The following is an 81,843-nucleotide window of genomic DNA, read 5'->3' on the forward strand; positions in this document are numbered from 1 at the left end:
AGGGGTCCCGTGCCGACCGGCACCGGACCCCTCCCGCGAACGCCCCGGCCGTCAGGCGCCGGCGGCGACGTCCTCCGCGTACCGCACCAGGGTGCGGACCGCGCTCGCCGTGCCGCCCTTGGGGGTGTAGCCGAACGGGCCGCCCTCGTTGAAGGCCGGGCCCGCGATGTCGAGGTGCGCCCAGTCGATGCCCTCGGCGACGAACTCCTTGAGGAACAGGCCGGCCACCAGGCCGCCGCCCATCCGCTCGCCCATGTTGGCGAGGTCGGCGATGGTCGACTCCGTCATGCCCTTGCGCAGGTCCGCGGGGAGCGGCATCGGCCAGGACTGCTCGCCCACGGCGCCCGCGGTCTCGTGCAGGCGGGTGCGCAGCGCGTCGTCGTTGGACATCACGCCGAAGGTGCGGGTGCCCAGGGCCAGCACCATGGCGCCGGTGAGGGTGGCCACGTCGACGATGACGTCCGGCTTCTCCTCGCCGGCCCGGACGATCGCGTCGGCCAGCACGAGGCGGCCCTCGGCGTCGGTGTTGAGCACCTCGACGGTCTTGCCGCCGTACATCCGCAGCACGTCGCCGGGGCGGGTGGCGCTGCCGGAGGGCATGTTCTCGGCGAGGGCGAGCCACGCGGTGACGTTGACCTGCAGGCCGAGGCGCTTGGCGGCGACCACGGCGGCGAACACCGCGGCGGCGCCGGACATGTCGCACTTCATGGTCTCGTTGTGGCCGGCCGGCTTCAGCGAGATGCCGCCGGAGTCGTAGGTGATGCCCTTGCCGACGAACGCCAGCGTGGCCTTCGCCTTCGGGTGGGTGTAGGCCACCTTCACCAGCCGCGGCGGGTTGGCGGAGCCGACGCCCACGCCCAGGATGCCGCCGAAGCCGCCCTTGAGGAGCGCCTTCTCGTCCAGCACCTCGACCTTGAGGCCGTGCTCCTTGCCGGCGGCCTGGGCGATCGTCGCGAACGACTTCGGGTTCAGGTCGTTCGGCGCGGTGTTGACGAGGTCGCGGGCGCGGTTCATCTCCTCGCCGATCGCGGCGGCCCGCTCGACGGCGGCCTTCGCGTCCTTGCCGCCCTTGCGGGTCGAGGCCACGATCAGCTCGCCGACCGGCGCCTTGCCGTTCTCGCCCTTGTACGTGCCGAAGGCGTACGCGCCGAGCAGGGCGCCCAGCGCGACGGCCTCGACCTCGGCCGCCGACTCCGCGGGGAGCAGCAGCGCGGCCTTCTTGGTGCCGGCCAGCGTGCGGGCCGCGACACCGGCGGCGCGGCGCAGGGTCTCCAGGGCGTAGCCGTCCTCGGTCGCCTCGCCGAGGCCGACCGCCAGGACGAGCGGGGCCTTCAGGCCTGCGGGCGCGGGGACCTTGACCGCCTCACCCTCGGCGCCGGCGGCGCCCAGGGTGGCGAGGACGTCGGCCAGTGTGCCGTCGAACGCCTCGGCGACGGTCTCGGAGCCGGGCGCGAGCACCGGACCCTTGGGGCCCTTTGCCACGCCCACCACCAGGGCGTCCGCGCGCAGACCCGCGGCGGAGGAGGTGCTCACAGACAGTGTTGTCACGGCAATGCGTCCTGTTCTTTCGCGGTCCATGGCCGGTGACGGCTCCGGGTGTGCCGTACCGGCATAACCCCGGCATACTCCGCGGGGAAACGGGGCGCAGGGCTACGGTGCTCCCCGCATGGTAGTCCGCATGCTGGGATCACGCGGCGCCAGGTGGCCCGTCCGGCGGCCCGGTGCGGTCGGCGGGCGCGGTTCCCCGGCGGTGGCAACGCTCCGTCACTCCCGCCGGTCAGGGGCGTGCGCAGGGCGTGCGCGGGCCGGTCGGGCGGTCGGTCAGACGGGGGCGGCGACGGCCAGGGCGAGCAGGGAGCCGGTCGCCGCGGTCTCCGCCATGGCACCGAACACGTCACCGGTGACACCGCCGAACCGGCGGACGCAGCGCCGCAGCACCAGGGCCGCACCGCCCAGGCCGGCCAGCAGGGCCGCGGGGAAGGCCAACGCGCCGCGCCCGTAAGGGAGTCCGGCGGCGGTGAGCAGCAGGGCGCAGGCCGCGGTGACGGCGGCCGCGGCGGAGCCCGGCACCGTGCCCGCGACCGCCGCGCCGAGTCCGCCGGGCCGGGCGGCCGGCACACCGCGGCGGCAGCCCCAGGCGAGTGCGCAGCGCGCGGCGACGGCAGAGGTCAGCACGGCGAGCGCGCCGCGTGCGGTGGAGTGTCCGAACTGCCCGGCGAGCAGCGAGATCTGACCGAGCATCACCAGAAGGAGCGTCAGTACGCCGAACGGCCCGATGTCGGACTGCTTCATGATCCGCAGTGCGTCCTCGGCGGGTTTCCCGCTGCCGAGGCCGTCGGCGACGTCGGCCAGGCCGTCCAGGTGCAGGCCCCGGGTGAGGGCGGCGAGGGCGGCGACGGCGGCGACCGCGCCGGGCAGCGGGCCCGCCCGCCAGGCCGTCAGGGCGCCGGCCGAGGCCGCGAAGGCGCCCAGCACCAGCCCGACGACGGGCGCGGCGAGCATGGCGTGCCCGGCGGTCGGGCGGTCCCAGCGGTCGACCCGGACGCGCAGCACCGACAGGGTGCCGAAGGCGAAGCGGAGCGCGTCCGGCACGGTCAGCCCAGGCCCAGCAGCTCCGCCGCGCTCGGCAGCTTCGCGGGCGGCCGCGGTGCGGCCGGTGCGGCCGGCGCGGCGGCGGGCACCGCGGAGGGCTCGGCCAGGGCGTCGGAGGCGGCCTGCAGCAGGGGCAGCGCCAGCAGGGAGCCGATGCCCTCGCCGGTGCGCACGCCGAGCTGCTGCAGGGGGCTGAGGGTGAGCCGGTCGTAGGCCTTGGCCTGGGCGGGTTCGCCGCTGTCCTGGCCGGCCCGCCACCACTCGGGGGCGCGGAAGGCGACGCGCTGGGCGACGAGGGCGCACGCGGCGGACACCACCCCGTCGAGCACCACGGGCAGGCGGCGGACGGCGGCCTGCAGCAGGAAGCCGGTGAGGGCGGCGAAGTCGGCACCGCCGGTCGCGGCGAGCAGGGCGATCTGGTCGCCGAGGACGGGACGGGCCCGGCGCAGCGCGTCGCGGACGGTCGCGCACTTGACCATCCAGACCCGGTCGTCGACGCCGGAGCCGCGTCCGGTGACGGCGGCCGCGTCGGTGCCGCACAGGGCGCCGATCAGCACGGAGGCGACCGTGGTGGAGCCGCTGCCGAGGTCGCCGAGCAGCACCAGGTCGGTGCCGGCGTCGGCCTCCTCGTCGGCGATCGCCGTGCCGGCGCGGAAGGCCGCCGCGGCCTCCGCCGCGGTGAGCGCGTCCTCGACGTCGATCCGGCCGGAGCCGCGGCGCACCCGGTGCCGGGAGACCCCGTCGGGGAAGGCGTCCGCGTCGGCGTCCACGGCGATGTCGACCACGCGGACGGCGGCGCCGTAGCGGCGGGCCAGCAGGGCGACGGGGGCGGTGCCGTCGAGGACGGCGTGGATGCGCTCCGCCGTGCTGCGGGCGCCGGGCCGGGAGACGCCGAGCGCGGCGACCCCGTGGTCGCCGGCGAACAGCAGGACCTTGGGCGCGGCGATCGGGCGCACCGGGGCGGCACCCTGGACGGAGGCGAGCCAGGCGCCGAGTTCCTCCAGCGCGCCCAGGCCGCCCGGCGGCAGGTCGAGCTCCCGCCGGTGCTCCTCGGCGGCCTTGCGGGCGCTCTCGTCGGGGCGCTCCACGAGGGAGGAGAAGATGTCGAGATCCACGGTCGTGTCCATCGTCCGGAAGGCTACACGGCGTCGGCTTTGATGGTCAGCACCTGTCCGGCGACCACCAGCAGCACGTGCGCGGAGGCGTCGGCGACGGCCATGTTGAGGCGGCCGAGGGTGTCGCGGAACCGCCGTCCGGCGGCCGTGGCCGGCACGACGCCCATGCCCACCTCGTTGCTCACCGCGACGGCCGGGCGCCGGGTGGCCCGCCAGGCCGCGGCGAGCGCGTCGCAGCGCCGCTGCACGGCCTGCTCGCCGCCCGCGAACCACGCGTCGTCGTCCCAGGCGTCGTGCTCGTCCATCACCGAGGTCAGCCACAGGGCGAGGCAGTCGATCAGGACGGGTGCGGGGTCGGCCGGGTCGGCGAGCAGCGGTTCCAGCGCGCAGGTCTCGGCGGTCCGCCAGGAGGCGGGGCGCCGTTCGCGGTGCAGCCGTACGCGGTCGGCCCACTCGCGGTCGCCGCCGCGGGTGCCGCCGGTGGCGACGTACAGCACGTCGTCGTGGGCGGCGAGGAGCCGTTCGGCGCGGGTGGACTTGCCGGACCGGGCGCCGCCGAGGAGGAGGGTGCGGGTGAGGACCATGCGGATCATCCTGCCGCAGCAGGCTTCGCGGGCACGCGGCGCGGGCACGCTAGTGTGCGCACGACAGCGAGGTCGACGGTGGGAGGAGCCCGGCATGGTGTGGACGTGGCGTTTCGAGCAGCAGGACGGCACACAGGTCGCGCAGCCCGACGGGCTGGAGGAGTTCCCCGGACAGGGCGACGCCGAGTCGTGGATCGGTGAGACCTGGAAGCAGCTGCTCGCGGACGGCGTCGACCGGGCGGTCCTGGTCGAGGACGGCCGGGAGATCTACACGATGAGCCTGCACGAGGCGTAGCCGTACGGCGGTGCGCTACTTCGCGCCGACGACGTGGAGCAGGGCCGCGATCTGCCGGTAGGGATCCTGGCGGCCGGCCCGCTCCTCGGCGTCGAGCAGCTGGGCCAGCTGCCGGCCGTCGACCGGGGCGGCGTCGTCGGGGGCGGCGTCGGTGAAGACCCGTACGCCGTACCAGTCGCGCAGCGGCACCGAGATCCCGGCGAGCGTGGTCGTCAGCTCGGCGAGCCGGTGGGCGCGGGCGGGCACGCCGTGGCGGTCGGTGTAGCGGTAGGAGTCGAAGGCGGAGAGCGCGCCGCGCCAGTCGCCGGTGAGGCCGGGGTGCATGGCCAGCGCGTCCGCGTTGCGGACCAGCAGGGACAGCACGCCGCCGAGGTCGAGCACCCGGGCGAGCGCGGCGAGCAGCGGGTCGGGGTCGGCGAGGTACGTCAGGGCGCCGTGGCACAGCACGACGTCGAAGGAGCGCGGCGGGAACCACCGGCCGCAGCTGTGCCCGTCGCCGCCGATCAGCCGGACGCGCTCCTGCACCTCGGGCGGTTCCGCGGCGACCGCGGCCTGGGCGGCGCCGAGCGTGACGGGGTCCGGGTCGACCCCGGTGACGAGGTGGCCGGCGCGGGCGAGCCGCACCGTCTGGACGCCCTGCCCGCAGCCGACGTCGAGCACCCGGAGGCCGACGCGGCCGACGAGCTGCTCACCGAGCTGCCGGGTGACGAGGTCGTCCCGGACGAGGCCGTGCAGCCCGCCCTGCCGGGAGGGCCAGGGGCCGGCCGCGTGCCGTCCGCCCCCGCCGCGGGCGGGCAGCCGGTCGTGGCCGCCGGCGCCCTGCCCGGGCAGGGCGTACAGCCCGGGCCCGTCCTGCTGCTGCAGCGGCAGGGCCCAGGGCGGCGGCACCGGCTCCGCGGTCAGGACCGCTCGCCCCGCTTCACCTGCGGCTTGGGCAGCCGCAGCCGGCGCATCTGCAGGGTGCGCATCAGGCCGTAGGGGACGGCGCCGCGGGTGTTCTGGTCGGGGAACCGCACCCGCAGCGACTTGCGCAGGCCGAGGCCCAGGCGCAGGAAGTCGAGGACGACCAGGACGAAGAAGACGACGAACAGCAGGGTGGAGAGCACCTGCAGCGCGGGCACGCGGACGATGCTGAGGACCAGCACGACCACGGCGTACGGCAGGAAGAACTCGGCCAGCGACCAGCGGGAGTCCACGTAGTCGCGGACGAAGCGCCGCACGGGGCCCTTGTCGCGGGCCGGCAGGTAGCGCTCGTCGCCCTCCAGGAGGGCGGTGCGCTGCTTCTCCCGCTCGGAGCGCATGCGCTCGCGGGACTGCCGGGAGGCTTCCTTGCGGTCCTTGGGGACGGTCACCCGGGTGCGGCGGTGGGCCTCGGCCTCGCTGCGCTTCGGCGTGGGCCGGCCCTTCTTGGCCTGCGGGTCGCGGGGGGTCTTCTCGTCCTGCTCGGCCAGCGCGGTCGCGGTGGAGGAGGAGGCTTCATCAGAGCGGCGTCGGAACACACCCCCAGCGTACGTGCTGGCCGGACGCTTTCCGAGTGCCCTCGGACCCGAAGAGATATCGATCGCCCCGCGGACGGCCCGTGCGCCGTCCGGCGGAGGTTTCCCGTACGGGGCCGGGCCGCCCGTGCGGATCATGGTCTCAGGGTCGTGTCCACCCCAGGAACGATGCCGGACAGTGTGCCGCTGTAGCAGTCTTGTTGCAGCTCGTGCACTGCGGCGACCAGCTCGCTGCACATAGACTCGATGTGTTACGAGACGGAATCCGCAGGCCCGTAGAAGGGGGCACCCGAGGCCCATGAGCGACGGAATCATGAAGCGTATGGGGCTGATCTTCCGCTCCAAGGCGAACAAGGCCCTGGACCGTGCGGAGGACCCGCGAGAGACGCTCGACTACTCCTACCAGAAGCAGCTGGAGCTGCTGCAGAAGGTGCGCAGGGGTGTCGCCGACGTGGCCACCTCGCGCAAGCGCCTCGAACTCCAGCTCACCCAGCTCCAGCAGCAGTCCGCCAAGTACGAGGACCAGGGCCGCAAGGCGCTGTCGCTCGGCCGCGAGGACCTCGCCCGCGAGGCGCTCACCCGCAAGTCGAACCTGCAGTCGCAGATCACCGACCTGGAGGTGCAGTACCAGCAGCTCCAGGGCGAGGAGGAGAAGCTGACGCTCGCCTCCCAGCGCCTGCAGGCCAAGGTGGACGCCTTCCGGACGAAGAAGGAGACCATCAAGGCCACGTACACCGCGGCGCAGGCGCAGACGCGGATCGCGGAGTCGTTCTCCGGCATCTCGGAGGAGATGGGCGACGTCGGCCTGGCCATCCAGCGGGCCGAGGACAAGACCGCGCAGATGCAGGCGCGGGCCGGCGCGATCGACGAGCTGCTCGCCTCCGGCGCCCTGGACGACGCCAGCGGTCTCGGACGCAAGGACGACATCGAGGCGGAGCTGGAGCGGGTGGCCGGCGGCAGCGACGTCGAGCTGGAGCTGGCCCGGATGAAGGCCGAGCTGACCGGCGGATCCCCGGCGGCGGCCCCGCAGGCGATCGAGCAGGGCCAGCAGGACCAGTCGAAGATCAACTACAACAAGTGATCCGAGGCCCGCGGCGCGTGGTCTGAGACACCAGGGCAGTCCCCACCGACAGAAGGACGCAGCGGCATGATCATGAGGGTCATGGGCGAAGGGCAGTTCGAGGTGGCCGAGAGCCACCTCGACCGGCTCAACCAGCTGGACGACGACCTGCTCGGCGCGCTGGAGTCCGGCGACGAGGCCCGCTTCCGGGCCGCGCTCTCCGGACTGCTGGGCGCCGTCAAGGAGTACGGCACCCCGCTGCCGGACGATGCGCTGGAGCCGTCGGACCTCATCCTCCCCGGCCCCGACGCCACCATCGACGAGGTCAACCGGCTGCTGCGGACCGAGGGCGACGGGCTGATCCCCGGGATCCCCGGGATCCCCGGGATTCCCGGGTGACCGGTGCCCCCGGGTACCGTGCACGACCGCCGTGGGGGCGGGCACCCGCCGGGTGCCCGCCCCCACCGCCGTCCGGGCGCGGCTACGGCAGCGCCAGCATCCGGTCCAGCGCGGCCTTCGCGTACTTCTCGGTCTCCGGGTCGACCGTGATGACGTTCGGCACCCGGCCGTCCACCAGCGACTCCAGCGCCCAGACCAGGTGCGGCAGGTCGATGCGGTTCATGGTCGAGCAGAAGCAGACCGCCCGGTCGAGGAAGACGACCTCCTTGTCCGGGTGCGCCTTGGCGAGGCGCCGTACGAGGTTGAGCTCGGTGCCGATCGCCCACTTCGAGCCGGGCTCGGCGGCGTCCAGCGCCTTGATGATGTACTCGGTCGAGCCGACCATGTCGGCCGCGGTGACGACCTCGTGCCTGCACTCGGGGTGCACCAGCACGTTGACGCCGGGGATCCGCGCGCGCACCTCGTTCACGGAGTCCACCGAGAAGCGGCCGTGCACCGAGCAGTGGCCGCGCCAGAGGATCATCTTCGCGTCCCGCAGCTGCTCGGCGGTGAGGCCGCCGTTCGGCTTGTGCGGGTTGTAGAGCACGCACTCGTCGAGGGAGATGCCCATCTCCAGCACGGCGGTGTTGCGGCCGAGGTGCTGGTCGGGCAGGAACAGCACCTTCTGCCCCTGCTCGAAGGCCCACTCCAGGGCGCGCTTCGCGTTGGAGGAGGTGCAGATGGTGCCGCCGTGCCGGCCGGTGAAGGCCTTGATGTCGGCGGAGGAGTTCATGTACGACACCGGCACGGTGGTGCCGGCGACGCCGGCCTCGGTGAGGACGTCCCAGCACTCGGCGACCTGCTCGGCGGTGGCCATGTCGGCCATCGAGCAGCCGGCCGCGAGGTCCGGCAGGACGACCTGCTGGGCCTGCGTGGTCAGGATGTCGGCCGACTCGGCCATGAAGTGCACGCCGCAGAAGACGATGTACTCGGCCTCCGGGCGGGCGGCGGCGTCACGGGCCAGCTTGAAGGAGTCGCCGGTGACGTCGGCGAACTCGATGACCTCGTCGCGCTGGTAGTGGTGGCCCAGGATGAAGACGCGCTCGCCCAGCTTCTCCTTCGCGGCGCGGGCGCGCGCGACGAGGCCGGGGTCGGAGGCGGCGGGCAGGTCGCCGGGGCACTCGACGCCGCGCTCGCTCGCCGGGTCGGCCTCGCGGCCGAGCAGGAGCAGCGCAAGCGGCGTCGGAGCGGGGTCGACGCCGTAGGTCTCGGTGGTCGTGGTCACGGGCGGGTGCCCTCCTGTGCGGCCGTTCTGTCCGGCCCCTACCGGTATGCGGCGTCGCCGCGGGGCCTTTTCGTCTATCTGACGCTATCTATGATAACCCGTTGGCGTCACATCGACGATGGCCGAGCTGTCGATGTGACGAGAACCGCTCGCCGAATCGGCGCCTTCCCGGCGTGGCCACACCGCCCCGGACCCCGCCATCGCGTTGGCTTGCCCCATGAAGGCCATGGTGATCAGGGAGTACGGCGGCCCCGAGGTCGTCGAGCACACGGAGGTGCCCGACCCCAGGGTCGGCCCCGACTCCGTCCTCGTCCGCGTCCGCGCGGTGGGCGTGAACCCCGTCGACCGGAAGATCCGCGAGGGCCTGCTCGACGGCATCCTCGACGTCCGCTTCCCGCTGATCATGGGCTGGGACGTCGCGGGCGTCGTCCAGGCCGTCGGCGGCGGCGTCACCGAGTTCCGGCCCGGCGACGAGGTCATCGGGTACGTCCGCAAGGACACCGTCGAGCACGGCACCTACGCCGAACTCGTCGCCGCACCCGTCCGCACCCTCGCCCGCAAACCCGCCGCCCTCGACTGGGCCCAGGCCGGCGGCCTCCCGCTGGCCGGCCTCACCGCCTACCAGGCACTCGTGCGGACCCTGCGCATCGGGCCCGGGCAGACCGTCCTCGTGCACGCCGCGGCCGGCGGCGTCGGCAGCCTCGCCGTCCAGATCGCCACCGCCCACGGCGCCCGCGTCATCGGCACCGCGAGCGAGCGCAACCACGCCTACCTCCGCGGCCTCGGAGCCGAACCCGTCGCCCACGGCGACGGCCTCGTCGACCGCGTCCGCGCCCTCGCCCCCGACGGCGTCGACGCCGTGCTCGACCTCGTCGGCGGCGACGCGCTCGACGCCTCCGCCCAGCTCGTCCGCGACCCGGCCGCCGTCGCCTCCGCCGCCGACTACGGCGTCGCCGCCCGCGGAGGCCACTACGTCTGGGCCCGCCCGGACACCACCGACCTCACCGAACTCGCCCGGCTCGCCGACGAGGGCCGCCTCCGGGTGCCCGTCGCCTCCACCTTCCCGCTCGCCCAGGCCGCGTCCGCGCAGGCCCTCAACGCCGAGGGCCGCACCCGCGGCAAGATCGTGCTGCTGGTGGACTGACGTCCGGCGTCCGCCAGAATGGGACGGTGTGCCGCCGCATCCCGGCGGCACCACCACCCTCACACGCACCACCCGTGGAGCCCGCAGCATGAGCACGCACCGACCCCCGGACCCGGTCGGGGCACCCCTGGACGACACCGACCGGCACCTGCTCGCCCACCTCAGCAGGGACGGCCGCGCCTCCTACGCCGAGATCGGCCTGCTCGCCAACCTCTCCGCCACCGCCGTCCGCCGCCGCATCGACCGGCTGCGCGCCCGCGGCATCGTCCGGGGCTTCACCGTCGTCCTCGACCCCGCTCTGCTCGGCTGGCAGACCGAGGCCTTCGTCGAGGTCTACTGCCGCGCACGCACCAGCCCCGAGGAGCTCCTCGCCAGCCTCCGGCAGTTCCCCGAGGTCGTCGCCGCCTGGACGGTCACCGGCGACCCCGACGCCCTCGTCCACCTGCGGGCCGCCGACACCCGCCACCTCGAAGCCGTCATCGAGCGCATCCGCAAGGAGCCCGGCGTCCAGCGCAGCCGCAGCTCCGTCGTGCTCTCCCGGCTCATCGGCTGAGACGCCGCGGCGGGCCCCGCCGCACCCCGCGCAGGAAACCTGCGCCACCCCCGTCGAACACGCCGGAAACCTGCCCCGGCGGCCCCGTTCCGACGCGCGCCCGGCGGACGCCGCTGCCTAGGCTGATCGTGTCCGGTGCACCCCTCCAGCCCCACCCGCACCGGCCGTACACGCTTCCGGCAGAACGAGAGGGACTCCCGTGTCCGCAGCCGCCGACCGCATGCACCAGCCCGACAACGGGCTGGTCGACCTCGTCTTCGACTACATGCGCGAGCGGCTGCAGTACGACCCCGTCCCGCTCGACCACCCCGGCGACGGCGACCACCTGCGCACCCACCTCGCCGGCCTGCTCAACGAGCACGGCAACGCCCCCGCCGACGTCCTCAAGCTCTACGACCACGAGCTCTCCCGGGCCGTCATCTCCGCCGACAGCCCGCGCTACCTCTCCTTCATCCCCTGCGCCCCCACCAAGGCCGCCCTCCTCTTCGACATGGTCGTCTCCTGCGCCTCCCTCCAGGGCATCTCCTGGCTGGAGGCGGCCGGCGCCATCGCCGCCGAGAACCAGGTGCTGCGCCTCATGGCTGACCGCGCCGGACTCCCCGCCTCGGCCGGCGGCACCTTCGTCTCCGGCGGCTCCGCCGGCAACCTCTCCGCCCTGGTCGTCGCCCGCGACACCGCCCGCCGCGCACTCGGCGCAGGCCCGGAGACCCGGCTGCGGATCGCCGTCGCCGACCAGGTGCACTCCTCGGTCAAGAACACCTTCAACATCATCGGCGTCGAGGCGTTCGTCGTCCCCACCGTCGACCGCCGCTTCACCGGCGAGGCCCTGCGCGCCGCCCTCGACGCCGACCCCCACCCGGAGACGGTCATCGCCGTCGTCGGCACGGCCGGCACGACCAACGAGGGCATCGTCGACGACCTCCAGGGGCTCTCCGAGGTCACCCGCGAGCGCGGCCTCTGGTTCCACGTCGACGGCGCGTACGGCGGCGCGGGCCTCTTCGCCCCCTCCGTGCGCGAGCGGTACAACGGCATCGAGCACGCCGACTCCTTCGTCGTCGACCCGCACAAGTGGCTGTTCGCACCGTTCGACTGCGCCGCGCTGATCTACCGCAACCCGCAGCTCGCCCGCGCCGTCCACACCCAGGACGCCTCCTACCTCGACGTCCTGCACACCGACGGCGACGAGTGGAACCCCACCGACTACGCCTACCACCTCACCCGGCGCGCCCGCGGCCTGCCGCTCTGGTTCTCCCTCGCCGTGCACGGCACCCAGGCGTACACCGACGCCATCGAGGCCGGCATCACCCTCGCCCGCGACACCGCGCAGCTCGTCCGCGACACCGACTACCTCGAACTGCTGCACGACCCGCAGCTGTCCGCCGTCTGCTTCCGCCGCACCGGCTGGACCTCCGACGACTACTACCGCTGGTCCCGGCAGCTCCTCGCCGACCAGACCGGCTTCGTCACCCCCACCGGCTGGGACGGCGAGACCGTCGCCCGCTTCGCCTTCCTCCACCCCGGCACCACCCCGGAGATGGTCCGGGAGATCCTCGCCACCATGGCGTGACCCCAGGGTGGGGCGGCCACCCGGCCGTCCCGCCTACAGGAACCCGCCGCTCGGCACGTACGGCACCGGCGGCCGCATCCCGCGCAGCCCCAGGTAGCCGCGGGTGCCCACCGACAACCCCACCTCCAGGCCGACGTCCACCGCCCACTCCTGCTCCGCCGTCAGGAACTCCACCGACGCCTCCGTCCCGTCCGGCACCCGCGCCAGCGCCTCCCGCAGCAGCCGCGTCGCGATCCGCCGCGACGTCGCCGCCAGCAGCTTCACCGCCCCGCCGTCCCGGTAGCAGTACCCGCTGCCCGCCAGCGAGTCCGCGACCAGCAGCTCGTCGTGGTGCGCCAGCAGGAACGCGTGGTCCACCCCGTGCGCCGCACCCCGCAGCCGGCGGTCCACCGAGTCCAGCAGGTGCAGCTGCGCCGTCCCGCCCGGATGCACCGGGATGTCGCCCGGATCCAGCAGCCCCGAGCGGTCGACCGCGCCCCGCAGCACCATCGTCGGATGCAGCGTGAACCCGGCCCGGCGGTAGCTGCGCACCGCCGCCTGCGAGGACGAGGCGCACAGCATGCCCCGCAGGCACCCCCGCCCGTGCACGACGGCCCGCTCCAGCAGCATCCGGCCCACCCCCCGGCCCTGGGCGTCCGGGTGCACCGCGAACAGCGCCAGCACCCACACCCCCTCGCGCCGCAGCGACAGGGCGGCGCCCACCACCCGGCCGTCCAGCTCGGCGAGCCAGCAGCCCTCCGGGTCCGTCCCCACCAGATGGCGGGTCCGCGCCTCGTGCAGCACGGCCCTCCGCGGGCCGTCCGGCGGGCCGGACGGTGCTCCGTGGGCCGCCCACGCGACCTCGCGGACGGCCGAGGCATCCGCTGACGTGTCCTGGACCCGGCGAACGATCACGCCTGCCATCCTGGCCTGCCGTCGCGGGCCGTGCGGCCGCTTTGCCCGGATCGGGCACCGGGCACCGGGCGCCGGTGTGCGAGCATGGATGACGTGGGGGACCGGGCGACCGAAACGTCCCCCGAAAAGAACACCGACCGGAATGAATCCGGGAGGCCGCCGGTTGGCACTGGCGGCACACAGTCGTCACAGACCGGGAGTAAGCATGACCGTCCAGGACGAGACCACCGTCGAAAGTGGCATTCTCCTCACCGACGCCGCCGCGGCCAAGGTCAAGGGCCTGCTCGAGCAGGAAGGCCGCGAGGACCTCGCGCTGCGCGTCGCGGTGCAGCCCGGCGGCTGCTCCGGCCTGCGTTACCAGCTCTTCTTCGACGAGCGCTCGCTCGACGGCGACGTCGTCAAGGACTTCGGCGGCGTCAAGGTCGTCACCGACCGCATGAGCGCCCCCTACCTCGGCGGTGCCAGTGTCGACTTCGTCGACACCATCGAGAAGCAGGGCTTCACGATCGACAACCCGAACGCCACCGGGTCCTGCGCCTGCGGCGACTCCTTCAGCTGAGTCCCGCCCGCACGCACGACGCCCGGGGGGCGGTCCCGTTCCGACGGGGCCGCCCCCCGGGCGTTTCCGTGTCCTCCACCCGGCGCGGCCCCGGCTAGCGCGGCCCGCCCGGCACGTCGCCCTGCGGGGTGAGCGTGGTGCCGGAGGCCATGTCGACCACCTTGCGGTCGCCCAGCGGCGCGGCCAGCTGCGCCCCCACCGACTGCGTCTCCACCACCGCCGTGCACGCCGTGCCGCGCGGCGCCGGCTGCGTGACCACCACCCGCACCCGCACCAGCCCGGGCGCCTGCTCGTCCGCCCGCAGGCCGTACTTCTCGCACACCCCGGCCTGGAAGACCACCGTCAGATGCGTGCCGTCCTTCAGCGCGTACCCGGTCGCCGGGAGGCTCGCCGCCGTCGGCGCCGGCTCCCCGACGGCTATGCCGGGACCGGTCGGCCGCCCCGGCTGCGGGCTCGCCGTCGGCACGGCCGACGACGGGACGGGCGTCGCCGCCGGGTCCGAGGGCGAGGCCGACGGCGCGGCCGACACGGTGCCGGCCGCCGGGGACGGCACCCCCGTGCCGGGCGCCGCACCCGTGGTGGCGGCCGACCCGCACCCGGCCAGCGCCAACGCCGCGATCACCAGCCCGGCCGGTCCGGCCGTCCGCCGACGGCGGGCCCGATGCGGTACGACTGCGGTCCTTGCGTCCATGGTGGGCTTCCTCCCGAGGGTCCGGCACCGCCACCCGGCGGATGCCGCACCGCTCTGACGTGTCCCGGAGGAATCCGGTTCCACCCCGCGGTCGGCGCCCGGTCAGTGCCTGCTCAGCCCCCGTACTCGGCCATCGACGCCACGAGCCGCTGGACGCCCGGCGGCACCGAGACACCGACCGGTACGGACGACGCGGGCTGCGGGCCGGCGGCCAGCAGCGGCCAGAAACGCCCGAGCCGCCGGGAGGAGTGCACCAGGGCGTCGAGGGTGTCCGGATCCGCGTCACCCTTCAGGTGGCTCGGGATCCGTACGGAGGGCTGGGTGGGCATCATCGGTCCATCGCTCCGATCGCCGGGCCGCGGCCTCGTCGCCGCGGCGCCTCGCCGGGGCCGGGCACCGGCCCCATGCCTGCGACCCTAGGCCCCCGCACGGGCCCCCACCAGGTCTACCGCGCGGTAGCGACGTGTCCGGGTCGGCCCGGCCGGAGGGCGCCGTGGCTGTACCGTGGACAGGTCCGTCACTGCTTCCGGCCGCCAGCAGGCCACCCGAGGAGACCCCCGTGCGCATCGCCGTCGCCGGCTCGATCGCCACCGACCACCTGACGACCTTCCCCGGCCGCTTCGCCGACCAGCTCGTCGCCGAGCAGCTGCACACCGTCTCGCTCTCCTTCCTCGTCGACACCCTCGACATCCGCCGCGGCGGCGTCGGCCCGAACATCGCCTTCGGCATGGGCGTGCTCGGCCTGCGCCCGGTCCTGGTCGGCGCGGCCGGCGCGGACTTCGACGAGTACCGCAGCTGGCTGGAGCGCAACGGCGTGGACACCGACTCCGTGCACATCTCGGAGACCCGCCACACCGCCCGCTTCATGTGCACCACCGACCTGGACCACAACCAGATCGCCTCCTTCTACACCGGCGCCATGGCCGAGGCCCGCAACATCGAGCTCAAGCCGATCGCCGACCGCGTCGGCGGCCTCGACCTCGTGCTCATCGGCGCCGACGACCCGCAGGCGATGGTCCGCCACACCCAGGAGTGCCGCAGCCGCGGCTACGCCTTCGCCGCCGACCCCTCCCAGCAGCTGGCCCGCCTGGAGGGCGACGACATCCGCGAGATCGTGGACGGCGCCGCGTACCTCTTCACCAACGAGTACGAGGCCGCGCTCATCGAGTCGAAGACCGGCTGGAGCGCCGAGGAGCTGCTGGGCCGGGTCGGCACCCGCGTCACCACCCTCGGCCCCAAGGGCGTGCGCATCGAGCGCAAGGGCGAGCCTGCCATCACCGTCGGCTGCGCCGCCGAGGAGCGCAAGGCCGACCCCACCGGCGTCGGCGACGGCTTCCGCGCGGGCTTCCTCGCGGGCCTGTCCTGGGGCCTCGGCCTGGAGCGCGCCGCCCAGATCGGCTGCATGCTGGCCACCCTGGTGATCGAGACCGTCGGCACCCAGGAGTACGAGCTGCGCCGCGGCCACTTCACCGACCGCTTCGCGGCCGCGTACGGCGACGAGGCCGCGGCGGAGGTCCGCGCGAAGCTCAGCTGAGCCTGCGCACGACGTAGGCGAGGCCCCGGTCACCCCCGTAGGCGGCGGCCGGGGCCTCGCCCATGTACTCCTGCTCGCGCATCTGGCACCAGGCGGGGATGTCGAGCCGGGCGGCCTCGTCGTCGGCCAGCACGGCCACGGTGCCGCCGGGCGGCACCTCGCCGATCCGCTTCGCCAGCTCGATCACCGGCAGCGGGCAGCGCTTGCCCAGCGCGTCGACGACCAGCGCGTCGACCACCGGTGCGTCGCCGGCCGGCACGTCGACGACCGGCGTGCCCGCACCGGGCCGCGGCCGTACGGGCTCCTGCCGCGCGGGCTGCGGGAGGCCGAGCCCGAGCGGCTCCCTGACACCGGCGACCAGGCCGGGCAGCACCGCGAGGAACCGCTCGACGTCGGCCCCGGCCGTGCCGTACGGCAGCGAGACCCGGACGTTGCCCTCGGTCAGGACGCCCATCGCCGCGAGCACATGGCTGGGGGTCAGGGTGGAGGAGCTGCAGGAGGAGCCGGAGGAGACGGCGAACCCGGCCCGGTCCAGCTCGCCGAGCAGCACCTCGCCGTCGACGTACAGGCAGGAGAAGGTGACGAGGTGCGGCAGGCGGCGCACCGGGTCGCCGACCACCTCGACCTCCGGCACCAGCTGCGGCACCCGGGCGCGGATCCGCTCCACGAGGGCGTGCAGCCGGGCGTTCTCCCGCTCGGCCCCGGCCCGGACGGCGCGCAGCGAGGCCGCGGCGGCGACGATCGCCGGCACGTTGACGTACCCGGGCACCCGTCCGCGCTCGCGTTCGTCGGCGGGCAGCGGCGACGCGTACCGCACGCCCTTGCGGACGCCGAGCACGCCGACCCCGGCGGGGCCGCCCCACTTGTGCGCACTGGCCGTCAGCAGCGACCAGCCCGTGGGGACGTCGAGCCGGCCGGCGCTCTGCGCCGCGTCGACCAGCAGCGGGACGCCGGCGTCCCGGCACAGGCCGGCGACCTCGTCGACCGGCTGGAGGGTGCCGACCTCGTGGTTGGCGTGCTGCAGCACGGCCAGCGCGGTGGTGTCGCGGAGGCGGGCGGCGAACTGCGCCGCCTCCACCCGGCCGAGCCGGTCGACGGGGGCGACGGAGACCTCGCCGCCCGACGCCTCGTGCAGGTCGGCGGCGTGCAGCACGGAGGAGTGCTCGACCGCCGAGTGCAGCAGGTGGCTGCCGCGGCGGCGGTTGCCCCGCAGCGCGCCGAGGACGCCGAGGTGCACGGCCTGGGTGCCGCTCGCGGTGAAGGAGATCTCGTCGGGGCGGGCACCGAGCACCCCGGCGACGGTTTCGCGGGCCGCGTCGAGCAGCATCGCGGCCTGACGGCCCGACCGGTACAGTCGCGCGGGGTCCGCCCAGCCCTCGTCGAGCGCGGCGGTCAGGGCCTGCCGGGCGACGGGATGCAGGGGCGCGGTGGAGGCCACATCGAAGTACGACACGCATCCACGCTATCCCGGTGCCGCGGGGCCGCCCGGAAGCCGTCCGGTCTGTCCCCTTTCGTCCCATCCGACGCTCCGTCACCCGCGTGTCGCAATCAGGTCCCCCGATCGGGTGTGCGAGCCCCGGATGTCCGCCATGACCTGCACGTCCGTGCCTGCGGCGGCTGATCGGGTAGCCGGGGGGCGTGTTACCGGGGGCTGCTCGTGAGTGCCGCATAAGGATGGAGTAGCGTTTGGCCCGCATAAGCATTCAAACCGTGCCCGTGGCCGGGTCGCCGGGGAGGCGCACAGCACTCCCGGGGGCGACGCGATCGCGGGCGAGACTTCGGGAAGGCGCTACGTGAGTCCCAACGGCTCCGACCGCTCGCCGCGGCGCACGATGCGGCGGAAGCTGCCTCAGGCGCTGGCACTGGGCCTCGTCATCGCGACCGCCACCGGCTGCTCGGCCAACGACCTCCCCAGGCTTGGCCTCCCGTCGCCCGTCACCGAGGAAGGCCCCCTGGTCCTCCACATGTGGCAGGGCTCGTGGATCGCGGCGCTGGCAGTGGGCGCACTGATGTGGGGTCTGATCATCTGGAGCGTGATCTTCCACCGGCGTAGCCGCACCAAGGTGGAGATTCCCGCTCAGACCCGGTACAACGTGCCCATCGAGGCGCTGTACACCGCGGTCCCCCTTGTCATCGTCTCGGTGCTCTTCTACTTCGTCGCCCGCGACGAGGCGCGCCTGACCCAGGTCAGCGCCAAGCCGCAGCACGTGGTGAACGTGGTCGGCTTCCAGTGGAACTGGGCGTTCAACTACGAGAACACCGAGATCGCGGACCCGGCCAACACCGCCGCCGCGTACGACGTCGGCACGCCGAACAACCCGCCCACGCTGTACCTGCCGATCAACGAGTCGGTGCAGTTCGTGCTGACCTCGACCGACGTCATCCACGACTTCTGGCCCGTCAACTTCCTCATGAAGATGGACGTCGTGCCGGGCGTGGTGAACACGTTCGAGGTCACCCCGACCTCCTTCGGCACCTTCGCCGGCAAGTGTGCCGAGCTTTGCGGCCAGGACCACTCCCGGATGCTGTTCAACGTCAAGGTCGTGACCCACGACGAGTACGAGAAGCACCTGAAGGACCTGCAGGCCAAGGGCCAGAGCGGTGCGGTGCCCTCCGGCATCACGAGCACGGGAAGTGAAGAAGAGTGACCATCCTCAACGAGCCCGCCGCGGCCGGAGGGGGCGCCGGGGCCGTCACGGTCGGCAGTAGCGCCCGCCGGGCCAAGCGCGGCAGCCAGATCATCAAGTGGCTGACCACCACCGACCACAAGACGATCGGCACCATGTACCTGGCGACGTCGTTCGCCTTCTTCCTGATCGGTGGCATCCTCGCCCTGGTCATGCGCGCCGAGCTCGCCCGTCCGGGGACGCAGATCCTCTCGAACGAGCAGTTCAACCAGGCGTTCACCATGCACGGCACGATCATGCTGCTGATGTTCGCGACGCCGCTCTTCGCCGGCTTCGCGAACTGGATCATGCCGCTGCAGATCGGTGCGCCCGACGTCGCGTTCCCGCGGCTGAACATGTTCGCCTACTGGCTCTACCTGTTCGGCTCGGTCATCGCGGTGGCCGGCTTCATCACCCCGCAGGGTGCCGCGGACTTCGGCTGGTTCGCGTACTCGCCGCTCTCCGACGCCGTCCGCTCGCCGGGCATCGGCGCCGACATGTGGATCATGGGCCTGGCCTTCTCCGGCTTCGGCACGATCCTCGGTGCGGTCAACTTCATCACCACGATCATCTGCATGCGCGCGCCCGGCATGACGATGTTCCGGATGTCGATCTTCGTCTGGAACGTCCTGCTCACCGCGGTGCTCGTCCTGCTGGCCTTCCCGGTGCTGGCCGCCGCGCTGTTCGCCCTGGAGGCGGACCGCAAGTTCGGCGCCCACGTCTTCGATCCGGCCAACGGCGGCGCCCTGCTGTGGCAGCACCTCTTCTGGTTCTTCGGCCACCCCGAGGTGTACATCATCGCGCTGCCGTTCTTCGGCATCGTGTCCGAGATCATCCCGGTCTTCAGCCGCAAGCCGATGTTCGGCTACTCCGGCCTCATCGCGGCCACCATCGCGATCGCCGGCCTCTCGGTGACGGTGTGGGCCCACCACATGTACGTCACCGGCCAGGTGCTGCTGCCGTTCTTCTCCTTCATGACCTTCCTGATCGCGGTGCCCACCGGTGTGAAGTTCTTCAACTGGGTCGGCACCATGTGGAAGGGCTCGCTCAGCTTCGAGACCCCGATGCTGTGGACGGTCGGCTTCCTCGTCACCTTCCTCTTCGGCGGTCTGACGGGCGTGCTGCTCGCGGCCCCGCCGATCGACTTCAGCGTCTCCGACTCGTACTTCGTCGTCGCCCACTTCCACTACGTCGTCTTCGGCACCGTGGTCTTCGCGATGTTCGCCGGCTTCCACTTCTGGTGGCCGAAGATGAGCGGCAAGATGCTCGACGAGCGCCTCGGCAAGGTCACCTTCTGGACGCTGTTCATCGGCTTCCACCTGACCTTCCTCGTGCAGCACTGGCTCGGCGCGGAGGGCATGCCCCGCCGCTACGCCGACTACCTGGCCTCGGACGGCTTCACCACGCTGAACAGCATCTCGACCATCGGCTCGTTCCTGCTCGGCCTGTCGATCCTGCCGTTCCTGTACAACGTCTGGAAGACGGCCAAGTACGGCGAGAAGGTCGAGGTCGACGACCCGTGGGGCTACGGCCGCTCGCTGGAGTGGGCGACCTCCTGCCCGCCGCCGCGGCACAACTTCCTCACGCTGCCGCGCATCCGGTCGGAGTCCCCGGCGTTCGACCTCCACCACCCGGAGATCGCCGCGCTGGACTACCTGGAGAACCACGGCGAGGCCGCGAAGCACTTCGCCGGTGTGACCCCGGCCCAGTACGACCGTCCGCAGCTGGACAAGCCCAAGAAGGAGGGCGATGTCTGATGAAGGAGCAGGGCAAGATCTTCGGCGGGTTCGCCGCCTTCATCCTGATCATGGCCATCGTGTACGGCCTGTGGTCCAAGGAGCCGGCCGGCACCACCGCGCTGTTCCTGGCCTTCGGCCTGTGCGCGTTCATCGGCTACTACCTCGCGTTCACCGCGCGCCGGGTCGACAGCGGCGCGGGTGACAACCCCGAGGCCGAGGTCGCCGACGACGCGGGCGAGGTGGGCTTCTTCGCCCCGCACAGCTGGCAGCCGCTCGCGCTCGCCTGCGGCGGCGCGCTCGCCTTCCTCGGCGTGATCTTCGGCTGGTGGCTGCTGTACTGGTCGCTCCCGATCATCCTGGTCGGCCTGTTCGGCTGGGTCTTCGAGTTCTACCGCGGCGAGGACCAGAACCAGTAGGTTCCGGCACGTCCGCACCAGGGCCGGCCATCCCCACGGGGGTGGCCGGCCCTGGTGCGTGTCCGACCCGGACCGGCCACGGGATCTCACCCGGGTGGGGCAACCGGAGCACCTCCCGGGGTGCTGACGGCTCCGCCGCGTTCCTAGGCTCTGGTACATCGTCGGGAGACCTCGGAGGCACCGGTGAACGGTTGTCGGAGACTCGCACACGGCCGGGCCGGTATGGCGGCCCTCATATTCCTCGCCCCGCTGGGGGCCTGCTCGTCCGGATCGGCGGACACCACGGTGCCCGTCACCCGCACCGTCGACGCCGCACCCCTGGTGCACACGTCGGCGGCCGGCCGGGTCGACCCGGCCAAGCCCTTCACGGTGACCGCCCAGGCCGGCAGCACCCTCACGGACGTCACCGTGACAGGACCGGACGGCAAGCTCGTGGCGGGCCGTCTCGCGGACGACGGGCGCAGCTGGCGGACCACCGCCCACCTGCGGGCCGGGACGGCGTACACCGCACGAATAGCCGCCGACGACGGCAAGGGCGGCCGGGGGGAGACCGTCACCCCGTTCACCACGGCGGACGCGACGAACCTGCTCACCGCCCAGCTCGGCCCGGACTCGGCGGGCAGCGGCGTCTACGGCGTCGGCCAGCCGCTCACGGTGAAGCTCTCGGCCCCGGTGAAGGACGCGGCGGCCCGCCGGGAGGTCGAACGCGGTCTGACCGTCACCTCCCGGCCCGCCGTCACCGGCGCCTGGTACTGGGTCGACGACAGCAACCTGCACTTCCGTCCGCAGGAGTACTGGCCGGCGGACGCCAGCGTGAAGCTCGCCTTCGACATCGCGGGCACCCCCGTCTCGGACGGCCTCTACGGCGGCGCACCGAGCACCCTCTCGTTCCGCACCGGCGACCGTGTCGAGGCCGTCGTGGACGCGGCCGCGCACGAACTGACGTACCGCCGCAACGGCGAGGTGGTCAGGACGATACCGGTGACCACCGGCAAGCCCGGGTTCGACACCCGCAACGGCATCAAGGTCGTGCTCGGCCAGGAGGCCGCCGTCCGGATGAGCGGCGAGACGGTGGGCATCGCGGCGGGCAGCGCCGACTCGTACGACCTGAACGTCGAGTGGGCGACCCGGGTGACGTGGAGCGGCGAGTACGTCCACGCCGCGCCCTGGTCGGTGGGCTCGCAGGGCCGGGCGAACGTCAGCCACGGCTGCACCGGGATGAGCACCGCCGACGCCAAGTGGTTCTTCGACAACACCCGGATCGGCGACGTCGTCCAGGTGGTCAACAGCCTCGGCCACGAGATGGAGCCGTTCGGCAACGGCTTCGGCGACTGGAACATCACCTGGACGGACTGGGTGAAGCACTCGGCGGCGGGCGGTCAGATCTCCACCGTCGGGGCCGCGGAGGGCGCGGCCCAGGCGTCCGGGGCGATGAAGCCCCTGCTCTGACCGGAGCCGGCTGAGCCGACGGAGCCGGCGGGACCGCGGCCGGCCCGGCGGGTGGAGGACTCCCCACCCGCCGGGCCGGCCCACGGGTGTTCAGGACCCGTAGGCGACCTGCACGGCCGTGCTGACGGCCGCCAGCGCCTCGTCCCGCGAGACGCCCAGCCGGAGGGCCCGCTCGGCGTACTCGGCGGCCGCGGCGGCCGCGAAGCGGTGGGCGGAGTCGCCGGCCGCGGCGACCGTGGTGCCGCGGCGCCCGTGGGTCTCCACCACGCCGTCGGCCTCCAGCTCCCGGTAGGCACGCGCGACGGTGTTGGCGGCCAGCCCCAGCTCCTCGGCGAGGGCCCGCACGGTGGGGAGCTTCAGGCCCACCGGCAGGGCCCCGCTGCGGGCCTGCTCGGCGATCTGGGCCCGCACCTGCTCGTACGGGGGAGTGGCGGCGGTGTGATCGATGGTCAGCTGCACGCGGCCCATTCTGGCAGGCCGCAGGGCCTGTCAGGACGGCCTGTGGACGGCGCCGGAACGCCCGAGGGCCCCTGCCGTGCGGCAGGGGCCCTCGGGGTGTGCTGTGACGCCGGCGCGGGATCAGTGGTGGCCGTGGCCGCTGGTGATCTCGTGGTGCTCCTCGGAGGTCGGCTTGGCGACCTGGGAGCCGTCGCCGTAGAACGACTCGGAGAGCTTGGCGCGGGTCCGCTCGACCGGGCCGACCTTGCGGGCCACCCCGTTCTCGTCGACCGCGGCCGGGAGCTCGGCCGGCTGCGGCTGCTCGTGGGCGGTGAGCGTGTACAGCCGCTCCTGCGGGAGCTGCTGGTGGACCTCGATGAACTCACCGTGCGGCAGGCGCTTGATGACGCCGCTCTCGCGGCCGTGCAGCACCTTGTCCTTGTCGCGCCGCTGCAGGCCCATGCACCACCGCTTGGTGATGAAGAAGACCAGCACCGGGACGACGAAGAAGCCGACCCGCACGAAGTACGTGATCGAGTTGATCGACAGGTGCAGGTGCGTCGCGATCAGGTCGTTGCCACCGCCGATGAGCAGCAGCAGGTACTCGCTGATCCAGGCCGCACCGAAGGCGGTGCGGACCGGGGCGTTGCGCGGGCGGTCGGCGATGTGGTGCTCGCGCTTGTCGTTGGTGACCCAGGCCTCGACGAACGGGTACAGCCAGATGACGGCCAGCACCAGCGGGAAGACCATCAGCGGGACGAACACGCCCATGTTGAGGGTGTGGCCCCAGGCGCGGATCTCCCAGCCGGGCATGACGCGGATCAGGCCCTCGGAGAAGCCCATGTACCAGTCGGGCTGCGCGTCGGTGGAGACCTGGTCCGGGCGGTACGGGCCGTACGCCCAGATCGGGTTGACCGTGGCGACCGCGGACATCACCGAGATGACGCCGAACACCAGGAAGAAGAAGCCACCGGCCTTGGCCATGTAGACCGGCATGAGCGGCATGCCCACGACGTTCTTCTCGGTGCGGCCGGGGCCCGCGAACTGGGTGTGCTTGTGGTAGAAGACCAGGATCAGGTGCGCCACCAGCAGGCCCAGCATGATGCCCGGGATGAGCAGCACGTGGATGGTGAAGAACCGCGGCACGATGTCGGTGCCGGGGAACTGACCGCCGTACAGGAAGAACTGCAGGTACGTGCCGACCAGCGGCACCGCCAGGATCGCGCCCTCCATGAACCGGATGCCGGTGCCCGACAGCAGGTCGTCGGGGAGGGAGTAGCCCATGAAGCCGTCGAACATGCCGAGGAAGAGCAGGCCGGCGCCGAAGAGCCAGTTGATCTCGCGCGGCTTGCGGAACGCGCCGGTGAAGAACACGCGCATCATGTGCACGAGCATCGCGGCGACGAAGACGATCGCGGCCCAGTGGTGGATCTGGCGGATCAGCAGACCGCCGCGCACCTCGAAGCTGATGTCCATGGTCGAGGCGTACGCCTCGGACATCCGGATGCCGTCGAGCGGGGCGTACGGGCCGTGGTAGACGACCTCGGCCATGCTCGGCTTGAAGAACAGCGTCAGGTAGACGCCGGTCAGGATGATGATGATGAAGGTGTAGAGGCAGATCTCGCCGAGCATGAAGGACCAGTGGTCCGGGAAGATCTTGCGCAGGTTGGACTTGGCGAGGGTGTAGATCCCCAGCCGTCCGTCCGTCCAGTCAGCGGCAGCCTCGAACTTGTTCGCAGGCTTGGCGCGGGTGCTGGCCGGCTTGGAGGCGCCGGTGGCGGCGCTCTTCGCGGTACTCACGCGCGCTCCCAGAAGCTCGGGCCGACGGGCTCCTGGAAGTCGCCGGTGGCGACCAGGAAGCCCTTCTCGTCAGTGGTGATCTTCAGCTGCGGCAGGGGGTGGCCGGCCGGGCCGAAGATGACGCGCGCGCCGTCCGCCAGGTCGAAGGTCGACTGGTGGCAGGGGCAGAGCGCGTGGTGGGTCTGCTGCTCGTACAGGCTGATCGGGCAGCCGACGTGGGTGCAGATCTTCGAGTAGGCGAGGATGCCCTCGAAGCCCAGCCCGGCGGAGGTCTTGTCCTTCAGGTCCTCCGGAGCGATCCGGACGAGCATCAGCGCGTCCTTGGCGATCTGCTGCTGGAAGTCCTCCTGGTCCTCCTCCAGGCCCTCGGGCTTGGCGAACGTCAGCGAGCCGACCACGATGTCCTCGGGCTTCATGGGCTCGTTGGTGTTCATGTTGATCAGGGGGAGGGGCTTGGCCGGGGTGGCCGCGATCCAGCCGGTGTGCTGCAGCTTGTCCTCGGGCAGCGGGCCCAGGTCGCGCAGCAGCACGACGCCGGACAGCGGCACCAGGGCCATCGAACCGATCAGGGTGTTGCGCAGCATCTTGCGCCGGCCGAAGCCGGACTCCGCCGCACCCGTCCTGAACTGCTCGATGACGTCGGCACGCAGCTCGTCGTCCGCCTCGATCGCGTGGCGCTCGGCCGGGATCTCGTGGTCGGACATCAGGGTGCGCGCCCAGTGGACGGCGCCCGCGCCGATGCAGAACAGCGCCACGCCGAGGGTCATGCCGAGCGCGAAGTTCAGCGCGCTGATGTGGCCCAGCGGGAAGACGTAGATGATCTTGTCGATGTCGAAGACCACGTACGAGGCGATGAACCCGATCGTGGCGAGCATCGACACGACGAACAGCAGGGAGACCTGCCGCTCCGCGCGCTTGGCGGCGCGCTCGTCGATGTCCGTGCGGCGGGGCTCGTGGGCCGGCAGCCCGGGGTCGGCGAAGGGGTCGCCGTGCGTGGCGACCTCGTGCCCTTCGGAGCCGTGGGACTCCGGCAACTTCTCGTCAGACATCTCGTGGCTCATGACTTCTTGGCCTTGGTGGTGTGGGCGGCGACCCAGATCGCGACGAAGATGAGCAGGCCGAGGCCGAAGATCCAGCCGAACAGGCCCTCGGTCACCGGACCGAGGCTGCCCAGCGCGAGACCGCCCGGGTTGGGCTCATCGTTGGTGTGGCGGACGAACGCCACGATCTGCTTCTTCTGCTCCTCCGGCATCGTCGTGTCGGGGAACGACGGCATGTTCTGCGGGCCGGTCTGCATGGCCTCGTAGATGTGCTTGGCGTCGACACCCTCCAGCGACGGGGCGTACTTGCCCTGCGTCAGGGCACCGCCCTTGCCGGCGAAGTTGTGGCACTGGGCGCAGTTGGTGCGGAAGAGCTCGCCGCCGGCGGACACGTCCTTCGGGTCGGCCGAGGTGTACTGCTCCTTGGTCGGTGCGACCGGGCCGGGGCCGAGCGAGGCCACGAACGCGGCCAGCTGATCGATCTGGGCCTGGGAGTAGATGACCTTCTTCTTGGGCACCTGGGCGCCGGACTGCTGCGCGGGCATGCGGCCCGTGCCGACCTGGAAGTCGACCGAGGCCGAGCCGACGCCGACCAGGCTCGGACCGTCGGAGCTGCCCTGGCCGTCGAGGCCGTGGCAGGAGGAGCAGCCCACGGCGAAGAGCTTCTTGCCCTCGTCGATCGCGAGCGACTGCGAGGAAGTGTCGGCCTGCGCCCGCTCGGCGGGCGCGAACGCGGCGTACAGCCCCCCGGTGGCCGCCAGGGCGAGAAGTAGGACGACCAGCGCCGCCAGTGGGTGGCGCCGTCGTGCGGAGAGCTTTTTCACGGATTACCCCGGTGTCAGGATCTGGTCGGCTGGTGGCTGCGCCCGAGGGACACCGGTCTGCTCGGGGCCGGTGCCCGGGTGGGGCGCGGACCGGTCGGCGGGGCGTCCGCGTGAGGGCGGGCGCTGTCTCCGGCCGCGGCCAGCGACCTGATCAGCCTTTACTTGATCAGGTAGATGGTCGCGAACAGGCCGATCCACACGACGTCGACGAAGTGCCAGTAGTACGACACCACGATCGCGGCGGTGGCCTGCTCGTGCGTGAACCGCCTGGCGGCGTACGTCCGCCCCAGGACCAGCAGGAAGGCGATCAGACCACCCGTCACGTGAAGGCCGTGGAAGCCGGTGGTCAGGTAGAACACCGTCCCGTACGGGTCGGAGGACAGCGACAGGCCGTCCACCTTCACGAGCTCGGTGTACTCGAAGATCTGACCGCCGATGAAGATCGCGCCCATCACGAAGGTGATGACGAACCACGAGCGGAGCTTCTTGACGTCACCGCGCTCGGCGGCGAAGACGCCGAGCTGGCAGGTGAGGGAGGAGAGCACCAGGATCGTGGTGTTCACCGAGGAGAACGGCACGTTGAGGGCTTCCGCCTTCTCGTGCCAGAACTCCTGCCCCATGACCGAGCGGAGCGTGAAGTACATCGCGAACAGGGCCGCGAAGAACATCAGCTCGGAGCTCAGCCAGACGATGGTTCCGACGCTGACCAGGTTCGGCCTGTTGACCGCTCCGTGCGCGTGTCCGGTTTCTGTTGCTGTTGCTGTCGCCACGACGGACATTATGTCGGTCCCTTATTCCGTCTTCACGCCGGGGGGTGCTCCTCGGAGTGTCCGGTGCGTGCGGTATGCCCCCCTGGGCTCCGGGGCGGGGGAACCGGGCCGGTGGGTCTGCGCACTGTCCGTTTTCTGACGGTTGTTCGAGACGGGTGAGCGGATGTCCCCCGATCGAGTGAGATCCGCGCGCGGCGGCTTGAGAGAGATCGTGCCAGGGGCTCACCGGGAGGGGTGCACGGGAGTAGCATCCGAGGGAGAACGTGGTCCGGATCACACTGGGCCGTTCGGAACGCGGCACATATTAAGAGGACGAGCACCCGGGAGCAGGGCCCATGGCGCACACGACCGACGAGACGCTCACCGTTCTCGTCTACAGCGACGACCGCAACACCCGCGAGCAGGTCACCCTGGCGCTCGGCCGCCGGCCCGCCGCCGACCTGCCGGAGGTCGGGTACCTGGAGTGCGCGACCACCCCCGCCGTGCTCCGCGCCCTGGAGAAGGGCGGCATCGACCTCTGCGTGCTCGACGGCGAGGCCGTCCCCGCCGGCGGGCTCGGCCTCACCCGCCAGCTGAAGGACGAGATCTACGGCTGCCCGCCGGTGCTCGTCCTCATCGGCCGCCCGCAGGACGCCTGGCTCGCCGCCTGGAGCCGGGCCGACGCCGCCATCGCCCAGCCGGTCGACCCGATGGCCCTCGCCGAGGCCGCAGCCACCCTCCTGCGCGCCCGGATCGCCCGGCGGACCCCCGCCCACCACTGACCGCTCCCGGCCGGCCGGAGGGCCGTCTCACCAGGAGAGAAGGGGCGGCCGGATCGGCCCGGCCGCCCGCCCGTGCTCGCTAGGCTGGCTCCATCCCTGTTTCGGTACCACCGGATGAGAGCTGGAGTCGGCCATGGTGAACGTGAACCCTGCGAACGGCGGCAAGGACCCCGTGCAGGTGGTCCGCACCTGGCCGGATCTGCTGACCTCGCTGCTCGCCGGCCAGGACCTCACCCGGGCCGACACCGCCTGGGCGATGGACCGGATCATGGCCGGCGAGGCCGTGCCCGTCCAGGTCGCCGGCTTCATGGTCGCGCTGCGGGCCAAGGGCGAGACGGTCGAGGAGATCGGCGGCCTCGTCGACGCCATGTACGCGCACGCCGAACCGCTCGACATCCCCGGCCCGGCGGTCGACATCGTCGGCACCGGCGGCGACCGGGCGAAGACGGTCAACATCTCCACGATGTCCGCGATCGTCGCCGCCGCGGCCGGGGCCAAGGTCGTCAAGCACGGCAACCGGGCCGCCTCCTCCGCGAGCGGCTCCTCCGACGTGCTGGAGAAGCTGGGCATCAGCCTCGACCTCGACGCCCGGCAGGTCGCCGCGGTCGCCGAGGAGGTCGGCCTCACCTTCTGCTTCGCCGCGAAGTTCCACCCCGCGATGCGGCACGCCGCCCCGGCCCGCCGCGACCTCGGCGTGCCCACGGCCTTCAACATCCTCGGCCCGCTCACCAACCCGGCCAAGGTCACCGCCCACGCCATCGGCTGCTTCGACACCCGGCTCGCCGGGCTGATCGCCGGCGTGCTCGCCCGGCGCGGCGCCCGCGCCCTCGTCTTCCGCGGCGACGACGGCCTCGACGAGCTCACCGTCTCCACCACCTCGCACGTGTGGATCGTCAAGGACGGTGCCGTCACGGAGACCGCCTTCGACCCGCGGGACGTCGGCATCGAGCTGGTCGGCATCGAGGCGCTGCGCGGCGCGGACGCCGAGTACAACGCCGCCGTCGCCCGGCGCCTCTTCGCCGGCGAGCGCGGGCCCGTCCGGGACGCCGTCCTGCTCAACACGGCCGCCGCCCTCGTCGCGCTCGACCTCACCGACGCGCCGCTCACCGGGCAGCTCGCGGCCGGCATCGAGCGGGCCGCCGCGGCGATCGACTCCGGAGCCGCCGAGGCCACGCTCAAGCGCTGGGCCGACGCCACCGCGCGCCGCTGACGGAGCCGGCAGGTGCGGGGGCGGCCGCCCCCGCACCTGCCCGGCCTTGACCGCTCCTCAGCTCTCGCCTAGAGTCCTCCACAGGTCATGAGTGGCAGCAACAAGCCCCAGCTTGCTGTCCGGCAACCCTCCGTCCGTGGCGGGGTGCCCTGGGTGAGGACCGGGCCGTGCGGCAAGTCGTCCGCGCGGCAAGCGCGGACCACCGGCGATGCATCCCCGGGGTCCCCACCTCGTGAGGAGCACCGCCATGTCGCTTTCCACCGAACTCTGCGCCCCGCTCGCCGTCCTCGGCCACGACGTCCAGGTGCCGCTCGCCTCCGGCGAGAAGGTCACCTACGCCGCCCTCGACTACGCCGCCAGCGCCCCCGCCCTCCAGCAGGTCTGGGACGACATCGCCGCGTACGCCCCCTACTACGGCAGCGTGCACCGCGGCGCCGGCTACCTCTCGCAGCTCTCCACCGACCTCTTCGAGCAGAGCCGCCGCACCGTCGCCGACTTCCTCGACCTGCGCGACGGCGACCAGGTCGTCTTCACCCGCGCCACCACCGACTCGCTCAACCTGCTCGCCGGGGCGCTGCCCGCCGGCACCCGCGTCTACGCCTTCGAGACCGAGCACCACGCCTCGCTGCTGCCCTGGCGCCACGCCGGCCTGACGGTCGAGTACCTGCGGGCCCCGCGCTCCCGCGCCGAGGCCGTCGCCGCCCTCGACGCCGCGCTCGCCGCGGGCGACCCCGCCGGACCGCGCCTGCTCTGCGTCACCGGCGCCTCCAACGTCACCGGCGAGCTGTGGCCGATCGCCGAGCTCACCGAGACCGCCCACCGGCACGGCGCGCGCGTCGTCCTGGACGCCGCCCAGCTCGCCCCGCACCACCGGCTGTCCGTGCGCGACCTCGGCGTCGACTGGGTCGCCTTCTCCGGCCACAAGCTGTACGCGCCGTTCGGATCGGGCGTGCTCGCCGGGCGCAGCGACTGGCTGGACGCCGCGGAGCCGTACCTCGCCGGCGGCGGCGCCAGCCGGACCGTGGCCCGCGAGGAGGACGGCTCCGTCGCCGTCGAGTGGCACCGGGGCCCGGCCCGGCACGAGGCCGGCTCGCCCAACGTCATCGGCGCCTACGCCATCGCCTCGGCCTGCCGCGCGCTGACCGCGGCCGGCTTCGACGCGCTGGAGGCCCGGGAGCAGGCGCTCGTCGAGCGGCTCACCGCCGGACTCGCCGGGATCCCGGAGGTGAAGGTGCTCAACCTCTTCGGCGAGGGCTCGGCCCGCGTCGGGGTGCTGTCCTTCGTGGTCCGCGGCTGGAACAGCTCGCACTTCTCGGCGGCGCTCTCCGCCGAGTACGGCATCGGCGTGCGCGACGGCCTGTTCTGCGCGCACCCGCTGGTGCGCACCCTGCTCGGCGGGGAGGACACGGCGCCGTCCGCGTGCGGTGCGCCCGAGCCCTCGCTGCCCGGCGAGCGCAGCCTCAACGCGATCCGGGTGAGCTTCGGCGCCGGCACGCCCGACGAGCACATCGACCGCTTCCTCGCCGCCGTCCGCGCGCTCGTCACCGACGGCGCCCGCTGGACCTACCGCAACGAGGGCGGCCGGTGCGTCGTCGACACCGCGGCCTGACCTACTCGTCCAGGCCCAGCGCGAACGCCGCCTCCAGATCGTGCTGCGAGTAGGTGCGGAAGGCGATCTGCGTCTCGGTGTGCTCCACGCCCGGCACCTTGTTGAGCCGGCCGGGGATCACCGCGGCGAGGTCCTCGTGGCGCCGCACCCGCACCATCGCCACGAGGTCGTAGCCGCCGGTCACCGAGTAGACCTCGCTGACGCCCTCGATCGCGGCGATCGCCTCGGCGATCTCGGGGATCCGGTCGACGCTGGTCCTGATGAGGACGATCGCGGTGATCACGGTGCGCGCTCCTGTGTGCTGGGGTGAGGCCCAGCGTATCCGCCGTCAGCTCGCGCGTCTGCCCTGCCGCAGACCCGCCGCCCGCACCGCCAGCCAGCCCGCGCTGAACCCGATCACGTGCACCAGGTACGCCACGCCCGGCACCGCGGACCCGACCGGCCACCACTGCAGCGCGAACCACAGCCCCAGCACCAGCCACGCGGGGAACCGCAGCGGCAGGAACAGCAGCACCGGTACCAGCGTCGTCACCCGCGCCCGCGGGTACAGCCGCAGGTAGCCGCCGAGCACGCCCGAGATCGCCCCCGACGCGCCGACCAGCGCCCGCACCGACTCGTCCGAGCCGGCCTCGGCCAGCGCGTAGCCGTACGTCGCCAGGTAGCCGATGCCCAGGTAGAAGAGGAGGAAGCGGGCCCGGCCGAGCCGCTGCTCCACACCGGGGCCGAAGACGTACAGGAACAGCACGTTGCCGACCAGGTGCAGCCAGCCCGCGTGCACGAAGAGCGAGGTGAGCACGGACAGCACCGGGATCTTGCCCGGGTCCGGGGTCGGCGTGCAGCCCTTCACGACCGGTGGCAGCGCGGCGAGCTGTCCGGCGTCCAGCGGTGCGTGGCCGAGGAGTTCCGCCGGCACCGCACCCCAGCGCTGTGCGAAGCGCTGCTCCGCGCACACCCGGGCGTCGCCGGTGCCGTACACCGGGTTGAGGCCGAAGCTCGGGCCGGCCAGCAGGACGAGCGTGCTGACCGCGATCAGCGCGTAGGTGACGTGCGGGGCACGGGCCGGTGCCGGGGTCGCGGCCTCCGCCCGCCCGCGCACGGGGGCGGGGACGGCCATGACAGCGAGCATTCCTCCCCGGCCGCCGCCCGACACCGGCCGCTGCTGCAAGCGGGTGACCTGTACCGGTGCGCGGACCGGTGACGGCCGCCGGGCCCGTACGCAATAGGCTTGGCCGACCGGACCAGGGACCATCCGAGAGGACCGCCGATGACCATCGCCGCCCCCACTGCCGAGACCCGCTGGCGCTGCACCCTGTGCGGCAACCTGACCCGCTTCGACGTGACCCGCTCGGCCCGGGTGGTGGAGTACCTGCACTTCGACCTGAGCGGCGAGTCGAAGGTGGAGGAGACCGAGGTCCTCAGCGAGACGCTGGAGTCGGTGCGCTGCCGCTGGTGCAACGCCGTCGACCAGGTCGAGCTGGTCGCCCGTCCGGGTGCCGAGGCCGAGGCAGCCGCCCAGGCGGAGGCCGGCGAGGGCGAGCCGCAGGCCTGAGCCGGCGACGGCACGGCACACCCCGGCGGAGCACGCGCACCGCCGGGGCGTGTGGCGCGGTACCCCTCGGGGCACGGTAGACGGGACAATTGCACAGAGCGGTGCATGGGCGCAGCGCGGTGCATTCGAGGGCGGCGGCAGCAGGCCGCGCGAGCCCGGGGAGCAGGATCGGAGCCAGGGACGTGGTGGACGCAGCGAGCGGGCCGTCCGAGCCGCAGGGGCAGCAGCCCGCTGCGGACGGAGGCCTGCCGGACGCGCCCGGCGCCGGGCCGGTGGCCGAGGCCGACGGCACGCCGTCCGAGCAGCTGGACCGCCCGCTGCCCGAGGGCGTGCGCCGCCGCGTGGTCGGCATCGCCGCCGACGCGCTGGGGGCGATCCCGGCCGCCGACCTGCCGTCGGGCCTGCGCCCGTACGCGAAGTTCACCCCCGCCCGCCGCGCGAAGTACGCGGCGACCGCGCTGGCCGCGGCGCTGGACGCCGAACCGTTCTTCCGGGTGCGCATAGCCGAGCGCCTGCGCCTCGGCCAGCCGGAGCTGGCCAGGGCGCTGGAGGCCGGGACGGTGCCTGCCGCCGCCGACCCGATGGACGTCGCCGCCGCCGCCTACCTGCTGCGCCCCGAGGGCTGGAGCCGCCTCGTCGCCGACGCCGGCCACGAGGTCGAGCGGGCCGACGCCGAGGGCGCGGCCGCCGAGGCGGCCCGGATCGTGGAGAAGCTGCAGGGCGAGCTGGCCGAGGTCCGGGCGGCGGCGCGCGCCGACCTGGAGCGCCAGCGCGCGGAGTCGGAGGGCGTGCGCCGGGAGGCCGAGTCGCTGCGCAAGCGCGTCCGCTCCCTGGAGAGCGACACCCGGCGGGCCCAGGCGGAGACCCGCAAGGTGCAGGCCGAGCTGGACGGCGTCCGGACGGCGTCCGCGGCGGAGCGCAGTGCCGCGGACGGCGAGGCCCGGCGGCTGCGGCACCGCATCACCGAGCTGGAGACCGCCTCGGAGGCGGGCCGCCGTTCGGCGCGCGAGGGCCGCAGCGTGGAGGACATGCGGCTGCGGCTGCTGCTCGACACGGTGCTGCAGTCGGCGCAGGGCCTGCAGCGGGAGCTGGCGCTGCCGGTCGCCCAGCTGCGGCCGGCGGACCTGGTGGACGCGGTGGAGCCGTCCTCGGCGAACCCGCACGACGTGGCCCGCCGGGGTCTGGCCGAGGACGACCCGGCCCTGCTCGACCAGCTGCTGGCGATTCCTCAGGTGCACCTGGTGGTGGACGGCTACAACGTCACGAAGACCGGCTACCCCGCGCTGCCGCTGGAGCAGCAGCGGCTGCGGCTGCTGGGCGGGCTGGCCATGCTGGCGCAGCGCACCCACGCCGAGGTGACCTGTGTCTTCGACGGGCAGGACCTCGACGTGCCGGTGATCATGGCGCCGCCGCGGGGGGTCCGGGTGCGCTTCAGCCGTACCGGGGAGACCGCGGACGAGCTGATCCGGCGGATGGTGCGGGCCGAGCCGGAGGGGCGGCCGGTGGTGGTGGTCTCCACGGACCGCGAGGTCGCGGAGGGCGTGCGCAAGGCGGGGGCCCGCCCCGTGGCGTCGATTCTGCTGCTCAACCGGCTCTCCCGGCCCTGACGGGGCGTCGGCCCAGGTCGGAGCGGTGGTGGCGAGGTTGTGTCGGGCTGGTGAAATCCCGGTCGGGGGGCCGACTTCGCAGCGGAGGGGAGTGGCGCCGGAGGCGGATCTTCACTAGGGTCTGGCGTCAAACCTATTTTCCGGACCTCACTCGATCGAGTGAGTCCAGCAGGAAGAAGGAGCTAGACCCTTGGCCTCCCACCGCCGTCCCAAGCAGCCGAGCCGCGCGCGGGTATCCGTGCTCACCGCTGCAGCCGCGACCGCGGTCGCCCTCTCCGCCCAGGCGAGCGCCCACGCCGCCCCGGCAAAGCCCACCAAGGACGAGGTCAAGGTCCAGGTCGACAAGCTCCTCGAGGAGCAGGAGCAGGCGTCCGAGACGTACAACGGAGCCAAGGAGCGGGGCGAGCAGCTCCGCAAGCAGGCCGACCAGCTGCAGGACCAGATCGCGCGCGGTCAGCAGCAGCTGACCGAGGTCGCGTCCGGGCTGTCCGCGGTCGCCGGCGACCAGTACCGCACCGGCGGCGTCGACCCGACGGTGGCGCTCATGCTCTCGTCGGACCCCGACAACTACCTCGACAAGGCGTCGAGCAACGAGCAGGCCACCGACACCCAGGCCTCCACGCTCAAGAGCCTGAAGGAGCAGCAGCGCCGGCTCGACCAGCAGAAGCAGGAGGCCGCGGCCATCCTCGCCGAGCTGGACCGCTCCACCCAGACGCTGAACGAGGCCAAGGCCGAGGTCCAGAAGAAGCTCTCCGAGTCGCAGCGCCTGCTCAGCTCGCTGACCGCCGCCGAGCGCGCGTCCATCACGGGCCGCGCCTCCCGCGCCGGCGACCGCGTCGACATCAGCAACCTGCCGCCGGCGTCCGGCTACGCGGCCGCGGCCGTGAGCGCCGCCCTCAGCAAGCGCGGCGTGCCGTACGTGTGGGGCGCCACGGGCCCGAACTCCTTCGACTGCTCGGGCCTGATGGTGTGGGCGTACGCGAAGGCCGGCGTCTCGCTGCCGCGCACCTCGCAGTCGCAGGCGACCGTGGGCGTCAACGTCGGCACCAACATCGCCAACGCGCAGCCCGGCGACCTGATCATCTACCACTCGGACGCGCACCACGTGGCGATGTACATCGGCAACGGTCTGATGGTGCACGCCCCGCACACCGGTGACGTGGTGAAGGTGGCGTCGGCGACCGTCATGCCGATCAAGACCATCCGCCGGGTCTGACCCCGCGGTAGCAGATCGGACATATGCCTCATCCGCGGCGTTTCTGATGCCGCGTGACACGCCCGGGCTGGCGGAGATCCTCCTGTGATCTCCCCCACGTCCGGGCGTCCGATTTCCTGCTCGTCGGATGAGAAACCATCAGCTGACCATGGAAATCCGTTCAGGACCGGTCGTATTCACCGATGGGAACGGTCGTTGATCCGAGATTTTTCCGACAAGGATTTGAACGGATCACGGATCGGTTACTAAGGTCATCCCACGGACCGCCGCGGAGTCGATCACCCAACCCGGGTGACGGCGGTGGTCGCCGCCGAGTCCGCGACGCAGCTGGGCAGTGTGAACTGCCTACGGGGAGGCCCCTGAGGGGGCGCTGTCGAACGGAGCCGGGGAACCACGTTCCCCCGGGGTGAATCGGCGTCAGGCCGGCCGCGCCGGCCGGCCCGCGGGAGTCCGCGGGCCGCAGGGGCGGGCGGTGAGACGTCGTAGGGCAGCTTCCGGCCCGAACCCGTCAGCTCACCCGGTAGGCGGTGTGAGGAAGAAGGAGTCCGCCTTCGTGGCGTCCCATCGTCGTCCCAAGCCTGTCGGCCGCACGCGTGCCTCGATCCTGACCGCTGCCGCGGCCACCGCGGTCGCGCTCTCCTCCCAGACCGGTGCCCACGCCGACCCCGCGCCGACCAAGGACCAGGTCAAGACCCAGGTCGACCAGCTCAACGAGCAGGCCGAGGTCGCCAGCGAGCAGTACAACGCGGCGGCCGAGAAGCAGCAGACCCTGCAGAAGCAGGTCACCCAGCTGCAGGACCAGGTCGCCCGTCAGCAGGCCCAGGTGAGCGGGGTGCAGGGCCGCCTCGCCGGGGTCGCCGCCCAGCAGTACCGCGACGGCGGCATCTCGCCCACCGTGCAGCTGATGCTCTCCAGCGAGCCCGACCAGTTCCTGAGCCAGGCCGGGTCGGTCAGCCGGATGAACGCCACCCAGGCCGACACCCTCAAGTCCTTCAGGACCGAGCAGGCCAAGCTCGACGCCCAGAAGGCCGAGGCCGAGCACAAGCTCGCGGACCTCGACAGCACCACCCGCTCGCTCAGGACGAAGAAGGAGGAGATCCAGGGCAAGCTGGCCAAGGCCACCGCCCTGCTCGACTCCCTCACCCAGAAGGAGCGCGACGAGCTCGCCGCCGTCGAGGCCAGGGCCGCCTCCGCCGCGAAGGCGAGCGTCGACCGCGCCTCCCGCGACACCGCGCGCCCGGTCCTCGACACCGTCGACCTGCCGGCCGGCTCCCACGCCGCCGTCGCCGTCGCCGCGGCCAAGACCAAGCTCGGCGTGGCGTACGTCTACGGTGCCGCCGGGCCCGCCAACTTCGACTGCTCCGGCCTCATGCAGTGGGCCTACCGGCAGGCGGGTGTCTCCATCCCGCGCACCTCGCAGTCGCAGGCGGGGGCCGGCACCAACATCGGCACCAACATCGCCAACGCCAAGCCCGGCGACCTGATCGTCTACTACGGCGACCGGCACCACGTCGGCATGTACGTGGGCGGCGGCCAGATCATCCACGCCCCGCACACCGGCGCCAACGTGCGGTACGCCTCCGCCACCGTGATGCCGATCTCGGCGATCGTGCGGATCTGACGCGCACGCAGCACCCCGCCCGGGCCCGGTCCCTCCGACGACGGAGGGGCCGGGCCCGCGGCCGTCCGGCGCGGCCGGCGGGGCCCGCACCCGGGCTGATGTCCGATTGGAGGTCAAATATTCGGTGATGGAGGGGTTTGGACTAGATCGGTCGGACTCGCTAACGTCTGCCCCCGGACGTCCGCGAGGACGGCCGCCCGGCCCGGGCGGCGGCGGCGTCCCGCCGCAGGAACGGAGCCACCGCCGCATGCCCGCGCACCGCCGCCCCCAACTGCCCGGCGTCCACGGCCTAGCCCGGGCCCTGGTGCTCACGGCCGCGGCCACCACCGCCCTCGGCGCCACCGTCGGCGGCAGCGCGTACGGCGCACCCGAGGTGCCCGCGGACCCGTCCGCGCACACCGCCGACGTCAGGACCCGGGTCGACCGGCTGTACGACGAGGCCGAGCACGCCAGCGAGCAGGCCAACGCCGCACTCGACCAGCAGAAGCGCCTGCAGGCCGAGGCCTCGTCCCTCCAGGCGCAGGTCGCCAGGGGACAGGACGAGCTCAACCGCCTCACCGTCGACCTCGCGACCGCCGCCGCCGCGCAGTACCGGGACGGCGGCATCGACCCGGCCGTCCGGCTGATGCTGGAATCCGACCCCGACGGCTACCTGACCCGCGCCCGCGCCCTCGACCAGGCGAACACCCGGCAGAACGACACCCTCCGCCACGTCCTCGAACGACGGCGCCGGCTCGACCAGCGCCGGACCGAGGCCACCGGCAAGCTCGCCGAGCTGGAGGACGTCCGCCGCTCCCTCGCCGACAGCAAGGAGCAGATCCGGCAGCGCCTCGGCGACGCCCAGCGCCTCCTCGGCGGCCTCACCGCCGGCGAGCGGGGCCGGCTCGTCGCCGACGACGCCCGCGACGCGGCCCGCCGGGCGGCCCGCGGCACCGACCGCATCGACCTCGGCGACCAGCCCCCCTCCTCCGAGCGGGCCGCGGCCGCCCTGGCCGCCGCGGTCTCCCGGATCGGCTCCCCGTACGTCTACGGATCGACCGGGCCCGGCACCTTCGACTGCTCCGGTCTGATGTACTGGAGCTGGCGGCAGGCCGGAGTGAGCCTGCCGCGCACCTCGCAGGCACAGGCGTACGCGGGGCGGCGAGTGAGCCTCTCCGAGGCACGACCTGGAGACCTGGTGATCTTCTACAAGGACATGCACCACGTCGGCATGTACGCCGGCGGCGGGGTCGTCGTGCACGCCCCGTACCCCGGTGCCCGGGTCCGCTACGAGAGCGTCAAGGCCATGCCCGTCAGCGGGGTGGTGCGGGTCTGAGCGGCGCCTACCGGCACCCCGGCCCGGCCGGCGGGGACGCCGAACCCCTGGTCACCGACCTGCCCCGACGCTTCGGGGCGGGCCGGTCCGTCCTGTCCGGCGACGGCCGCGTGCCGCGCCGCACCGCCCTGCTGCTGGCCCTCGGCGGGCTGGCCCAGCTCTCCGGACCCACCGTCCCCTCCGCCGCCGCCCGCCGCACGGCCCTCTCGCCCGGGCGGCCCGGCGCGCCGGTGCCGGGGGTGCCCCCGCGCGTGACCGACCTGCTCGCCGCCCGCGCCCGGGCCCTGCTGCGGGCCGACCGCACGGCCCTGCTCGCCGGTACCGCCCCGGCCGCCCGGGCGGCCCAGGCCCGGCTGGCCGACCGCGCGGCCGCCGTGCCGTTCGCCGCCGTCGAGTACCGCATCAGCGAGGTCGGCGAGCCCGGCGCCGACGGCAGCCTCACCGTGACCGCGGGCCTCGCCCACCGGCTGCGCGGCATCGACGACCAGCCGGCCGTGCTGCCGCGGCGGCTCACCTTCGACCGGACCGCCGACGGATGGCTCCTCGCCGCGGACGAGCCCGCCTCCGCCGCCGCCCTGTGGGACCTCGGGAAGGTCGGTGTCGCCCGCGGGGAGCGCTCGCTGGTGCTCGGCCTCGGCGGCGCACCCGAACTGGCCGCCCTCGCCGCCGTCGCGGACGAGGCCGTGCCGGCCGTCTCGGAGCTCTGGGGCGAGGCGTGGCCCGGCCGGCTGCTGATCGTCACCCCCGCCACCGAGCCGGAGTTCGCCCGCATGCTCGACGTCGCCCCCGACGCGTACGAGGGCATCGCGGCCGTCACCGTCGCGGCCGGCGGCGCCCCGGCCGGCACCCCGGCCGACCGGGTGCTCGTCAACCCGGACGCGTTCCGCGGCCTGAGCGACCTCGGACGGAAGGTCGTCGTCACCCACGAGGCCACCCACGTGGCCACCCGGGCGTCCACCCGCAGCTGGACGCCGCTCTGGCTCTCCGAGGGCGTCGCCGACTACACCGGCTACCGCGGCGCCCGGCGCACCCCGCGCCAGATCGCACCCGAGCTCGGCCGCGACGTCACCGACGGCCGGGTGCCCGCCGCCCTGCCCGCGGACTCCGACTTCACCGCCGGCGCCGCGGGCATCGCCCAGGCCTACGAGCAGGCATGGCTGGCCTGCGACCTCATCGCCCGCACCTTCGGGCCGAAGCGGCTCGTCGCGTTCTACCGCGCGGTCGGCGAGATGGGCGACGCCGGGCGGCTGGACGCCGTCATGCGGGCCGAGCTCGGCCTCGACGTCGCCCGCTTCACCAGGACCTGGTCCGCCGACCTCGTCCGGCAGCTGCGCCGCTGAGCGGGACGGCGCGCCGCGGCCGTGGCGGCACCGCCCGGGCGTCAGGCCGTGGGCGCCGGGCGCACCGGCGGCCGGTCCAGGTCGTCCAGCAGCGCCTGCTCGTACGCGATGCCCGGGCGCACCGGGTAGCCCTGCACGGGCTGCTCCTGCGGCAGCACGACGGTGGGGGCCGGCTCCACGCTGCGGGTGGAGCGCCACAGCCGGCGGCAGGACACCACGGTCGCCGCGAGCAGCAGCAGGTTGCGCGCGGTGATCACCGCGACGCCCCACGGCTCGCTGTGCTGGACGGCGCTGAAGAGCAGCGGGAACTCCACCGTGGTGAGCACCGTCGCGGGCAGCAGCAGGATCGCGACCGGCTTCTGGCTGGTGCCGCGCACCGTCAGGCAGACCGCGGCCAGGCCCACCAGCCACACCAGGTACTGCGGGCTGATCACCCGGCTCGTCACCGTGAACACGAGCAGGGCCGCCAGCGCCGCGTCGAACGCCGTCGACGGCTGCCAGCGGGCCGCCCGCAGCCGCCAGACCAGCAGCCAGCCGAAGCCCGCCAGCGTGCCCGCCACGGACACCCGGGAGATCACCGGCACCCAGGGGCCGAGCATCTCCAGCGAGCCGTAGTTCATCGTGACCTGGCCGTCCCACGACCCGAACAGCCGGGCGAAGTGCAGCGGCAGCGCGCCCAGCGACTCCACCTCGATGCCGCGCTCCTTCTGGAACGTCAGGAACTCGAACGCCCCGTTCATGCCCGCCGTCAGCAGGAAGCCCAGGGCCGCCGCCGTCGCGCCGGCCGACACCCAGGCACGGCGTGTCCGGCGCCCGCGGGGCGTGCCGGCCAGCGCCAGCAGCGGCCACAGCTTCACCAGGCCGCCGAGACCGAGCAGCAGGCCGCCCAGCGCCGGACGGCGCAGCACGAGCAGCAGGCCGGTGACCGCGATCGCGGTCACCACGATGTCGTACCGGCAGTAGACCGTCGGGCCGAGCAGCGGCACACCGGCCACCCACATCCACGCGCCGGTGAAGCTGCGGCCCCGCCGGGTGCCGGCCCGCATCAGCAGGCCCGCGGCCAGCACGTCGAAGAGCCCGCAGACGACGAAGAACGAGACCAGGTACGACCAGGGCAGCAGCCCCGGCAGGAGGATCACGAGCGCCGCGCCCGGCGGGTACTGCCAGGTCACGTCGTCGAGGGGGAAGGTGCCGGTCTGCAGCACCTCGTACCAGCCGTGGTAGATCACCGAGATGTCGGAGCTGACGTCGGTGCCGGAGAAGCGCAGCACGCCGGTGGCCATCAGCAGGATCAGCGTGCGGGTGGCGAGCCAGGTGCCGCCGAGCGCCCAGAGGGCACCGCCGGCCGGCGACGGGGCCGGTGAACCGGTCAGGGCGAGGCGCTCGGTGCTGCTGGTGCTGCCGGTGTGCCCGGTCGGGGCCAACTCCACTGCGCTCCCTCGTTCGTCTCGCTGCCGCCGGTCTGCGGACACCCTGCGCGCGCCGGGCCCCGGAACAGAGGACCGGCCCGGAGCGGAAACGGTTGCGCTGCGACGCTTCGTTCCCGGCGGGCCATGGTGTTGACCTATGGTACGGATCACCGACCCCTGCACCGAGCACCCCCCGACCGAGCGAGCCGTTTGCATGCACAAGACCCTCATCGTCACCAACGACTTCCCGCCACGGCCGGGCGGCATCCAGGCCTTCGTCCACAACATGGCGGTCCGCCAGCCTCCCGGCTCGGTGGTCGTGTACGCCTCCACGTGGCGGGACGGCCGCGAGGTGGCCCGGTTCGACGCGGAGCAGCCGTTCCCCGTGGTCAGGGACCGCACGACGATGATGGTGCCGACGCCGCGGGTGACCCGGCGGGCCGCCGAGATCCTCCGGGCCGAGGGGTGCAGCTCGGTGTGGTTCGGGGCCGCGGCCCCGCTCGGCCTGATGGCGCCCGCCCTGCGCCGGGCCGGGGCCGGCCGGCTGCTCGGCATGACCCACGGCCACGAGGCCGCCTGGGCGCAGCTGCCGGTCTCCCGGCAGCTGCTGCGGCGGATCGGCGCGGGCACGGACACGCTCACGTACCTCGGCGAGTACACCCGCTCGCGGATCGCCGGCGCGGTCGGCCCGGACGCCGCCCGGCGCATGGTGCAGCTGCCGCCGGGCGTGGACGAGAAGACGTTCCGTCCCGACTCCGGCGGTGCGGAGGTCCGGGCCCGGCTCGGCCTCACCGACCGGCCGGTGGTGGTCTGCGTCTCCCGCCTGGTGAAGCGCAAGGGGCAGGACACCCTGATCGACGCGATGCCGCAGATCCTGGCCGCCGTGCCGGAGGCCGTGCTGCTGATCGTCGGCGACGGCCCCTACCGGGCCGACCTGGAGAAGCGCGCCGAGGCCCGTGGTGTCGCGGCCTCCGTCCGGTTCACCGGGGCCGTGCCCTGGTCGGAGCTGCCCGCGCACTACGGCGCAGGCGACGTCTTCGCCATGCCCTGCCGCACCCGGCGCGGCGGGCTGGACGTCGAGGGGCTCGGCATCGTCTACCTGGAGGCGTCCGCGACCGGCCTGCCGGTGGTCGCCGGCGACTCGGGCGGCGCGCCCGACGCCGTCCTGGAGGGGGAGACCGGGTACGTCGTGCCGGGCCGCTCCGCCGCCGCGGCGGCCGAGCGGATCGTGCGGCTGCTGCACGACGAGGAGCTGCGCCGCCGGATGGGCGAGGCCGGGCGCCGCTGGGTGGAGCGCTCCTGGCGCTGGGACCTCCTCGCGCAGCGCCTCACCGGGCTGCTCGCCTGACCCCGGCGGCGAGGGCGCTGGCGCGGCGGGTGGGGGCGGGGCCGCTGGGCGCGCGGGAGGTTCCGCGCGCCCGTGGTCCGCACCGGGCGCCCCCGGTCGCGCCAGGCGTGCGGCGCCCGGAAAGCGACGGGGCGCGGGGAGCGGAGCGCGCCGGTGCCCGCTCCTCCCCGCGCCCCGGGCGCGTACGGCTCAGCGCTTGTAGAGGCCCTCGACCTCGGCCGCGAAGTCCTTCAGCACGACGTTGCGCTTGAGCTTGAGCGACGGCGTCAGGTGGCCGCTCTCCTCGGTGAAGGCGGTGTCGAGCACCCGGAACTTCTTCACGGCCTCCGCGTGCGACACGGCCTGGTTGCCGTCGTCGACCGCCGCCTGGACGGCCGCCAGCAGGTCGGCGTCGGCCGCGAGGTCCGCCGGGGTGGCCTCCGCGGGCTTGCCGTTGGCCTGCTTCCACAGCGTGAAGAAGTCCGGGTCGATCGTCACCAGGCAGGCGATGAACGGCTTGCGGTCGCCGACCACCATGACCTCGCCGATCAGCGCGTGGGCCCGGATGCGGTCCTCGATCACGGCCGGGGCGACGTTCTTGCCGCCCGCGGTGACGATGATCTCCTTCTTGCGGCCGGTGATGGTGAGGTAGCCGTCCTCGTCGAGCGAGCCCAGGTCGCCGGTGGCGAACCAGCCGTCCTGCAGGGCCTCGGCGGTCGCCACGGGGTTGTTCCAGTAGCCGGTGAAGACCTGGGGGCCCTTGAGGAGCACCTCGCCGTCCTCGGCGATCCGCACCGACGAGCCCGGCAGCGGCTGGCCGACCGTGCCGATCTTCGGACGGTCGTGCGGGTTGAAGGCGGTCGCGGCACACGTCTCGGTCAGGCCGTAGCCCTCCAGGACGGTGAAGCCGATGCCGCGGTAGAAGTGGCCCAGCCGCTCGCCGAGCGGGGCACCGCCGGAGATCGCGTGGGTGGCCCGGCCGCCGAGCGCGGCCCGCAGCTTGCCGTAGACCAGTCTGTCGAAGACCGCGTGCTTCACTCTGAGCACCAGGCCGGCGCCGCCCGCGTCCCGGGCCCGGCTGTAGGCGACGGCCGTGTCGGCGGCCGCGTCGAAGATCCGGCCCTTGCCGTCGGCCTGCGCCTTGGCGCGGGCCGTGTTGAAGACCTTCTCGAAGACCCGCGGCACGCCCAGGATCAGCGTCGGGCGGAACGAGCCGAGCTCGGCCGTCACGTCCTTGATGTCCGAGACGTGGCCCAGCTTGATCGGGGCGATCGCGGCCGCGATCTCGGCGATCCGGCCGAGCACGTGGGCGAGCGGGAGGAAGAGCAGCACCGAGCTCTCGCCGGTGCGGAACAGCGGCTCCAGCCGGGCGGTGACGTTGCCGAGCTCGGCGAGGAAGTTGCCGTGCGTCAGCTGACAGCCCTTGGGACGGCCGGTGGTGCCCGAGGTGTAGACGATGGTGGCGACCGAGTCGGCGGTCGGCACGGAGCGCCGCTCGGCGACGGTGGCGTCCGCCACCCCGGCGCCGGCCGCGGTGAGCGCGGCGATGCCGCCGTCCTCGATCTGCCAGGTGTGCTGCAGCTGCGGCAGCCGGTCGCGGACCCCGGCCACCACGGCGGCGTGCGCGGCGGTCTCCGTGACCACGGCGACGGCGCCGGAGTCGCCGAGGATCCAGTGCACCTGCTCGGCGGAGGAGGTCTCGTACACCGGCACGGTGATGGCGCCCGCGCACCAGATCGCGAAGTCGAGCAGCGTCCACTCGTACCGCGTGCGGGACATGACCGCGACCCGGTCGCCCGGCCCGACGCCGGAGGCGATCAGGCCCTTGGCGGCGGCGTGCACCTCGGCGAGGAACTGCTCCGCGCCGATGTCCTGCCACTGCCCGGCCACCTTGCGGCCGATCACGGCCTCGCCGGGGTGCTGCTCGGCGTTCTGGTGGACGAGGTCGGAGAGGTTGCCGCCGCTCGGTACCTCGTAGCGGGCCGGAAGGCTGAACTCGAGCAAGGCTGCTCCTCGTCTGCGACTCTGCGGGACGGCAGGACGTTACTGCCCGGTAGCCACATTCGACCAGGGGGATCGGCTCCGTTGTTCGAAGCGTCACACCGCACGTGACCGGTGGGGATGGTGTCGACAGGCACACTACGGCAGCCACCCGGTGCCCCGGATGCAGGGCCCGGCCCCCCTCCCCGGGCGCGCCCGCCCCCGCCCGGCGGGCGCACCCGCCCCCTCCCGCGGACGCACCCGCGCACGGATACCCGCAGGGCGGGGCCCGGAGTGCACCCGCAGGCGCGATAGCCTGCCCTGGGCGCACATCTGAACACACGCGGAGGGCCGTGATGGCGGAGCACACCAGGTCGAGCATCATCATCGAGGCGACACCGGCCGAGGTGATGGCCGCGATCGCCGACTTCGCCACCTACCCGGACTGGACGGGCGAGGTGAAGGAGATCGAGGTGCTCTCCACCGCCCCCGACGGCCGGGCCGCCGAGGTCCGCCTCGTCCTCGACGCCGGGGCCATCCGCGACGAGCACGTGCTCGCCTACACCTGGGACGGCGACCGCGAGGTGCGCTGGACCCTCGTCAAGAGCCAGATGCTCCGCGCGCTCGACGGCTCCTACACGCTCGCCGAGGGCACCGGGAAGGACCGCACCACGGTCACCTACCAGCTCGCCGTGGACGTCAAGATCCCCATGCTCGGCATGATCAAGCGCAAGGCGGAGAAGGTCATCATCGACCGGGCCCTGGCGGGCCTGAAGAAGCGCGTCGAGGGCTGACCCCGGGTGTCGCCCCGCACCGTCCTGGTCACCGGCGACGGCTCGGCCGTCATCGCCGCCGCCACCGCCCTGCACAGCGCCCGGCAGGGCCGGCGCACCCTGCTGCTGGCCGCCGACGACCCCCACCGCACCGTCGACGACCTCCTCGGCACCCGCCTCACCACGGCGCCGGCGCCCTGCGCGGAGCGGCTGACGGCCTGCCGGATCGACGAGCAGGCCGCCCTCCGCGACGCCCTCGACGGCTTCGGCGCCCGCCTCGCCCCGGTCCTCGACCTGATCGGCGCCGAGCCCCTCGACGCGGAGGAGCTCACCCCGCTGCCCGGCACCCGGCAGCTCGCCCTGCTGCGCGCCCTGCGCACCGCCGACGCCGAGGTCGTCGTGGTCGCCGCGCCGCCGCCGGCCGACCTCCTCGCGACCCTCGCCCTGCCCGAACAGCTCGACCGCTACCTCGCCCGGCTGCTGCCCGAGCAGCGGCAGGCCGCCCGGGCGCTGCGCCCGCTGCTGGCCGCCGTGGCCGGGGTGCCGATGCCCGCCGACTGGCTGTTCGAGGCGCGGGCCACCGCCTCCGCCGCGCTCGCGGACGCCCGCGCGGCGATCGAGGCCCCCGGAACGTCCGTACGCCTCGCGGTCGACGCCGACGCGCACGGCCCGGGAGAGCTGCGCGGCATCCTCGCCGGCCTCGCGCTGCACGGCCGCCGGCTCGACGCGGTGGTCGCCCACCGGGCGCTGCCGCCCGCCGCGGCGTCGTCCCCGGACCCGTGGCTGGCCGGGCGGGCCGCCCGGCAGGCCGAGCGGCTCGCCGCGCTCGCCGCCGAGCTCGACGGGGTGCCGCTGCTCGCCGCGCCCTGGCCCGAGGTCGCCCTGGAGGAGATCGGCGACCGGCTCTACGCGGCCGGCGAACCCGCACCCGGCCGGGCGCCGGAGCCGTGGGTGGAGGACCGCCTCGCCGCGGACGGCCTGCTGGTCTGGCACCTGGCCCTGCCCGGCGCCGACCGGGCCGGGCTGGAGCTCGTGCGGCGCGGCGACGAGCTCGTCGTCGGCACCGGCGCGTACCGGCGGCTGCTGCCGCTGCCCTCGGCGCTGCGCCGCTGCACGGTGAGCGGTGCCGGGCTGGCCGGCGGAGTGCTCTCGGTGCGCTTCGCGCCGGACCCGGCCCTCTGGCCGGCGCGGGGCTGAGCCTGCGCGCCCGGGCGGTGCCACACCGCGCCGGGCGTCCCCCCGCTGCGCCGTCCGGTAGCGTCGTGGCCCTGCCCCGCCCGGTCGGACGGCGTGGCGACCGCACAGCAGGGAGACGCCGGATGGCGGACGAGCACACGGGCGCACGGACGGACGGGGCGGACGGGACGTCCCCCGGGGCGGAGTTCGGGCCGCTCGTCGACGAGGTGCGGCGGTTCGCCGTCGCCCTGGGCGGCAAGGCGCAGGAGTACGGCGGACGGCTGCGCGAGCAGAACCCGGAGGTGTACGGACATCTCGCCGCGGCGGGCGGTGAACTGCTCGCCGCGTACCGTGCCGCCGTCTCAGGTCATGAACGGCGCTGGGCCGGTGCCGGACACGCCGAGGCCGAGCGGATCGACCTCGACGGGGCCTCCGACAACTAGTGAAGCCGCAGGTCAGAGGACGTGACATCAGCGCTCCAGGGCATCACTCAAAGGCATGAAGTGTACGACTTCTGAACGCATCACCTGGGGCAATCCGAAAAATGCTTTCGGTTAATGTATGCCGCGGTGTGTACGGGAGTACTGCTCAGCGGGTACCGTTCCGCTCAGCGGGAACGAGTGAATAGCTGAGGGACACATGGCTCTGACCATCGGCGTCGACGTCGGCGGGACGAAGATCGCGGCCGGCGTGGTCGACGAGACCGGCGAGATCCTGGCGCGTACGCGGGTACCCACCCCTGCCGACCCCCAGTGGGCGGTCGACGCGATCGCCCAGGGTGTGCGCGAGCTCAAGGAGGAGTACCCGGACGTCACGGCGGTGGGCGTCGGGGCCCCCGGCTTCGTCGACCGCGAGCGCTCCACCGTGATCTTCGCTCCCAACATCGCCTGGGAGAACGAGCCGCTCAAGCAGCGCATCGAGGAGCTCACCGGCCTGGAGACGGTCGTCGAGAACGACGCCAACTGTGCGGCATGGGCCGAGTTCCGCTTCGGTGCGGCGGCCCAGCACGAGGACATGGTCCTCATCACGGTCGGCACCGGCATCGGCGGCGGCATCGTCCTCGACGGCCGCATGCACCGCGGCCGCTTCGGTGTCGCCGGCGAGATCGGCCACCTCAACATGGTGCCCGACGGCCTGCTCTGCGGCTGCGGCGGCAAGGGCTGCTGGGAGCAGTACGCCTCCGGCCGCGCCCTGCGCCGCTACGGCCGCGAGAAGGCCGCCGCCGACCAGATCGCCGGCAAGCGCATGCTGGAGCTCAACGACGGCGTCGCCGACACCATCCGCGGCATCCACATCACCGAGGCCGCGGCCGAGGGCGACCCGCTCGCCCTGGAGTGCTACAGCGAGCTCGCCGACTGGCTCGGCCGCGGCATGGCCGACCTCGCAGCGCTGTTCGACCCGGGTGTGTTCGTGCTCGGCGGCGGCGTCTCCGACTCCGGCAACCTGCTGCTCGACCCGGTCGCCGCGGCCTTCGAGACGTACCTGACCGGTGGCGTCCACCGCCCCCGCGCCGAGGTGCTGCTCGCCACCATGGGCTCCGCCGCCGGCATCGCCGGTGCCGCGGACCTCGCACGCGTCTGACGCGTCGCCACACCTGCACGGCGAGGCCGGGGTCGACTCCCCGGCCTCGCCGTTAGCATGTCGGCATGTCCGCCGAGCCGCCGCCCGCCGCCCCCGGCACCGTGCCGCCGCCCCCGCTGCCCACCTCGGGCGCGGACCCGGACGGCGCGCAGCGCGTGCGCCTGCTCAGCTACAACGTCCGCTCGCTCCGCGACGACCGCGAGGCCCTGGTGCGGGTCGTCCGCGCCTGCGCACCCGACATCGTCTGCGTGCAGGAGTCCCCCCGGTACTGGAAGCCCGAGAAGCAGGCGGCCTGGCTCGCCCGGCGCACCGGCACCGTCGTCCTCTCCGGCGGCGGGCGGATCGCCGCCGGCCCGCTCCTCCTCGGCCGGCTGCGCGTCGACGTGATCGCCACCCGCGACCTGCTGCTGCCCAAGACCCGCGGACTGCACGCCCGAGGCTTCGCCACCGCACTGCTGCGGATCGGCCGCTCGGCGCCGTTCGCCGTCACCAGCTGCCACCTCTCGCTCGACCCCGCCGAACGGCTGCGCCAGTTCGCCCTGCTGCCGGAGCAGGCCGGGCCCGGCGAGCACGGCGTGATCGCGGGCGACCTCAACGAGCACCCCGACGGCCCCGGCTGGCGGCAGCTCGCCGCCCGCCACCAGGACGCCCACGCCGTGGCGCCGTGGGGCGGCACGTTCACGTCCGTGCCGGCGAACCCGTACCAGCGGATCGACGGGGTCTTCGCCACCCCCGGCATCGAGGTGCTCGCCTGCGGGGTGCCGCACGGCCTGCCCGGGGTCCGGCCTGCCGACCTCCTCGCCGCCACCGACCACCTGCCCGTGCTGGCCGTCCTGCGGGTGCCCGCGGCCTGACCCGCGGCCGGGCCGGTCCGCCCGCACCGCCCCGCCCCGCCCGCGCGTGGGGCGGGCCGGTGCGCGGGGCGGGTCAGTGCACCGACGCGGCGACGATCACGCCCCCGCGGACGGTACAGGTGCCGCTGAAGAACCGGTGGCTGCCGTCGGTCTGCAGGGCGTCCAGGGCGATGCCGACGGTGCTGCCCCGGACACCGGTCACGGTCAGGGTGTCGGCGGCCGTACCGGCGAAGCCCGCGACGAACGTCCGGTAGTCGGGGGCGAGGTTGCGGCCGCCGAGGGCCCAGGCGCGCGGGTAGTCGCGGGCGTTGATCGCGGCGTAGTACTCCTCCACCACCTGCCGGGGGCTCCTCGCGGCGGCGGACGCGGAGCCCGGGGCCGCGGTCGCGGTCGCGGTCGCCGTCACGGTGGTGGTGGCCGCCGAGGGCGCCGGTGCGGACGGCGCCGGTGCGGACGTGGCCGGGGCGCCGCCCTGCAGCGCCCACCGGCCCGTCCGGTCGGCGAAGCCGGAGTCGGGGGTGAACTGCACGCGCGCGAGCCGTGCGGCCGCCGGGACCTCGAAGGCGATGTAACCGAGCGCGGTGTCGCCGGGGGCCACGTGCACCGCACCCGGGAAGGCGGGTCCGGCGGTGGTCCGCGTGGTGATCGCGGCGCCGAACCCCTGGCCCTGCTCGTCGATCACCGCGGCGCTGTTGTACGGACTGTCCGCGTACGTGGCGGTGCCCGTGTTGTGCAGGCGGAACTGCACGGCGACCAGCCGTTCGCCGGCCTCCGGCGCGGAGAAGCCGTCGGCGGCTTCGGCCGGGTCGGCGACGGCGGTCACCGTGACCGCCATGACGGAGCCGGGCTCCCGGCCCGCCAGCTCCAGGGTGTCCCCGACCCGGGCCTGCGCCGGGCGGGAGGAGGGCCCGGAGGCCGTTCCGGCGGCAGCGGCGGACCCGGTGACCGCCGGGGAGACGCCCGCCGGGCGGGTCACCACCTCGTGCGTGCCGCACGCCGCGGAAGCCGCCAACAGGGCCGCGGCGCAGGCCGCTCCGCCGATCCGTCGCACGGGTCGTCACCTCCCGCGGGGCCGCCCGGCGGGTCGGGCCGCCGCGCGGGCAGGTCCCCCTCCAGGCTACGGGCGGCCCCGCGGGGCCGCCTCAGACGACGGCGCCGCCCATCGGGTCGTCCGGCTCGTCCTCGTCGCGGTCCTTCATGCGGGCGACCAGGGTGACGAAGCCGCCGAGGAAGGCCGTGACCCCGGCCCAGGCCGGCCAGCCGGCGACCTCGTGCCAGACGACGGCGTCGAGGAGCAGCAGGGCCGGGCCGCCGAGCACGGCGAGCCAGGCGAACTTCGCGGTGGTGTCGGGCGTGGGCAGCGGCGGGGGCTCCGGCGGCACGAAGTGGCCCTCGTCCGGGTCCTCGGCCACCTCGAAGTCGCGCGGGCCGGCGGCCGGCGCGGCGGGCCGGACGGACGCGGACGGCCGGGGCCGCGGCTGCGGGGCGAAGTCGTCCAGGGAACCGTCTGTGCTGCGGGTCTCCTGGGCGCGGAGGTTCTCGATCTCCGGCCACTCCGGGTCGGTCAGGTCGACGGGGTCGTCGAACTGTGCGACCAGGGCGGCGAAGATCGCGTCCTGCTCGGCCTGGCTGCCCGCCGCGGGACGCCCGGCGGGGGGTGCGCCGGACCCGGTGGTCCCGCCCGTGGCATCCGGCGTGGCGGTGCCGTCCTCGGGCAGCTCCTCGCCGCCGCCCGCCCTGCTGGTCTCGTTCACTACCGGCCCTTCAGCCCAGGTGGTGCTCGGCATCGGTCGTCGCATCGTCTTCCACCGGGGCCAGGCGGCGCAGGAAGTCGAGGCTCTCCTCGAAGATCGTCCCGGCGTCGTGGTCCAGCGTCGCGACGTGGAAGCTGCGCTCGCACAGTTTCTCCGTCACATCGGTCGAGGATATCCGGGCGAGCAGCAGTTCAGAGTTGGCCGGTGAGACCACGTGGTCCTGCGGGCTGCGGAACAGCAGCAACGGCTGGTCGACGGACGGGAGTTCGGCCTGCACGGTCCGCCAGAGGCGGGCCAGCGACCAGGCGGCGTGCAGCGGGGTCCGGTCGTACCCGACCTCCCGTGCGCCCGCCAGGGCGATGTCGTTCGCCACGCCGGGCAGGCTCGGCACCAGGTGCCGCAGCACCGGCAGCAGCACGCTCGCGGGGTTGTCGGAGCGCACGGACGGGTTGACGAGGACCAGCCCGGATATCGCGTCGCCGTGCCGCGCGGCGAGGTGCAGGGCCAGGGCGCCGCCCATCGAGAGGGCGGCGACGAAGACCCGCTCGCAGCGGCCGGCGAGCTCGCGCAGGGCGCGGTCGGCCTCGGCGTACCAGTCCTCCCAGCGGGTCTGCTGCATGTCCTGCCAGCGGGTGCCGTGGCCGGGCAGCAGCGGCAGGGAGACGGTGTACCCGGCCGCGGCCAGGTGGTCGGCCCACGGGCGGAGCGACTGCGGCGAGCCGGTGAAGCCGTGGACGAGGAGCACGCCGACCGGCCCCCCGTCGTGGTGGAACGGTTCTGCACCGGGCAGCAGCGGCATCGTCGTGGGCTCCTTCGCTCACAGGCGCGGACGGAACCGGCGCCGAAGGGCCGGCACGGGCGGCCGGGCGGCCGGGCGCGCGCGGCCCGCGGGCGAACCGCGGGCCGGGACCTACCGGCCGGTACCCGGGGCGGCATCGTCCCACGCGTCCGGCGGCCCCGTACAGGGCCCGAGGCCCGCAGTCGCTGGCCTGCCGGTGCACACGGCGGGTGCGCTGGGCATTAGGATCGACCGGTCCGCACAACAGGAGGCCCGGGTTGTTCTACCGACTGATGAAGTTGATCGTCGCACCGTTGCTGCGGATCTTCTTCCGGCCGTGGATGGAAGGCGAGGAGAACATCCCGGACGAGGGTGCTGCGATCATCGCGAGCAACCACCTCTCCTTCTCGGACTCCTTCTTCTTCCCCGCGCTGATCAAGCGCCGGGTCACCTTCATCGCGAAGGCCGAGTACTTCAACACGCCCGGTCTCAAGGGCAAGCTGACCGCGGCGTTCTTCAAGGGCGTCGGCCAGCTGCCGGTGGACCGCTCCGGCGTCCGCGGCGCCGGCGAGGCCGCGATCCGCAGCGCCGTCGCGGTCATCGAGCGCGGCGAGCTGTTCGGCGTCTACCCCGAGGGCACCCGTTCGCCCGACGGCAAGCTCTACCGCGGCAAGGTCGGCGGCCTCGCCCGCGTCGCCCTCCAGACCGGTGCGCCGGTCATCCCGGTCGCGATGATCGACACCGAGAAGGTGCAGCCGCCCGGCCAGGTCGTGCCCAACTTCGGCATCCGCCCCGGCATCCGGATCGGCCGCCCGCTCGACTTCTCCCGCTACCAGGGCATGGAGAACGACCGCTTCATCCTCCGTTCGGTCACCGACGAGGTGATGTACGAGATCATGCGGCTCTCCGGCCAGGAGTACGTCGACATCTACGCGACCGCCGCCAAGCGCCAGCTCACCGACGACAAGAAGCGCGCGGACGCCGAGCGCCGGGCCGTGCAGCGGGCCGAGAAGGCCGCCGAGAAGGCCACCAAGGACGCCGAGGCCGCCGCTGCCGGGGCGGCCGCCGCCGAGGCCCCGGCCGACCTCGACAAGCCGGAGAAGGACGAGCAGGACTAGGGCCCGGGAACGGCGCCACGGGGGGAGACACGATGGCGGAGGACCACGGACCCGGGCTCGCGACCCGGCCGGCGGCCGCGGTGTCCGGCGCGCCCGCCGGGCCCCGCCCCGGTGCGGCACCGCCCGCCGCCCTGACCGCGGGCGGCATGTCCGTCGAACTCCCGCTGTGGCGGGCGATCGGCTACTTCCGGGTCCTCGCCCTGGCGTACGCGATCCTCCGCTACGCCTACTCCTACATGGACTTCCTCCACCCGGTCCCCGGCTGGATCTTCCTCGGCGCCCTCACCCTCTGGACGCTCGCCAGCACCCGCGCCTTCGCCGGCCCGCAGCGCTGCACCTGGTACGTGCTCGGCACCGACCTCGCGTTCGCCGTCACCGGCATCGTGATGAGCGGCGTGGTCGACACCCCCGCCCGTATCCACGGCGGCGCCCCGACCCTGCCGACCATCTGGGCCGCCGGCACCGTCCTCGGGTTCGCGGGCAAGGGCGGCTGGAGGCCCGCGGCGTTCGCGGCGACAGTGGTCGGGGTGGCCAACATCCTCGGCCACGGCGGCATCAGCCCCGACAACATCCACAACATCGTGCTGCTCATGGTGGCCGGCTGCGCGATCGGATACGTCATCGAACTCGCCCGCGCCAGCGAGGCCGTGCTCACCCGCGCCCTCCAGGTGGAGGCGGCGACGCGCGAACGCGAGCGGCTCTCCCGCGACATCCACGACGGCGTGCTCCAGGTGCTGGCCCTCGTGCAGCGCCGCGAGGGCGACCCGGGCGAACTGGGCCGCCTCGCCGGGGAGCAGGAGCGCGCGCTGCGCACCCTGATGTCCGGCGTCCCGGCGCTGCCCGTGCAGGGCGCCGCCGCGGGCGATCCGCCCGCCGAGCAGGACCTCCGGCAGCTCGTCGCCGTCCACGCGGACGAGCGGATCACCGTCTCCGCGCCCGGCACGCCCGTCCTGCTGCCCGCCCTGGCGGCCACCGAACTCGCCGCCGCGGTCGGTGCGGCCGTCGACAACGTCCGCCGGCACGCGGGGGAGTCCGCCCGTGCGTGGATCCTCGTCGAGGACGAACCGGAGGCGGTCACCGTCTCCGTCCGTGACGACGGCCCGGGCTTCGCGCCCGGCCGGCTCGGCGAAGCGGAGCAGGCGGGCCGGCTGGGCGTCTCGCAGTCGATCCGCGGACGGCTGCGCGACCTCGGCGGCACCGCCGAGCTGTACGCGGCGCCGGGCGAGGGCGTCGAGGTGGAGTTGCGGGTACCGAGGAAGGGACAGTGATGTCGGATCAGGTGCGGGTCATGGTCGTCGACGACCACCCGATGTGGCGGGACGCCGTCTCCCGCGACCTCGCCGAGGCGGGCTTCGCCGTGATCGCCACCGCCGGGGACGGCGAGGAGGCCGTCCGGCGGGCCCGCGCGACCTCGCCGCAGGTCGTCGTCCTCGACCTCAACCTGCCCGCGCTGTCCGGGGCCGAGGCGTGCCGGCAGATCGTCGGCCACGACCCGACCGCACGGGTGCTGGTGCTCTCCGCCAGCGGCGAGCACGCCGACGTCCTGGAGGCCGTCAAGTCCGGGGCCACCGGCTACCTCGTGAAGTCCGCGGGACGCGACGAGCTGATCGACGCGGTACGCCGCACCGCCCTCGGCGACCCGGTCTTCACCCCCGGCCTCGCCGGCCTGGTGCTCGGCGAGTTCCGCCGGCTCGCCGCCGAGCCCCCGCCCGCCGCGTCCGCCTCCTCCTCCGCGGTGCCGCAGCTGACGGCCCGCGAGACGGAGGTGCTGCGGATGGTCGCCAAGGGCCTGTCGTACCGCCAGATCGCCGACCGGCTGGTGCTCTCGCACCGCACCGTGCAGAACCACGTGCAGAACACCCTCGGCAAGCTCCAGCTGCACAACCGGGTCGAGCTCGTGCGGTACGCGATCGAGCAGGGGCTCGACGACGAACTGCAGTGAGCCGGCCGCTCCGCCGCGCGGGGCCCGGTACCGGCGGGGCGTCGGCGCCCCGGCACCCCGCCGCGCCGACCGGCCGCCGGGGCGGGCGGCCGGTCCTCCCCGGCCGCTCAGCCGCGGACGGCGCTCGCGGTGCGCAGCAGCCCGGCCACGATGTCGATCCCCTCGCGGGTGAGCACCGACTCGGGGTGGAACTGCAGGGTGGCGAAGCCGGGCCCGCGCAGGGCGTGGACGTCGCCGGTCAGCGCGTCGCGCGCCACCTCGACGCCGCGGGCGGCCAGTCGCTCGGCACCGGCGTCGTCGCACCGCGCGGTGAACGTGTTGTAGAAGCCGACGGTGCGCCGCTCGCCGAAGAGGTCCACCGACTCCTGGGCGCCCTGGTACGGCACGGCCTTGCGGACCAGCGGCAGCCCGAACGCGCCGCACACCAGCTGGTGGCTGAGGCAGACCGCGAGCAGCGGGGCCGTCCGGGTGCCGTCCTGCACGGCGGCGAGGGCGTCGGTGACGATCGGCCGCAGCACCGCCATCTTGGGGTCGGCCGGGTCGGCCGGGTCGCCCGGGCCGGGGCCGAGCACCAGCGGGCCGGTGTGCGCGGCGACGGTCTCCCGCAGGCCGGGGGCGTCGTAGCGGAGCACGTCGACGCGGTGGCCGAGCGAGGTCAGCAGGTGGGAGAGCATCGCGGTGAAGGTGTCCTCGCCGTCGACCACGAGGGTGTCGAGGCCGTCGACCGGGGCGGTCGGCTGCTGCATCCGCAGCCAGAACGGCGCGAGGTTCGCGCGGCGGGCGTCGAGGGCGGACTGCACGCGGTGGTCGTCGGCGAGCCGCGGACCGTGCCGGTCGGAGCGGCGGGCGGCCGGCGGCCGGGCGCCGATCGCGGCGAGCACGCCGGCGGCCTTGGCGTGGGTCTCGGCGACCTCCGAGTGCGGGTCGGAGTGGCGCACCAGGGTCGCGCCGACGCGGACGACCAGCTCGCCGGTGGCGGGGTCGATGTCGGCGGTGCGGATGCAGATGGGGGAGTCGAGCTGCTGGCCGCCGCCCGCGGCCCGGCCGATCAGGGCGAGCGCACCGGCGTAGTAGCCGCGGCCGGTGGGCTCGTAGCGGCGGATGACCCGGGTGGCGTTCTGCACGGGGCTGCCGGTGACGGTCGCCGCGAACATCGTCTCCTTCAGCACCTCGCGCACGTCGAGCGAGGTGCGGCCGCGCAGCTCGTACTCGGTGTGCGTGAGGTGGGACATCTCCTTGAGGCGGGGGCCCAGGACCTGGCCGCCGAGGTCGCCGACGGTACACATCATCTTGAGTTCCTCGTCGACCACCATGGTGAGCTCCTCCAGCTCCTTGGGGTCGTGCAGGAAGTCGAGCAGCGAGTCGAGGCCGGGGCCGGACGCGGGGTGCCGGTAGGTGCCGGAGATGGGGTTCATGACGACCGTCCCGCCGGACTGCCGCACGTGCACCTCGGGGGAGGCGCCGACCAGCACCCGGTCGCCGGTGTGCACGAGGAAGGTCCAGTACGCGCCGCGCTCGTGCTCCAGCAGCCGGCGGAAGAGGCTCAGCGCGAGGCCGGTGTCGAAGCCGTCGAGCCGGCCGTGGAAGTCGCGCCGGATGACGAAGTTGGCGCCCTCGCCGCGGCCGATCTCGTCGCGGATGACCCGGGTGACGATGTCGGCGTACTGCTCGTCGTCGATGTCGAAGGCGCCGTCGGCGAGGGTGACCGGCCGCTGCGGCAGCACGGGCAGCAGGTCGTCGAGGCGCAGGGTGTGGCTCTCCTCGACGGCGAGGGCCTGCAGCGGGGTGGCGTCGTCGTGCGCCTCGAAGCCCCGTTCGCGGATCTGCCGGTACGGGACGAGCGCGAGGAGGTCGTGCTGCGGACCGCCGGCCGGCACCCCGCTGCGCACGGGCAGGTCGGCGAGCGTGTCGTACGCGCCGACGGTGCCGAGCAGCACCTCGACGGTGTCGGGGGCGAGGCGGGGGGCGCGGCGCTGCAGCAGGGCGAACGCGGGGGCGCCGGGCGCGGTGAGGCGGGCGATCAGGGCGGCGGGTGTCACGGTGCGGCGGTCCTTCCGGAAGGGGGAGTGGTCGCTCCTGAAGGGGAGGCCGTCCTGTCCTCGGAAAGCACGGACGGCCGCCCCGAGGGGCGGCCGTCGTGTCGTCGCTAGGGACGCGCGAGCTGTGGGCCGCCCATCGGGCTGGCCCACCACCAGGAGCAGGTGCGCGGCGCGTTCACGGGTCGAGCGTAGCGGATGCCCCCGCGATGTGAGGTCGCTCACCGAAATGTCCACGACCCGTCTCACCCACCGGGCGGCAGTCACAATTCGCTTGTCACAACCCGTAGCCTTGACTCCGTGACCGTGACAACTGAGACCAACGGGACTGGCCACAGCTGGCAGTCCCTTCCCGCGGCGCAGCAGCCTGAATGGCCGGACCAAGAGGCTCTGCGCAAGACCCTTGCGGACCTCGCCTCGTATCCGCCCCTCGTCTTCGCCGGCGAGTGCGACCAGCTGCGCGCCCGCCTCGGTGCCGTGGCACGTGGAGAGGCCTTCCTGCTCCAGGGCGGTGACTGTGCCGAGGCGTTCGACGGCGTGTCCGCCGAGCAGATCCGCAACAAGCTGAAGACCCTGCTGCAGATGGCGGCCGTACTCACGTACGCCGCGTCCGTGCCGGTGGTCAAGGTCGGGCGGATCGCCGGCCAGTACTCCAAGCCCCGCTCCAAGTCGACCGAGACCCGGGACGGCGTGACGCTGCCCGTGTACCGGGGCGACTCGGTGAACGGCTTCGACTTCACCCCCGAGTCCCGGATCCCGGACCCGGAGCGGCTGAAGCGGATGTACAACGCCTCCGCCGCCACGCTGAACCTGGTGCGCGCCTTCACCACCGGCGGTTACGCCGACCTGCGCCAGGTGCACGCCTGGAACCAGGACTTCGTGCGCAACTCGCCCTCGGGCCAGCGGTACGAGCGGCTCGCCCGGGAGATCGACAACGCGCTGGCCTTCATGAACGCCTGCGGGGTCGCCCCGGAGGAGTTCCGTACGGTCGAGTTCTACTCGTCGCACGAGGCGCTGATCCTGGACTACGAGACGGCGCTCACCCGCACCGACTCGCGGACCGGCGACCTGTACGACGTCTCGGGCCACATGGTGTGGATCGGTGAGCGCACGCGCCAGCTGGACGGTGCGCACATCGAGTTCGCGTCGAGGATCCGCAACCCGATCGGTGTGAAGCTCGGCCCGACGACCTCGGTCGACGACGCGCTCACCCTGATCGACCGGCTCGACCCGGACCGCGAGCCCGGCCGCCTCACCTTCATCACCCGGATGGGTGCGGGCAAGATCCGCGAGCACCTGCCGTCCCTGGTGGAGAAGGTCACGGCGTCCGGCGCGCAGGTCGTGTGGATCTGCGACCCGATGCACGGCAACACCTTCGAAGCGTCCAGCGGTCACAAGACCCGGCGTTTCGACGACGTGCTCGACGAGGTCAAGGGCTTCTTCGAGGTGCACCGCGGCCTGGGCACCCACCCGGGCGGCATCCACGTCGAGCTGACGGGCGACGACGTCACCGAGTGCGTCGGCGGTGGCGACGAGGTGATGGTCGACGACCTGCACCAGCGCTACGAGACGGCCTGCGACCCGCGGCTCAACCGCAGCCAGTCGCTCGACCTGGCGTTCCTGGTGGCGGAGATGTACCGCGGCCACTGAGGCCCGCGGCGCCGCGCAGCACCGGACGCGCTTGATCGCAATGTGACACAAGCCCCTCCGCTTTTCGGGTCACCGAGGGCGGAGGGGCTTTTTGATGCCCGGACGCCCGGGTAAGGTTAGGCTCAGTAGACCGAGCCGGGGTGATCCCGGCTCCGTCGGACCGATTGGTCAGCCCCTCCGTACCGCCCTCGCACCACCCCGGGAGTCGCCGCGATGTACGTCTGCATGTGTCATGCGGTCACCGAGGCCCAGGTGAAGCAGGAGATCGACGCCGGCGCCGCCACGCCCCGCCAGATAGCGAAGGGCTGCAAGGCCGGAACGGACTGCGGCTCGTGCGTCCGCCGGATCCAGGCGCTGCTCGGGGAGCACGGGGCCCGCCCGTGCCCGACAGCCAGGCTGGCGGCCCGGCTCGGCCTCGCCGAGCCGGAGCGGACGGATGGAGCCGGGCCGGGCGTGGAATGGCCGGGCGTGGAGCGTGAGGCGGCCTGACGGGCCTGCCGGTCAGGACTCGGGCTGCTCGACGAGCTGGGCCAGGTAGAGCGCCTCGCCGAGCTTCTCCAGGAGTTCGAGCTGGGTGTCGAGGTAGTCGATGTGGTGCTCCTCGTCGGCCAGGATGCTCTCGAAGATGTTGGCCGAGGTGACGTCGTTCTTGGCGCGCATGACGACGATGCCGCGGCGCAGCCGGTCGATGGCCTCGACCTCGACCTGGCGGTCGGCCTCGAACATCTCCTTGACCGTCTGGCCGATCCGGACGTGGAAGAGCCGCTGGTAGTTGGGCAGTCCGTCCAGGAAGAGGATCCGGTCGGTCAGCGTCTCGGCGTGCTTCATCTCGTCGAAGGACTCGTGCCGGGTGTACTTCGCGAGCTTGGTCCAGCCGAAGTTCTCCTGCATCTTCGCGTGCAGGAAGTACTGGTTGATCGCGGTGAGCTCCGCGGTGAGCTGCTCGTTGAGGAACTCGATGACCTCGGGGTCGCCCTGCATGGCTCGCGCCTTCCTGTGCCGTCCGTCGCTTGACCGCATCGTGGCACCGGACGGGGCGAATTTTCCAGTAAGTTCACGCTTACCCGATCTGTGTCATATCGTCCTATTTTTCCCGGGCGTCGCCAGGGTGAAGGAGGCGTGAACACGGGGCGTGCAAGGCGTATCCCCCGCCGTCTGCGACCATGGACCCATGGGTCAGCACGAACCGGAACCGCCACAGCCGTCCGACCCGCGGCTCCCGCCGGGCCAGCGCCTCCAGCGCGGCTGGCCGGTGCTGCACTACGGACCGGTGCCCCGCTTCAAACCGCAGAGCTGGGACTTCCAGGTCTTCGGCGCCACCGCCACCGCCGAGAAGCAGACCTGGGACTTCGAGGCCTTCCGCGCACTGCCCCGGGTCACCGTCCGCGGGGACCTGCACTGCGTCACCCGCTTCTCCATGCTCGGCAGCGAGTGGGGCGGGGTCGCCGCCAAGACCGTCTTCGACCTCGTGCCGCCCGCACCCGGCGTCACCCACGTCATGGTGTGGGCCGAGTACGGCTACAGCGCCAACCTGCGGCTCGCCGACTTCACCGACCCGCAGACGGTCTTCGCCACCCACCGCAACGGCGACCCGCTCACCGTGGAGCACGGCTTCCCGGTCCGGCTGGTCGTGCCGCAGCTGTACGCCTGGAAGGGCCCCAAGTGGGTGCGCGCCGTCGAGTACATGCGGGCCGACCGGCGCGGCTTCTGGGAGGAGCGCGGCTACCACAACCTCGCCGACCCGTGGTCCGAGCAGCGGTACTCGTACCAGGAGAAGCCCGGCGACGGCCCGATCCGCTGACCCGGCCCGACCCGGCCTGCGCAGGCCCGGCCCGCCCGGACAGTGCCTAGAACAGCCCGAAGCTGATGACCACGGTCGTGCCCTGCGGGCGGGGCTTGCCCGCCGCCGGGGTCTGCGCGGTCACCTTGCCGGTGCCGAACAGGTTGAGCCCGCTGCTCTGCACGGCGAAACCGGCGTCCGTGAGCGCCTTGGCCGCCTCGTCCCTGGTCAGGCCCACGACGTCCGGCACCGGCGCCATGCCCTTGCTGACCACCAGGGCGACCGGGGTGTCCGGGCTGACCGAGGTGCCCGCCGCCGGGTCGGCGGAGATCACCGATCCGCTCGGCACCGTGTCGTCGAACTCCTCCCGGGTCGTGCCAGGGGTGAGGCGGGCGTCGGTGAGCGCCTTGCGCGCCTCCTCGACCGGCCGGCCCGCCAGCTCCGGCACCGGCACCCGGTCCGGCCCCTTGGAGACCACGACCTTCACCGGCTCGCTCTTGCGGGCCCGCGCCCCCACCCCGGGATCGGTGCCGAGCACCTGCCCGGCCTGCACGGTCTCGCTGAACTGCTGCGTGAACGCGCCGCGCAGCCCCGCCTGCTCCAGCGTCGCGACCGCCTGCGCCTCGGTCTGTCCGAGCACCGGCGGCACCGTCGTGTACAGCCCGTTGGACAGCAGGTAGGTGGCCCCGCCGACCAGCACCAGCAGCACCGCGACGACCGCCGCCCAGATCAGCGGGGTCCGCGACCGGCGCCGCGCGGCCGGGCGCTGCGGGGTGAGCGTCAGCGTCTCGTCGCCCCGGCGGGGCGGCGCCTCCAGCAGGCCGGGCGGCACCTCCAGCACGCTGGTGCGCTCCACCGGCCGGTCGACGACCGCGGTGACCTCGCCGGTCGGGAACTGCGGGGTGGGCCGGGTCGAGGCGGGCGGCTCCGCGTCCAGCTGGGACGGGGTGAGGCTGCGCCGCGCCCGCTGGAGGGCGGCGAGCAGTTCCACGGCGTCCCACGGGCGGGCCTGCGGGTCGCGGGCGGTGGCGGCGGCCACTATGGCGTCCAGCTCCCGGCCGAGGCCGGGCGCGGCGAGCGAGGGGGCGGGCACGTCCTCGTTGAGGTGCCGGTAGATCACCTGCACGGCGTTCTCACCGGTGTGCGGCTTGGCGCCGGTCAGCATCTCGTACAGCAGGATGCCGGCCGCGTAGACGTCGACCCGCTGGTCGGTCGTGCCGTCCTGGCGGATCTGCTCGGGCGCGAGGTAGGAGACCGTGCCGAGCACCGTGCCGGTGGACGTGGTGCTGGTGACCGCCTCGCCCGCGCCGTCGGTGCCGGTGAGCAGCCGGACCAGCCCGAAGTCGGCGACCTTCACCATGCCGTTGTCGGTGATCAGCACGTTCTCGGGCTTCACGTCCCGGTGCACCAGGCCGGCGCGGTGGGCGGCGCCCAGTGCGGCGAGCACCGGCTCCAGGATGTCGAGCGCGGCCCTGGGGGACAGTGCCCCGCGGTCGCGCAGCAGGTCGCGCAGCGTGCGGCCGGGGACGTACTCCATCGCCAGGAAGACCGCGCGGCCGTCAGCACCCTGGTCGAAGACGTTGACGACGTTGGGGTGCGACAGCCGGGCCACGGCCTTGGCCTCGCGGATGAACCGGCCGGTGAACTCGGCGTCCGCCGCGAGCGAGGGGTGCATCACCTTCAGCGCGACGACCCGGTCGAGCCGGGTGTCGGTGCCCCGGTAGACGGTGGCCATCCCCCCGACGGCGATCCGGCGGTCCACCCGGTACCGGCCGTCGAGCAGGGCGCCGATCAGGGGGTCGTCGAGCGTCATGTCCACCCGAGGAGTCTAGGGGCGGGGGACGGCCCCCCGCCCCGCGCGCCGCGGCGCCGGCGCCGGTTGTGCCGATGTTGAGACATCCCGTCCGCGAACGGCCGGTGCGGGGCCCGGGCCCGTCCTCAGAACGCCGGGTGCTCCCGGGTGTCCCGCGCGCCGGGTTCCAGGTCGGCGCGGCCGGCCATCTGCGAGGACGCCTCCGCGTGGAAGCGCCGCGGGATGCGCCCGGCGCGGTACGCGAGCCGGCCCGCCTCGGCGGCGCGCCGCATCGCGTCGGCCATCAGCACCGGATCCTGGGCGCGGGTCACCGCGGAGGCCAGCATCACCGCGGAGCAGCCGAGCTCCATGGCGAGGGCCACGTCGGAGGCGGTGCCGGCCCCGGCGTCCAGGATCACCGGCACGCCCGCGCCCTCCACGATCAGCTGGAAGTTGTGCGGGTTGCGGATGCCCAGCCCGGAGCCGATCGGCGAGCCCAGCGGCATGATCGCCGCGCAGCCCACGTCCTCCAGCTTCCGCGCCAGCACCGGGTCGTCGTTGGTGTACGGCAGCACGGTGAAGCCGTCGTCGACGAGCGTCTCGGCGGCGTCCAGCAGCTCGATCGGGTCGGGCAGCAGGGTGCGCTCGTCGGCGATCACCTCCAGCTTCACCCAGTCGGTGCCGAGCGCCTCCCTGGCCAGCCGGGCCGTCAGGACGGCCTCCCCGGCGGTGAAGCAGCCGGCCGTGTTGGGCAGCACCCGGATCGCGTTGCGGGTCAGCACCTCCAGCACCGAGCCCTGGGTGGCGGCGTTGACCCGCCGCATCGCGACGGTGGTGAGCTCGGTGCCGGAGACGCGCAGCGCCTGCTCCAGCACCTCCAGGCTGGGCGCACCGCCGGTGCCCATGATCAGGCGCGAGGTGAAGGCGGTGCCCGCGATGGTGAGAACGTCGTCGGCCATGCGGTCAGCCTCCCTGGACGGCGGTGAGGATCTCGACCCGGTCACCCGTGCCGAGCACGGTGACGTCCCACGAACTGCGCGGCACCACCGCCTCGTTGACGGCGGCCGCGACCCCGGTGGGTGCGGCGCAGGCCTGCGCCACCACCTCGGCCAGCGTGGTGGCGGCGGGCAGCTCGCGCGCCTCGCCGTTCACGGTCAGTGCGATGTCGGTCATACGGCGGCCTTCGGACGGAAGCGGTCGGGGGAGAAGGGGGCGGCGAGGTCCGGCACGCGGCCGGTCGCCAGGTACGTGCCGACCAGGTCGGCGGTGACGGGCGTGAGCAGCACCCCGTTGCGGTAGTGGCCGGTCGCGGCGACCAGGCCGGGCAGCGCGGTGGGGCCGAGCAGCGGCGCGTTGTCGGGCGAGCCCGGACGCAGCCCGGCGCCCGTCTCGACCAGCGGCAGCTCGGTCAGCCCGGGCACGAGCGCGTGCGCGTCGCGCAGCAGCTCGTAGACGCCGCCCGCGGTGACGGTGGTGTCGTGGCCCTGCTCCTCGGTCGTCGCACCGATGACCAGCTCGCCGTCGGCGCGCGGCACCAGGTAGACGTGCTGCCCGCGCACCACCGCGCGGACGTTGCGGGCCAGGAACGGCCGGTACGCGGGCGGCACGTGCAGCCGCAGCACCTGCCCCTTCACCGGCCGCACCGGCGGCAGCACGCCAGGCGGCAGCCCGGGCAGCAGGTGGCTGCGGGAACCGGCCGCGAGCACGACCCGGCCGGCCGGGCACACGGTGCCCGCGTCGGTGCGCGCCCCCGCCGCCCGGTCGCCCTCCAGCAGGAGCTCGGCGGCGAGGGCCCGTTCGAAGGCGACACCGGCCCGGGTGCAGGCCTCGACGAGGGCGCGGGCGAGCCGGCGGCCGTCCACCTGGTGGTCGCCGGTGACGTGCAGGCCGCCGCGGACGCCCGGGGCGAGCATCGGCTCCAGGCGCCGGCACTCGCGGCCGGTCAGCCAGTGCGAGGTCAGTCCGAGCCGGGCCTGGAAGGCGTGCAGCTCGCGCAGTTCCTCGCGGTCGTCGGAGTCCAGCGCGACGGCGAGGGTGCCGGTCTCCCGGTAGCCGGTGTCCAGGCCGGTCACCTCCGTGAGCTCGGCGGCGAACGCCGCGTACCGCTCGTTGGAGGCCATGCCCAGGCGCAGCAGCGGCTCCTCGCCGTACTGCAGTTCGGTGACCGGGGCGAGCATGCCGGCGGCGACCTGCGCCGCGCCGCCGCCCGGGGCCGGGTCGACGACGGTCACCGACAGGCCGTGCTGGGCCGCCCGCCAGGCGACCCCCAGGCCGATGATGCCGCCGCCGATCACCAGCACGTCGGAGTGAGGCCGTGCCACGTCGCTTCTGCTCCCTTCGCCGGCATGACCCGGATCAGGTTCGGACGGTCGCAGGCCGCACCAGCCCGCCTCTCAGCCCGGTGCACCGGGCTCCCGTGTGAGGTGTGCACCCACCATAACGCCGCGTGTCGCGCTCCCCTAAAGGACGTGCACAGGACGGACACCCCGGCCGATAGGGTGACCGGCGTGGTGGAGCTGAGCGGTACGGACAGGGTCGTCGTCGTCGGCGCCGGCATGGCCGGTGCACAGTGCGCGGCCGCCCTGCGCCAGGGCGGCCTGACGGCGCGGATCACCCTGGTCGGCGACGAGCCGCACCGCCCCTACGACCGGCCGCCGCTCTCCAAGGACGTGCTGCTCGGCCTGGCCGACTCCACCGCCTTCGACCTCGACTGGGACGCCCTCGGCGTCGAACTGCTGCCGGGCCGCCGGGCCACCGGCCTCGACCCCGGCGTCCTGCACACCGACGGCGGGCCGGTCACCCACGACGCCCTCGTCCTCGCCACCGGCGCCGCGCCCCTGCTGCTGCCCGGCACCGCCGGCGCCCGCGTGCTGCGCACCGTCGACGACGCCCTCGCCCTGCGCGCGGACCTCACCCCCGGCACCCGCCTGGCCCTGGTCGGCGCCGGCTGGATCGGCGCCGAGACCGCCACCGTGGCCCGGCAGCTCGGCTGCGCGGTCACGGTCGTCGAGGCCGGCCCGGCCCCGCTGCCCGGCGCCCTGCCGACGGAGCTCGGCACGCTGATGACGGCCTGGTACGCGGACGCCGGGGTCGACCTGCGCTGCGGCACCGGCGTGGCCGCCGTCGAACCGGGCGGCCTGCTGCTCGCGGACGGCGGGCGCGTCGAGGCCGACCTCGTGGTGACCGGCATCGGCGCCCGCCCGGCCACCGGCTGGCTGGCGGGCTCCGCCGTGGCCCTCGACGCGGCGGGCGCCGTGCTCGTGGACGACCGGCTGCGCACCACCGCCCCCGGCGTGTGGGCCGCCGGCGACTGCGTCGCGTACCCGTCGGCGCGTTCCGGCACCCGGCTGGCCGTGCAGCACTGGGACCACGCCCTGCAGTCGGGCGGGGCGGCGGCGGCCTCGCTGCTGGGCTCGGAGACGCCGTACGACCCGGTGCCCTACTTCTGGTCGGAGCAGTTCGGGCGGATGGTGCAGTACGCGGGCCACCGCGCGGACGGTGACGAACTGCTGTGGCGCGGCTCGCCGGACGACGCCTCCTGGTCGGTGCTGTGGCTGCGCGGCGGCGCCCTGGCGGCGCTGCTCGCCGTCGACCGCCCGCGTGACCTGACCCAGGCGAAGCGGCTGATCGACCGCGGCACGGTGCTCGACCGGGCCCTCGCCGCGGACCCTGCGGTGCAGCTCAGGACGGCCGCCGGCTGACCCCGCGCGCCGGTCACGGTCCGTGACCGTCCGGTGCCTCCGGCGGGGGCCGTGTGCGTCGGGGGCCGTTCAGGTGGCAGTCTGGTGCCGTGAGCGAGATTGATCCCAAGATTGACGCCCTGGTTCCGGCCTGGCTGTACCTGCCCGACATCTCCGAGCGGTGGGGTGTCCAGATCACCGAAGTCCGCAACATGGTGAAGGCGGGCACCCTGCTGGCCGTCCGCCGCGGGCCGAACCGGTCGCTGCAGGTGCCGGCCGCCTTCGTGGAGGACGACGGCCTGGTGAAGCACCTGGTCGGCACCCTGACGGTGCTGCGGGACTCCGGTTTCAGCACCGAGGAGATCCTTGAGTGGATGTTCACCGAGGACCCGTCGCTGCCCGGCAGCCCGATGCAGGCCCTGATCGAGAACCGTGCCACCGAGGTCAAGCGCCGCGCCCAGGCGATGGCGCTCTGATGACCGCCGACCCGCGCGCGCAGCTCGCCGACGCCCGCCTCTACCTGTGCACCGACGCCCGGCGCGAGCAGGGCGACCTGCCCGAGTTCCTGGACGCGGTGCTGGCGGGCGGCGTGGACGTCGTGCAGCTGCGCGACAAGGGTCTGGAGGCCCGGCAGGAGCTGGAGCACCTGGAGGTCTTCGCCGACGCGGCCCGCCGCCACGGCAAGCTCTTCGCGGTCAACGACCGGGCCGACGTGGCGCACGCCGCCGGCCCGGACGTGCTGCACCTCGGACAGGACGACCTGCCGGTGCCCGCCGCCCGCGCCGTCGTCGGCGCCCGCACCGTCATCGGACGCTCCTGCCACGCGGAGTCCGAGGTGGACGCGGCGATCGCCGAGCCCGGTGTCGACTACTTCTGCACCGGCCCGGTCTGGCCGACCCCCACGAAGCCCGGCCGCCACGCCCCCGGCCTCGGCCTGGTCGGGTACGCGGCGAAGGCCGTGACGGACCGCCCGTGGTTCGCGATCGGCGGCATCGACCTCGGCAACCTCGACGAGGTGCTCGCCGCCGGCGCCACCCGGGTCGTGGTGGTCCGGGCGATCACCGCCGCCGACGACCCCGGGGCGGCCGCCGCGGAACTGGCCCGCCGCCTGCGCACCCCCTGAGCCCCGCGCCGGGGCGGCCGTCCGCGGCGCGGGATTCAGTACGCGCGGGCGGTGGCCGCCTCGGCCAGGGCCAGCAGTGCGCCGCGGGCCGGACCGCCGGCGAGCGGCGCCGCGTCGAGGGCGGCCAGCGACTGCCGCAGCAGGTCGCCGATGCGCTGCTCGACGACGTCCGCCGCGCCGCTGCGCACGACGAGGGCCCGCAGGCCGGGCACCTCGTCGGGGGACAGGTCGGGGGCGCCGAGCCGCTCGTCGAGCAGCCGGGCGTCGGCGGCCGGGAGACCGCGCATGGCGTGCGCGACGAGCAGGGTGCGCTTGCCCTCGCGGAGGTCGTCGCCGGCGGGCTTGCCGGTGACCGCCGGGTCGCCGAACACGCCGAGCAGGTCGTCGCGCAGCTGGAAGGCCTCGCCGAGCGGCAGCCCGAACGCGCCGTAGGCCTCGACGAGCTCCGGCCCGGCGCCGGCCAGCAGGGCGCCGACCTGCAGCGGCCGCTCGACGGTGTACTTCGCGGACTTGTAGTGCAGCACGGTCTGCGCCCGCTCCAGGGCCTGCGCGTCGGCGGAGTCGCCGGCGACGGGCTCCAGCACGTCGAGGTACTGGCCGACCATGACCTCGGTGCGCATCAGGTCGAAGGAGGGCTTGGCGGCGCGGACGGCCCCGTGCGGCAGGCCGGAGCCGTGGAAGAGCTCGTCGCACCAGATCAGCAGCAGGTCGCCGAGGAGCACGGCCGCGCTGGCGCCGTACTGCTCGCGGTCGCCGCGCCAGCCGTGCTCGCGGTGCAGGCTCTCGAAGCGGCGGTGCACGGAGGGCAGACCGCGGCGGGTGTCGCTGCGGTCCATCAGGTCGTCGTGCACCAGCGCGCTGGCCTGGAGGAGTTCGAGGGCGGCGGCGGCCCGGGCGATGCCGGGGTCGTCGGCGGCGCCGCCGGCGCCGCGCCAGCCCCAGTAGCAGAAGGCGGGGCGCAGCCGCTTGCCGCCGTCGAGCAGGAAGTCGCGCAGCGCTCCGGAGACCGGCCCGAGCTGCGGGGAGATGGTGGCGAGCAGGGCGCTCCGGCCGTCCATGAACTCCGCGAGGGCGGTGTTGACGCGCTCGCGCACGGCCTCCCGGTCGACGGGGTTGGCGGGGAGGCTGGTGGAGGGGGACACGGTGGGACTCCGGATCACTGGGCTGCCAATCAGACTATCCGGCGGTGTCGGACACTCCGCACCGCCGCCCGCACCGCCGCCCGTGCGGCCGGCCCGTGCGGGCACGGCGGCGCGTCTCATTCAGTGGACCGTGTTTGGTCACCCTCTGCGCAGCACCGATAGCCTGCAAGCATGGCTCTCGGTATCCCCTCCACCAGGACCGACCGCGCGCAGACCGTTCGTGACCTGCTGGCGGCCGGCGACCGTTCGTTCTCGTTCGAGTTCATGCCGCCGCGCACCGAGGCCGCCGAGCGCCGCCTGTGGGACGCGATCCGACGCGTCGAGGCGCTCGACCCCAACTTCGTCTGCATGACCTACGGCGCCGGCGGCTCCTCGCGCGGCCGCACCGTCAACCTCGTCGGCCGCATCGCCACCGAGACCACCCTGACCCCGGTCGCCCACCTCACCGCGGTCGACCACTCCGTCGCCGAGCTGCGCAACATCATCGGCCAGTACGCCGACGAGGGCGTGCGCAACGTGCTCGCCGTGCGCGGCGACCCGCCCGGCGACCCGATGGGCGAGTGGGTCCGCCACCCCGACGGCGTCACCTACGCCGCGGAACTGGTCGAACTCATCAAGGGCATCGGCGACTTCTGCGTCGGCGTGGCCGCGTTCCCGCAGATGCACCCCCGCTCCGAGAACTGGGACGAGGACATCCGGCACTTCGTCGCCAAGTGCCGCGCGGGCGCCGACTACGCCATCACCCAGATGTTCTTCGAGGTCGAGGACTACCTCCGGCTGCGCGACCGGGTCGCCGCGGCCGGCTGCGGGACGCCGATCATCCCGGAGATCATGCCGGTCACCAACATCAAGCAGCTGGAGCGCTTCCCGCAGCTCTCCGGCTCGGACTTCCCGGCCGACCTGGTGGCGCGCTTCCGTGCCGTCGAGGACGACCCGGTCGCCGTGCGCGCGGTCGGCATCGACCACGCCACCGCGATGTCCGAGCGGCTGCTCGCCGAGGGCGCGCCGGGCCTCCACTTCATCACCCTCAACCACTCCACCTCGACGCTGGAGATCTACCAGAACCTGGGTCTCCACCAGCGCTGAGCGCACCCTGTCACGGATGCGGTGGTGTTCGCCGCAAGCCTGTACAGTCGCCCGCACACGCGGGGCATGTGACTGGGAGGTAGCAGGATGGGCATCGGGTACCTGCTGCTGTACGCCGCCCTCGTGGTCGTCGCCCTGTGGCTGGTCGCCGAGCTGCTGCTGCAGAACCGCGCCCCCCTGGTCTGGCGCGGCACCGCACTCGGGGGCTTCCTGACCGTCGTCGCCGGCATGGCCCTGCAGTCGGTGCTCGTCATCGGCGCCGGTGCGGCCGCGTTCGCCGTCGGCCAGGTCTTCGTCACCGCCTCCGTCAAGCGCGGCGTCGCCGTCGGCCGGTCGCTGCGCGGCCCCGACGGCTCCCTGCCCGCGCCGCTCGCCCGCATACCGCTGCTCGCGGCGGCCACCGGAGGCGCCGCGGGCGCCCCTGACGCCGCCGGGGTTCCGGTGCCGGTGGTCGGCGAGGTCGGCCCGGTCGAGCCCGAGCGCCCGGGCGCCGCGTACGCCGAGGTCGAGGAGATCGCGGCCGACGACGGCGTCTACACCGAGCAGCCGTGGCAGCAGGAGCAGGTGGAGCAGCAGCAGGTCTGGCCGTACCAGCAGCCCGCCCAGCAGGACGCCTACGGGCAGCAGGCCGCGTACGCGCAGCAGGCCGCCTACGGCTACGACCAGGGGCAGGCCCAGGGCCAGACCTGGCAGCAGACCGCCTACCAGGACCAGTACGGGCAGGTGCAGTACGCGCAGGTCGCGTACCCGCAGAACGGCTACGCCCAGCCCGGGTACGAGCAGCAGTACGCGCCGTACGCGCAGGACGGGCAGCCGTACGCGCAGTACCCGCAGGACGGGCAGTACCAGCAGGCCTACCAGCAGCCGCAGCAGGGCTGGGAGCAGCCGGCGGCCGTGCCGCAGCAGCAGCCGTACGCGCAGCCGCAGGCGCCCGTGCCGCAGCAGCAGGCCTGGGACTACCAGCAGCAGGGCTGAGCGCCCGGCGGCCCGCTCAGGCCGGGCCGATCAGCCCCGCCGTGATCGAGGCGGACATCCCGACCCGGGCCAGCCCGCCGCCCGGGTGCGCGGCGCCGCCGATCCGGTAGAGGCCAGGGGTGGACGTGGCGTTGGCCGGCTGGAGCACCCCGCCCGACAGCGACGGCACCGGCACGGACCCCACCGCCCGCACCTCGCGCCAGAGCACCCGGTCCCGCAGGTCGGTCCCGGCGCCCGCGAGGTGGTCGAGCAGGTGACCGGCGTACGCGTCCAGGTCGCCGTCCGGCCGCGACCCGCAGGTGACGGTGAGCGTGACGGCCTCGTGGCCGGGGCCGGGCACGAGCGAGGGGTCGTCCGGGCGCAGCACCTGCACGGTCGGCGCCTGCGGCACGGACCCCGCGAAGGCCGGCCGCTCCTGCTCCCGGGCGGGCGCGGCGGCGTGCACCACCGTGCGGTGCACCGTGCCCGGCGGTCGCGCCCCGCGCAGGGCGAGCAGCACGGTGATCCGGCCGGGCGCGTCCGGCACGGCCCTCTCCCACCCCAGCCCGCGGTCGGTGGAGGACGACAGCACGGTGTCCGCGGCGATCCGCTCCCCGCCGGCCAGCACGCCGCAGGCCCGCCCGTCCGCGGTGAGCACCTCCTCGACCCGGGTGCCGAACCGGAACTCCACCCCGTGCCGCTCGCACCGGGCGTGCACCGCGTCGGCCAGGGCACGGAGGCCGCCGCGCACCGACCAGACCCCGAACGACTGCTCCATGTACGGCAGCACCGTCGCCCCGGCGGGCGCGTCGAGGGTCAGGCCGTACCGGGTCGCGTACTCGGTGAGCAGCGCCGTCAGCCCGGGGTGGCCGCCGAGTTCGTGCCGGGCGACGTCGGCGAGCGTCCAGGAGCCGCGGGGCAGCCACTTCGCGAGGCCCCTGCGCGGCGGCGCCGGGTAGGGGTCGGCGAGCGGGCCGTCCGGCAGCGGTTCCTCCAGCAGCGGCCGGCGGGTGGCCTCCCAGACGGCGCGGCCCCGGTTGGTCACCTCGCCCCAGCGCTCGCCCGACCCGGCGCCGAAGGCCTCGTCCAGTGCGCGGGCCACACCGCCCCGGGAGGCGTTCGGCAGCACCAGGTCGGTGCCGTCCGGCAGCAGGTGACGGCTCTCCGGGTCGACGGGGGCGAGGCCGACCAGCTCCTCCAGCGGCTCCCGTCCGGTCTTCAGCGCGAGGTCGCGGTAGACGGCGGGCAGCGCCAGCAGCCCGGGGCCGGTGTCGAAGGCGAAGCCGTCCCGCTCGTACCGTCCGACCATGCCGCCGTACGTCGCCGCGGCCTCGCAGACCGTCACCCGGTGCCCGAGGGCCCCCAGCCGCGCGGCGGCCGCGAGCCCGCCCATCCCTGCGCCGATGATGACGATCCGTGCCATGACCGGTGATCCTAATGCGCGGCCCGGGGGTCAGTACTGCGGCTGGGCGGCGACCGTGCGGGCGGCCCTGCGCTCCCGGCGGCGCTGCCGGAAGCGGCGGATGCGCGACACCGCGAACCACACCAGCAGCACGCCCGCGGCCAGCAGCACCGCCGCCGCCGAGGCCGCCACCCACGGATGGAAGATCGCGAGGGTGATCAGGCCGGCCACCGAGAGGTCCTCCAGCAGGCTCACCACGATGTTGGACGCCGGCTCGGGCGAGGTGTTGACTGCCATCCGCAGGGAGGCCTTGATGCCGTGGCTGACCAGGGCCGTCGTGCCGCCGAGCGCGCCCGCCGCCACCTCGCTCAGCGACCCCGGGTCGTTGCTCGCCATCAGCACGCCGACCACCGTGCCCGCCGCCGGGCGGATCACGGTGTGCACGGCGTCCCACAGGCTGTCGACGAACGGGATCTTGTCGGCCACCGCCTCGCAGAGGAACAGCACCGCCGCGGCGGCGAGCACGTCGGTGCGCTGCAGGGCCGGCGGCACCGTCTCGGCCCCGCCGAACCGGCCGAACAGGCCGAGCAGCAGCACCACCGCGTAGGCGTTGACACCGCTCGCCCAGCCGCTCGTGAAGATCAACGGCATGACGCCCAACTCTGGCTCCCCTCGCCGGCCCGCCCGACTCCCGGGCGCACGGGACCGTACCGTACCGACACCGACAGGACGCGCGGCGCCCACCGGTGGTTCCCCCGGCCCGCCGCCGCCCGCCCTCTGAGTACGGATACTCAGGCCACCGGATGAGTACGCCGACGGATGCCCCGTGACCTGCAGGGACGAGAGAGTGGGGGACACCGGGAGGAGCCCCTGCGAGGTGGGCGCCGCCCGGCAGCGACCGGGACCGTCCGCCGCCCGTGGGGGACCGGCGGGCCCGGCCCGGTCGCGCGTACGGGCCCACCGGGGCCGCGGACCGCCGACACGGGGCGGCGGAGCGCGGCCCGGGGGGACGGCCCGGACGGGGGAGAGGACCGGGGGCGCCGGGGGGCCGCCTCCGGCGGACACGCGGGGCGGCAGCGCCCGGCCGGACGGCGACGGGGGTGTCGCACCGGCCGCGGACTGCCGCCCCCGCCGTCGTTCCCGGCGGCGTCCCGCCGATCAGGCCCGGACCGTCCGTGCACGGGGATTGTCAGTGGGGGTTGTCACGCTGTAGGGGCGCGGGCCGACCGGCCCGGGCGCCCGCATCGGACCGGGGGAGACCATGACCGTCAGCCGTCCCGAGCGCGTCACCCGCCGCCCTGCCGCCGAACCCCCGCCCGCCGACCGCACCGCCCCCCGTCCGGGCGGCGTGCACCCCGTCGCACCGCATCCCGTCGCGCCGCACCCGGGCGCACCGCATCCCGTCGCGCCGCACCCGGGCGGCACCCGGGCCGGCGACGTGCACCCGGTGGTCCGCCGGACCGCCGCCCCGCCCGCCGCCCTCGACCTGCTCCGCCAGGCCCACCGCACCCTCGCCGCCGCGCGGGCGCTCCCCGACCCCCTGGAGCGGTACGCCGCCGCGCACCTCGCCGCGCTGCGCACCACCGCCGCCGTCCTCGCGGTGCGCGGGCGCCCCGAGCGCAACCCCCGGCGGCGCCAGGCGATCCGCAGCGCCTGGGAGCTGCTGCCCGAGGTCGCACCCGAACTCTCCGAGTGGGCCGTGTACTTCGCCGCGGGGGCGAGCCGCCGGGCCGCCGCGGAGGCCGGCATCCGCGGTGCCGCCGGCCCGCGGGACGCCGACGACCTGATCCGCAACACCGGCCTGTACCTGCGCATCGTGGAGCGCCTGCTGGGGCTGCATCCGCCGGTCCCGCAGCAGCCCCTGCCGTTCGGCGCGGACTGACCCGACGCGACGCCGCGGGCGCTGCCGCCGGTCGGTCTAAGGTGGACCCGTCCGGTGATCCACCCCTACCGAGGAGCCCCGCCGTGTACCCGACGCGTCCCCGCAGTGCCCTGCGTACCGCCGTGGTCTGGGAGGTGCTGTGCGAGGCGCTGGAGCAGCGGGCCGTGGAGCTCGACCGGCCGGTGCTGGACGTCCTCGACACGGGCGGCGGCACCGGCAACTTCGCCGTGCCGGTCGCCCGGCTCGGCCACCGCGTGACCGTGGTCGACCCGAGCCCCGACGCGCTGTTCGCCCTGGAGCGCCGGGCCGCGGAGGCGGGCGTCACCGACCTCGTCCGCGCCGTGCAGGGCGACACCCAGACCCTGCCCGAGGTGGTCGAGGCCGCCTCGGTCGACGCGGTGCTCTGCCACGGCGTGCTGGAGGTCGTCGACGACCCGGCCGAGGCGCTCGGCAGCCTCACCGGAACCCTCCGCAAGGGAGGTCTGGTCAGCCTCCTCGCCGCCAACCGCAACGGCGCGGTGCTCGCCCGCGCCCTCGCCGGGCACTTCGCCGAGGCCCGCACCGTGCTGGCGGCCGAGGACGGCCGCTGGGGCGCCAGCGACCCGATGCCGCGGCGCTTCTCCGCCGAGGAGCTCGGCACGCTGGCCGCCACCGCCGGCCTCCACGTCCGCTCCGTGCACGGAGTACGGGTCTTCGCGGACCTCGTCCCCGGGGTGCTGGTCGACACCGAACCGGGTGCGCTGGAAGCCCTGCTCCGGCTGGAGCAGGCCGCGGCCGACCAGCCCGCCTTCCACGCCGTGGCCACCCAGCTGCACCTGCTCGCCGCCCTCGTCTGACGCCCGCCCGGCCCGGCCGCCGGGCCGCTGTCCTGCACCGATTCCGATGTTCCGGGCACTTGTGCCCCCGTTCCGGCGTTGGCACCGGTGCGAGACCTGCGGAAGTGGTCGATGGCACGTGCCGCCGACCACCCCGAACCGGCCGCGCGGACCGTATGATCTGGGTAAAGCCGGAAAGCATGACACCCGAACGCCTGGGGCATATGGACCACACAGGACAGGCCCAGGGGTGGCGGACCGGTCGCCCCGCGACCGACGAGTAGGAGGACTCCGTGCCGCTCTCGGAGCACGAGCAGCGACTGCTCGAGCAGATGGAGCGAGCGCTGTACGCCGAAGATCCCAAATTCGCGTCTGCGCTTGAGGGAACCGGGCTGCGCACCTACACCCGTCGGAGGGTCTACCTGGCCGCCGCAGGGTTCGTGGTGGGCATCGCCCTCCTCATGGGAGGCATGGTCGCCCAGCTGATCTGGGTGAGCGTGATCGGGTTCCTGGTGATGCTTGGCTGCGCGGTCCTCGCCGTGACCGGATGGCGGCGTGGTGCCCTCGGGCACGGCGCGGGCCCCAAGGCGTCACCCGCTCCCCGCCGCAAGGCCAATGTGATGGACCGGATGGAACAGCGCTGGCAGCGCCGGCGGGACGAGCACGACGGCATCTAGCCGCCGCCCGCCGACAGAGGCAGGGCCCGCCCGTGACGGGCCCGACGGACAGGAACAGAGCAGGCACCGCCGGGGGCGGACGGTTCACCCGAACCGTCCGCCCCCGGCGTCGTGCGCCCCGGGCGGCTCAGGCCTGCGGCCCGCCGCCGGAGGAGCGCCGCAGCACCCGCCGGCCGGCCCGGCCCGCCGCGTCCCGCCACCGCTGCACCCGGGCCCGGCCCGCGCCGCGTACGGCGGCCACCCGGTCGGCGGCCCGCCACCACAGCCGCGCCGCCGACGGCGGCAGCACCACCGCGCGCACCCGCCCGACCCGGCCGGCCGACGCCCGCAGCGCGTCCCGGGCGGCGCGGACGTCCGCGCCCAGCGGGGCCGGCGAGCCGGCCTCCCGGGCGTACAGCACCTGCTCGGTCGCCAGCGCCACCCGTCCGGCCGCGGCCCGCGCGTCGGCGTCGAGCTCGCCCAGGTCGGCGATCCGGTCGACCGTGCGGCGCGGGGTGCGCGCGTCGTCGGGCGGGATGCCGAGGTCCCACGCCGAGTCGATCAGCTCCTGCCACGCGGCGAGCACCTGCGCGTCGGTCAGGCCGCCGCGGTCCGGGCCCGGCCCGTGCCGGCCCGCGCCGAGCCGGCGTCGCCGCAGCGCCACCCGCCACAGGGCGGGCACCGCCAGCAGCAGCAGTGCCAGACCGGCCGCCGAGAACGCCGCCAGCGCCCGCCAGGACACCCACCACGCCCCGTCCTGCCCGGCCGCGGCCGGGGTCGCCAGCGGGTCGGCGCACTCCTCGACGTTGTGCCCGACGGCGGCGCAGCTCGCGCCGTCGCTCGGGGCGGAGGAGGCCGTGTCGGTGGGCTCGTCGGTCGGTTGCGCCGTGGTCGCCCCGGGGGCCGGGACGATCTCGTCACGGGTGTAGCTCGGCACGACCGCGCCCTGCCCGGCGGGCGGGGTCGGCTCGAAGCGGACCCACCCGGTGCCGGCGAAGTACAGCTCCGGCCAGGCGTGGTAGTTGGTCGAGCGCACGACGAACGTGCCGCTGCCGGTCGACGTGCCCGGGGTGAAGCCGATCGCCACCCGGGCGGGGATGCCGAGGGTGCGGGCCATCGCGGCCATGGTCGCCGCGAAGTGCACGCAGAAGCCCCGGCGGTCGCGCAGGAAGGTGAGGATCGCCCGGGGGCCCGTGCCCGCCTCGATGTCGGTGTCGTAGTGGAACTCCGGCGAGGTGAACCACTCCTGCAGCGCCACCGCGCGGTCGAAGGCGTTCGACTTGCCGGCGGTGACCTCCACCGCGGTCTGCGTGACCTGCGGCGGCAGGGCGTCCGGCAGCTGCAGGTAGCGGGCGGTCAGCTCCTCCGGGGCGGGCCCGGCCGACCGCAGCTGCTCCGCGGTGGGCTGCACGTCGAGGCTGGTGACGTCGTAGCGCACGCCGTCGGTCTTCTGCCCCTTGTCGCCGACGACCGCGCGGCTCTCCGGCTCGTACTTCCACTGGCCGGACAGCGTCAGCCGGTCGGCCGGGTACGGCATGGGCAGCCAGTCCGTGCGCAGGTTGTCGGAGACCGCGATCTCGGTGCGGGCCTGCGACACCGCCACCGCCGACGAGAGGCCGGAGACCTTGGGCAGCGGGTTGGGCCGCGGCTGCAGGGGCAGGTCGGAGAACCGCCAGTCGACGCCGTTGAAGTCGTCCAGCGCGCCGATCCGCAGGTACATCTGGCCCGCGTTCGGGGAGTCCGTGGAGTACTCCAGCATCTGCACCGGGTCGGACCGGTGCAGGCTCTCGGTGAGTGCCACCACCGGGTTGAGCGAGGTGACGCGCGATCCCGTGCCGCTGCCGCCGCCCGTGCCGCTGCCGCCGACACCGCCGAGCAGGCCGAGACCGGCCTGCGGCAGCAGCGCGGGCACGGCGAGCGCCAGGACCAGCGCGACCACGCCGACCCGGTGGCCGCTGTGCACCGGCGCGTTGGTCGAGGCCCGCCCGGTGCCGCTGAACACCCGGCCCCACCGCGAGAGCCGGTCCTGGCCCTCCGCCTGGAGCAGCATCAGGTAGCCGCCCGCCGCGGGCACGAACCACACCCACGCCTCGGCGCCCGCCCCGGAGAGGCCGCAGCCGACCGAGTACAGGGCGAGCAGCGGCAGGCCGGCCGCCGCTGCTCGCCGGTGGGTCACCGCCAGGGCGTCCACCAGCACCGCGATCAGGCCGACCGAGCCGGCCAGCACCAGGCGCAGCCCGGGCGTGGCCGGCGCCGGGACGGCGTACAGGCCGAGGTCGGTGCCGGCGTCGTCGATCAGACCGCCGACCGCGTCCAGCGCCCGCCCGCCGGGGACCACGCCCCACAGCATCGAGGAGCGCACCGAGGTCAGCATCAGCACGTACAGCACGGCGAGCAGCTGCACCGGCGTCACGGCCCAGCTCTGCACCACGAGGCGGCGCAGCCCGGCCCCGGCCCCCGCCGCGACGGCGACCAGCAGGAACGCCTGCGCGATCCAGCCGTTGGTGGTCATCAGCGGCAGCAGGCACAGCGCGGTGAGCGCGGTCGCCCCCGCCGCGCAGAGCGTCAACTTGGCCCGGGTGGTCACGCGCGGACCTCGTCTCGGTAGGGGCCGGCCTCGTCGGTGCGGTCGGCGGAGCGCCACAGCTCGGGCAGCGACGCGCCGGCCGGTACGGGGACGACCGTCCATCCGGCCCGGCGCAGCAGCTTCTGCTGCTCGGCGAAGACAGCGTCGGGGGTGTTCGGGAGCACGTGGCGCAGACCGGCCCAGGTGGTGGTGTCCAGGAGCAGCACGACCGCGCCGGCGGCCCGGCGGCGCAGCCGCGCCAGCCGGTCGAGCTGCTCGTCGTCGAGCGCGCCGACGACGGCCACGAGCAGGCCCTCGCCGCCGCGCAGCGCCTCCTCGGCACGGGCCAGCCCGCCGCCGTCGGAGTGGTCGACGACGGCGAGCTCGTCGAGCAGCAGGCCGCCCGCCTCGGCGGCCGTCGCGGTGACCGAGCTCCCGGCGGTCGGCACCGACCGGCCGGTGTCGGTGATCAGCCGGGTGCGGTAGCCGCGCTCGATCAGGTGCAGGCCGACGGAGGCCGCCGCGCCGACGGCCCACTCGAAGGACGAGCCCGGGCCGGTGCCGCGGTGCGCGAGGTGCCGGGTGTCGAGCAGCACCGCGGCGCGGGCCTTCAGCGGCTGCTCCTCGCGGCGCACCATCAGCTCGCCGTAGCGGGCGGTGGACTTCCAGTGCACCCGGCGCAGGTCGTCGCCCTGCCGGTACTCGCGCGGGATGACGTCGTCGTCGCCGGCCAGGGCCAGCGCGCGGGCGCTGGTGTCGCCGTGCCCGGCGCGCTCCCCGGGCAGCTTGACCGGGGGCAGCGTCTGCACCTGCGGCACCACGGTGAGCAGGTCGGAGGCGTTGAACGAGCGGGTGAGCTCGCACATCCCGAACGGGTCGGACAGCCGCAGCTGCAGCGGCCCGAGCGGGTAGCGGCCGCGCAGGTCCGAGCGCACCCGGTACGACACCTCGCGGTAGCCGTGCGGCTCCACGCGGTCGAGCACGAAGCGCGGGCGCGGCCCCAGCACGTACGGGACCTTGTCCTCCAGCAGCAGCACGCCGGTCGGCACCCGGGAGACGTTGTCGAGCCGCAGGTGCACCCGGGCCTCCTGGCCGGCGGGTGTGCGGTGCGGGGTGAGCCGGCGACCGCCCGCCACCCGGTAGCGGGTGCGCAGCAGCAGGAGCGCGGCGGCCAGCGGCAGCGCCGCCAGCAGCACGCCGACCCGCAGCAGCGCGTCCTGCCCGAAGACGTACGCGCACAGCGCGGCGGTGATGCCGGCGGCCAGGAAGGACCGGCCCCGGGTGGTCAGACCGCGCAGCCCGGACCGCAGCCCGTGCGGGGCGCGTGCGCCCGCCGGGCCCGGGGGGTTCTCGCCGGCGGCCACGTCAGCCGCGCCCCTGCGGACGGGGGATCGGCAGCCGCGCCACCAGGTCGAGCACGACCTGTTCGGCGGTGCGGCGGCTCAGCTGGCTCTCGGCGGTCGGCAGCAGCCGGTGCGCCAGCACCGGCACGGCCAGCGCCTGGACGTCGTCGGGGAGCACGTAGTCGCGGCCGTCCAGGGCGGCGGCGGCGCGGGCCGCCCGCACCAGGTGCAGGGTGGCGCGCGGGGAGGCGCCGAGGCGCAGCTCCGGGTGGCTGCGGGTGGCGGAGACCAGCTCGACGGCGTAGCGGCGGACCGCGTCGGCGACGTGCACCGTGCGGACGAGCCCGATCAGCTTGAGGATGTCGTCGGCGTGCGCGACCGGCTGCAGGTCGTCCAGCGGGTTGGCGCCGGCGTGCACGTCCAGCATGGCGAACTCGGCGTCGGCACTGGGGTAGCCGATGGAGACGCGGGCCATGAAGCGGTCGCGCTGCGCCTCGGGCAGCGGGTAGGTGCCCTCCATCTCGACCGGGTTCTGCGTGGCCACCACCATGAACGGCGACGGCAGCTCGTAGGTGGTGCCGTCGATGGTGACCTGGCGCTCCTCCATGGACTCCAGCATCGCCGACTGGGTCTTGGGGGAGGCCCGGTTGATCTCGTCGCCGACCACGATCTGCGCGAAGATGGCGCCCGGTCTGAACTCGAAGTCCCGCTGGTGCTGGTCGAAGACGTTGGTGCCGGTCACGTCGGACGGCAGCAGGTCCGGGGTGAACTGGATGCGGCGCACCGTGCAGTCGACCGAGCGGGCCAGGGCCTTGGCGAGCATGGTCTTGCCGACGCCGGGCACGTCCTCCAGCAGCAGGTGCCCCTCGGCGAGCAGCACGGTCAGCGCGATCCGGACGGCCTCCGGCTTGCCCTCGATGACGCTCTCCACCGACCCGCGGATCCGCTCGGCCACCGCGCCCAGCTCCTGCAGCCCCGCGGACCTGCGCGGCCCGAAGCCGTCGGAACGCGCCGCGCCCGTCGTGCCCTGCGTGTTGTAGGTCGTCACCCGTTCACTCCCATGTGGACCACTCGTGCCGGCGGAGGGCCGGCCCACCCGATGACGCGACGCCCGGCGGGCGTGCGCGGTTCCGGCGAGGAGTGGCACGGGCGGTGGGCGTGCGGCGAGCCGCCCTGGTGGATCGGGGACGGGCCTGCACCGGGCATTCTCCCCTGTCGGGCGGCCCGAAGTCACTCGGGCGGGCGAGACGCGTGCAGTGTCCCGGTTCGTCCCGCTGCCGGGTGCGGTGCGGGGTGCGCCGCCGGGGCGGGCGGGACGGTCGCAGGCCGTCGCCGCGGGAGCGGGCGGAGACCCGGACGGCGCTGGCCGGGTCGGGGACGGGCCTGTGAGGGGCGGGGCGGGCGGGCGGCCCGCGCGGGTCAGGCGATCTCGCGGAGCAGCCCGGTGTGGACGTCGAAGACGAAGCCGCGGATGTCCTCGGTGTGCGGCAGGAACGGGGAGGTGCGGACCCGCTCCATCGACTGGCGCACGTCGCCGTCGAGGTCGACGAAGGCCTCCACCGCCCACGTGGGACGCTGGCCGACCTCCAGCTCCAGCTCGCGGCGGAAGTCCTCGGTGAGCCCGAGCAGGCCGCAGCCGGTGTGGTGGATCAGCACGACCGAGCGGGTGCCGAGCGCGCGCTGGCTGATGGTGAGCGAGCGGATCGTGTCGTCGGTGACGACGCCGCCGGCGTTGCGGATGATGTGGGCGTCGCCGAGTTCCAGGCCGAGCGCGGCGAACAGGTCGAGGCGGGCGTCCATGCACGCCACCACGGCGACCTTCTGGACGGGTCTGGCACTCATGCCGCCGTCACGGAAGTCGACCGCGTACGTGCGGTTGGAGGCGATGAACCGGTCGGTGATGCCAGCGGTGGTGGCAGCGGCGTTCGGCACGGGCCGGTCGGGGGTCACTGTCATGGTGACGAAGGTAATGCGATTTCCGCCGCCGTGGTGCGGCCGCCCGGCCGCTGTGATCGAGTGCATATCCGGAGCCGGACCGGGGGTGTCGCCGATGTCCGCTTCCTCCGGGTACGGGAGGCGTGGGGCCGCACCGGTGCGCCCGGCCGCGGTCCGGCCGGCGGGGGCCCGCCCGCCGCTCCCGACCTGCGCCGCACCCGTACCTCCGCCCGGGTGGTGCACCGCCGCGGAGCGTTGACTCGGCGGGCCCGGGCGATAGTCTGGCGGCGCGTCGGAGCACCGCCCGTACGGCCCCGCAGGGGCGTCCCGCGGCCGTCTCCTGCACGCAGTCCGCGGCCTCCACCCGCTCCTGTGCCACCTGGCGCACCTTCCCCGGTGCCGGGCGGTCACTCCTTCCCCAGGCGAGCGGGCGGGGACCACGGGCGGCGTCGGGGACGCCGCGGCCGGTGGGCGAGAATGGGCGCAGCCGTCCGGGCCCGGGCGGCCGCACCGAGGAAGGGCGCCACCGCGCAATGAGCAACGAGAGTCCGGCACCCAGGCACGTCCCCGTGATGCTGCAGCGCTGCATGGACGCCCTGGCACCGGCGATCTCCGCCCCGGGGGCGGTCGTGGTCGACGCCACCCTCGGCCTCGGCGGGCACAGCGAGGCGCTGCTCACGCAGTTCCCCGAGGTCCGGCTCGTCGCCGTCGACCGCGACCCGGCCGCGCTGAAGCTCTCCGCCGAGCGGCTCGCCCCGTTCGGCGACCGCGCCACGCTGGTGCACGCCGTGTACGACGAGATCCCGCGGGTGCTCGACGACCTCGGCATCGCCGAGGTGCAGGGCGTGCTCTTCGACCTCGGCGTCTCCTCGATGCAGCTGGACGAGGCCGAGCGCGGCTTCGCCTACGCGCAGGACGCCCCGCTCGACATGCGCATGGACCAGACCCGCGGCCTCAGCGCCGCCGACGTCCTCAACACCTACAGCCACGGCGACCTCGCCCGGATCCTGAAGGTGTACGGCGAGGAGCGGTTCGCCGGCAAGATCGCCTCGGTGATCCTGCGGGAGCGGGCGAAGGAACCGTTCACCACCAGTGCGCGTCTTGTCGAACTGGTACGCAACGCCATCCCGGCGGCGACCAGGCGCACCGGCGGCAACCCGGCCAAGCGCACCTTCCAGGCCCTGCGGATCGAGGTCAACGGGGAGCTGGAGGTGCTCGACCGGGCCGTCCCCGGCGCCCTGGGCGTCCTCGCGGTCGGCGGGCGGATCGTGGTGATGTCCTACCAGTCGCTGGAGGACCGCCTCGTGAAGCAGTACCTCCAGGCCGGCGCCGCGACCACCGCCCCGCCCGGGCTGCCGATCGTCCCCGAGGAGCACCAGCCCCGGCTGAAGCTGCACACCCGCGGTGCCGAGCTGGCCACCGAGGTGGAGATCGAGGAGAACCGGCGCGCCGCGCCCGTCCGGCTGCGCGTGGCGGAGAGGATCAGGGCGGCCCGGCGGTGACGGGACGCGATCGACGGCGATGAGGGAGAGTGCGGTGCCGGTGGCCGGCGGAGGGCGGGTCCGGGGGAGCGGGGCGCTTCCGGAGCAGGGGGGCAGAGCGCGGATCACCGCCGGGCCCGGGTTCCGTCCCGCCCGCGGACGGACCCCGTTCGCCGTGCTGGTCGTCATGCTCCTGTCGGGCGGCCTGCTCGGCCTGCTGATGCTCAACACCGCCCTCAACGAGGGCTCGTTCGAGCTCTCCCGGCTCAAGAAGCAGACCACCGACCTGACCGACGAACGGCAGGGCCTGCAGGAGCAGATCGACGGCAACGCCGCTCCGGACGCCCTCGCCCGCCGTGCCCGGGAGCTCGGCATGGTGCCCGGCGGCGGCCCGGCGTTCCTGCAGGACGACGGCAGCGTGCTGGGCAGGCCCGGCGCCGCCCAGGACAGCCCCGTGGTGCGCCGGCCCGAGGAGACCGCGACGCCCGCCGACCCCTCGGCGACCCCCGCGCCCGGCCCGTCGCCGACCGACGACGGCGTGCGGATCGCCCCCGCCCCGCCGCTCTCCCCGGCCCCCTCCGCGCAGGCCGGGAGGGCCCGATGAGCACCCCCCGCCGCCCGCGCGACCCCGGCGACCGCCGCCCGCAGCGCCCCGACCGCCCGGGCGCCCCGTCCCGCGGCCGCGCCGGCCGCCCGCAGCCCCCCCGCCCG

At 74.3% G+C, this 81,843-nt stretch carries 79 protein-coding genes, 1 pseudogene and 3 riboswitches; of the genes and pseudogenes, 44 read left to right on the top strand and 36 right to left on the bottom strand.

The features are described from left to right. Window positions 1-51 precede the first annotated feature (51 nt). The 4 genes and pseudogenes from SNE206_RS27965 to cobU all read right to left on the bottom strand — a co-directional run. Window positions 52-1,548 (bottom strand): leucyl aminopeptidase, encoded by a 1,497-nt coding sequence (locus SNE206_RS27965; RefSeq protein WP_407916278.1) that lies wholly within the window; start codon window positions 1,546-1,548, stop codon window positions 52-54. Between the two features lie 273 nt (window positions 1,549-1,821). After that, window positions 1,822-2,592 carry an adenosylcobinamide-GDP ribazoletransferase gene (locus SNE206_RS27970; protein ID WP_407916279.1) on the bottom strand — a complete coding sequence of 257 codons (771 nt, stop codon included), beginning with the start codon at window positions 2,590-2,592 and terminating at the stop codon, window positions 1,822-1,824. A gap of 2 nt (window positions 2,593-2,594) precedes the next feature. Beyond that, window positions 2,595-3,719: a nicotinate-nucleotide--dimethylbenzimidazole phosphoribosyltransferase gene (locus tag SNE206_RS27975; protein ID WP_407916280.1), complete on the bottom strand. Its 1,125-nt coding sequence runs from the start codon at window positions 3,717-3,719 to the stop codon at window positions 2,595-2,597. A gap of 11 nt (window positions 3,720-3,730) precedes the next feature. Then, window positions 3,731-4,288 (bottom strand): annotated as a pseudogene (cobU, locus tag SNE206_RS27980) (bifunctional adenosylcobinamide kinase/adenosylcobinamide-phosphate guanylyltransferase); the annotation flags it as partial. A gap of 97 nt (window positions 4,289-4,385) precedes the next feature. Between cobU and SNE206_RS27985 the strand changes: the two are divergent. Next, window positions 4,386-4,586 (top strand): hypothetical protein, encoded by a 201-nt coding sequence (locus SNE206_RS27985; RefSeq protein ID WP_407916281.1) that lies wholly within the window; start codon window positions 4,386-4,388, stop codon window positions 4,584-4,586. Between the two features lie 15 nt (window positions 4,587-4,601). Here the strand turns inward: SNE206_RS27985 and SNE206_RS27990 are convergent, their stop codons facing one another. Together SNE206_RS27990 and SNE206_RS27995 are read right to left on the bottom strand one after the other, a co-directional pair. After that, entirely contained in the window at window positions 4,602-5,474 is an 873-nt protein-coding gene (locus SNE206_RS27990; RefSeq protein ID WP_407916282.1) for a class I SAM-dependent methyltransferase, read from the bottom strand. 11 nt (window positions 5,475-5,485) lie between these two features. Further along, the gene (locus SNE206_RS27995) at window positions 5,486-6,085 is read right to left on the bottom strand and encodes a DUF3043 domain-containing protein (protein ID WP_407916283.1); all 600 of its coding nucleotides are present in this window, start codon (window positions 6,083-6,085) and stop codon (window positions 5,486-5,488) included. A gap of 295 nt (window positions 6,086-6,380) precedes the next feature. Here SNE206_RS27995 and SNE206_RS28000 point away from each other — a divergent pair, with 295 nt between their 5' ends. Both SNE206_RS28000 and pspAA read left to right on the top strand, forming a co-directional pair. After that, a complete protein-coding gene (locus SNE206_RS28000; protein ID WP_405013689.1) occupies window positions 6,381-7,163 on the top strand; it encodes a PspA/IM30 family protein in 783 nt (260 codons plus the stop codon). 66 nt (window positions 7,164-7,229) lie between these two features. Next, on the top strand, window positions 7,230-7,541 hold the full coding sequence (gene pspAA / locus SNE206_RS28005; protein ID WP_407916284.1) for a PspA-associated protein PspAA: 312 nt from the start codon (window positions 7,230-7,232) through the stop codon (window positions 7,539-7,541). A gap of 82 nt (window positions 7,542-7,623) precedes the next feature. On the opposite strand, the gene nadA is transcribed toward pspAA, so the two are convergent. Then, a complete protein-coding gene (nadA, locus tag SNE206_RS28010; protein WP_407916285.1) occupies window positions 7,624-8,805 on the bottom strand; it encodes a quinolinate synthase NadA in 1,182 nt (393 codons plus the stop codon). A gap of 217 nt (window positions 8,806-9,022) precedes the next feature. Between nadA and SNE206_RS28015 the strand changes: the two genes are divergently transcribed. The 3 genes from SNE206_RS28015 (at window position 9,023) to SNE206_RS28025 (ending at window position 12,069) form a co-directional block, all read left to right on the top strand. Continuing rightward, complete coding sequence (locus SNE206_RS28015) at window positions 9,023-9,949, top strand: NADP-dependent oxidoreductase (RefSeq protein ID WP_407916286.1); 927 nt, start codon at window positions 9,023-9,025, stop codon at window positions 9,947-9,949. Window positions 9,950-10,037: 88 nt separating this feature from the next. Next, complete coding sequence (locus SNE206_RS28020) at window positions 10,038-10,502, top strand: Lrp/AsnC family transcriptional regulator (protein WP_405013693.1); 465 nt, start codon at window positions 10,038-10,040, stop codon at window positions 10,500-10,502. Window positions 10,503-10,701: 199 nt separating this feature from the next. Continuing rightward, complete coding sequence (locus SNE206_RS28025; protein ID WP_407916287.1) at window positions 10,702-12,069, top strand: pyridoxal phosphate-dependent decarboxylase family protein; 1,368 nt, start codon at window positions 10,702-10,704, stop codon at window positions 12,067-12,069. A gap of 33 nt (window positions 12,070-12,102) precedes the next feature. Here the strand turns inward: SNE206_RS28025 and SNE206_RS28030 are convergent, their stop codons facing one another. After that, the gene (locus SNE206_RS28030; RefSeq protein WP_407916345.1) at window positions 12,103-13,014 is read right to left on the bottom strand and encodes a GNAT family N-acetyltransferase; all 912 of its coding nucleotides are present in this window, start codon (window positions 13,012-13,014) and stop codon (window positions 12,103-12,105) included. Between the two features lie 154 nt (window positions 13,015-13,168). Here SNE206_RS28030 and SNE206_RS28035 point away from each other — a divergent pair, with 154 nt between their 5' ends. Then, window positions 13,169-13,522 (top strand): HesB/IscA family protein, encoded by a 354-nt coding sequence (locus tag SNE206_RS28035; protein ID WP_405013695.1) that lies wholly within the window; start codon window positions 13,169-13,171, stop codon window positions 13,520-13,522. A gap of 94 nt (window positions 13,523-13,616) precedes the next feature. Here SNE206_RS28035 and SNE206_RS28040 read toward each other — a convergent pair whose 3' ends face one another. Further along, complete coding sequence (locus SNE206_RS28040; protein WP_407916288.1) at window positions 13,617-13,862, bottom strand: hypothetical protein; 246 nt, start codon at window positions 13,860-13,862, stop codon at window positions 13,617-13,619. Window positions 13,863-13,872: 10 nt separating this feature from the next. Between SNE206_RS28040 and SNE206_RS28045 the strand changes: the two genes are divergently transcribed. Further along, a complete protein-coding gene (locus tag SNE206_RS28045; RefSeq protein WP_407916289.1) occupies window positions 13,873-14,271 on the top strand; it encodes a hypothetical protein in 399 nt (132 codons plus the stop codon). 55 nt (window positions 14,272-14,326) lie between these two features. On the opposite strand, the gene SNE206_RS28050 is transcribed toward SNE206_RS28045, so the two are convergent. Then, window positions 14,327-14,545 (bottom strand): hypothetical protein, encoded by a 219-nt coding sequence (locus SNE206_RS28050; RefSeq protein ID WP_407916290.1) that lies wholly within the window; start codon window positions 14,543-14,545, stop codon window positions 14,327-14,329. A 227-nt stretch (window positions 14,546-14,772) separates the two neighbouring features. Here SNE206_RS28050 and SNE206_RS28055 point away from each other — a divergent pair, with 227 nt between their 5' ends. Then, window positions 14,773-15,747: a carbohydrate kinase family protein gene (locus SNE206_RS28055; RefSeq protein WP_407916291.1), complete on the top strand. Its 975-nt coding sequence runs from the start codon at window positions 14,773-14,775 to the stop codon at window positions 15,745-15,747. Here SNE206_RS28055 and SNE206_RS28060 read toward each other — a convergent pair. Beyond that, window positions 15,740-17,200 (bottom strand): cysteine desulfurase/sulfurtransferase TusA family protein, encoded by a 1,461-nt coding sequence (locus SNE206_RS28060; RefSeq protein WP_407916292.1) that lies wholly within the window; start codon window positions 17,198-17,200, stop codon window positions 15,740-15,742. The genes SNE206_RS28055 and SNE206_RS28060 overlap by 8 nt on opposite strands. Before the next feature lie 340 nt (window positions 17,201-17,540). Here SNE206_RS28060 and coxB point away from each other — a divergent pair, with 340 nt between their 5' ends. The 4 genes from coxB (at window position 17,541) to SNE206_RS28080 (ending at window position 22,017) form a co-directional block, all read left to right on the top strand. Further along, entirely contained in the window at window positions 17,541-18,395 is an 855-nt protein-coding gene (coxB, locus tag SNE206_RS28065; protein WP_407916293.1) for a cytochrome c oxidase subunit II, read from the top strand. Continuing rightward, window positions 18,392-20,170, top strand: a complete 1,779-nt coding sequence (ctaD, locus tag SNE206_RS28070; protein WP_405013701.1) for a cytochrome c oxidase subunit I — start codon at window positions 18,392-18,394, stop codon at window positions 20,168-20,170. Before coxB ends, ctaD begins: the two co-directional genes overlap by 4 nt. Further along, window positions 20,170-20,568 (top strand): cytochrome c oxidase subunit 4, encoded by a 399-nt coding sequence (locus SNE206_RS28075; protein ID WP_407916294.1) that lies wholly within the window; start codon window positions 20,170-20,172, stop codon window positions 20,566-20,568. The genes ctaD and SNE206_RS28075 overlap by 1 nt, the downstream gene beginning before the upstream one ends. Window positions 20,569-20,790: 222 nt before the next feature. Further along, window positions 20,791-22,017 (top strand): Ig-like domain-containing protein, encoded by a 1,227-nt coding sequence (locus SNE206_RS28080; RefSeq protein ID WP_407916295.1) that lies wholly within the window; start codon window positions 20,791-20,793, stop codon window positions 22,015-22,017. A gap of 90 nt (window positions 22,018-22,107) precedes the next feature. Here SNE206_RS28080 and SNE206_RS28085 read toward each other — a convergent pair whose 3' ends face one another. From SNE206_RS28085 to SNE206_RS28105, 5 genes are all read right to left on the bottom strand, one after another. Continuing rightward, a complete protein-coding gene (locus tag SNE206_RS28085) occupies window positions 22,108-22,485 on the bottom strand; it encodes a GntR family transcriptional regulator (protein ID WP_407916296.1) in 378 nt (125 codons plus the stop codon). 111 nt (window positions 22,486-22,596) lie between these two features. Beyond that, the gene (locus SNE206_RS28090; RefSeq protein WP_407916297.1) at window positions 22,597-24,255 is read right to left on the bottom strand and encodes a cytochrome bc complex cytochrome b subunit; all 1,659 of its coding nucleotides are present in this window, start codon (window positions 24,253-24,255) and stop codon (window positions 22,597-22,599) included. Beyond that, window positions 24,252-25,304 (bottom strand): Rieske 2Fe-2S domain-containing protein, encoded by a 1,053-nt coding sequence (locus tag SNE206_RS28095; RefSeq protein WP_407916298.1) that lies wholly within the window; start codon window positions 25,302-25,304, stop codon window positions 24,252-24,254. Before SNE206_RS28095 ends, SNE206_RS28090 begins: the two co-directional genes overlap by 4 nt. 8 nt (window positions 25,305-25,312) lie before the next feature. Next, complete coding sequence (locus SNE206_RS28100) at window positions 25,313-26,119, bottom strand: c-type cytochrome (protein WP_407916299.1); 807 nt, start codon at window positions 26,117-26,119, stop codon at window positions 25,313-25,315. Window positions 26,120-26,277: 158 nt separating this feature from the next. Further along, the gene (locus SNE206_RS28105) at window positions 26,278-26,898 is read right to left on the bottom strand and encodes a heme-copper oxidase subunit III (protein WP_405013707.1); all 621 of its coding nucleotides are present in this window, start codon (window positions 26,896-26,898) and stop codon (window positions 26,278-26,280) included. 326 nt (window positions 26,899-27,224) lie between these two features. Here SNE206_RS28105 and SNE206_RS28110 point away from each other — a divergent pair, with 326 nt between their 5' ends. The 3 genes from SNE206_RS28110 to SNE206_RS28120 all read left to right on the top strand — a co-directional run bounded on the left by SNE206_RS28110 (window position 27,225) and on the right by SNE206_RS28120 (window position 30,469). Continuing rightward, window positions 27,225-27,650 (top strand): hypothetical protein, encoded by a 426-nt coding sequence (locus tag SNE206_RS28110; RefSeq protein WP_407916300.1) that lies wholly within the window; start codon window positions 27,225-27,227, stop codon window positions 27,648-27,650. Between the two features lie 133 nt (window positions 27,651-27,783). Beyond that, the gene (trpD, locus tag SNE206_RS28115) at window positions 27,784-28,860 is read left to right on the top strand and encodes an anthranilate phosphoribosyltransferase (protein ID WP_407916301.1); all 1,077 of its coding nucleotides are present in this window, start codon (window positions 27,784-27,786) and stop codon (window positions 28,858-28,860) included. Between the two features lie 83 nt (window positions 28,861-28,943). Beyond that, a riboswitch (SAM riboswitch) is annotated at window positions 28,944-29,061 on the top strand. A 46-nt stretch (window positions 29,062-29,107) separates the two neighbouring features. Further along, window positions 29,108-30,469 carry an aminotransferase class V-fold PLP-dependent enzyme gene (locus SNE206_RS28120; protein ID WP_407916302.1) on the top strand — a complete coding sequence of 454 codons (1,362 nt, stop codon included), beginning with the start codon at window positions 29,108-29,110 and terminating at the stop codon, window positions 30,467-30,469. Window position 30,470: 1 nt separating this feature from the next. On the opposite strand, the gene SNE206_RS28125 is transcribed toward SNE206_RS28120, so the two are convergent. After that, window positions 30,471-30,752, bottom strand: a complete 282-nt coding sequence (locus tag SNE206_RS28125) for an Lrp/AsnC ligand binding domain-containing protein (protein WP_407916303.1) — start codon at window positions 30,750-30,752, stop codon at window positions 30,471-30,473. A 45-nt stretch (window positions 30,753-30,797) separates the two neighbouring features. Beyond that, on the bottom strand, window positions 30,798-31,583 hold the full coding sequence (locus SNE206_RS28130; protein ID WP_407916304.1) for a rhomboid family intramembrane serine protease: 786 nt from the start codon (window positions 31,581-31,583) through the stop codon (window positions 30,798-30,800). Between the two features lie 150 nt (window positions 31,584-31,733). Between SNE206_RS28130 and SNE206_RS28135 the strand changes: the two genes are divergently transcribed. From SNE206_RS28135 to SNE206_RS28160, 6 genes are all read left to right on the top strand, one after another. Further along, entirely contained in the window at window positions 31,734-32,018 is a 285-nt protein-coding gene (locus SNE206_RS28135; protein ID WP_407916305.1) for a hypothetical protein, read from the top strand. Window positions 32,019-32,263: 245 nt separating this feature from the next. Then, the gene (locus SNE206_RS28140) at window positions 32,264-33,625 is read left to right on the top strand and encodes an NYN domain-containing protein (protein WP_407916346.1); all 1,362 of its coding nucleotides are present in this window, start codon (window positions 32,264-32,266) and stop codon (window positions 33,623-33,625) included. A 190-nt stretch (window positions 33,626-33,815) separates the two neighbouring features. Further along, entirely contained in the window at window positions 33,816-34,841 is a 1,026-nt protein-coding gene (locus tag SNE206_RS28145) for an NlpC/P60 family protein (RefSeq protein WP_407916306.1), read from the top strand. A gap of 358 nt (window positions 34,842-35,199) precedes the next feature. Then, window positions 35,200-35,384, top strand: a riboswitch (cyclic di-AMP (ydaO/yuaA leader). Between the two features lie 10 nt (window positions 35,385-35,394). After that, entirely contained in the window at window positions 35,395-36,462 is a 1,068-nt protein-coding gene (locus tag SNE206_RS28150) for an NlpC/P60 family protein (RefSeq protein WP_407916307.1), read from the top strand. Window positions 36,463-36,709: 247 nt separating this feature from the next. After that, window positions 36,710-37,777: an NlpC/P60 family protein gene (locus tag SNE206_RS28155; protein ID WP_407916308.1), complete on the top strand. Its 1,068-nt coding sequence runs from the start codon at window positions 36,710-36,712 to the stop codon at window positions 37,775-37,777. Between the two features lie 110 nt (window positions 37,778-37,887). Beyond that, on the top strand, window positions 37,888-39,117 hold the full coding sequence (locus SNE206_RS28160) for a hypothetical protein (protein ID WP_407916309.1): 1,230 nt from the start codon (window positions 37,888-37,890) through the stop codon (window positions 39,115-39,117). Window positions 39,118-39,158: 41 nt separating this feature from the next. Here SNE206_RS28160 and SNE206_RS28165 read toward each other — a convergent pair whose 3' ends face one another. Then, window positions 39,159-40,547 (bottom strand): glycosyltransferase 87 family protein, encoded by a 1,389-nt coding sequence (locus tag SNE206_RS28165; RefSeq protein WP_407916310.1) that lies wholly within the window; start codon window positions 40,545-40,547, stop codon window positions 39,159-39,161. A 193-nt stretch (window positions 40,548-40,740) separates the two neighbouring features. Here SNE206_RS28165 and SNE206_RS28170 point away from each other — a divergent pair, with 193 nt between their 5' ends. Next, window positions 40,741-41,874, top strand: coding sequence for a glycosyltransferase family 4 protein (locus SNE206_RS28170; protein ID WP_407916311.1), 1,134 nt, complete (start codon window positions 40,741-40,743; stop codon window positions 41,872-41,874). Window positions 41,875-42,063: 189 nt separating this feature from the next. Here SNE206_RS28170 and SNE206_RS28175 read toward each other — a convergent pair whose 3' ends face one another. Then, window positions 42,064-43,857 (bottom strand): AMP-dependent synthetase/ligase, encoded by a 1,794-nt coding sequence (locus SNE206_RS28175; protein WP_407916312.1) that lies wholly within the window; start codon window positions 43,855-43,857, stop codon window positions 42,064-42,066. A 332-nt stretch (window positions 43,858-44,189) separates the two neighbouring features. Between SNE206_RS28175 and SNE206_RS28180 the strand changes: the two genes are divergently transcribed. The 5 genes from SNE206_RS28180 (at window position 44,190) to SNE206_RS28200 (ending at window position 48,217) form a co-directional block, all read left to right on the top strand. Then, window positions 44,190-44,627 (top strand): SRPBCC family protein, encoded by a 438-nt coding sequence (locus SNE206_RS28180; protein ID WP_407916313.1) that lies wholly within the window; start codon window positions 44,190-44,192, stop codon window positions 44,625-44,627. A 6-nt stretch (window positions 44,628-44,633) separates the two neighbouring features. Then, on the top strand, window positions 44,634-45,803 hold the full coding sequence (locus SNE206_RS28185) for an ArsA family ATPase (RefSeq protein ID WP_407916314.1): 1,170 nt from the start codon (window positions 44,634-44,636) through the stop codon (window positions 45,801-45,803). A 122-nt stretch (window positions 45,804-45,925) separates the two neighbouring features. Further along, window positions 45,926-46,225 carry a DUF5304 family protein gene (locus SNE206_RS28190; RefSeq protein ID WP_407916315.1) on the top strand — a complete coding sequence of 100 codons (300 nt, stop codon included), beginning with the start codon at window positions 45,926-45,928 and terminating at the stop codon, window positions 46,223-46,225. Window positions 46,226-46,421: 196 nt separating this feature from the next. Then, window positions 46,422-47,363 carry an ROK family glucokinase gene (locus SNE206_RS28195; RefSeq protein WP_405013724.1) on the top strand — a complete coding sequence of 314 codons (942 nt, stop codon included), beginning with the start codon at window positions 46,422-46,424 and terminating at the stop codon, window positions 47,361-47,363. Window positions 47,364-47,428: 65 nt separating this feature from the next. Continuing rightward, a complete protein-coding gene (locus tag SNE206_RS28200) occupies window positions 47,429-48,217 on the top strand; it encodes an endonuclease/exonuclease/phosphatase family protein (protein WP_407916316.1) in 789 nt (262 codons plus the stop codon). A 73-nt stretch (window positions 48,218-48,290) separates the two neighbouring features. Here SNE206_RS28200 and SNE206_RS28205 read toward each other — a convergent pair whose 3' ends face one another. From SNE206_RS28205 to SNE206_RS28215, 3 genes are all read right to left on the bottom strand, one after another. Beyond that, complete coding sequence (locus SNE206_RS28205; protein ID WP_407916317.1) at window positions 48,291-49,268, bottom strand: DUF4352 domain-containing protein; 978 nt, start codon at window positions 49,266-49,268, stop codon at window positions 48,291-48,293. A gap of 91 nt (window positions 49,269-49,359) precedes the next feature. Continuing rightward, a complete protein-coding gene (locus SNE206_RS28210) occupies window positions 49,360-49,971 on the bottom strand; it encodes a hypothetical protein (RefSeq protein WP_407916318.1) in 612 nt (203 codons plus the stop codon). Window positions 49,972-49,981: 10 nt separating this feature from the next. After that, window positions 49,982-50,770 (bottom strand): alpha/beta hydrolase, encoded by a 789-nt coding sequence (locus SNE206_RS28215; RefSeq protein WP_407916319.1) that lies wholly within the window; start codon window positions 50,768-50,770, stop codon window positions 49,982-49,984. A 257-nt stretch (window positions 50,771-51,027) separates the two neighbouring features. Here SNE206_RS28215 and SNE206_RS28220 point away from each other — a divergent pair, with 257 nt between their 5' ends. The 3 genes from SNE206_RS28220 (at window position 51,028) to SNE206_RS28230 (ending at window position 53,809) form a co-directional block, all read left to right on the top strand. After that, entirely contained in the window at window positions 51,028-51,867 is an 840-nt protein-coding gene (locus tag SNE206_RS28220) for a lysophospholipid acyltransferase family protein (protein WP_407916320.1), read from the top strand. A 146-nt stretch (window positions 51,868-52,013) separates the two neighbouring features. Beyond that, window positions 52,014-53,135 (top strand): MacS family sensor histidine kinase, encoded by a 1,122-nt coding sequence (gene macS, locus SNE206_RS28225; RefSeq protein WP_407916347.1) that lies wholly within the window; start codon window positions 52,014-52,016, stop codon window positions 53,133-53,135. Then, entirely contained in the window at window positions 53,135-53,809 is a 675-nt protein-coding gene (locus SNE206_RS28230; protein WP_407916321.1) for a response regulator, read from the top strand. Before macS ends, SNE206_RS28230 begins: the two co-directional genes overlap by 1 nt. 107 nt (window positions 53,810-53,916) lie before the next feature. Here the strand turns inward: SNE206_RS28230 and SNE206_RS28235 are convergent, their stop codons facing one another. Next, the gene (locus SNE206_RS28235; RefSeq protein WP_407916322.1) at window positions 53,917-55,848 is read right to left on the bottom strand and encodes an anthranilate synthase family protein; all 1,932 of its coding nucleotides are present in this window, start codon (window positions 55,846-55,848) and stop codon (window positions 53,917-53,919) included. Between the two features lie 297 nt (window positions 55,849-56,145). Between SNE206_RS28235 and SNE206_RS28240 the strand changes: the two genes are divergently transcribed. Both SNE206_RS28240 and SNE206_RS28245 read left to right on the top strand, forming a co-directional pair. Beyond that, window positions 56,146-57,495 carry a class II 3-deoxy-7-phosphoheptulonate synthase gene (locus SNE206_RS28240; protein WP_407916323.1) on the top strand — a complete coding sequence of 450 codons (1,350 nt, stop codon included), beginning with the start codon at window positions 56,146-56,148 and terminating at the stop codon, window positions 57,493-57,495. A 213-nt stretch (window positions 57,496-57,708) separates the two neighbouring features. Beyond that, window positions 57,709-57,984, top strand: a complete 276-nt coding sequence (locus tag SNE206_RS28245) for a bacterioferritin-associated ferredoxin (protein ID WP_407916324.1) — start codon at window positions 57,709-57,711, stop codon at window positions 57,982-57,984. A 12-nt stretch (window positions 57,985-57,996) separates the two neighbouring features. Here SNE206_RS28245 and bfr read toward each other — a convergent pair whose 3' ends face one another. Continuing rightward, window positions 57,997-58,476 (bottom strand): bacterioferritin, encoded by a 480-nt coding sequence (gene bfr, locus SNE206_RS28250; protein ID WP_407916325.1) that lies wholly within the window; start codon window positions 58,474-58,476, stop codon window positions 57,997-57,999. Between the two features lie 190 nt (window positions 58,477-58,666). On the opposite strand from bfr, the gene SNE206_RS28255 reads away from it, so the two are divergent. Further along, entirely contained in the window at window positions 58,667-59,296 is a 630-nt protein-coding gene (locus tag SNE206_RS28255; RefSeq protein WP_407916326.1) for a sulfite oxidase-like oxidoreductase, read from the top strand. 46 nt (window positions 59,297-59,342) lie between these two features. Here the strand turns inward: SNE206_RS28255 and pknB are convergent, their stop codons facing one another. The 4 genes from pknB to thiO all read right to left on the bottom strand — a co-directional run bounded on the left by pknB (window position 59,343) and on the right by thiO (window position 63,388). After that, window positions 59,343-61,088: a Stk1 family PASTA domain-containing Ser/Thr kinase gene (gene pknB / locus SNE206_RS28260; RefSeq protein WP_407916348.1), complete on the bottom strand. Its 1,746-nt coding sequence runs from the start codon at window positions 61,086-61,088 to the stop codon at window positions 59,343-59,345. Window positions 61,089-61,213: 125 nt separating this feature from the next. Continuing rightward, window positions 61,214-62,026: a thiazole synthase gene (locus SNE206_RS28265; protein WP_407916327.1), complete on the bottom strand. Its 813-nt coding sequence runs from the start codon at window positions 62,024-62,026 to the stop codon at window positions 61,214-61,216. Window positions 62,027-62,030: 4 nt separating this feature from the next. Continuing rightward, on the bottom strand, window positions 62,031-62,240 hold the full coding sequence (gene thiS / locus SNE206_RS28270; RefSeq protein WP_407916328.1) for a sulfur carrier protein ThiS: 210 nt from the start codon (window positions 62,238-62,240) through the stop codon (window positions 62,031-62,033). Continuing rightward, entirely contained in the window at window positions 62,237-63,388 is a 1,152-nt protein-coding gene (gene thiO / locus SNE206_RS28275) for a glycine oxidase ThiO (RefSeq protein ID WP_407916329.1), read from the bottom strand. Before thiO ends, thiS begins: the two co-directional genes overlap by 4 nt. Then, window positions 63,383-63,495, bottom strand: a riboswitch (TPP riboswitch). It overlaps the preceding gene by 6 nt. 70 nt (window positions 63,496-63,565) lie before the next feature. Between thiO and SNE206_RS28280 the strand changes: the two genes are divergently transcribed. From SNE206_RS28280 to thiE, 3 genes are all read left to right on the top strand, one after another. Next, on the top strand, window positions 63,566-64,768 hold the full coding sequence (locus SNE206_RS28280) for an NAD(P)/FAD-dependent oxidoreductase (protein WP_407916349.1): 1,203 nt from the start codon (window positions 63,566-63,568) through the stop codon (window positions 64,766-64,768). An 89-nt stretch (window positions 64,769-64,857) separates the two neighbouring features. Next, window positions 64,858-65,223 (top strand): Rv2175c family DNA-binding protein, encoded by a 366-nt coding sequence (locus SNE206_RS28285; RefSeq protein WP_407916330.1) that lies wholly within the window; start codon window positions 64,858-64,860, stop codon window positions 65,221-65,223. Beyond that, complete coding sequence (gene thiE, locus SNE206_RS28290) at window positions 65,223-65,870, top strand: thiamine phosphate synthase (protein WP_407916331.1); 648 nt, start codon at window positions 65,223-65,225, stop codon at window positions 65,868-65,870. The genes SNE206_RS28285 and thiE overlap by 1 nt, the downstream gene beginning before the upstream one ends. Before the next feature lie 35 nt (window positions 65,871-65,905). Here the strand turns inward: thiE and SNE206_RS28295 are convergent, their stop codons facing one another. Continuing rightward, window positions 65,906-67,012 (bottom strand): polyprenyl synthetase family protein, encoded by a 1,107-nt coding sequence (locus SNE206_RS28295; RefSeq protein ID WP_407916332.1) that lies wholly within the window; start codon window positions 67,010-67,012, stop codon window positions 65,906-65,908. A 171-nt stretch (window positions 67,013-67,183) separates the two neighbouring features. Between SNE206_RS28295 and metF the strand changes: the two genes are divergently transcribed. Further along, a complete protein-coding gene (gene metF / locus SNE206_RS28300; protein WP_407916333.1) occupies window positions 67,184-68,098 on the top strand; it encodes a methylenetetrahydrofolate reductase [NAD(P)H] in 915 nt (304 codons plus the stop codon). 87 nt (window positions 68,099-68,185) lie between these two features. Next, window positions 68,186-69,073: a hypothetical protein gene (locus tag SNE206_RS28305; RefSeq protein WP_407916334.1), complete on the top strand. Its 888-nt coding sequence runs from the start codon at window positions 68,186-68,188 to the stop codon at window positions 69,071-69,073. A gap of 16 nt (window positions 69,074-69,089) precedes the next feature. Here the strand turns inward: SNE206_RS28305 and SNE206_RS28310 are convergent, their stop codons facing one another. Next, entirely contained in the window at window positions 69,090-70,475 is a 1,386-nt protein-coding gene (locus SNE206_RS28310; RefSeq protein WP_407916335.1) for a phytoene desaturase family protein, read from the bottom strand. 30 nt (window positions 70,476-70,505) lie between these two features. Continuing rightward, on the bottom strand, window positions 70,506-71,114 hold the full coding sequence (locus tag SNE206_RS28315) for a DUF4126 domain-containing protein (protein ID WP_407916336.1): 609 nt from the start codon (window positions 71,112-71,114) through the stop codon (window positions 70,506-70,508). 601 nt (window positions 71,115-71,715) lie between these two features. On the opposite strand from SNE206_RS28315, the gene SNE206_RS28320 reads away from it, so the two are divergent. The 3 genes from SNE206_RS28320 to SNE206_RS28330 all read left to right on the top strand — a co-directional run bounded on the left by SNE206_RS28320 (window position 71,716) and on the right by SNE206_RS28330 (window position 73,828). Then, window positions 71,716-72,336, top strand: a complete 621-nt coding sequence (locus SNE206_RS28320) for an SAV_6107 family HEPN domain-containing protein (protein ID WP_407916337.1) — start codon at window positions 71,716-71,718, stop codon at window positions 72,334-72,336. Window positions 72,337-72,419: 83 nt separating this feature from the next. Then, complete coding sequence (locus tag SNE206_RS28325) at window positions 72,420-73,172, top strand: methyltransferase domain-containing protein (protein ID WP_407916338.1); 753 nt, start codon at window positions 72,420-72,422, stop codon at window positions 73,170-73,172. 272 nt (window positions 73,173-73,444) lie between these two features. After that, complete coding sequence (locus tag SNE206_RS28330) at window positions 73,445-73,828, top strand: DUF3040 domain-containing protein (RefSeq protein WP_407916339.1); 384 nt, start codon at window positions 73,445-73,447, stop codon at window positions 73,826-73,828. A 127-nt stretch (window positions 73,829-73,955) separates the two neighbouring features. Here the strand turns inward: SNE206_RS28330 and SNE206_RS28335 are convergent, their stop codons facing one another. The 4 genes from SNE206_RS28335 to SNE206_RS28350 form a co-directional block, all read right to left on the bottom strand. Further along, window positions 73,956-76,394: a transglutaminaseTgpA domain-containing protein gene (locus tag SNE206_RS28335; protein ID WP_407916340.1), complete on the bottom strand. Its 2,439-nt coding sequence runs from the start codon at window positions 76,392-76,394 to the stop codon at window positions 73,956-73,958. Continuing rightward, on the bottom strand, window positions 76,391-77,737 hold the full coding sequence (locus tag SNE206_RS28340; RefSeq protein ID WP_407916341.1) for a DUF58 domain-containing protein: 1,347 nt from the start codon (window positions 77,735-77,737) through the stop codon (window positions 76,391-76,393). Before SNE206_RS28340 ends, SNE206_RS28335 begins: the two co-directional genes overlap by 4 nt. A gap of 1 nt (window position 77,738) precedes the next feature. Continuing rightward, window positions 77,739-78,689 (bottom strand): AAA family ATPase, encoded by a 951-nt coding sequence (locus SNE206_RS28345; protein ID WP_405015540.1) that lies wholly within the window; start codon window positions 78,687-78,689, stop codon window positions 77,739-77,741. A gap of 446 nt (window positions 78,690-79,135) precedes the next feature. Then, window positions 79,136-79,672: a beta-class carbonic anhydrase gene (locus tag SNE206_RS28350; RefSeq protein WP_407916342.1), complete on the bottom strand. Its 537-nt coding sequence runs from the start codon at window positions 79,670-79,672 to the stop codon at window positions 79,136-79,138. Window positions 79,673-80,184: 512 nt separating this feature from the next. Here SNE206_RS28350 and rsmH point away from each other — a divergent pair. Together rsmH and SNE206_RS28360 are read left to right on the top strand one after the other, a co-directional pair. Next, on the top strand, window positions 80,185-81,153 hold the full coding sequence (gene rsmH, locus SNE206_RS28355; protein WP_407916343.1) for a 16S rRNA (cytosine(1402)-N(4))-methyltransferase RsmH: 969 nt from the start codon (window positions 80,185-80,187) through the stop codon (window positions 81,151-81,153). A 154-nt stretch (window positions 81,154-81,307) separates the two neighbouring features. Beyond that, window positions 81,308-81,736, top strand: coding sequence for a cell division protein FtsL (locus SNE206_RS28360; protein ID WP_407916344.1), 429 nt, complete (start codon window positions 81,308-81,310; stop codon window positions 81,734-81,736). Window positions 81,737-81,843 lie beyond the last annotated feature (107 nt).

It is taken from the genome of Kitasatospora sp. NE20-6 (assembly GCF_045862635.1).

Bases quoted from the DNA above. Each gene is read 5' to 3' on its own strand.
- SNE206_RS27975 (WP_407916280.1), bottom strand. From the start codon at position 3,719: ATGGACACGACCGTGGATCTCGACATCTTCTCCTCCCTCGTGGAGCGC.
- SNE206_RS27985 (WP_407916281.1), top strand. From the start codon at position 4,386: ATGGTGTGGACGTGGCGTTTCGAGCAGCAGGACGGCACACAGGTCGCG.
- SNE206_RS28000 (WP_405013689.1), top strand. From the start codon at position 6,381: ATGAGCGACGGAATCATGAAGCGTATGGGGCTGATCTTCCGCTCCAAG.
- pspAA (WP_407916284.1), top strand. From the start codon at position 7,230: ATGATCATGAGGGTCATGGGCGAAGGGCAGTTCGAGGTGGCCGAGAGC.
- SNE206_RS28015 (WP_407916286.1), top strand. From the start codon at position 9,023: ATGAAGGCCATGGTGATCAGGGAGTACGGCGGCCCCGAGGTCGTCGAG.
- SNE206_RS28020 (WP_405013693.1), top strand. From the start codon at position 10,038: ATGAGCACGCACCGACCCCCGGACCCGGTCGGGGCACCCCTGGACGAC.
- SNE206_RS28035 (WP_405013695.1), top strand. From the start codon at position 13,169: ATGACCGTCCAGGACGAGACCACCGTCGAAAGTGGCATTCTCCTCACC.
- SNE206_RS28050 (WP_407916290.1), bottom strand. From the start codon at position 14,545: ATGATGCCCACCCAGCCCTCCGTACGGATCCCGAGCCACCTGAAGGGT.
- SNE206_RS28075 (WP_407916294.1), top strand. From the start codon at position 20,170: ATGAAGGAGCAGGGCAAGATCTTCGGCGGGTTCGCCGCCTTCATCCTG.
- SNE206_RS28080 (WP_407916295.1), top strand. From the start codon at position 20,791: ATGGCGGCCCTCATATTCCTCGCCCCGCTGGGGGCCTGCTCGTCCGGA.
- SNE206_RS28085 (WP_407916296.1), bottom strand. From the start codon at position 22,485: ATGGGCCGCGTGCAGCTGACCATCGATCACACCGCCGCCACTCCCCCG.
- SNE206_RS28095 (WP_407916298.1), bottom strand. From the start codon at position 25,304: ATGTCTGACGAGAAGTTGCCGGAGTCCCACGGCTCCGAAGGGCACGAG.
- SNE206_RS28105 (WP_405013707.1), bottom strand. From the start codon at position 26,898: ATGTCCGTCGTGGCGACAGCAACAGCAACAGAAACCGGACACGCGCAC.
- SNE206_RS28110 (WP_407916300.1), top strand. From the start codon at position 27,225: ATGGCGCACACGACCGACGAGACGCTCACCGTTCTCGTCTACAGCGAC.
- trpD (WP_407916301.1), top strand. From the start codon at position 27,784: ATGGTGAACGTGAACCCTGCGAACGGCGGCAAGGACCCCGTGCAGGTG.
- SNE206_RS28120 (WP_407916302.1), top strand. From the start codon at position 29,108: ATGTCGCTTTCCACCGAACTCTGCGCCCCGCTCGCCGTCCTCGGCCAC.
- SNE206_RS28130 (WP_407916304.1), bottom strand. From the start codon at position 31,583: ATGGCCGTCCCCGCCCCCGTGCGCGGGCGGGCGGAGGCCGCGACCCCG.
- SNE206_RS28135 (WP_407916305.1), top strand. From the start codon at position 31,734: ATGACCATCGCCGCCCCCACTGCCGAGACCCGCTGGCGCTGCACCCTG.
- SNE206_RS28155 (WP_407916308.1), top strand. From the start codon at position 36,710: ATGCCCGCGCACCGCCGCCCCCAACTGCCCGGCGTCCACGGCCTAGCC.
- SNE206_RS28170 (WP_407916311.1), top strand. From the start codon at position 40,741: ATGCACAAGACCCTCATCGTCACCAACGACTTCCCGCCACGGCCGGGC.
- SNE206_RS28180 (WP_407916313.1), top strand. From the start codon at position 44,190: ATGGCGGAGCACACCAGGTCGAGCATCATCATCGAGGCGACACCGGCC.
- SNE206_RS28190 (WP_407916315.1), top strand. From the start codon at position 45,926: ATGGCGGACGAGCACACGGGCGCACGGACGGACGGGGCGGACGGGACG.
- SNE206_RS28195 (WP_405013724.1), top strand. From the start codon at position 46,422: ATGGCTCTGACCATCGGCGTCGACGTCGGCGGGACGAAGATCGCGGCC.
- SNE206_RS28200 (WP_407916316.1), top strand. From the start codon at position 47,429: ATGTCCGCCGAGCCGCCGCCCGCCGCCCCCGGCACCGTGCCGCCGCCC.
- SNE206_RS28215 (WP_407916319.1), bottom strand. From the start codon at position 50,770: ATGCCGCTGCTGCCCGGTGCAGAACCGTTCCACCACGACGGGGGGCCG.
- macS (WP_407916347.1), top strand. From the start codon at position 52,014: ATGTCCGTCGAACTCCCGCTGTGGCGGGCGATCGGCTACTTCCGGGTC.
- SNE206_RS28230 (WP_407916321.1), top strand. From the start codon at position 53,135: ATGTCGGATCAGGTGCGGGTCATGGTCGTCGACGACCACCCGATGTGG.
- SNE206_RS28245 (WP_407916324.1), top strand. From the start codon at position 57,709: ATGTACGTCTGCATGTGTCATGCGGTCACCGAGGCCCAGGTGAAGCAG.
- bfr (WP_407916325.1), bottom strand. From the start codon at position 58,476: ATGCAGGGCGACCCCGAGGTCATCGAGTTCCTCAACGAGCAGCTCACC.
- SNE206_RS28255 (WP_407916326.1), top strand. From the start codon at position 58,667: ATGGGTCAGCACGAACCGGAACCGCCACAGCCGTCCGACCCGCGGCTC.
- pknB (WP_407916348.1), bottom strand. From the start codon at position 61,088: ATGACGCTCGACGACCCCCTGATCGGCGCCCTGCTCGACGGCCGGTAC.
- SNE206_RS28265 (WP_407916327.1), bottom strand. From the start codon at position 62,026: ATGGCCGACGACGTTCTCACCATCGCGGGCACCGCCTTCACCTCGCGC.
- thiS (WP_407916328.1), bottom strand. From the start codon at position 62,240: ATGACCGACATCGCACTGACCGTGAACGGCGAGGCGCGCGAGCTGCCC.
- thiE (WP_407916331.1), top strand. From the start codon at position 65,223: ATGACCGCCGACCCGCGCGCGCAGCTCGCCGACGCCCGCCTCTACCTG.
- metF (WP_407916333.1), top strand. From the start codon at position 67,184: ATGGCTCTCGGTATCCCCTCCACCAGGACCGACCGCGCGCAGACCGTT.
- SNE206_RS28305 (WP_407916334.1), top strand. From the start codon at position 68,186: ATGGGCATCGGGTACCTGCTGCTGTACGCCGCCCTCGTGGTCGTCGCC.
- SNE206_RS28310 (WP_407916335.1), bottom strand. From the start codon at position 70,475: ATGGCACGGATCGTCATCATCGGCGCAGGGATGGGCGGGCTCGCGGCC.
- SNE206_RS28320 (WP_407916337.1), top strand. From the start codon at position 71,716: ATGACCGTCAGCCGTCCCGAGCGCGTCACCCGCCGCCCTGCCGCCGAA.
- SNE206_RS28350 (WP_407916342.1), bottom strand. From the start codon at position 79,672: ATGACAGTGACCCCCGACCGGCCCGTGCCGAACGCCGCTGCCACCACC.
- rsmH (WP_407916343.1), top strand. From the start codon at position 80,185: ATGAGCAACGAGAGTCCGGCACCCAGGCACGTCCCCGTGATGCTGCAG.